Origin of the sequence: Cyanobium sp. Cruz CV13-4-11, from assembly GCF_024346055.1 — a bacterium.
In the GTDB taxonomy this organism is placed as follows: Bacteria; Cyanobacteriota; Cyanobacteriia; order PCC-6307; family Cyanobiaceae; genus Cyanobium.
The window spans coordinates 1-108,989 of sequence record NZ_JAGQCH010000002.1; the positions used below are offsets into that span (position 1 = coordinate 1).

The 108,989-nt window shown below is 69.4% G+C and carries 114 protein-coding genes and 1 tRNA gene (1 of these 115 running past the window's edge); 63 read left to right on the forward strand and 52 right to left on the reverse strand.

All coding sequences use genetic code 11. The annotated features are described in order from the left end of the window. Positions 1-416: 416 nt before the first annotated feature. The 5 genes from KBZ12_RS01980 to KBZ12_RS02000 are packed head-to-tail and all read right to left on the reverse strand — an operon-like array spanning position 417 to position 6,676. Positions 417-1,238, reverse strand: a complete 822-nt coding sequence (locus KBZ12_RS01980) for an inositol monophosphatase family protein (RefSeq protein WP_254956032.1) — start codon at positions 1,236-1,238, stop codon at positions 417-419. Further along, positions 1,235-2,629, reverse strand: coding sequence for a BCD family MFS transporter (locus tag KBZ12_RS01985; RefSeq protein ID WP_254956033.1), 1,395 nt, complete (start codon positions 2,627-2,629; stop codon positions 1,235-1,237). Before KBZ12_RS01985 ends, KBZ12_RS01980 begins: the two co-directional genes overlap by 4 nt. A gap of 6 nt (positions 2,630-2,635) precedes the next feature. Then, the gene (locus KBZ12_RS01990; RefSeq protein ID WP_254956251.1) at positions 2,636-4,312 is read right to left on the reverse strand and encodes a TolC family protein; all 1,677 of its coding nucleotides are present in this window, start codon (positions 4,310-4,312) and stop codon (positions 2,636-2,638) included. A gap of 59 nt (positions 4,313-4,371) precedes the next feature. Beyond that, positions 4,372-5,748: a TIGR03279 family radical SAM protein gene (locus tag KBZ12_RS01995; protein WP_254956034.1), complete on the reverse strand. Its 1,377-nt coding sequence runs from the start codon at positions 5,746-5,748 to the stop codon at positions 4,372-4,374. A gap of 55 nt (positions 5,749-5,803) precedes the next feature. Continuing rightward, entirely contained in the window at positions 5,804-6,676 is an 873-nt protein-coding gene (locus KBZ12_RS02000; protein WP_254956035.1) for an undecaprenyl-diphosphate phosphatase, read from the reverse strand. Between the two features lie 152 nt (positions 6,677-6,828). Here KBZ12_RS02000 and KBZ12_RS02005 point away from each other — a divergent pair, with 152 nt between their 5' ends. From KBZ12_RS02005 to nadB, 3 genes are all read left to right on the forward strand, one after another. Beyond that, positions 6,829-7,506 (forward strand): DUF3120 domain-containing protein, encoded by a 678-nt coding sequence (locus KBZ12_RS02005; RefSeq protein ID WP_254956036.1) that lies wholly within the window; start codon positions 6,829-6,831, stop codon positions 7,504-7,506. Between the two features lie 131 nt (positions 7,507-7,637). Further along, positions 7,638-8,015, forward strand: coding sequence for a photosystem II complex extrinsic protein PsbU (gene psbU, locus KBZ12_RS02010; RefSeq protein WP_254956037.1), 378 nt, complete (start codon positions 7,638-7,640; stop codon positions 8,013-8,015). Positions 8,016-8,206: 191 nt separating this feature from the next. Further along, positions 8,207-9,850, forward strand: a complete 1,644-nt coding sequence (gene nadB, locus KBZ12_RS02015) for an L-aspartate oxidase (protein WP_254956252.1) — start codon at positions 8,207-8,209, stop codon at positions 9,848-9,850. 10 nt (positions 9,851-9,860) lie between these two features. Here the strand turns inward: nadB and KBZ12_RS02020 are convergent, their stop codons facing one another. Next, a complete protein-coding gene (locus KBZ12_RS02020) occupies positions 9,861-10,793 on the reverse strand; it encodes a vitamin K epoxide reductase family protein (protein WP_254956253.1) in 933 nt (310 codons plus the stop codon). Between the two features lie 125 nt (positions 10,794-10,918). Between KBZ12_RS02020 and rimO the strand changes: the two genes are divergently transcribed. Further along, positions 10,919-12,313, forward strand: coding sequence for a 30S ribosomal protein S12 methylthiotransferase RimO (gene rimO, locus KBZ12_RS02025; protein WP_254956038.1), 1,395 nt, complete (start codon positions 10,919-10,921; stop codon positions 12,311-12,313). Beyond that, positions 12,310-13,539: an MFS transporter gene (locus KBZ12_RS02030; RefSeq protein WP_254956039.1), complete on the forward strand. Its 1,230-nt coding sequence runs from the start codon at positions 12,310-12,312 to the stop codon at positions 13,537-13,539. The genes rimO and KBZ12_RS02030 overlap by 4 nt, the downstream gene beginning before the upstream one ends. Here KBZ12_RS02030 and KBZ12_RS02035 read toward each other — a convergent pair. Beyond that, positions 13,526-13,645, reverse strand: a complete 120-nt coding sequence (locus KBZ12_RS02035; RefSeq protein WP_216910333.1) for a cytochrome b6-f complex subunit 6 — start codon at positions 13,643-13,645, stop codon at positions 13,526-13,528. The two genes, KBZ12_RS02030 and KBZ12_RS02035, sit on opposite strands and share 14 nt — an antisense overlap. Positions 13,646-13,813: 168 nt before the next feature. Here KBZ12_RS02035 and KBZ12_RS02040 point away from each other — a divergent pair, with 168 nt between their 5' ends. Then, positions 13,814-15,424: a B12-binding domain-containing radical SAM protein gene (locus KBZ12_RS02040; protein ID WP_254956040.1), complete on the forward strand. Its 1,611-nt coding sequence runs from the start codon at positions 13,814-13,816 to the stop codon at positions 15,422-15,424. 159 nt (positions 15,425-15,583) lie between these two features. After that, positions 15,584-15,985 (forward strand): hypothetical protein, encoded by a 402-nt coding sequence (locus tag KBZ12_RS02045; RefSeq protein ID WP_254956041.1) that lies wholly within the window; start codon positions 15,584-15,586, stop codon positions 15,983-15,985. 26 nt (positions 15,986-16,011) lie between these two features. On the opposite strand, the gene KBZ12_RS02050 is transcribed toward KBZ12_RS02045, so the two are convergent. Beyond that, entirely contained in the window at positions 16,012-16,395 is a 384-nt protein-coding gene (locus tag KBZ12_RS02050; RefSeq protein ID WP_254956042.1) for a DUF4346 domain-containing protein, read from the reverse strand. Then, positions 16,358-17,587 carry a GNAT family N-acetyltransferase gene (locus KBZ12_RS02055; RefSeq protein ID WP_254956254.1) on the reverse strand — a complete coding sequence of 410 codons (1,230 nt, stop codon included), beginning with the start codon at positions 17,585-17,587 and terminating at the stop codon, positions 16,358-16,360. Before KBZ12_RS02055 ends, KBZ12_RS02050 begins: the two co-directional genes overlap by 38 nt. Before the next feature lie 79 nt (positions 17,588-17,666). On the opposite strand from KBZ12_RS02055, the gene KBZ12_RS02060 reads away from it, so the two are divergent. Further along, positions 17,667-18,110 carry a hypothetical protein gene (locus tag KBZ12_RS02060; protein ID WP_254956044.1) on the forward strand — a complete coding sequence of 148 codons (444 nt, stop codon included), beginning with the start codon at positions 17,667-17,669 and terminating at the stop codon, positions 18,108-18,110. On the opposite strand, the gene KBZ12_RS02065 is transcribed toward KBZ12_RS02060, so the two are convergent. Together KBZ12_RS02065 and KBZ12_RS02070 are read right to left on the reverse strand one after the other, a co-directional pair. After that, complete coding sequence (locus KBZ12_RS02065) at positions 18,092-18,775, reverse strand: RibD family protein (protein WP_254956045.1); 684 nt, start codon at positions 18,773-18,775, stop codon at positions 18,092-18,094. The two genes, KBZ12_RS02060 and KBZ12_RS02065, sit on opposite strands and share 19 nt — an antisense overlap. Continuing rightward, entirely contained in the window at positions 18,772-19,734 is a 963-nt protein-coding gene (locus KBZ12_RS02070; protein ID WP_254956046.1) for a 6-carboxytetrahydropterin synthase, read from the reverse strand. Before KBZ12_RS02070 ends, KBZ12_RS02065 begins: the two co-directional genes overlap by 4 nt. Before the next feature lie 63 nt (positions 19,735-19,797). Here KBZ12_RS02070 and KBZ12_RS02075 point away from each other — a divergent pair, with 63 nt between their 5' ends. Beyond that, positions 19,798-20,397, forward strand: a complete 600-nt coding sequence (locus tag KBZ12_RS02075; RefSeq protein ID WP_254956047.1) for a shikimate kinase — start codon at positions 19,798-19,800, stop codon at positions 20,395-20,397. A 16-nt stretch (positions 20,398-20,413) separates the two neighbouring features. On the opposite strand, the gene KBZ12_RS02080 is transcribed toward KBZ12_RS02075, so the two are convergent. Both KBZ12_RS02080 and KBZ12_RS02085 read right to left on the reverse strand, forming a co-directional pair. Next, positions 20,414-20,674 (reverse strand): chlororespiratory reduction protein 7, encoded by a 261-nt coding sequence (locus tag KBZ12_RS02080; protein WP_254956048.1) that lies wholly within the window; start codon positions 20,672-20,674, stop codon positions 20,414-20,416. A gap of 59 nt (positions 20,675-20,733) precedes the next feature. Further along, complete coding sequence (locus KBZ12_RS02085; RefSeq protein ID WP_254956049.1) at positions 20,734-21,453, reverse strand: glutathione S-transferase family protein; 720 nt, start codon at positions 21,451-21,453, stop codon at positions 20,734-20,736. Positions 21,454-21,528: 75 nt separating this feature from the next. Here KBZ12_RS02085 and KBZ12_RS02090 point away from each other — a divergent pair, with 75 nt between their 5' ends. Genes KBZ12_RS02090 through KBZ12_RS02110 form a run of 5 tightly spaced genes read left to right on the forward strand, consistent with a single transcriptional unit; the run spans position 21,529 to position 25,874 of the window. Continuing rightward, positions 21,529-21,735 (forward strand): DUF751 family protein, encoded by a 207-nt coding sequence (locus KBZ12_RS02090; RefSeq protein ID WP_254956050.1) that lies wholly within the window; start codon positions 21,529-21,531, stop codon positions 21,733-21,735. 2 nt (positions 21,736-21,737) lie between these two features. Next, a complete protein-coding gene (gene rbfA, locus KBZ12_RS02095; protein ID WP_254956051.1) occupies positions 21,738-22,181 on the forward strand; it encodes a 30S ribosome-binding factor RbfA in 444 nt (147 codons plus the stop codon). 8 nt (positions 22,182-22,189) lie between these two features. Then, positions 22,190-23,824, forward strand: a complete 1,635-nt coding sequence (locus tag KBZ12_RS02100) for a glycoside hydrolase family 3 N-terminal domain-containing protein (protein ID WP_254956052.1) — start codon at positions 22,190-22,192, stop codon at positions 23,822-23,824. A gap of 53 nt (positions 23,825-23,877) precedes the next feature. Beyond that, positions 23,878-25,071 carry a glycosyltransferase gene (locus KBZ12_RS02105; protein WP_254956054.1) on the forward strand — a complete coding sequence of 398 codons (1,194 nt, stop codon included), beginning with the start codon at positions 23,878-23,880 and terminating at the stop codon, positions 25,069-25,071. Beyond that, a complete protein-coding gene (locus KBZ12_RS02110; RefSeq protein ID WP_254956056.1) occupies positions 25,071-25,874 on the forward strand; it encodes a uroporphyrinogen-III synthase in 804 nt (267 codons plus the stop codon). The genes KBZ12_RS02105 and KBZ12_RS02110 overlap by 1 nt, the downstream gene beginning before the upstream one ends. Here KBZ12_RS02110 and KBZ12_RS02115 read toward each other — a convergent pair. Genes KBZ12_RS02115 through zds form a run of 3 tightly spaced genes read right to left on the reverse strand, consistent with a single transcriptional unit; the run spans position 25,849 to position 28,283 of the window. Beyond that, complete coding sequence (locus tag KBZ12_RS02115; RefSeq protein WP_254956057.1) at positions 25,849-26,325, reverse strand: hypothetical protein; 477 nt, start codon at positions 26,323-26,325, stop codon at positions 25,849-25,851. The genes KBZ12_RS02110 and KBZ12_RS02115 overlap by 26 nt on opposite strands. A 37-nt stretch (positions 26,326-26,362) precedes the next feature. Next, a complete protein-coding gene (locus tag KBZ12_RS02120; RefSeq protein ID WP_254956059.1) occupies positions 26,363-26,797 on the reverse strand; it encodes an SRPBCC family protein in 435 nt (144 codons plus the stop codon). A 10-nt stretch (positions 26,798-26,807) separates the two neighbouring features. Next, entirely contained in the window at positions 26,808-28,283 is a 1,476-nt protein-coding gene (gene zds, locus KBZ12_RS02125; protein ID WP_254956061.1) for a 9,9'-di-cis-zeta-carotene desaturase, read from the reverse strand. Between the two features lie 129 nt (positions 28,284-28,412). Here zds and KBZ12_RS02130 point away from each other — a divergent pair, with 129 nt between their 5' ends. Further along, on the forward strand, positions 28,413-28,835 hold the full coding sequence (locus KBZ12_RS02130) for an iron-sulfur cluster assembly accessory protein (RefSeq protein ID WP_254956063.1): 423 nt from the start codon (positions 28,413-28,415) through the stop codon (positions 28,833-28,835). Positions 28,836-28,910: 75 nt separating this feature from the next. Next, positions 28,911-29,327: a M48 family metallopeptidase gene (locus tag KBZ12_RS02135; RefSeq protein WP_254956255.1), complete on the forward strand. Its 417-nt coding sequence runs from the start codon at positions 28,911-28,913 to the stop codon at positions 29,325-29,327. Here KBZ12_RS02135 and KBZ12_RS02140 read toward each other — a convergent pair. After that, a complete protein-coding gene (locus KBZ12_RS02140; RefSeq protein WP_254956065.1) occupies positions 29,320-30,540 on the reverse strand; it encodes a lipid-A-disaccharide synthase-related protein in 1,221 nt (406 codons plus the stop codon). The genes KBZ12_RS02135 and KBZ12_RS02140 overlap by 8 nt on opposite strands. A 77-nt stretch (positions 30,541-30,617) precedes the next feature. Between KBZ12_RS02140 and KBZ12_RS02145 the strand changes: the two genes are divergently transcribed. After that, the gene (locus KBZ12_RS02145; protein WP_254956066.1) at positions 30,618-30,887 is read left to right on the forward strand and encodes a hypothetical protein; all 270 of its coding nucleotides are present in this window, start codon (positions 30,618-30,620) and stop codon (positions 30,885-30,887) included. On the opposite strand, the gene KBZ12_RS02150 is transcribed toward KBZ12_RS02145, so the two are convergent. Further along, positions 30,835-31,770, reverse strand: a complete 936-nt coding sequence (locus KBZ12_RS02150; protein ID WP_254956067.1) for a TIGR01777 family oxidoreductase — start codon at positions 31,768-31,770, stop codon at positions 30,835-30,837. The genes KBZ12_RS02145 and KBZ12_RS02150 overlap by 53 nt on opposite strands. 76 nt (positions 31,771-31,846) lie before the next feature. Here KBZ12_RS02150 and KBZ12_RS02155 point away from each other — a divergent pair, with 76 nt between their 5' ends. After that, a complete protein-coding gene (locus KBZ12_RS02155) occupies positions 31,847-32,092 on the forward strand; it encodes an NAD(P)H-quinone oxidoreductase subunit O (RefSeq protein WP_254956068.1) in 246 nt (81 codons plus the stop codon). Here the strand turns inward: KBZ12_RS02155 and KBZ12_RS02160 are convergent. The 3 genes from KBZ12_RS02160 to KBZ12_RS02170 all read right to left on the reverse strand — a co-directional run bounded on the left by KBZ12_RS02160 (position 32,089) and on the right by KBZ12_RS02170 (position 36,852). Beyond that, complete coding sequence (locus KBZ12_RS02160) at positions 32,089-32,793, reverse strand: J domain-containing protein (protein WP_254956069.1); 705 nt, start codon at positions 32,791-32,793, stop codon at positions 32,089-32,091. The two genes, KBZ12_RS02155 and KBZ12_RS02160, sit on opposite strands and share 4 nt — an antisense overlap. 114 nt (positions 32,794-32,907) lie before the next feature. After that, positions 32,908-34,734 carry an iron uptake porin gene (locus KBZ12_RS02165; RefSeq protein WP_254956070.1) on the reverse strand — a complete coding sequence of 609 codons (1,827 nt, stop codon included), beginning with the start codon at positions 34,732-34,734 and terminating at the stop codon, positions 32,908-32,910. Positions 34,735-35,049: 315 nt separating this feature from the next. Beyond that, positions 35,050-36,852 carry an iron uptake porin gene (locus tag KBZ12_RS02170; RefSeq protein ID WP_254956071.1) on the reverse strand — a complete coding sequence of 601 codons (1,803 nt, stop codon included), beginning with the start codon at positions 36,850-36,852 and terminating at the stop codon, positions 35,050-35,052. Between the two features lie 127 nt (positions 36,853-36,979). On the opposite strand from KBZ12_RS02170, the gene KBZ12_RS02175 reads away from it, so the two are divergent. Genes KBZ12_RS02175 through KBZ12_RS02195 form a run of 5 tightly spaced genes read left to right on the forward strand, consistent with a single transcriptional unit; the run spans position 36,980 to position 43,890 of the window. Further along, the gene (locus KBZ12_RS02175) at positions 36,980-38,545 is read left to right on the forward strand and encodes a glycosyltransferase family 39 protein (RefSeq protein ID WP_254956072.1); all 1,566 of its coding nucleotides are present in this window, start codon (positions 36,980-36,982) and stop codon (positions 38,543-38,545) included. Then, complete coding sequence (locus tag KBZ12_RS02180; RefSeq protein ID WP_254956073.1) at positions 38,542-40,977, forward strand: hypothetical protein; 2,436 nt, start codon at positions 38,542-38,544, stop codon at positions 40,975-40,977. The genes KBZ12_RS02175 and KBZ12_RS02180 overlap by 4 nt, the downstream gene beginning before the upstream one ends. Then, complete coding sequence (locus KBZ12_RS02185) at positions 40,974-42,377, forward strand: glycosyltransferase (RefSeq protein ID WP_254956075.1); 1,404 nt, start codon at positions 40,974-40,976, stop codon at positions 42,375-42,377. Before KBZ12_RS02180 ends, KBZ12_RS02185 begins: the two co-directional genes overlap by 4 nt. Positions 42,378-42,402: 25 nt before the next feature. Further along, the gene (locus KBZ12_RS02190) at positions 42,403-43,389 is read left to right on the forward strand and encodes a lysylphosphatidylglycerol synthase transmembrane domain-containing protein (protein ID WP_254956076.1); all 987 of its coding nucleotides are present in this window, start codon (positions 42,403-42,405) and stop codon (positions 43,387-43,389) included. Positions 43,390-43,446: 57 nt separating this feature from the next. Then, positions 43,447-43,890, forward strand: a complete 444-nt coding sequence (locus tag KBZ12_RS02195) for a hypothetical protein (protein WP_254956077.1) — start codon at positions 43,447-43,449, stop codon at positions 43,888-43,890. Positions 43,891-44,400: 510 nt separating this feature from the next. Here the strand turns inward: KBZ12_RS02195 and psbD are convergent. Next, positions 44,401-45,459 (reverse strand): photosystem II D2 protein (photosystem q(a) protein), encoded by a 1,059-nt coding sequence (gene psbD / locus KBZ12_RS02200; protein WP_015108802.1) that lies wholly within the window; start codon positions 45,457-45,459, stop codon positions 44,401-44,403. Positions 45,460-45,619: 160 nt separating this feature from the next. Here psbD and KBZ12_RS02205 point away from each other — a divergent pair, with 160 nt between their 5' ends. The 7 genes from KBZ12_RS02205 to KBZ12_RS02235 all read left to right on the forward strand — a co-directional run bounded on the left by KBZ12_RS02205 (position 45,620) and on the right by KBZ12_RS02235 (position 50,343). After that, positions 45,620-45,883, forward strand: coding sequence for a hypothetical protein (locus KBZ12_RS02205; protein WP_254956078.1), 264 nt, complete (start codon positions 45,620-45,622; stop codon positions 45,881-45,883). Next, on the forward strand, positions 45,880-46,581 hold the full coding sequence (locus tag KBZ12_RS02210) for an ABC transporter ATP-binding protein (protein WP_254956079.1): 702 nt from the start codon (positions 45,880-45,882) through the stop codon (positions 46,579-46,581). Before KBZ12_RS02205 ends, KBZ12_RS02210 begins: the two co-directional genes overlap by 4 nt. A 29-nt stretch (positions 46,582-46,610) precedes the next feature. Next, positions 46,611-46,682, forward strand: a tRNA-Asn gene (locus KBZ12_RS02215). Between the two features lie 170 nt (positions 46,683-46,852). Next, positions 46,853-47,644: a response regulator transcription factor gene (locus tag KBZ12_RS02220; RefSeq protein WP_254956081.1), complete on the forward strand. Its 792-nt coding sequence runs from the start codon at positions 46,853-46,855 to the stop codon at positions 47,642-47,644. 93 nt (positions 47,645-47,737) lie between these two features. Next, a complete protein-coding gene (locus KBZ12_RS02225) occupies positions 47,738-49,168 on the forward strand; it encodes an 8-oxoguanine deaminase (RefSeq protein ID WP_254956082.1) in 1,431 nt (476 codons plus the stop codon). A 1-nt stretch (position 49,169) separates the two neighbouring features. Further along, the gene (locus KBZ12_RS02230; RefSeq protein WP_254956083.1) at positions 49,170-49,424 is read left to right on the forward strand and encodes a hypothetical protein; all 255 of its coding nucleotides are present in this window, start codon (positions 49,170-49,172) and stop codon (positions 49,422-49,424) included. Between the two features lie 394 nt (positions 49,425-49,818). Then, positions 49,819-50,343, forward strand: coding sequence for a hypothetical protein (locus tag KBZ12_RS02235; RefSeq protein ID WP_254956084.1), 525 nt, complete (start codon positions 49,819-49,821; stop codon positions 50,341-50,343). A 20-nt stretch (positions 50,344-50,363) separates the two neighbouring features. On the opposite strand, the gene KBZ12_RS02240 is transcribed toward KBZ12_RS02235, so the two are convergent. From KBZ12_RS02240 to KBZ12_RS02250, 3 genes are read right to left on the reverse strand one after another with little or no spacing between them, the layout of a single operon-like run. Continuing rightward, positions 50,364-51,323, reverse strand: coding sequence for a DNA polymerase III subunit delta' (locus tag KBZ12_RS02240; RefSeq protein WP_254956085.1), 960 nt, complete (start codon positions 51,321-51,323; stop codon positions 50,364-50,366). Beyond that, complete coding sequence (gene tmk / locus KBZ12_RS02245; RefSeq protein WP_254956087.1) at positions 51,316-51,969, reverse strand: dTMP kinase; 654 nt, start codon at positions 51,967-51,969, stop codon at positions 51,316-51,318. Before tmk ends, KBZ12_RS02240 begins: the two co-directional genes overlap by 8 nt. Then, entirely contained in the window at positions 51,966-54,362 is a 2,397-nt protein-coding gene (locus KBZ12_RS02250) for a cation-translocating P-type ATPase (protein WP_254956088.1), read from the reverse strand. Before KBZ12_RS02250 ends, tmk begins: the two co-directional genes overlap by 4 nt. A gap of 114 nt (positions 54,363-54,476) precedes the next feature. On the opposite strand from KBZ12_RS02250, the gene KBZ12_RS02255 reads away from it, so the two are divergent. Continuing rightward, on the forward strand, positions 54,477-54,998 hold the full coding sequence (locus KBZ12_RS02255) for a photosystem I assembly protein Ycf3 (RefSeq protein ID WP_094586668.1): 522 nt from the start codon (positions 54,477-54,479) through the stop codon (positions 54,996-54,998). Between the two features lie 11 nt (positions 54,999-55,009). On the opposite strand, the gene radA is transcribed toward KBZ12_RS02255, so the two are convergent. After that, complete coding sequence (radA, locus tag KBZ12_RS02260; protein ID WP_254956089.1) at positions 55,010-56,461, reverse strand: DNA repair protein RadA; 1,452 nt, start codon at positions 56,459-56,461, stop codon at positions 55,010-55,012. Between the two features lie 101 nt (positions 56,462-56,562). On the opposite strand from radA, the gene rpaB reads away from it, so the two are divergent. From rpaB to KBZ12_RS02285, 5 genes are all read left to right on the forward strand, one after another. After that, positions 56,563-57,309: a response regulator transcription factor RpaB gene (rpaB, locus tag KBZ12_RS02265; RefSeq protein ID WP_216909380.1), complete on the forward strand. Its 747-nt coding sequence runs from the start codon at positions 56,563-56,565 to the stop codon at positions 57,307-57,309. After that, positions 57,290-58,642, forward strand: a complete 1,353-nt coding sequence (plsX, locus tag KBZ12_RS02270; protein WP_254956090.1) for a phosphate acyltransferase PlsX — start codon at positions 57,290-57,292, stop codon at positions 58,640-58,642. The genes rpaB and plsX overlap by 20 nt, the downstream gene beginning before the upstream one ends. Before the next feature lie 73 nt (positions 58,643-58,715). Continuing rightward, positions 58,716-59,723, forward strand: coding sequence for a beta-ketoacyl-ACP synthase III (locus tag KBZ12_RS02275; RefSeq protein ID WP_254956256.1), 1,008 nt, complete (start codon positions 58,716-58,718; stop codon positions 59,721-59,723). Positions 59,724-59,750: 27 nt separating this feature from the next. Next, positions 59,751-60,659 (forward strand): ACP S-malonyltransferase, encoded by a 909-nt coding sequence (gene fabD, locus KBZ12_RS02280; protein ID WP_254956091.1) that lies wholly within the window; start codon positions 59,751-59,753, stop codon positions 60,657-60,659. After that, the gene (locus KBZ12_RS02285) at positions 60,656-61,381 is read left to right on the forward strand and encodes a 1-acyl-sn-glycerol-3-phosphate acyltransferase (protein ID WP_254956092.1); all 726 of its coding nucleotides are present in this window, start codon (positions 60,656-60,658) and stop codon (positions 61,379-61,381) included. The genes fabD and KBZ12_RS02285 overlap by 4 nt, the downstream gene beginning before the upstream one ends. Here KBZ12_RS02285 and KBZ12_RS02290 read toward each other — a convergent pair. From KBZ12_RS02290 to KBZ12_RS02300, 3 genes are read right to left on the reverse strand one after another with little or no spacing between them, the layout of a single operon-like run. Then, positions 61,323-62,027, reverse strand: a complete 705-nt coding sequence (locus KBZ12_RS02290) for a YdcF family protein (RefSeq protein ID WP_315859276.1) — start codon at positions 62,025-62,027, stop codon at positions 61,323-61,325. The genes KBZ12_RS02285 and KBZ12_RS02290 overlap by 59 nt on opposite strands. Beyond that, positions 62,021-62,680, reverse strand: a complete 660-nt coding sequence (gene tsaB / locus KBZ12_RS02295; protein WP_254956093.1) for a tRNA (adenosine(37)-N6)-threonylcarbamoyltransferase complex dimerization subunit type 1 TsaB — start codon at positions 62,678-62,680, stop codon at positions 62,021-62,023. The genes KBZ12_RS02290 and tsaB overlap by 7 nt, the downstream gene beginning before the upstream one ends. Beyond that, positions 62,677-62,934 carry a Ycf34 family protein gene (locus KBZ12_RS02300; RefSeq protein WP_254956258.1) on the reverse strand — a complete coding sequence of 86 codons (258 nt, stop codon included), beginning with the start codon at positions 62,932-62,934 and terminating at the stop codon, positions 62,677-62,679. The genes tsaB and KBZ12_RS02300 overlap by 4 nt, the downstream gene beginning before the upstream one ends. 130 nt (positions 62,935-63,064) lie before the next feature. On the opposite strand from KBZ12_RS02300, the gene KBZ12_RS02305 reads away from it, so the two are divergent. The 3 genes from KBZ12_RS02305 to KBZ12_RS02315 all read left to right on the forward strand — a co-directional run bounded on the left by KBZ12_RS02305 (position 63,065) and on the right by KBZ12_RS02315 (position 65,851). Then, positions 63,065-64,291: a CCA tRNA nucleotidyltransferase gene (locus KBZ12_RS02305; RefSeq protein WP_254956094.1), complete on the forward strand. Its 1,227-nt coding sequence runs from the start codon at positions 63,065-63,067 to the stop codon at positions 64,289-64,291. Between the two features lie 67 nt (positions 64,292-64,358). Continuing rightward, positions 64,359-64,787 (forward strand): RNA-binding protein, encoded by a 429-nt coding sequence (locus tag KBZ12_RS02310; RefSeq protein ID WP_254956095.1) that lies wholly within the window; start codon positions 64,359-64,361, stop codon positions 64,785-64,787. A gap of 101 nt (positions 64,788-64,888) precedes the next feature. Further along, positions 64,889-65,851: an alpha/beta fold hydrolase gene (locus tag KBZ12_RS02315; protein ID WP_254956096.1), complete on the forward strand. Its 963-nt coding sequence runs from the start codon at positions 64,889-64,891 to the stop codon at positions 65,849-65,851. A gap of 36 nt (positions 65,852-65,887) precedes the next feature. On the opposite strand, the gene KBZ12_RS02320 is transcribed toward KBZ12_RS02315, so the two are convergent. Together KBZ12_RS02320 and pds are read right to left on the reverse strand one after the other, a co-directional pair. Further along, positions 65,888-66,817 carry a phytoene synthase gene (locus KBZ12_RS02320; RefSeq protein WP_254956097.1) on the reverse strand — a complete coding sequence of 310 codons (930 nt, stop codon included), beginning with the start codon at positions 66,815-66,817 and terminating at the stop codon, positions 65,888-65,890. Next, on the reverse strand, positions 66,814-68,235 hold the full coding sequence (gene pds, locus KBZ12_RS02325) for a 15-cis-phytoene desaturase (RefSeq protein WP_254956098.1): 1,422 nt from the start codon (positions 68,233-68,235) through the stop codon (positions 66,814-66,816). The genes KBZ12_RS02320 and pds overlap by 4 nt, the downstream gene beginning before the upstream one ends. A 164-nt stretch (positions 68,236-68,399) precedes the next feature. Between pds and KBZ12_RS02330 the strand changes: the two genes are divergently transcribed. Together KBZ12_RS02330 and KBZ12_RS02335 are read left to right on the forward strand one after the other, a co-directional pair. Beyond that, a complete protein-coding gene (locus KBZ12_RS02330; RefSeq protein ID WP_254956099.1) occupies positions 68,400-68,747 on the forward strand; it encodes an NAD(P)H-quinone oxidoreductase subunit M in 348 nt (115 codons plus the stop codon). Continuing rightward, a complete protein-coding gene (locus tag KBZ12_RS02335; RefSeq protein ID WP_396100463.1) occupies positions 68,744-69,469 on the forward strand; it encodes a DUF3172 domain-containing protein in 726 nt (241 codons plus the stop codon). The genes KBZ12_RS02330 and KBZ12_RS02335 overlap by 4 nt, the downstream gene beginning before the upstream one ends. On the opposite strand, the gene KBZ12_RS02340 is transcribed toward KBZ12_RS02335, so the two are convergent. Then, entirely contained in the window at positions 69,444-70,445 is a 1,002-nt protein-coding gene (locus KBZ12_RS02340; RefSeq protein ID WP_254956100.1) for a LysR family transcriptional regulator, read from the reverse strand. The two genes, KBZ12_RS02335 and KBZ12_RS02340, sit on opposite strands and share 26 nt — an antisense overlap. Before the next feature lie 119 nt (positions 70,446-70,564). Between KBZ12_RS02340 and KBZ12_RS02345 the strand changes: the two genes are divergently transcribed. From KBZ12_RS02345 to KBZ12_RS02370, 6 genes are all read left to right on the forward strand, one after another. Beyond that, the gene (locus KBZ12_RS02345; protein WP_254956101.1) at positions 70,565-71,317 is read left to right on the forward strand and encodes an NnrU family protein; all 753 of its coding nucleotides are present in this window, start codon (positions 70,565-70,567) and stop codon (positions 71,315-71,317) included. Positions 71,318-71,414: 97 nt separating this feature from the next. Further along, on the forward strand, positions 71,415-73,436 hold the full coding sequence (locus KBZ12_RS02350) for an NAD(P)H-quinone oxidoreductase subunit 5 (RefSeq protein ID WP_254956102.1): 2,022 nt from the start codon (positions 71,415-71,417) through the stop codon (positions 73,434-73,436). Between the two features lie 118 nt (positions 73,437-73,554). Next, the gene (locus KBZ12_RS02355; RefSeq protein WP_254956103.1) at positions 73,555-75,156 is read left to right on the forward strand and encodes an NAD(P)H-quinone oxidoreductase subunit 4; all 1,602 of its coding nucleotides are present in this window, start codon (positions 73,555-73,557) and stop codon (positions 75,154-75,156) included. 115 nt (positions 75,157-75,271) lie between these two features. Further along, positions 75,272-75,661, forward strand: a complete 390-nt coding sequence (locus KBZ12_RS02360; protein ID WP_254956104.1) for a lipopolysaccharide assembly protein LapA domain-containing protein — start codon at positions 75,272-75,274, stop codon at positions 75,659-75,661. A gap of 97 nt (positions 75,662-75,758) precedes the next feature. Further along, positions 75,759-76,649, forward strand: a complete 891-nt coding sequence (locus KBZ12_RS02365; protein ID WP_254956105.1) for a segregation/condensation protein A — start codon at positions 75,759-75,761, stop codon at positions 76,647-76,649. A 47-nt stretch (positions 76,650-76,696) separates the two neighbouring features. Continuing rightward, the gene (locus tag KBZ12_RS02370) at positions 76,697-77,878 is read left to right on the forward strand and encodes an NDP-sugar synthase (protein ID WP_254956107.1); all 1,182 of its coding nucleotides are present in this window, start codon (positions 76,697-76,699) and stop codon (positions 77,876-77,878) included. Here KBZ12_RS02370 and KBZ12_RS02375 read toward each other — a convergent pair. Next, positions 77,840-78,772 (reverse strand): methylenetetrahydrofolate reductase, encoded by a 933-nt coding sequence (locus KBZ12_RS02375; RefSeq protein ID WP_254956109.1) that lies wholly within the window; start codon positions 78,770-78,772, stop codon positions 77,840-77,842. The genes KBZ12_RS02370 and KBZ12_RS02375 overlap by 39 nt on opposite strands. A 97-nt stretch (positions 78,773-78,869) precedes the next feature. Here KBZ12_RS02375 and KBZ12_RS02380 point away from each other — a divergent pair, with 97 nt between their 5' ends. Continuing rightward, complete coding sequence (locus tag KBZ12_RS02380; protein ID WP_254956110.1) at positions 78,870-79,133, forward strand: LuxR C-terminal-related transcriptional regulator; 264 nt, start codon at positions 78,870-78,872, stop codon at positions 79,131-79,133. A 2-nt stretch (positions 79,134-79,135) separates the two neighbouring features. Here KBZ12_RS02380 and KBZ12_RS02385 read toward each other — a convergent pair whose 3' ends face one another. From KBZ12_RS02385 to KBZ12_RS02425, 9 genes are all read right to left on the reverse strand, one after another. Further along, positions 79,136-79,690 carry a CYTH domain-containing protein gene (locus KBZ12_RS02385; RefSeq protein WP_254956111.1) on the reverse strand — a complete coding sequence of 185 codons (555 nt, stop codon included), beginning with the start codon at positions 79,688-79,690 and terminating at the stop codon, positions 79,136-79,138. Between the two features lie 30 nt (positions 79,691-79,720). Beyond that, positions 79,721-80,710, reverse strand: coding sequence for an NAD(+) kinase (locus tag KBZ12_RS02390; protein WP_254956112.1), 990 nt, complete (start codon positions 80,708-80,710; stop codon positions 79,721-79,723). A 27-nt stretch (positions 80,711-80,737) separates the two neighbouring features. Beyond that, positions 80,738-81,067, reverse strand: coding sequence for an NADH-quinone oxidoreductase subunit NuoK (gene nuoK, locus KBZ12_RS02395; protein ID WP_254956113.1), 330 nt, complete (start codon positions 81,065-81,067; stop codon positions 80,738-80,740). Then, a complete protein-coding gene (locus KBZ12_RS02400; protein WP_254956114.1) occupies positions 81,064-81,690 on the reverse strand; it encodes an NADH-quinone oxidoreductase subunit J in 627 nt (208 codons plus the stop codon). Before KBZ12_RS02400 ends, nuoK begins: the two co-directional genes overlap by 4 nt. Further along, positions 81,690-82,322 carry an NAD(P)H-quinone oxidoreductase subunit I gene (gene ndhI, locus KBZ12_RS02405; protein WP_254956115.1) on the reverse strand — a complete coding sequence of 211 codons (633 nt, stop codon included), beginning with the start codon at positions 82,320-82,322 and terminating at the stop codon, positions 81,690-81,692. The genes KBZ12_RS02400 and ndhI overlap by 1 nt, the downstream gene beginning before the upstream one ends. A 79-nt stretch (positions 82,323-82,401) precedes the next feature. Further along, positions 82,402-83,565: an NADH-quinone oxidoreductase subunit NuoH gene (nuoH, locus tag KBZ12_RS02410; RefSeq protein WP_254956116.1), complete on the reverse strand. Its 1,164-nt coding sequence runs from the start codon at positions 83,563-83,565 to the stop codon at positions 82,402-82,404. 39 nt (positions 83,566-83,604) lie between these two features. Next, entirely contained in the window at positions 83,605-84,816 is a 1,212-nt protein-coding gene (locus tag KBZ12_RS02415) for a citrate synthase (RefSeq protein WP_254956117.1), read from the reverse strand. Between the two features lie 68 nt (positions 84,817-84,884). Further along, positions 84,885-85,409 (reverse strand): histidine phosphatase family protein, encoded by a 525-nt coding sequence (locus KBZ12_RS02420; RefSeq protein ID WP_254956118.1) that lies wholly within the window; start codon positions 85,407-85,409, stop codon positions 84,885-84,887. 2 nt (positions 85,410-85,411) lie between these two features. After that, positions 85,412-87,022, reverse strand: a complete 1,611-nt coding sequence (locus KBZ12_RS02425) for a DUF3352 domain-containing protein (protein WP_254956120.1) — start codon at positions 87,020-87,022, stop codon at positions 85,412-85,414. 54 nt (positions 87,023-87,076) lie between these two features. On the opposite strand from KBZ12_RS02425, the gene KBZ12_RS02430 reads away from it, so the two are divergent. The 3 genes from KBZ12_RS02430 to KBZ12_RS02440 all read left to right on the forward strand — a co-directional run bounded on the left by KBZ12_RS02430 (position 87,077) and on the right by KBZ12_RS02440 (position 89,313). Further along, positions 87,077-87,439 carry a rhodanese-like domain-containing protein gene (locus tag KBZ12_RS02430; RefSeq protein WP_254956122.1) on the forward strand — a complete coding sequence of 121 codons (363 nt, stop codon included), beginning with the start codon at positions 87,077-87,079 and terminating at the stop codon, positions 87,437-87,439. Positions 87,440-87,517: 78 nt separating this feature from the next. Further along, a complete protein-coding gene (locus tag KBZ12_RS02435; protein ID WP_254956124.1) occupies positions 87,518-88,528 on the forward strand; it encodes a heat-inducible transcriptional repressor HrcA in 1,011 nt (336 codons plus the stop codon). Next, on the forward strand, positions 88,528-89,313 hold the full coding sequence (locus KBZ12_RS02440) for a 20S proteasome subunit A/B (RefSeq protein WP_254956126.1): 786 nt from the start codon (positions 88,528-88,530) through the stop codon (positions 89,311-89,313). The genes KBZ12_RS02435 and KBZ12_RS02440 overlap by 1 nt, the downstream gene beginning before the upstream one ends. 30 nt (positions 89,314-89,343) lie before the next feature. Here the strand turns inward: KBZ12_RS02440 and trpB are convergent, their stop codons facing one another. After that, positions 89,344-90,603, reverse strand: a complete 1,260-nt coding sequence (trpB, locus tag KBZ12_RS02445) for a tryptophan synthase subunit beta (protein ID WP_254956127.1) — start codon at positions 90,601-90,603, stop codon at positions 89,344-89,346. A 100-nt stretch (positions 90,604-90,703) separates the two neighbouring features. Here trpB and KBZ12_RS02450 point away from each other — a divergent pair, with 100 nt between their 5' ends. The 3 genes from KBZ12_RS02450 to cysC are packed head-to-tail and all read left to right on the forward strand — an operon-like array spanning position 90,704 to position 92,587. Continuing rightward, a complete protein-coding gene (locus tag KBZ12_RS02450) occupies positions 90,704-91,597 on the forward strand; it encodes a phytanoyl-CoA dioxygenase family protein (protein WP_254956128.1) in 894 nt (297 codons plus the stop codon). Further along, the gene (locus KBZ12_RS02455; protein WP_254956130.1) at positions 91,590-91,916 is read left to right on the forward strand and encodes a translation initiation factor; all 327 of its coding nucleotides are present in this window, start codon (positions 91,590-91,592) and stop codon (positions 91,914-91,916) included. Before KBZ12_RS02450 ends, KBZ12_RS02455 begins: the two co-directional genes overlap by 8 nt. Before the next feature lie 44 nt (positions 91,917-91,960). After that, positions 91,961-92,587 (forward strand): adenylyl-sulfate kinase, encoded by a 627-nt coding sequence (gene cysC / locus KBZ12_RS02460; protein ID WP_254956261.1) that lies wholly within the window; start codon positions 91,961-91,963, stop codon positions 92,585-92,587. On the opposite strand, the gene KBZ12_RS02465 is transcribed toward cysC, so the two are convergent. Next, positions 92,562-93,662 carry an AI-2E family transporter gene (locus KBZ12_RS02465; RefSeq protein WP_254956132.1) on the reverse strand — a complete coding sequence of 367 codons (1,101 nt, stop codon included), beginning with the start codon at positions 93,660-93,662 and terminating at the stop codon, positions 92,562-92,564. The genes cysC and KBZ12_RS02465 overlap by 26 nt on opposite strands. A 94-nt stretch (positions 93,663-93,756) precedes the next feature. Next, positions 93,757-94,314 (reverse strand): 5-(carboxyamino)imidazole ribonucleotide mutase, encoded by a 558-nt coding sequence (gene purE, locus KBZ12_RS02470; RefSeq protein WP_254956133.1) that lies wholly within the window; start codon positions 94,312-94,314, stop codon positions 93,757-93,759. A gap of 48 nt (positions 94,315-94,362) precedes the next feature. Here purE and KBZ12_RS02475 point away from each other — a divergent pair, with 48 nt between their 5' ends. The 4 genes from KBZ12_RS02475 to KBZ12_RS02490 are packed head-to-tail and all read left to right on the forward strand — an operon-like array spanning position 94,363 to position 98,570. Beyond that, positions 94,363-95,556 (forward strand): N-acetylglucosamine-6-phosphate deacetylase, encoded by a 1,194-nt coding sequence (locus KBZ12_RS02475; RefSeq protein WP_254956135.1) that lies wholly within the window; start codon positions 94,363-94,365, stop codon positions 95,554-95,556. Between the two features lie 31 nt (positions 95,557-95,587). After that, positions 95,588-96,334: a magnesium protoporphyrin IX methyltransferase gene (bchM, locus tag KBZ12_RS02480; RefSeq protein WP_254956137.1), complete on the forward strand. Its 747-nt coding sequence runs from the start codon at positions 95,588-95,590 to the stop codon at positions 96,332-96,334. Between the two features lie 7 nt (positions 96,335-96,341). Next, positions 96,342-98,375: an acyltransferase family protein gene (locus KBZ12_RS02485; protein ID WP_254956138.1), complete on the forward strand. Its 2,034-nt coding sequence runs from the start codon at positions 96,342-96,344 to the stop codon at positions 98,373-98,375. A gap of 42 nt (positions 98,376-98,417) precedes the next feature. Further along, the gene (locus KBZ12_RS02490) at positions 98,418-98,570 is read left to right on the forward strand and encodes a hypothetical protein (RefSeq protein ID WP_254956140.1); all 153 of its coding nucleotides are present in this window, start codon (positions 98,418-98,420) and stop codon (positions 98,568-98,570) included. Positions 98,571-98,884: 314 nt separating this feature from the next. On the opposite strand, the gene KBZ12_RS02495 is transcribed toward KBZ12_RS02490, so the two are convergent. From KBZ12_RS02495 to KBZ12_RS02505, 3 genes are all read right to left on the reverse strand, one after another. Beyond that, complete coding sequence (locus KBZ12_RS02495; RefSeq protein ID WP_254956142.1) at positions 98,885-99,877, reverse strand: pseudouridine synthase; 993 nt, start codon at positions 99,875-99,877, stop codon at positions 98,885-98,887. A 72-nt stretch (positions 99,878-99,949) separates the two neighbouring features. Beyond that, positions 99,950-100,747: a response regulator transcription factor gene (locus tag KBZ12_RS02500; protein ID WP_254956143.1), complete on the reverse strand. Its 798-nt coding sequence runs from the start codon at positions 100,745-100,747 to the stop codon at positions 99,950-99,952. A 9-nt stretch (positions 100,748-100,756) separates the two neighbouring features. Continuing rightward, complete coding sequence (locus KBZ12_RS02505) at positions 100,757-101,335, reverse strand: hypothetical protein (protein WP_254956144.1); 579 nt, start codon at positions 101,333-101,335, stop codon at positions 100,757-100,759. 6 nt (positions 101,336-101,341) lie between these two features. Here KBZ12_RS02505 and KBZ12_RS02510 point away from each other — a divergent pair, with 6 nt between their 5' ends. Next, the gene (locus KBZ12_RS02510) at positions 101,342-102,484 is read left to right on the forward strand and encodes a cysteine desulfurase family protein (RefSeq protein ID WP_254956145.1); all 1,143 of its coding nucleotides are present in this window, start codon (positions 101,342-101,344) and stop codon (positions 102,482-102,484) included. Positions 102,485-102,510: 26 nt separating this feature from the next. Next, positions 102,511-103,344, forward strand: a complete 834-nt coding sequence (locus KBZ12_RS02515) for a hypothetical protein (protein WP_254956146.1) — start codon at positions 102,511-102,513, stop codon at positions 103,342-103,344. A 7-nt stretch (positions 103,345-103,351) separates the two neighbouring features. Here the strand turns inward: KBZ12_RS02515 and KBZ12_RS02520 are convergent, their stop codons facing one another. Genes KBZ12_RS02520 through KBZ12_RS02535 form a run of 4 tightly spaced genes read right to left on the reverse strand, consistent with a single transcriptional unit; the run spans position 103,352 to position 106,926 of the window. Continuing rightward, the gene (locus KBZ12_RS02520; RefSeq protein WP_254956147.1) at positions 103,352-103,936 is read right to left on the reverse strand and encodes a DUF456 family protein; all 585 of its coding nucleotides are present in this window, start codon (positions 103,934-103,936) and stop codon (positions 103,352-103,354) included. Between the two features lie 10 nt (positions 103,937-103,946). Next, positions 103,947-104,849 (reverse strand): 16S rRNA (cytosine(1402)-N(4))-methyltransferase RsmH, encoded by a 903-nt coding sequence (rsmH, locus tag KBZ12_RS02525; RefSeq protein WP_254956148.1) that lies wholly within the window; start codon positions 104,847-104,849, stop codon positions 103,947-103,949. Next, positions 104,849-105,958 (reverse strand): FUSC family protein, encoded by a 1,110-nt coding sequence (locus tag KBZ12_RS02530; RefSeq protein WP_254956149.1) that lies wholly within the window; start codon positions 105,956-105,958, stop codon positions 104,849-104,851. The genes rsmH and KBZ12_RS02530 overlap by 1 nt, the downstream gene beginning before the upstream one ends. Beyond that, positions 105,949-106,926, reverse strand: a complete 978-nt coding sequence (locus KBZ12_RS02535; RefSeq protein ID WP_254956150.1) for an aromatic acid exporter family protein — start codon at positions 106,924-106,926, stop codon at positions 105,949-105,951. The genes KBZ12_RS02530 and KBZ12_RS02535 overlap by 10 nt, the downstream gene beginning before the upstream one ends. A gap of 156 nt (positions 106,927-107,082) precedes the next feature. Here KBZ12_RS02535 and KBZ12_RS02540 point away from each other — a divergent pair, with 156 nt between their 5' ends. The 3 genes from KBZ12_RS02540 to KBZ12_RS02550 all read left to right on the forward strand — a co-directional run. After that, positions 107,083-108,267 (forward strand): NAD(P)H-quinone oxidoreductase subunit H, encoded by a 1,185-nt coding sequence (locus KBZ12_RS02540; RefSeq protein WP_254956151.1) that lies wholly within the window; start codon positions 107,083-107,085, stop codon positions 108,265-108,267. Further along, positions 108,264-108,677 (forward strand): DUF2752 domain-containing protein, encoded by a 414-nt coding sequence (locus tag KBZ12_RS02545; protein ID WP_254956152.1) that lies wholly within the window; start codon positions 108,264-108,266, stop codon positions 108,675-108,677. Before KBZ12_RS02540 ends, KBZ12_RS02545 begins: the two co-directional genes overlap by 4 nt. Positions 108,678-108,794: 117 nt before the next feature. Beyond that, on the forward strand, positions 108,795-108,989 hold the start of the coding sequence (locus KBZ12_RS02550) for a fatty acid desaturase (protein ID WP_254956153.1). Its footprint extends 909 nt past the window's final position; only the first 195 of its 1,104 coding nucleotides appear in the window; it begins with the start codon at positions 108,795-108,797; its stop codon lies off the right edge, out of view.

Sequence of the window (108,989 nt, forward strand, 5' to 3'; positions counted from 1 at the left end):
TGGCGCCGCTCCAAGCCTCAGCGCGTCGTGAGAACGCTCTGCTGCTCCTTGGTTGCTTCAACCCGTCGCTTGTTTCTTTTGACGGGACCTCACACCTCCACCGCTCTTCGTCCGTTGCCTCCCCTTCCAGGGACTCCTCTTCCCCTCGCCGTAGCGAAGGACACAGGCACTTTCGGCTCAGGCGTTTACGGTCTCCCGAATTCGCTCCTCACTTCCAGCCGCAACCGACGCAGTGGAAGCGTCAGTTCCTAAACTTTTTTGGTTGTCCAGGTTCTACCGCTCCACCCCTTCCGGGGCTCTCGCGGCGCGTCGCCTCCCGGCGACTCAGAAAACTTACAACACCGTCGGCTCGCGCCTCTTGATCTCGTAAGCCTGCTCCCCGCTCGAGCTCTCGCTCTCTGGGGCGCAGTCCAAAATCATACCACCTGCTTCGGCGGGGCCTTCGCCTCCAGCGCTTCGGCCCAGGGCATGAAGCGCTCCAGAGTCTCCTGCCGGTTGGCCACCAGCACAGGGAAATCCGTCTGGGCTTGGTCTGTTCCGGCCTGCAGTCCTTGTGGGCTTGGTCCGAGCCAGCGCAGGGGACAGCCCAGTTCCTCCAGCACCAGCCAGGCCGCCGCCAGGTCCCAGATCTTTGGTGTGGCCTCCAGCGCCGCCATCGTCTGGCCCATGGCCACCGACACCAGGTTCAGGCTGGCCACGCCCAGCAGGCGGATCTTGCCGGGGAATGGCCGATCCGGCAGTTTCTGAAGCACCCGGATCGATCGGCTGCAGAGGGAGGCACAGCCGGCGTTGTGCACCTGCTCGGCCGGGGGCGGAATGGCATTGCCGTTGCGCCAGGCACCCTGTCCCCGGATGGCCACGATTCGCTGCCGCAGCGGTGGCACATCAAGGATCGCCAGCACCGGCACTCCGGCCTCGAAGCGGGCGATCGAGATCGCCCAGTAGGGAATTCCGGCGGCGAAGTTGGTGGTGCCATCGAGGGGATCCACCACCCAGTACGCCGGGGTGGCGGGCACCTGCTGCCGGCCTTCCTCGCTGAGCACCCCTTCCCCCGGGAACAGCTGGGCCAGCCCCTCCACCAGGGTGGCATCACTCCAGCGATCACAGGCGGTGATGAAGGAACCATCGGCCTTCAGATCGGGCTGGCTGTGGCCGAAATCGGCGCGTTGTCGCTCGGCGACCCGATCGATCAGGGCCTCCAGGCGGGGATCGAGCAGGTGCGGGGATAGGGATGTCATCCGAGTTCCAGCTCCAGGACCTGGCTGAGGCTGCGGGAGGTGTCCTCCCGGAACTGGCGAACATTGACACGGGCGAGCAGCACCAGGGCCGCCAGGGCCACCAGCAACTCCACACCCAGGACAAGGGCGAAGGGCCCATACGGGCCATCCCCCAGCGGCAGGGAGCGGCCGATGTCGTAGAGGCCACCGCCGAGCAGCTTGCCAATGGCCCGTGACAGAGCCTGGGCCAGGCCCCAGACCCCGACGAAGGTGCCGGCGGCCTGGGGCAGGGTCAGGTCGAGCATCAGGCAAAGGGCACTGTTGGTGCCGATGCCAGCCGCCAGTCCAAACAGCACCATCACGGCCTGAAGAAAGGGGATCTTGGCCGTCAGACCCGCCACGAGCAGCAGGAGCAGGGACAGGGCGATCAGCTGGCAGCCGAGCCGGGCGGTGGCCATCTTGCCCATCACTGGCACCACCCAGAGTCCCGCCAGCAGCAGGCCCACCAGGGTGCCCACACCCCAGAAGGCGTTGAGCTGGGCCGTGGCGGCGATCGGCATGGCGAAGACCTGGGCGCCGTAGCTCTCGAGAACCGGATCCTGCAGGAACAGGGCCAGGGTGAACAGGATCAGGAAGGAAAAGAAGATCAGCACCTGGCGGCTGGAGGTGATGAGCGTCCAGGACTGCCGCAGGCCGATGGCGTCCTCCCGCCTGGCCGGTAGGCCGTCGCTGCGCTCGCGCAGGGGCGACTCCATTCCCCAGGTGGCCACCACGGTGAGAAGCATCACGGCGGCGGCCACGATCGTCATGAAGCGGGAGAGGACCGCCTGGAGCACCACTGGATCGCTGACCCCATCCAGGGAGCGCAGGCTCACGCCGATGGACACCGCACCGATGACGATGCCGACGGTGAGCATGCACCAGATGATGCTCACCGCCCGGGGCCGTTCCTGTTCGCTGGTGCGGTCGATCACCAGGGCCAGATAGGGGGTGGTGGCAATGGAAATCGCGAGGCCGTACAGGGCGAACAGGCCGCAGAGGGCTGCGATGCCAAGGGCGAGGCCGGGCTGGCTGCCGTCCTGCAGCAGGCGTCCCACCTGGAAGATCAGGGGCACCGACAGCACCGCCAGCAGGCAGAACGCCGCCGTGCCGATCAGCACGTAGGGAACCCGGTGACGGGACGCCAGGGGATGGGCATCGGAGATCTGGCCGAACAGCACCCGCGATGGGGCCACGAACTGCTCGAAAGCCAGGGCGCCACCCACCAGCAGCCCGGGAAAGTCCAGCTCACTGAGCATGATCCGATTGAGCAGGCCGGAAAAGATCACCGCCAGACAGCCAAGACATCCCTGGAAGAGTCCGAGGCGCACGGTGGCGGGGAGGGTCAGACCGGAGCGGAGATGGGGCGACAACGGGCCTCAGGACCCCGGCGGCATCGCCTCAGACCCGATCGGGCTGCCGGCACGGCAGGCCGGAATCAGGGGCTGGGGCTCCACCGGTATCTCAGAGGCGCCTGCCGGCTTGGGACTGGTGGCGGGAAGGGACTGACGCTGGCAGAGGCCGACCTGGTCGAGGCCGGTGAAGCGCCGCAGCCGGGCCAGGGCCTTGTTGTAGTCGGAGATGGCCGTCGACCAGCGCACTTCTGCCTGGGTGAGGTCGCGCTGGGTGTCCACCACCTCCCGCTGGGTGGTGACGCCGGCCTGGAAGCGCAGGCGGGCCAGACGCAGGGACTCCCTGGTGGAAATCACCTCGCGGGAGGTGGTGGTGATGTTGCGGTTGTTCTTCTCGAGTTCGTAGAAATTGGTTTCCACCTGCTGGCGGATGGCGTCCCGCTGCTGGGCGAACCGGAAGCTGTTCTCTTGGGCCACCTGCTTCTGGCGGCGATAGTTGGCCCTGGCGGCACCGCCATCGAAGAGGGACCAGCTGAGGTTCAGGCCCACCGTATTCTCCACCGACCAGCTGTCATTGCCGAAGTTCACACCTGGGGTGCTGCGGTTGGCGAACTGGACACCACTGGTTCGACCCCCGGTGAGGCCGTAGGCGATGTTCAGGAAGGGCTGGACCTGGCCCAGGGCGGTGTTCGCTTCGCTGTTAGCGATGGAGATGTTGAGCAGGACATTGTCGAGCTCCTCCCGGAAGGCGTAGGCCGCGATGATGCTCTCCTGCAGCGAGGGCAGCCAGGAGCCCACCACCCGCGACGGCTCCTTGGAGGTGGGCGTCACGTCCTGGGGCAGATCGAGCAGGGCGGCCAGGGCGCGGCGGGCGATGGCCTGGTCGGCCAGACCCTGGGTGAGCACCTGCTGGTCGCGGGCCAGCTGGGTTTCGGCTTCCAGCACCTCCAGCTTGGTGGCCACGCCGGCCTGGAAGCGGGCCTTGGCATCCCGCAGACTCACCAGCGACGATCGCACCGACTCCTGGCCGATGCGGACCGTCTCATCGGAAACCTGAAGATTAAAGAAGGCCTCCGCGGCCTCCAGGCGGCGGGTCCGCAGACCGATCAGGTACTGGTTCTTGGCCTGCTCAAACCGGTCACGGGCCGCGGCGATCTGCGGTGTGCGCGTGGGGTTGATCAGGCCCCAGCTGGCCTGGAGAACGGCCTGCATCCGCCAGATGCTGGTGATTGTGTTGCCTTGCTCCTGGCCGGTGCCCGTGAAGGCACTGCTGAACTGCTGACCGCCGGTGTAGGTGGGCAGGCTGTTGGCATTCAGCTGGATGGTCGGATACCAGAGGGCGATCTGGGCGCGCAGGGCCGACTGGGCCTGCTCCACCTGGCTGGCGATCGCCTTGAGCTCGGGATTGTTGACTTCGACCAGGGTTTCCACATCGGCCAGGCCGAGGGGCCGCAGTTCCCGGATGCGCACCTGGGAGGGCTTGACCGGCAGGGCCAAGGGATTGGGAGCCTTCAGATCCAGCAGGGCGGGCGGCAACTCCTTGGCGGCGGGAGCCAGCACGCTGGGGTTCGATTTCGGCCGCGGTCCCTTGACCTCCGGGGCCAGGGGCAGGGCCTCGGGAGCTGGAAGGACCGGGCTGGCGGGGGCCGGAGCCGTCTGGGCGCGCAGCGGCAGTGTCTGGAAGCCAACCGACGGGAGCACCACCAGTGCCGCGAGCAGGAGTGGTTGGCGCCTCACGTTGGACCGTTCGCTTCCGCCCGAGCTTAAGCACCTCCCCGTGGGGTGCCGAGGCAGCCGGCCACCAGATCGTCCGCACCCCCCAGCAACCGGACCGGCACAGGCAGACGGTCGCGCAGGTCGGCGAGCGTGGTGTCGTCCAGAAACACCTCCTCCCCCTCCCGCAGCATCACCCGCGGCAGCAGCAGTTCCTCCCCCAGGTCACGGTTGCTGAGCCCCTCGATCAGATCGGAGCCGGTCAGCAGCCCGGTGACCACCTGTTCCTGGCCCCAGTAGGGGCTGGGCAGGCCATGGAGGACCAGCTCCAGCCCCTCGACCCGGTTGAGCCGCTCCACCACCGGTTGCAGGGCCTCGGCCACGAGGCGGCCCACCACCCAGCTGCAGCGGCGCGGGGTGGGGATGCTGGCGGGAAGCTCCCGGGTGGCGCCCTCCAGGTCCTCCAGGAAGGCGCGGATGCTGCCGACGCCGTTCTCCTGCTGGGGCAGATCCTCGTAGCTGGCCCGCGGCGGCAGGGGCCGGCCGGCAATCAGGAACCACTCATCGGACAGCCAGGCGAAACGGCTGCCGCTGCTGGCCTGGAAGGCGGGCTGCAGCCTCTCCACCCGCGCGATCACCTCCAGGGCCCCGGCGGGGTCGACCGGGCGCAGCGCGTCCCCATCCGGCCGGAACCGGGTCAGGCCTACGGGAACCACGGCCGTGGAGAGCACCGCCGGCCAGGGCCCGGTGGCGAAGCGCGCCAGGTCGGTGAGGGTCCGCTCCAGGGCCTCGCCGTCGTTCAGCCCCGGACACACCACCACCTGGGCGTGGATCTGGAGGCGCCGCTCGGCGAACCAGGCCAGCTGCTCCAGCAGCAGGCCGGCCCGCGGGTTGACCAGGAGGCGGCTGCGCAGCTCCGGGTCGGTGGCGTGGACCGAGACGAACAGGGGGGAGAGACGCTGCTCCTCAATCCGGCTCCAGTCGGCCGGCGTCAGGTTCGTGAGGGTGAGATAGGAGCCGTAGAGAAAGCTGAGCCGGTAGTCGTCGTCCTTTAGGTAAAGGCTGTCGCGCCGCCCCGGCGGTTGCTGGTCGATGAAGCAGAAGGGGCAGTGGTTGTTGCACTGGCGCAGGCCGTCGAACAGGGCCTCGCTGAAGCCCAGCCCCAGCCCTTCATCCAGATCCTTCTCCAGCTCCACCACATGCAGGGTGCCGTCGGGGTCCTCCACCTCCAGCACCAGTTCCTCCTCCCCCTGCAGCACCTGGACGTCGATCAGGTCCCGCGGCCGGATCCCGTTGATGCTGCGCAGGCGATCACCGGGCTGAAAGCCCAGCTCCTCAGCGATCGAGCCGGGCTCCACCGTGGCCACAAGGGCGGGCCGGGGCTGGGTGACGGGCCCGGCAAGGGCAAGGGAGGGCTCCTTCCACACGGGGGTGACGGCGAGGGCGACAGGACTGTGGCTTCAGTGTGGCGGCCCCACCCCCTCAGGGTGTGACGCCCTCCAGCCCCCGGAACCCGAGCAGGATCACCAGCCCGAACAGCAGTCGGTAGATCACGAAGATCCAGGTGCTGTTCTGCTGCAGGAAGCGGAGCAGCCAGGCGATCGCCAGCCAGGAAACCACCGCCGCCGCGGCGATGCCCACCAGCATCGGAATCACACCGCCCGTTTCGACCGAGCCGAAGGCGGCCTTGAGCTCCACCAGTCCGGCCAGGGTGATGGCGGGAATGCCCAGCAGGAAGGAGAAACGCGCCGCGTCGGAGCGCTGCCAGCCATCAAACAGCGACGCCGTCAGGGTGCTGCCCGAGCGCGAGACGCCGGGGATCAGGGCCAGGGCCTGGGCCAGTCCCACCAGCAGACCGTCCCGGGGGGTGACGGCCTCGAGCAGGCGGCGGCGACGACCCACCAGTTCGGCCAGCGCCAGCAGCAGCGCCATCACGATCGAGACGATGGCGATCGACGTCAGGCTGCGTAGGGGGGAGGTCTCGTAGCTGGGCAGCAGCACCTTGATGGCCAGACCGGCCAGCAGGATCGGTACCGTGCCCAGGACGATCGCGACCCCCAGCCGGGCCGGTGGATCGTTCCACTGGCCGTGGCGGAAGGCGCGGGCCACGCCGGTGCCCACCTCGGCCAGATCCTTGCGGAAGTAGCCGAGCACCGCGGCGATGCTGCCCAGCTGGATCACGGCCGTGAACGCCACCCCGGGATCACCCCAGCCCAGGAACACCGGGACCACCTTGAGGTGCGCCGTGCTGCTGATCGGCAGGAACTCCGTGAGCCCTTGAACGACCCCCAAAACGAGGGCGTGCCAGCAGGCCTCGACCAGGGGCAGGGAGGAGGCCGTGGCGACCAGCGGCATGGGGGGAGCCGATACTGCGGCCGACCCTATGGCCGGACGGGTCACGGAAGCACCCCCCGATCCCTTTAAGGTTGCACAACTTTCTTCACAACCAGTTGCTCGGGGTCCCACCCACCCTTTCGACCCGCCCCCCGGCCCTGCCGGGACTGCGGATGGCTGCGGCCGCGCCAGCCATACCGGCCGCGGCCGTGCTGCCCCTGACGGCCGCCCTTCTGGTCACCGTGCCGGTGTTCCTGCAGGCCCCCTGGGTGCGGGCCGCGCCCATGGCGGCGGCCCTGTTCACCCTCCCCCTGATGGCCCTGGCCCTCCTTCTGGAGCGCCGGGGACAGGGCCAGTGGCAGCAACTGGGTGTGCTGCTGGTGGGCTTCTGCGGCAGCTGGCTGGGCGGCTGCCTGTTCTGGGGCTGGGTCCGGCTTCACCCGGTGATGCATCTGCCGATCGAGGCCTTCGCCCTGCCCCTGGCGGTGGCGGGCCTCGGGGGCCGCTGGCGGCTGGCGGGCGCCTTTTATCTGGGCTCCCTGCTCGGCACCGCGAGCACCGATGGGGTCATGGCCGCCGCCGGACTCATGGACCTCTGGCCCCAGGTTCTCAATGCCCCTCTGGCCGAAGCGCCCCTGCTGCTGCAGGGTGCCGCGATCCAGGTGCTGCAGCCCTGGCCGCTGGCCCTCGTCGGCCTGACGGCCAGCCTGCTGGTGCTGATCTGCCGCCGCCTCTGGAGCCAAGGAGGCGCCTGGCGGGTCGCCGCCGCAGCCCTGGGCACCACCCTGGCCGTCGACGCCCTGTTCCTGGGGGCGGCCCTGCTGGCCCCCCACCTCAGCGGCCTGATCTGAAGATCTGCAAAAGCGGAGCCTCCGGCGTGGGGAGACCAGGGGGGTTTCTGTAACGTTGCACGGGTGGTCTGCGGATCACCGCCCTGTCCCTGCCAGGGTCCCCTGGTTCTTCCCCTAAACGGAGTGTCGTGATGAAGCGGCTGCTTGCCTGGTTGATGAGTGGTGTGGTCCTGGCCGGTCTGCTCATGACCCTGGTTCTGCCCGGTGCCGCCCTCGCCGCGGAACGCCGCAACGAGATCGACGACAAGCTCGCCGAGAGCGTCGGCAAGGTGGATCTCAACAACGCTTCAGTGCGTCGTTTCCAGCAGTACCCCGGCATGTACCCGACCCTGGCCGGCAAGATCGTTCTCGGCGGGCCCTACGACAGCGTCGACGACGTGCTGGGTCTGGATCTGACCGATCGCCAGAAGGAGCTGTTCAACAAGTACAAGGACAACTTCACCGTGACCCCGCCCGCGATCGCCCTCAACGAGGGCTTCGATCGCATCAACGACGGCGTCTACCGCTGATCCCTCGGACGGCGCGGCGATCCCTGGCAGCCCCTGCCAACCACCGTCCCCTCACCATCCTCTGCGAACCGCCGTCAGCACGGCGGTTTTTTTTGTGGGTGGCAGACGGCCGCCGCCCGTCCCATAGGCTCTCCACCACAAGTCACGGTGCAACGGGGTGAAGCAGCCGCTTGGATGAGCCGGATCCACGCATGGCCTGCCACTGGGATGTGGTGGTGGTGGGCAGTGGCGCCGCAGGACTGATGACCTGCCTGGAGTTGCCTGCCCAGCTGAAGGTGCTGCTGCTCAGCAAATCCAGCAGCCCACCGTCCGCCAGCCGCTGGGCCCAGGGCGGCATCGCCGCCGTGACCGGAGCCGACGACAGCTTCGCCAGCCACATCGCCGACACCCTCAAGGCCGGAGCCGGCCTGTGCGATCCGGAGGCGGTGGACGTGCTGGTACGGGAAGCGCCCGCCTGCGTCGAGCGGCTGGTGCAACTGGGCATGGACTTCGACCGCACCCCCCAGGGCCTGAGCACCACCCTCGAAGCCGCCCACAGCCACCGCCGGGTGCTGCACGCCCAGGACCGCACCGGTGGCGCGCTGGTGGATGCCCTGGAGCGGGAGGTGCGGCGCCGGCCGGGGCTGGAGCAACGCAAAGGCATTCCCGCCCTGCAACTGTGGGTGGAGAACGGCCGCTGCGTCGGACTGCAGGTGCTGGAAGGCGACCGCCTGCGCTGGCTGCGGGCCGGTGCGGTGGTGCTGGCCAGTGGCGGCGGCGGCCATCTGTTTGCCCACACCACCAACCCGACCCAGGCGAGCGGCGATGGCGTGGCCATGGCCTGGAGCGCCGGGGCCAGGGTGCGGGACCTGGAGTTCGTGCAGTTCCACCCCACGGCACTGATGCTGCCGGACGCCCCCCATTTCCTGATCAGCGAAGCCGTGCGCGGCGAGGGGGCGCGGCTCTTCGACGGGGCTGGCCGCTCTCCGGTGGCGCAACTGGAGGGGGGCGACCTCGCCCCCCGGGACCAGGTGAGCCGCGCCCTGGCCCGTTGCATGGCGGAGCAGGGGGTGACCCACCTGTGGCTCGACCTGCGGCCAGTGGGCCGCGAACGTCTCGACCGGCAGTTTCCGACCATCCTGCGCCGCTGCCGTGAGCTGGGGCTGTCGCCCTGCGACGCCCCGATCCCCGTGGCGCCGGCCGCCCACTACTGGATGGGGGGCGTCGGCACCGACCTGCAGGCCGCCACCAGCCTGGACGGTCTCTTTGCCGTGGGTGAAGTGGGCAGCACAGGGGTCCACGGGGCGAACCGCCTGGCCAGCAACTCCCTGATGGAATGCCTGGTCTTCGCCCGCCGGCTACGCCATCTGTGCCCCCAGCCCCTCCCCCCTGAGCAGCAGGGCACGGCCGCCGCGGCCCCGCCGCTCAGCCAGGCTGAACTGCAGGCCTGCCCGGACGAGGCCAGCCTGATCGCTTCAATCGGCGATCTGCGGCGGTTGTGCTGGCAGGTGGCCGGGGTGGAGCGGCGCGGGGTGGATCTGATCGACGCCCTGCGCCGGGTCCGCAGCGAACGCTCCGGCCATGAGCGTTCCCCCCTGCTGCGCCGGGCCCACGATCTGCCGCCCGATCAGGAGCTGCAGCTGACGACGGACCAGGGCCGCCGCCTGCTGCTGCTGCAGGATCTGCGCCAGCGGCTGGTGCTGGCGGAGCTGCTGATGGAGGCCGCCGCCTTCCGGGTGGAGAGCCGGGGCGGCCATCACCGCACCGATGCCCCGACCCCCCAGCCGTTCTGGCGGCGTCACACGCTGCAGGAACGGGGCCGATCCCCCTTCACCGGTCCGGTGGGCCAGGCCTGAGGGGAAGGCCTCAGTTGACGGGGGCTGCAAGATTCTTGAAGCCGCTCAGGGCGGCGAGCTGGGCGAGGGTCTTCTGGCCGGAATCCAGCTGGCCCTTGATCTCCCAGGTGGGGAAGCCCTGGATGTTCTTGCTGGCGCAGAGCGCCGCCTGGCTGTTGCGGCCATCGGGCGCGCATTCGACGATCTTGAGCTTCGCCGTTGCCTCCTTGCCGAAGAGTTCCTTCTGGTCGTGGCAATGGGGGCACCAGTAGGCCGAATACATCACCGCTCCGGAGGCGGTGAGGTGTTCGGCGAGGGCCAGGGTGGCCGGGGTGCTGGCGGCGACCACCGGGATCGGCATGCCGGGGCCGGTGGTGGCCTCGGGGCGATTCATGGAGGTGGCCCAACCGAGCCCGATCAGGCCGACGGCCAGGGCGGTGAGCACGCCGCGGAAGATCAGGGCCCCAGCGTCCTCCCATTCGCCGCCGATCAGGCTCAGCACAAACAACGCCACACTGATCAAGGCCGACATCAGACAGAAGGTGCAGAAGGCCTTGATCTGAAAGGCCATCACCCCCACCAGCACGAGGCTGAAGATCGCCATGCCGGCGCTGAGCAGGAACAGGCCCCACCAGCTGAGGCCATTGACGCGGGTGCGGGCCTCGCCCTTCAGCACCAGCGGCAGCAACGCCATCACCAGCACCGACCCGTAGGCCAGCAGACCGAACAGGGACAGGGGCTGGCCGAAGACACTCCCCCAGGGGCTGTTGAGCACCTTGTCGCAACCCTCGGCCCCTCCAGGGCAGGAGAGGCTGCCGATCACCCCCCAGCGATTCAGGGTGATCGATCCGGTGTCGATCACGCCGATGGTGGCCAGCACGGCCATCACCACCCGCGCCCAGCGCCGACCCGGCTCGGGTCGGCGGCGCGTCGTGAGGCGGCTGGCGAGGCGGGTGGAAGTCACAGGCACGGACGTGTCGCGGGTCGATTCTCGCAGCCGCGGGGGCTTGCATAGGGTGGACATCGGCGTTTGCGCCCACGCCCCTGGTGCCGGCCCGCCGGCCCGTTCCCCTTTCCACCCGCAGCAGCATGTCCCCCCAGCCCAGCCGAGAACGGCCCACCGTGGCCTTCACCCACCTGGGTTGCGAGAAGAATCGGGTGGACACCGAGCACATGCTCGGCCTGCTGGCCGAGGCCGGCTACGGCGTCAGTGCCGACGAAAGCGAGGCGCGGGTGGTGGTGGTGAACACGTGCAGCTTCATCCAGGACGCCCGCGCCGAATCGGTGCGAACCCTGGTGGAACTGGCCGAGCAGGGCAAGGAACTGATCATCGCCGGCTGCCTGGCCCAGCATTTTCAACAGGAACTGCTCGAATCCCTGCCGGAAGCGAAGGCGATCGTCGGCACCGGCGACTACCAGCACATCGTGGAGGTGCTGGAGCGGGTCGAGGCCGGGGAGCGGGTCAACAGGGTCAGCGCGGTGCCCACCTTCGTGGGCGACGAACACCTGCCCCGCTACCGCACCACCTCCGAGGCGGTGGCCTACCTGAAGGTGGCCGAAGGCTGCGACTACCGCTGCGCCTTCTGCATCATCCCCAGGCTGCGGGGCGACCAGCGCTCCCGCACGATCGAATCGATCGTGGCCGAAGCCCACCAACTGGCCGCCCAGGGCGTCAAGGAGCTGATCCTGATCAGCCAGATCACCACCAACTACGGACTGGATCTCTACGGCAAGCCGCGCCTCGACGACCTGCTGAGGGCCCTCGGGGAGGTGGAGATTCCCTGGATCCGGGTCCACTACGCCTATCCCACCGGCCTCACCGACACCGTGCTCACCGCCTACCGGGATATCCCCAACGTCCTGCCCTACCTCGATCTCCCCCTGCAGCACAGCCACCCGGAGGTGCTGCGGGCCATGAACCGTCCCTGGCAGACCGGGGTCAACGGCGCCCTGCTGCAGCGCATCCGCGACCAGCTGCCCGACGCCGTGCTGCGCACCACCTTCATCGTCGGTTTCCCTGGGGAAACGGAAGAGCAGTTCGAGCATCTGCTGGCGTTCGTGGCCGAGCAACGCTTCGACCACGTGGGCGTGTTCACCTTCTCCCCGGAGGACGGCACCGCCGCCGCCGAACTGAGCAACCCCGTGCCGCCGGAGATCGCCAGCGAGCGGCGGGACCGTTTGATGGCCCTGCAGCAACCGATCGCCGCCGAGCGCAACGGCGCCTGGGTGGGCCGGATCGTGGATGTGTTGATCGAGCAGGAGAACCCCTCCAGCGGCGAGATGCTGGGCCGCTGCGCCCGCTTCGCCCCAGAGGTGGACGGCGAGGTGCATGTCAGCCCCGGTGAGGGTGGACTCTGCGCCGCACCCGGGACGATGGTGCCGGTGCGGATCACCGCCGCCGACACCTATGACCTGCGTGGCGTGGTGGTGGGGGCCGGCGTGATGGTGCGTGAGGCCCAGGACGCCACGCGGAGCCGGGCTTGAGTCCCGGCAACGGAGACGGCTGGCTGCGACGGCACCAACGCCCCCTTTTCCTGCTCGCCTCCGGCCTGAGCACCTCCGGATCCTTCGCCGGGCTGACGGCCAAGGGCTGGATCCTGATGGCCGGCACCGGCAACCCGCTGCTGCTGGCCCTGCACTTCGCCGCCCTGGCCCTGCCCAGCCTGCTGGTCAGCGGCCGGGCGGGGGTGCTCACCGATCGGCTGGGCTGCGAAACCATGCTGATCCGTTCCCAATGGGGACTGTTCGGTGGTGCAGCCCTGGGGGCCCTGGCCATTCCCCTGCTGCAGGGAACGGGGCAGGTGGTCCTGTTGCTGCTGAGCACGCTGGTGGTGGGCGTGTCCAGCTCCTTTGAGCTCACAGCTCGCAGCAAGTACTGCTCCCTGCTGGTGGAACGGCCGGAGCAGGTGGCGCCCTATCTGGCCAGCTTCTCGGTCGTGTTCAACGTCGGCAAGCTGGTGGGCCCTCCGCTGGGAGGCTGGCTTGTGGCCCTCTCCGGACCCGCCATGGCCCTGGCGATCGATGCGGCGTCCTACCTGCTGCCGATCGCCACCGTGATCTGGTTGCTGCGGCCCCACTGGGAGCTGGAGCAGCGCAGCGCCGGGGGTGACGGGGCCAGCCTCGGTGCCGCCTGGCGGGACTGCGGCTCCACCCTGCGCCACGTGCTGCGCTTCACCACCGTGGCCTGCCTGGTGGGCTTCTTCCATCCGGGCCTGGCCCCCCTGATCGCCGCCGACGTGGTCGGGCCCTCGCCGCAGGCCCTCGGCCTGTTCACCAGCGTGCTGGCGGCCGGCAGCATCGCCGGCGGTGTGGTGCTGCAGCGCAACAGCCTGGCCCTGAGCGAGCGCCCGGTGCTTCTGCTGGGGGGCTGCGCCGTGGTGGTGGCCCTGGCCCAGTTGGGGATGGCAGCGGCCTCCAGGGGCACGGTGGCCCTGGCGATGGCCCTGTTGATCGGTGCCGGCACGGCGGGCCTGCTGGCCGGCTCAAACCTGATTCTCCAGGTGGGGGCACCCATGGCCCTGCGCGGCCGCATGGCCGGTCTGGGGCAGATCGCCTTCCTGGGCGGCGGCGGGGTGAGTGGCCTGCTGGCCGCCGCCCTGGCGATGACCCTGGGACTCCAGGCCACCTTCGCCCTGCTCGGCGGCCTGGGGCTGGTGGTGGGGGTGCTGGAACTGGGGCGGAACGGAGCCCTGCGGCTCAGATCAGCCTGACGCCCTTGAGCACGACCGTGGCCAGGAAGGCGGCGGTGAGCCCGCCACCGACGAGCGCCAGATAAATCACCACACCCACGGCCGCTGCTGCGAGGAACGGGATCATTACAGCAGAGGATCCGCCCCCTCCCACCCCCATGGCCCGGGAGGAGGCGGTAGAACGACCTGACATTTCCTGAAACCTCCTAGGGTTGCGGCGCAGCGGGACCTGCTCAAGACACCCCCTTCCCCTGCCGCGCAATCGCCCACGGCCCTTCCACAACGCACCTGCAGCATGCGCACCCTCTTCATCTATCCCGAATTCCCGAAGACGTTCTGGAGCTACGAAAAGATCCTCGAGCTGGTGAACCGCAAGGTCCTGCTTCCGCCTCTGGGGATGGTAACGGTGGCGGCGCTGCTGCCCCAGACCTGGGAGATGAAGCTGGTGGACCGCAACGTCCGGGAGGTGACCGAAGCGGAGTGGAACTGGGCGGAGCTGGTGGTGATCTCCGGGATGATTGTCCAGAAGGCCGACATGGCCGCCCAGATCGCCAAGGCGAAGCAGCGGGGTCTGCCGGTGGCAGTGGGTGGGCCTTTCGCCAGTTCCACCCCGGACGCCCCTGAACTGCAGCTGGCCGACTTCAAGGTGCTCGACGAGGGTGAAATCACCCTGCCGATGTTCATCGAGGCGATCGAGCGCGGCGACCGCCAGGGACGTTTCAGTGCCGATGGCGAAAAGCCTGACGTCACCGGTACCCCCATCCCCCGCTTCGATCTTCTCGAGCTCGACGCCTACGACTCCATGTCGGTGCAGTTCTCGCGGGGCTGCCCGTTCCAGTGCGAGTTCTGCGACATCATCGTGCTGTACGGCCGCAAACCCCGTACGAAGGCCCCCGAGCAACTCGTTGCCGAGCTCCAGTACCTCTACGACCTGGGCTGGCGGCGTTCCATCTTCCTGGTCGACGACAACTTCATCGGCAACAAGCGCAACGCCAAATTGCTGCTGCCCGCGATCAAGCGCTGGCAGATCGACCACGGCTACCCCTTCAGCTTCGCCACCGAGGCCTCGGTGGATCTCGCCTCCGACGACGAAATGATGAAGATGATGGCGGAGGCCCGCTTCGACAGCGTCTTCCTTGGTATCGAGACGCCCGATGAGGCCAGCCTCGAAACGGCCGGCAAGCTGCAGAACACCCGCAGCTCACTGGAGGAGTCGGTCGACCGGATCACCGCCTATGGCATCCGCGTGATGGCGGGCTTCATCATCGGCTTCGACGGCGAAAAGCAGGGCGCCGGCGATCGGATCGTCGAATTCGTCAGCCGCACCGGCATCCCCGCCGCGATGATGGGGATGCTTCAGGCCCTGCCGAACACGGGGCTCTGGCATCGGCTGGAGAAAGAGGGCCGTCTGGTGCAGGAAAAAACCGACGCCAAGGGCGTCAACCAGACGAATCTGCTCAACTTCGTGCCTACCCGGCCGATCCGCCAGATCGCCAATGAGTACGTGGATGCCTTCTGCCGCCTCTACGAACCCAACGCCTACATCGATCGGGTTACGCACTACTACCTGAAAATGGGCCAACCCCGCTGGCAACAGTTCGTTCCGGCGGCGGCCTTCGGCAAGGCCAGCCTGCCCAGCTGGACCGATGTCCGCGCCCTGCTGATCGTGATCTGGCGTCAGGGCCTGAAGCGTGACACCCGCGGCCGTTTCTGGCGTTCCCTGCTCACCATCGCGCGCCGCAATCCCAACAACCTCGAGCAGTTCCTGGTGACCCTCGCCCACAACGAGCACTTCCAGGAGTACCGGGGTGTGGTGACCCGGGAAATCCAGGACCAGCTCGCTGCCCTGCCCCCGGAACCACCCGAAGGGTCCCGCGCCACCAGCCGCGAACTGCAGCCCGCCTAGCTCGGGGTACGTTTGATCTGACGCCTACGAGGCGCAGTGATGCGGCAACCACAAGTCACGAACGCTGGGCTCACCAAGCTCGTCGCCCTGGCTTCCATTGGGGGTGTCGGCCTGTAGGCCCTGGCCTTCAGTCGCTGGGACAGCATCGGGCCCCAGTCGATGATCTGTCGCCATAGCGATGACCCCACGGGGCAGATCGATTTCAGGGCGGATGAGGGCCAGGGCGACGACCGGGTCCGCTTTGCCGACGGCCAGCCCCTGCCGGTGAGAACCTCCCGTGATCAGATCTCGTTTCTGGAGAAGGAGTCCAACAACTTCCACCTCTCCGACAATGACGGCGATGAGGTAGCCATGGGCCATGCCCCGACCAGCCAGCAGCTTCCCGGCATCGCGGCGCTGAAGCCCCAGACGGTGCTGCATCCGGACCAACACCACGACGTGGAGCACCACACCACGATTGACCGTCGGGCCCTGACCTTCCAGGAAAACGCCATGCAGAAAGGCGGCGGGCGCGGAGCCTTGATGATGAATGGCCGCTGCCGGATCGTGGCCTCCGCCTGAGTCCGGGCCCCGCCCGATGCGCCCGTCTAGTCCTGCTCGTAGGGCAGGCCCTGCAGCAGGCAGAGCTCGGCCTTCTGCAGCTCCCGGCCCAGGTAGAGGGCATGGTCGAGCCGCGACAGGGGATGGGGCCCCTCTGCCTCGGTGAGGGCGATGCCGAGTTCCTTGGCACTGCGGCCCCGGTAGGTGGCCAGCGGCGAGCGCGGGTCGCTGCCCCGGCAGCTGATCACCTCGCCGGTGTCGGGGTCGGTGGCCAGCCCCCGCTCATCGATGCCGTTGGCGTAGTGCTCGGCCACCAGCTCACCGGCGGCGGCATCCACCTTGATCAGGAAGTAGCCCGACGGGTCGAGGGCGATGAAACGCTGGGAAAGCGCCTCATCCAGGCTCAGGCGTGGGCACGGGTCGCGGTGCATGGGGGGGATCGTAAGCAGCGGTGAAGGGGAGCTCCGCGTTCATCGCCGCAATCGCCTGCTGCATCTCCTGGTTGGCGCCCGGGAGCCACTCCCGCAGGATGGCGTCGAAGCGGGGGTCGTACCAGCGGTGCAGGCTGGCCCGGGGCTGGGCCACGAAGCCGCGGCGCCGTTTATGGCTGCCGCCGGCCCCGGGATCGAAGCTCTCCAGGCCCCGCTCGATCGCCCAGGCGATCGGGGCGTAGTAACAGACCTCGAAGTGCAGGTTGTCGAGCTCGATGTCACTGCCCCAGTAGCGGCCCCAGAGGCCCGTGGCATCGTGCACGCAGAGGGACATCGCCAGGGGCTGCATCGGCTCACCCCGGTGGGCGCTGAACAGCACCAGGTGCTGGCGCAGGTCGGTGGCGGCCGCCTGGAAGAAGGACTCGGTGAGGTACTTGCTGCCCCAGGGACCCCAGCGGCTGCAGTGCTGCTCATAGAAGCCGTGCATCCGCTCCAGCAGCTGCGGCGGGATGTCCTCGCCCGCCAGGGGGGTGACCGTCAGCCCCGCCTCCGCCACCGAGCGGCGCTCGCGGCGGATGTTGCGCCGCTGATTGGCATTGAAGCTGGCCAGATAGGCCTCGAAGTCGGCATGGCCCGGGTTGCGCCATTCGCTCTGCTGGTTGATCCACAGCGCGCAGCCGGCGGCCTCCGCCAAGGGCTGCCAGGCGGGATCCACATAGAGAAAGTTGCAGCTGAGAATCCGCTGTCGCCGGCAGAAGCTGTCGATCTCGGCCAGCATCAACGCCGTCAGGGCGGCGGCGTCCTCGCCGGGGGCCACATGGAAGCGGTAGCCCTGCACCGGACTCACCGGGCTCATGCCGACGAGCTTGGGGTAGTAGCCCAGGCCCAGCTGGCCGGCCAGCTGGGCAAAGGATTGGTCGAAGACGAACTCCCCGTAGCTGTGACCCTTCAGATACAGGGGCGCCAGGGCCACCAGCCGCCCCTGGCGCCAGAGCCCCAGATGGCAGGGCTGCCAGCCCTGGCGGGGCACGATGCTGCCACTGGCCTCCAGGTGGTGCAACCAGCGCCAGCCATAGAAGGGGCGATCCAGCGGCTCGGCCCCGGCCACTCCGGTGCCCCCCACCAGGGCCTGCCACTGGTCTTCAGGGATGTCCTGCGTTGCCTTGTGCCAACGGACTTGCAGCTCGGCCATGGCCGGTGAAGACACAGGGGGACGGGGCAGGCGCAAAACTAACGGTTGATTCCCTGCGACCGAGCGTCTTTCCCCCGCCATGGCCAAGCCCCTGCGGATCCTGATGCTCCTGACGGCCGCCACGGCGCTGGTCCTGCCCCCGGGGCCCGCCAGGGCCGGGCTGCTGCGCCCGGTGCTGCTGCTGCTGCGTCCCCAGCTGGAGAACCAGCTGACCCGGGTCTGCGTGGAGACGGCCTCCGCCGGCCGGGTGGATCTGGTGAAGAGCCTGCAGGATCCCTGCCGCAAGCTGGCGGTACCCACCAGCAAATGCCTGATCGAGGAGACCGACAACAGCGGCCGCAGCCTGGGGGTGCTCACCGAGATGGTGAGCGGCCGCTTCGGCGATGACAGCGAAGAAGTGGTCAAACGCTGCCTGGCCAGGATGTTCGGCCTCCCCACCGACAGCCTGCGGGACATGCCGCTGCGGGAACTGGGCAAGCGTTTTGGCAGCGGCAGCCTCGGCCTTCAGGAGGTCGCGCCCTGATCTCCGGGGCGCCGCCAGCGCAGCAGCAGTTCGTCCCCCGGCAGCGCCCGGTGCTCCACCAGCCGCCAGCCGGCGCGGGCCTCCGGGGCCACCCGGGTGTCGGCCGGCAACCAGCCATGGGCCCCTCCGAGCAGCCGGGGGCAGACGGTGAGCTGGAGTTCATCGAGCAGGTCTTCGGCCGCCAGGGAGGCCGCCAGCTGCGCGCCCCCCAGCACCACGAGCCGTCGCTGCCCCAGTCCGCCCAGGGCCTCCAGGGCCTGGCCCCAGCTCTCCAGGGGCAGGTGGCGCTCGAAGCCAGCCGCAGGGGCCGCGGGGGGCAGCGCAGAAGCCTGCAGCAGCCAGCGCTGCAGGGGCTGGCGGAAGAAGGGCAAAGCGGCGGGCAAGCGGCCGCTACGGCTGACGGCGATGGCGATCGGCTGGGGGGAGCGTCCCTGGCGGCGACGGGCCTCGACCAGCGCGGGCCGGTGGATCAGGCAGGTGCTGCCGTGGCGCCGCAGGGTCTCGGCTCCCACCAGGGCGGCGTCGGCCCAGGCCAGAGCCTCCTCCAGCACCTGCCGGTCACCGGCGCCTCCCAGCTGGGCCGCCCCGCCGTCGGCTGGGGCGAGGCGGCCATCGAGGCTCACCGCCAGCACGAGCCGCAGCTCCGGCGTTGCCGCCGGACTCAAACGGCCGCGAGGGCTTCCAGGGCCGCCGGCAGCATCTCCAGCTGCGGCGTCTCGGCGAAGACCTCAGCGGCGTTGTTGGGGCTCTCCTGCAGCCGCACCTTGTGCAGCCGGGCGCCGGTGGCGGCGATCGGGGTGCTGAGCAGGTCGGCGATGTGGAGCGCGATGTTCTCGGCCGTGGGAACGCAGCCGGCGAAGTGCTCCACGTCCTTGTTCAGGAAGGTGTGGTCGAAGGGCTCCACCACCAGGTCGGCCACCAGTCGCTGCAGCTCGGCCAGGTCGCAGACCATGCCGGTGCGCGCATCGATCGGACCCCGCACGGTGACATCGAGCAGGTAGTTGTGGCCGTGGCCGTGGGGGCGGGCGCACTTGCCGTAGATGGCCTCGTTTTCGCTCTGGCTGAGCTCCGGCCTGGCCAGGCGGTGGGCCGCGGCGAAGTGGGTGCGGATCGAGAGGAAAGCTTCCATGGGATCAATGGTGGGACCGCAGAGGACGTCGGCCCAGAGGTTGGTTTGTTCGTGGAGCCGCAGGGCCACCAGCGGCAGATGGGGGGCGAGCCGTTCGCGGATGGCCAGCAGCAGGGCTTCGGTGGTGGGCAGCCGCCCTTCGGGCCGGGAGAGGTCGAACTCGGGCCAGACGTCGTTGAGGAAACGGAAGTCGAGGGGGTCACTGACCTCCCGGCGGATGGCATGCTTGACGTCGGAGAGGTTGAGCACCATGCCGTCGCCGTCGAGGGGACCGCCCATCGCGACGGTGAGCTCGTAGTTGTGGCCATGGCCCGGGGCCAGGCTGCAGCGGCCGAAGCGTCGCGCGTTCTCGGCGTCGTCGAGTTCCGGCAGCCGGTAGAGGTGGCTGGCACTGAAGGTGGCCCGGCGCGTGATCACACAGGGCCGGCCGCGCCCGTGGGCGGCGCTGGTGGGGGAAGGTGCCGCGGGAGAGGCGGTCAACCGGGTTGCGGTCATCGCCGAGGGCCAGGGGACGCCCATCCTAGAAACGGGGTCAGGAATGCCGCCGACCGCGCCCGCATGGCCCCTGACGCCGCCGCTTCTCCCAGCCACCGGGCCCTGGCCCGCCGCCTCGATGGCCTCAACATCTATCTGGTGGGGATGATGGGAGCCGGCAAGAGCGCCGTGGGGCGGCCCCTGGCCGAGGCCCTCGGCTATCGCTTCATCGATGCCGACGCCACCCTGACCGAGGCCGCCGGTCGGCCGATCGCCGAGATCTTCAGCAGCGATGGCGAGGAGGCCTTCCGCGCCCTCGAGACCAGCGTGCTGAATGGCATCGCCAGCTGGCATTCCCTGGTGGTGGCCACCGGCGGTGGGGCGGTCACCCGGCCGGAGAACTGGGGTCACATGCGCCAGGGGGTGGTGGTGTGGCTCGACGCCCCCGAAGCGGAGCTGCTGCGGCGCCTGGCCGCCGATCCCACCCGGCGGCCCCTGCTCGACGCTCCCGATCCTGCCGGCCGCCTGCAGGCCCTGCTGCAGGAGCGCCGGCCGCTGTACGCCCAAGCCGACCTGGCCGTGGTGCAGGCAGGGGGCCAGCCCTCCGAAGTGGCGCTGCAGGTGCTGGAGGCCCTGCCCTCGGTGCTGCGCGACCCCCGCCAGCCCCCAGAAGCTCCCGGCTGAGCCCCCTGCGGCTGCCTCAGCCGGGGGGCTCCAGCCGCACCGCGAACCACTGGATCGCGCAACCCGGCGCCAGCTCCAGCTCACAGGCGGTGTCGATCAGCCGACCGGCGCGGGCTTCCGGATCGGCCAGGTCGGCCAGGTCAGCAGGAGGATCCCCCAGGGCCTCCACGTGACCCGCCAGCCAGAGCAGGGTTTCGGCCGCGGTGAGGATGCGCTCCCCCAGGCCAGGCTCCAGCACCACGTAATGGTCGAGCTCCCGCAGCAGCGGATCGGACAAGGCCAGGACAGCAGCGGAGCCCATCCTGGCGGGTGCGGAGCCCGCTGCGGTGCCGGGCCTCAGTCCCGACCCACCTCGGCCAGCAACCGGTCGCGCCAGGCGAACAGGGGCTCGAGCACGGGGTTGTCGGCAATGCCTTCGACGCCCCGTCCGGCGAGGGGGGCACCGGCACAGACGGGAAACTTCAGCAGGTACAGCTGGGCCACCACGGCGAGGTCGGCCAGGGTGAGGGCATCGCCCTCCAGGTAGGGACGCTCGGCCACCAGCAGGGCGAGCTGCTCGAGGCTGCGGTGCAGCTGCCGCAGCTCGCAGGGCCCGAGCAGGTCGCGCATCGCCTCGGTGGCGGAGCCGATCAGGCCACCCGGCAGGGCCCCCACCAGGTCACGCAGGGGCGCCGGGGTGGCCTCGGGCAGCAGGGCCGCCCGCAGCACTGGGTCGGCGGCCGCGGCCTGGAGCAGGGCCAGGCGGGCGCCCCGGGCCAGGGCGGTGTCGGCCCAGTCCTCCAGCAGCAGCACCCTGGCGCGGGCGATGGGATCGGCAGGCAGCAGGGGCGGTTGCGGGTGGGAGGCCTCCAGGTGCAGGGCAATGGCGGTGGAATCGGGGATCACCTCGCCGCCGTCGACCAGCACCGGCACCTGCCGCTGGCCGGAAAGACGGAACAGCTCCAGCTGCCCCAGGCCGGGGGTCACCTCGACGATCGTGGCGTCCAGACCCTTGCAGGCCAGCAGCAGGCGCACCTTCTCGCAGAAGGCGGAATGTCTGAACTGATGCAGCTCCATGGACCCTCGATGACGGCTGGACGTGGCCCTGGGCGGCAGAGTAGCCAGCATCCGACCAGGACCGACGCCGAGGCCATGAAAGAGTTTTTCGTCAATGTGACCCGCTATCCGCGCTACCTGATCGCCTTCAGCCTGGGGGTGTTCAACTCGGTGTTCGAACCCCTGGCCCGGCGGCGCAGCAACCCGGTCACGGCGGTGGCCCTGGTGGGCGCGCTGATCAGCGGGATGGTCTGCCTCACCCTGGTGCTGCGTGCCATGGTGCAAACCGGGCCGGTTTCGTAGTCATGGCACAGAGCCGACGGGTGGAACGGGTGGCGGCCCTGATCCGCCGGGAAGTGAGCGAGCTGCTGATCAGCGGCATCAAGGACGAGCGGGTCCAGCACGGCATGGTGAGTGTCACCAGCGTCGAAGTGGCCGGCGATCTGCAGCACTGCAAGATCTTCGTGAGCATCTTCGGCAGCGCCGAGGATCGGGAGGTGGCCATGGCCGGCCTGCAGGCGGCCTCCGTCTACGTGAAGGGGGAGCTGGGCCGCCGTCTCAAGATGCGCCGCACACCGGAAGTGGCCTTCGTTCTCGACCGGGGCCTGGAGAAGGGCAACACGGTGCTGGGGCTGCTGCAACGCCTGGAGGCGGAACGGCGCGAGCGCGGTGACGAGGAGGGCCCGGCGGATTCCGCAGATTCGGCGGGCGACACCGAATCCGACTCCGACTCCGACTCAGAAGCCTGACTCGCCCCATGGCGCCCTCGATCGAGCAGCAGCAGGCCCTGGACCTGGACCGCGCCGTCGCCGCCCTGCTGGTGGTGCGCTGCAGCGGCCATCCGGCCGATGGCCAGCGGCGCTATCCCCGCTGGGAGCTGGACAACGCCAGCCTGCGGCGCCTGCTGCAGCGCGGGGTGGGCGGGGTGATCCTGCTGGGGGGCAGCGCCGCCGAATTGCGGCTGCGCACCCGCCAGCTGGCGGCCTGGGCCAGGGAGCCCCTGCTGCTCTGCGCCGATGTGGAGGAGGGGGTGGGCCAGCGCTTTGAGGGGGCCAGCTGGCTGGTGCCGCCCCTGGCCCTGTCGCGGATTCACGCCGCCGACCCCGCCCTGGCCCTGGATCTGGCCCGGCGTTACGGGGCCTGCACGGGTCGGGAGGCCCGCCAGCTCGGACTCAACTGGGTGCTCGCCCCGGTCTGTGACGTCAACAACAACCCGGCCAACCCGGTGATCAACGTGCGGGCCTGGGGGGAAGACCCGGCCACCGCCGGTGCCCTGGCGGCCGCCTTCTGCCGTGGCGCCCAGGCCGAAGGGGTACTCACCTGCGCCAAGCACTTCCCCGGTCACGGCGACACCGCCAGCGACTCCCACCTGGAGCTGCCCCTGCTGCCCCACAGCCGCGCCCGCCTGGAGGCCGTGGAGCTGCCGCCGTTCCGGGACGCCATCGCGGCCGAGGTGGCGGCGGTGATGACCGCCCACCTGCTGCTGCCGGCCCTCGACGCCGAGCACCCGGCCACCCTGTCGCGGCCGGTGCTCACTGGGTTGCTGCGCCAGGAGCTCGGTTTCGAAGGGCTGATCGTCACCGACGCCCTGGTGATGGAGTCGATCGCCGGCCGCTACGGCGCCTCGGAAGCCGCCGTGATGGCCCTGGAGGCGGGGGCCGATCTGGTGCTGATGCCCGGCGATGCGGAGGGGGCGATCGACGCCATCGTCGCGGCCGTCCACAGCGGCAGGCTGGCTCTGGAGCAGCTGCAGGCCAGCCTGGAGCGGCGGCGCCTGGCCCTGGGCCGCTGCCCCGCCGGCGACGCCCCCAGCGCCTCCGCCCCCCTGGGCCAGCTCAGCAATGGCCCCTCCCCCGCCGACCAGGCCCTGGCCCTGGAGCTGGTGCAACGCAGCCTGGAGCGACAGGGACAGGGCCCGGTGCGCGGCCCCGGGGTGAACCTGATCCGGCTCGACAACAGCCTGGGCTGCCCCTTTCTGCCGGCGGGTGCTCCGGCCCTGGCCCTGCCGGCGGCCGCGGGATGGCGGGCCTGCCTGATCGACGGCCAGGGGCCCTCCCCCTGGAGCGGGGAGGGGGAGGCCCCCCTGGCCCTGGAGCGGCTGGGCGAGGGTCCGGTGCTGCTGCAGCTGTTCGTGCGTGGCAATCCATTCCGCGGCAGGGCCGACGGTCCGGATCCCTGGCCGGCGGTGATCCGCCAGCTGCAGGCCGCCGGCCGTCTGGCGGGCCTGGCGGTCTACGGCAGTCCCTATGCCTGGGAGGCCCTGCAGCCGCTGCTGGAGCCGGGCGTGCCGGCCGCCTGGTCCCCGGGCCAGATGGCCCTGGCCCAGGGCGAACTGCTGGGGCGCCTCGGCCTCGCCCCTGGCGGGGCCGTTGACACGGACTTCACCGACTGAGCCCTCACCGGCGCCTAGCCTCCTGGCACGACCGTCCTGCCCCGCAGCGTCCGATGCTGAGCCTGTCGATGATCGTGCGCAACGAAGCGGAGCGGCTGGAGCGCTGCCTGGCTTCGGTGGCCGGCTTCGTCGACGAGATGGTGGTGGTGGACACCGGCTCCGACGACGGCACCGCGGCGATCGCCGCCAGCTGCGGCGCCAGCGTGCACCACCTGGCCTGGCCTGGGGACTTCGCCCCTGCCCGCAACCACGCCCTCGATCTGGTGCGGGGCGACTGGGTGCTGGTGCTGGATGCCGATGAGTGGCTGCGGCCCGAGGCCCGCTCGCCGCTGCGCGCCCTGATGGAGCAGCCACAGGCGCTGCTGATCAACCTGCTGCGCCAGGAAGTGGGGGCGGCCCAGTCCCCCTTCTCCAGCGTCAGCCGCCTGTTCCGGCGCCACACCGCGATCCGCTGGAGCCGCCGCTACCACGCCATGGTCGACGACAGTGTGGCCGCGCTGCTGGAGCGGGAGCCCCACTGGCAGGTGCTGGCCTGCGGGGAACCGGCCCTGGTCCACGAGGGCTACCGGCCGGAACTGCTGGCGGCCTCCGACAAGGCGGCACGCCTGCGCCAGGCCATGGAGGCGGAACTGGCCGCCAGTCCCGGCGATCCCTACGCCTGCGCCAAGCTCGGCGCCCTGGAGGTGAGCCAGGGCCAGCACGCCAGGGGCATCGCCCTGCTGGAGCAAGGATTGGCCCGGGTCGGTGCCGGATCGCTGTCCGAGCGCTATGAGCTGTTGCTCCATCTCGCCATCGCCCGCAGCCCTGGGGATCCGGCCGCCGCGACCGCGCTCTACCGCCAGGCCCTGGAGCTGCCCCTGGACGAGCGGCTCACCCTGGGAGCCCGGCTCAACCTCGGGGCCCTTCTTTTGCGGCAAGGGGACCTGGAGGAGGCGGCGGCCCTGACGGCGGCGGTGACCCGCCTCGCCCCGGAGCTTGCCCTGGCCTGGTTCAACCTGGGCCTGATCGAACGCCAGCGGGGCCGCCTGCTGGAGGCGATCGGCGCCTACCGGCAGGCCCTGGACCTGGCCCCGCAGCAGGCGGACGCCCAGCGCAACCTGGCGGCCGCCCTATTGCTGGCGGGTGACATTCCCGGGGCCAGGGATGGCTTCCGCCGGGCGATCACCCTGCTGGAACGCCAGGGCCAGCCGCAGCAAGCCCGCGCCCTGGCCCAACAGGCCGGGGCTCTCGTCCGGCTGGACGCCTGATGGTGTCGCCGCTGCCACTGGCGGGACGCACCATCGCCGTGACCCGGGCCGAAACCCAGCTGGGCGCGGCCCGCCAGCTGTTCGAGCAGGCCGGGGCCCGTGTCATCGACCTGCCGGCCCTGGTGATCGGTCCGCCGGATCTCTGGGGCCCCCTCGACGATGCCCTGGCGGAACTGGATCAGTTCCACTGGATCATCTTCTCCAGCGCCAACGGGGTGGACGCCGTGGAGCAGCGGCTGGTGCGGCAGGGGACCTGCCTGGCCCGCAGGCCCAGGCAGGTCCGGCTGGCCGCGGTGGGCCGCAAGACCGCCCAGTCCCTGGAGGCCCTGGGGGCCCCCGCCGATTTCGTACCGCCGACATTTGTGGCCGACAGCCTGATCGAGCACTTTCCCGTGTCGGGCTGGGGGCAGCGGCTGCTGCTGCCGCGGGTGCAGAGCGGCGGGCGCACCCTGCTGGCGGAGGCCTTTGCTGCGGCCGGCGCCCGGGTGGTGGAGGTGGCCGCCTACGAGACGCGCTGTCCCGCGGGGCTGCCCACCGGGGCCCTGCAGGCCCTCGAGCGACGCGGACTGGATGCCATCACGTTCAGCAGCGGCAAGACGGTGGACCACACCGCCCAGTTGCTGGCCGGCAGCTTCGGTGAGGCCTGGATCCAGCAGCTGGACGGGGTGCAGGTGATCTCGATCGGCCCCCAGACCAGCCAGCGCTGCAGGGAGCGGCTCGGACGGGTGGACGGGGAGGCAGACCCCCACGACCTGGAGGGTCTGGTGGCGGCCTGTATCAGGGCGGTGGCAGCGGCTTGCTGACCTTGCGATCGCCGCTCTGAAGGTTCAGACGACCTTTCTGGATATCAACAGCGGCAACGCTCCAGCCGGGGGGAAGCAGTTTCGTTTCGCGGCCGCCGCGATCGCCCCGGCGCAGGCTGCCGCTTTCGCCGTTGAAGGTGGCCACAACCTCGGCCTGGCCGCCGCTCTGGATCACACCGGAGATCTGCAGCTGCTGCAGAAAGGCCGGGGGGGGGAGCGCCGCCACCGCTTTGGCACCACCAGCCGACCCCGGCGCCCCCGGGACCATTTCCGGCTCCAGGGAACCGAAGGGATCCTTGCGACCCACGGGGAAGGCCGCCACCACCTGCTGGGAGGTGGGCAGTGGGGTGAGCCCCGCCGCTCCCCCCCCCGACGACGCTGCGGCTGGGGCCGGCCTGGGCGGCGCCGGTGGTGGCGCTTGCACGGTCGGGGCGGCAGAACACCCGCTCAACAGCAGGGGGACCAGGGCTCCGAGCCCAAGGCGGCCGTCAGCCCATTTCCACCAGGTCGCGAAATCGGTCAAGGTTGGCCTGCAATTCTCTGGTGACGATGCCTCCCATGATGGTGGGTTCCATCAGGGGCGCAAGCGCACCGGGCAGTTCATAGCTCACCGTGAGCTTGACGGCGGTGAGGTCGGGCCCGAGGGGATAGAAGCGCACGGCCCCCTTGGTGGGCAGACCACCCACCGATTCCCAGTGCAGCCTCTGGGAATCAACCCGCTCGGTGATCCGGGCCTTCCAGTGGAAACGGAAACCCTGGGCCGCCAGGGTCCAGTCGGTGAGGTCGGGGTCGTCGAGGGTGACGACCGATTCGATCCAGCGCATCCAGCGGGGCATGGCCTCCAGATCACTCCACACCTCCCAGACCCGGGCCACGGGGGCCTGGATTTCCGTGGTGACGCTGTGCTCAAGCCATTTGCCCATGGTTGTGCTCCTAGGCCACCGCCGCGCAGGTGGCCAGTGCCACGGGTTGGTTCAGGATCGCAGCGGCCGCCAGCCGACCGCTCATCGTGGCCCCCTCCATCGAGTCGATGTAGTCCTGGCGGGTGTAACTGCCGGCGAGAAAGAAGTTGGCCACGGGGGTGCGTTGGTCGGGACGGAAGGGCTCCATGCCGGGGGCTTCCCGGTACAACGACTGGGCCAGTTTCACCACGTTGCTCCAGACGAGCTGCAACCCGGCGGCGGAGGGAAACAATTCACGCACCTGGTGATCGGTGTGGGCCACGATCTCCTCGGTTTTCAGAGGGATCCAGGGATCCCCCGGGGTGAGCACACACTGCAGCAGGGAACCGAGTCCCTCCCGCCGGTAATCGGCCGGGCTGGCCAGGGCCAGATCAGCGAAACAGCTGAAGTCGGCATCTGCCGTGTAGAGAAGGTTGTCGAGACCGGCCGGGCGGTTCAGGTCGGTACGGCGGGCCTGGGCTTCGGCCCCGTCGCCCAGTTCGGTCACCCAGCCGTCGTAACGCAGCTGCACGGTGGCCACCGGCACCGTTTCCAGCCGGTCGATGGCGGCGAACTCGGGGAAACGGCGCCAGGCCTGGGGCAGCAGCCGCTGGGCTCCGGGCACATCACAGGCGGCCAGGTAGGCGTCGGCCTCCACCCGCTTCTCCCCCTCCGGGGTGCCCAGCACCAGGGAGGTGACGACGGTCTGGCCGTTGCGCTCCTCGTGGCGGACCTCAGTGACCCGGTGGCGCAGGTGCAGGCGACCGCCCCGGGCCTGGATGTACTCGAGGATCGGACCGGTCAGCCAGCGGTGGGGGGAGCCCTTGAGCAGGTTGAGCTTGGAGGCCTCCGTTCGGGAGGCGAACATCATGAAGATGGTGAGCATGCAGCGGGCAGAGATGGCCTCGCAGTCGATGAATCCCAGGGCGTAGGCGATCGGATTCCACAGCCTCTTCAGGCTCCTGGGGCTGCCGCCGTGGCTCAGGAACCACTGCTGGAAGCTGATCGCATCCAGCGAGCGGATCACCGTCATGGCCCCGTCGTAATCGATCAGGCCGCGGACGATCGGACTGGTGCCGAGCGCCAGGGCATTGCGCAGTTTGTCGATCCAGTCGAGCTGGGAGGTGGTGAAGAAGGCCTTGAGGCCATTGAACGGAGCCCCAACGGGAAAGCGGAAATCCAGGGACCGCAGATCGCCGCCGCGGTTGACGAACAGGTGCCAGTGCTCCTTGGCCAGGAGGTTGTCGAAGGCACCCACCTTGCGCATCAGGGCGAAAAGGTTGGCGTAGTTGAAGAAGAAGACGTGCAGGCCCATCTCGATGTGGTTGCCGTCGGGGTCCACCCAGCTGCCGACCTTGCCCCCCATGAACGGACGGGATTCATACAGGTCCACCGCATGACCGGCGTCGACCAGATCAACGGCCGCGCTCAGACCGGCCAGACCCGCACCCACGATGGCGACCCGCACCCTTGGATTCCCGCGAAGGTCCCGACTCTATGGACCGGAGCCTACCCACGGCGGAAGGATCTCCATAGAGTGGTCGTTCACCGCGTCGTCCGGCGGCCCGATCCCTCCCATCCGACCCCCCTTCGCCCGATGAGCAGCCCCGTCCAGACCCCCAGCGCCACTCCTGCTGCCAGCGACACCGCCACCGCCACGGCCGGGGTGGATGGCAAGGGCATCCTGATCACCGAACCCGCCATGCGCCAGCTGGGCACCCTGATGGCCTCGCAAGGCGGCGAAAAGGTGCTGCGGGTGGGCGTGCGCTCCGGTGGCTGCAGCGGCATGAGCTACACGATGGACTTCATCGAGGCGGCAGAAATCCTGGCCGACGACGAGACGTACACCTACGAACCCGCCGGAGCGCCGAGCTTCCGGGTGGTCAGTGACCCCAAAAGCCTGCTGTACATCTACGGCATGCAGCTGGATTTCTCCTCGGCCCTGATCGGCGGCGGTTTCAACTTCACCAACCCCAACGCCTCCCAGACCTGCGGCTGCGGCAGCTCCTTCGCCGTCTGAGGCCGCCCCCGCCGCTGGCGCCACGGCCCCGTGGCGTGGGAGTCTGACGATCCCCAACTCGCCACCCCCGCCGCCATGACGGCCCCGCAGGAGTCCCGCTTCGACCAGGCCATCGCCCGCTACCAGCAGGGGGCTGCTCCGGAAGATCTGATTGATGAGTTCCTGCAGATCACGGCCCAGGAGCCGCGTCAGTCGGCGGGCTGGACGTGCCTGGCCTGGCTGCAGTTGCTGCTGGACCAGCCCCAGGCGGCCCTGCCCTCGGCCCGCAACGCCGTGAAACTCAATCCGCAGGACCCCCAGGCCCGCATCAACCTGAGCGTGGCGATGCTGGAGACCGGCGCCAAGGGGGTGCGGGAGCACATCGAGGTGGTGAAGCGCGTGATGCTGATGGCCCCCGAACTGGCCGGCGAACTGCAGGGCTCGATCGCCGATGGCCTGCAGCGGCGGCCGGGCTGGCAGGCCCTGGAGAAGGTGAAGGCCTGGCTCAGCTGAGTTCCGGCCGTGCCTGGGCGAGGGTGTCGAGCACGGTTTCAGCAATCCGCCGCGAGCCCCCCGGCGACCCGACCCGCTCGACGGCCGCCTGGGCACAACGCGCCGGCAGGTCGGCGTCGGCCAGCAGGCGCAGGATCAGATCGGCCGCCTCCTGCAGCTCGCCGCGCTCGGCCGGACGCCTGCCGACGGTGTGGACCGTGGGACCCAGCAGCCGCATCTGGGATTCGGCGAAGGCATAGCTGAACTGGGGACCGCGGCCCACCAGCTGCACCACCGGCCGGCCAAACCCGACCGCCTGCTCCACGGCGGTGCCGGCCATGCCCACCACCAGATCACTGGCGGCCAGGATCGACGCCAGGGCACCCGGCAGCAGGCGCACCTCCAACTGACCGGAGGCGGAGCGGAGCACCCCATCGGCCAGATTCAACTGCCAGCCGACGGACGCGGCCAGGGGTTCCAGGTCCCGCCAGTGGGGGCTCTCCACCACGGCAACGAGGAAGCGCCAGCGGCCATCCCCGGCCAGCCCCCCCAGCTGGCTGCAGAGCCGCAGCATCAGCACCAGGTTGTGCAGGGCCTCCGGGAAGCGGCTGCCGGGCACCAGCGCCAGAGTGCTTGTGCCCGACTCGCGGGCCACCTGACCGGGGTCCGGGGCGGGCATGTCCATGATCGGGTAGCCGCGAAACAGGGCCTTGGCCAGGCCCTGGGCCTGGAGGTCGCGGGCGCTGAAGGCATCACGGGTCAGCACCACCCGCACCCGCCGGCGGCGGCAGCACCAGCGGGTGAGGGCCGACAGCCGCAGCCGGCCCTCATAGAAGCTCGAGGTGGACACCAGGAACACCACCGTCGGGCGCCCGGTGAGCAGGGCGAAAATCAGCGGGACATGGTCGCCGATGCTCACCACCAGGTCGTAGTGGCGGCCCTGGCGCCAGGCCGTCCAGAGCTGGGCCAGGCTCTGCTGCAGCCAGCCGGCCGCCAGATCCTTCCAGATGTTGAGGCCCTGGTAGACCATGCCCCCGGACGGCAGGGTCCGGCCCTGGTACAGGAGCGGCAGGCCCCGGCGGCCGTAGGCCGAGCCGGCGCCGACGATCGGCAGGGCCGCCAGCTCGAGCCCAGGAGAGCACTGGCGCAAACCGTCCGCAATCAACCCCCCATTGAGATCCTCCCCATGACCGTTGCTGATCAGCAGGATCCTGGGAGCAGGGGAAAGGGGCACACGGGACACCAAGTCCGGTCGAGTTTAGGTTTGGGCACACCCGGGATTCCCGCCCCCTCCCGGCTCACCCCAACGGCATGAGCACCCCCGCCACGGGCCCCGCCTCCCAGCTGCGCCGCGTTCTCGACATCGTGCTGGTGGCCGACGTTTTCCTCGTGCTGGCCGGAGCCCTCTTCTTCGCCGTGGCGGTGGTGCTGCATGGCCAGCAGCTGGACGCCCCCCTGCAGCTCTTCCAGCGGCTGTGGCAACCGCTGTTCACCCCGGCCATCGGCCTGCTGATGGCGGCGGCGCTGCTCAGCGGCGCTCTGGGCTGGTGGCAGCGGCGAGGGCAGCGCCCAGATCGGTGAACTGGAAATGGAAGCCCTGGTCCACCAGCCGCTCGGGCTTCACCTGCTGCCCCTCGAGCACCACCTTGGCGCCATCGCCGAGCAGCAGTTGCAGCAGCGGGCCCGGCACGGGCAGCAGGCTGGGTCGGCCGAGGACACGGCCCAGGGTGGAGGCGAAGATCGCCATCCGGGTGGGCTCCGGGGCCACGGCGTTGTAGGGGCCGGCATAGCTGCCGTCCTCCAGGGCGGTGGCGATCAGCCGGCAGAGATCGTGGCGCTGAATCCAGCTCATCCATTGCTGGCCACTGCCCACCGGCCCGCCGAACCCGGTCCGGAACACGGGCAGCATCTTGCCGAGGGCGCCGCCGTCGGGGCCGATGACGATGCCGATCCGCAACACCACAACGCGGCAGGCTTCGGGGGCGACCTGGGTGGCGGCTTCCCAGCGGGCGCAGAGCCGGCCGAGGAAATCATCGCCCGGCGGGCTGGCCTCCGTGAAACAGCCCTCCAGGCTGGTGCCGTAGTAGCCCACGGCCGATCCGCTCACCAGCACGGAGGGGGGCGTGGCCAGGTTCGCCATCGCCCGCACCAGCTGCGTCGTGGTGACCAGGCGGCTGTCGAGCAGCCGCTGGCGATAGGCGGGGGTCCAGCGCTGGTCGGCGATCGACTCCCCGGCCAGGTTGACCACCCCATCGGCCGCTGCCAGCGCCTCGAGCAGGGGGGGCTGGCTCCAGCTGGCGGGTTCGGCCAGATCGAGGCAGAGATTGGTGATCCTTGGATCGGCCGCCTCGCTGTCAGGCCGGGGCCGGCGGCTCACCAGGGTGAGCTGGTGGCCGAGGTTGAGCAGGAACGGCACCAGCTCCCGGCCGACGAAACCCGTGCATCCGAGCAGAAGCAAGCGCATGCCCACGGTTCATCGGCGTCCAGTTCCGAGGTTAGGTTCCGGCGGCCCTAACCTGGGCCGACCGTTCCTCCGCACGATGGTTGACTCCGCGCCTGCCGCTGCCGCAAGCCTCAAGAAGGGTGCCCTGGTGAGGGTGAACCGAACGGCGTACACCAACAGCCTGGAGGCCGGCGCCAGTGATCCGGTGGCCCCCGGCTACCTGTTCGAGGGGCCCGGGGAGATCCTCGCCATCCAGGGGAGTTACGCCCAGCTGCGCTGGCGCCGGCCCGTGCCGGACGTGTGGCTGCGGCTCGACCAGCTCGAGGCCATGCCAGCCGCCTAAAGCTCCACGCGGCGCCGTTCCTCCTTCAGCCGGCTGCGGCGCAGCCTGGCCTCGCGCAGCATCTCCTTGCCGTCATGGAGGTAGCTGTCCACGTAGCCCATGGTGTAGCGCTCCAGCTCCACCAGGGCATCCTGCACCTGGCTGAGGCAGTGGTAGAGGCTGAGGCCGAACCCCTTGGCCGCCGCCGGGCAGGCCCGGGAGCGATACAGGGCCTCCACTTTCTCCATCCTGGTGCGGCTCTGCTCAAGGAAGGCACAGAAGGCCTCCATCAGGTCGTCGTCGTAGGGGTCGGCCGCCAGGGAGCGCAGCTGGGCCGGGAAGGGATTGATCACCTGGCCGATCAACCGGTCGATCGGCACGTACACCTGCTGGAGCCAGCCCAGCAGCGCCTCGTCGCTGGCCGCCCCCGCGCCCCGGCGACGGCCCTGCGCTGCTCCGTTGCCCTGGCCGCCGGAGCCATGGCCACCGCTGCGCGGCGCCCCCCCTACCCCCAAGCCAGAGCCGTGGTCGTAATGGCGGCGACGGTCGCCGTCCCTGAGCACTTCCCAGGCGGCATTGAGGGCCAGGATCGTGCGCTGATCGCCACCGGCATCCGGGTGATGCTGTTTGACAAGCGTGCGGTAGGCGGCCTTGATCTCGGCGGTGGTGGCCCCGGGGGGTACCCCGAGGGTGGCGTAATGGTCGGCAGGGGTCCTGGCCATGCGCTGAAAGCGCCGTCTGGAACCAGCATCGCCGATGGGCCCGCCGCCTGGCGTCCAAAAAAAGCCCCCCTGGAAAGGGGGGCACGGGGTTGTGAGAATGGTTGAACCAGAGGATCAGAACTTGAACTGGGTCTGGATCAGGCCGCCGAGCACGCTGCTCGACTGGCCAGCGGTGGTGAACTGACCGTTGGGGCGGCTCAGGTAGAAGAGGGCCGGAGTCACGCTGATGTTGTCGGTGACCTGGAACTTGTACCACCACTCCCAGGCGTAGTTGCCGTCCTGGGGGGTCTCGCCGTTGCGCAGCGAGGTGGCGAACACCGGCTGGCCCACGGCCATGCCGGCCTGGTTGCCCTTCAGGAACACGTCGGACCACTGCAGGCCCACGCTCCAGGACTGGCTGGCGGCGCGGTTGGTCGACTCGCTGAAGGTGGGAACCCGGCTGAAGCCGTTGGGCACGGTCACCGTGGTGCCTCTGACCCGAACGTTTGAGGTCAGGGGGTTCAGCTCCGGCTGGGTCATGGCGTTGTAGCCCCAGCCCAGGTTGATGGAGGGGATCCAGCCGCTGTTCTTGGGCTGCCACGCCAGGGTCGTGGCGAAGTTGTTCGAGTAGGCGGCACTGCCGCCGTTGTTCTCGAAGCCAGCGGGGGTGGTGATGTTGGTGCAGTCAACACCTGGCTGGGCGAACTGGGTGCCCCTGCGGAAGTTCTGGCCGCACTGGACGTAGCTCCAAGCGAAAGCGAAACGCCATTGCTTGCCGGAGATGCCGGCCTGGGTGGTCCAGGTGCCGCCACTGCGCTCAGTCATCAGGCCACCCTCGTTCGGATTGCCGTTGTCACCTCTGGGGGAAACATAGGCCGTGGAGACCGCAAAGAAAGGCTTGCCCTTCTTGACGTTCTGCTTCCACATCAGGCCGAAAGTGGCGCCGGTGGCCTTGTTGTAGGTGCCGGGGGCACCATGCAGGGTGAAGACGTCGAGGATTTCAGACCTGTAGAACCAGGGGGTGATCGCCAGGAACTCCGTGTTCCGCGCTTTGGCGCCGAGAAGCGCCGTGAAGTCACGGCCGATCGGGAAGCGGTAGTACAGACGATCAATGGAAACGATGTCGTTGCCGTTGCTGCCGGCAGCACTGCCCACGTTGGAGGAGAAGGCCCGATCAAGGGCCATCAGGTTGTAGGGGTTGCCGCCGAAGGGGCTGTTCTGGAAGTTGCCGGCCCGCAGACGGGTGTAAAGCAAATCCTTACCCGTGAAGCTGGTGAGGAGGTTGAGGCGCAGGTCGTAGTTGAACACCGTGGCGCCCGCGGTGCGGCGGTTGTTGTCGGGGAAGCGGTTCGCATTGGCGTTGGTGGCCGGCAACGCGCTGTTGGGGTTGGCTCCCAAGGGCAGGAAAGCCGCGGTGTTCGGGTTGCCCTGGCTGCCGCCGAAGCTGTTGGCGCCGATCACGAAGACGGCATCACCCTGGAGCTTGGTGGTGGTGGAGAACTGGGTCGCTTCCAGCTCACCCACCTTGGCCTCCAGGCCATCCACGCGGCCGCGCAGCACGGCGAGTTCTTTCTCGAACTCGTCCATCAGGCGCTTGAGCTCGTCGGTCACTTCAGTGATCCGGTCGAGGCAGGCGTTCAGCAGGGCCGCCGCTTCGTAGCGGGTCATGGCCTGGCCGCCCTTGAAGGTGCCGTTGGGATAGCCGGCGACGCAGCCGTAGCGGTCGACCAGGTTGGACAGGGCCTGGAAGGCCCAGTCGGTGGGCTTGACGTCAGAGAACTGGTTGACGCTCGTGACCTGGTTCTGGGCTTCCCAGGCCTTGAAGCGATCGATGTCCTGCTGCTCCATGTAAGTGGAGATCTCAGCCCTCTGGGAGGGGGAGATCTCACCGGCGGAAGCGGCCAGCGGCGACAGCAGCCCAAGGGCCACCGGCGCCAGCAGAAGTTGCTGGAAGGGTTTCATTGGTCCTCACACCAAAAAGAGGAATCCCCGTAAAGGGGGACGGCGCAAAGTTATAGGAATTCCTGTGCGCAGCACCTCGGCCTGATCACAACGACTGGTATTCCAGCTGACATATGACCCTGGCAATTGCCGCTGCCTGGGGAAGCAAAGGACAGACCAAAGTCCAGGCCAGGTGGTGGCGAAGCGGCGGGGGATGGTGGGGCTGTCGAAGGCGGGCGGGGCGAGGGAGTGTGATCGGAGGGCAAAAAAAACCCGGCTGCAAGAGCAGCCGGGCAAGTGAGAGGACGGTTTGTGAGGGAAAATGATCCTGAAGGATCAGAACTTGAAGGTGGTCTTGATGAAGCCGCCGAAGTTGTTGAAATCGGAGCCACCAGCACCGGGAAGGACACCGCCGATTCCGACGTTCTTGGAGACCTGACCCAGCGGAGCGCTCAGGTAGTAGAGCGCCGGGGTCACGCTGATGTTGTCGGTGACCTGGAACTTGTACCACCACTCCCAGGCGTAGTTGCCATCGACGATGGCGGTCGAAGCCACGGGGCCGCCGAAGACGGGGTTGCCACCGCTGACGGCGGTCAGGAAGGTGGGCTGACCGACGGCCATACCGGCGGCGTTGCCCTTGATGAACACGTCAGACCACTGCAGACCCACGTACCAGGACTGGCTGGTGGCTTGGGTGATGCCGGTGGTGGAGACGAGCCCGGCGTCAGCGAAGCTGGTGCCGTTGAAGTTGCTTCTGTTGATGCCCCAGCCGGTGCTGATGGAGGGGATCCAGCCCGAGTTGGTGGGCTGCCAGTAGGCGCTGATGCCCACCGAGTTGGCGGCATTCGCGTTCACGAAGAGCGTGTTGGCCAGGGGCGTGGCGTTGCCGCTGTAGGTACCTGCACCACCCGAGGAGTAGGTGTAGGCCGCCGCGATGCCCCAGTTGGAGCCGGTGTAAGCCACCTGAGCCGTACCCGTCTGGGCGGAGCAGGCGTTGCCGATGCCGCCACACTGGGCCACGCCAAAGGCGTTAGGAGGCGTTCCACCGATGGAGTTACCTACATCGCCGTTGGCGGAGACGTAGTTGGCGCTGATGCTGAAGCCACCGCTCTTCCACCACAGACCACCACCAGCGCCCAGGTTGAGGCTGTAGGTGCCGGGAGCACCGGCGTAGGTGAAGATGTCAAGGACAGTGTCAGCCGGGTAGGCCGAAGGCCACACGGCCAGCATGTCGTCCTGACGGACGCGGCCACCGACCGTGGCGGTGAAGCTGCTGCCCAGGGGGAACTGGTAGAAAAGGCGGTTGATCGAGACCACGTCACCGCAGTCAATGCCGGTGCCGCAGTTCTCTTCAAAGCCGGCTTCGGTGGCGTTCAGGCCAACGGTGGGGCCGCCGAAGGGCGACTGGGCGAAGTTACCGGCGCGCAGGCGGGTGCGTAGCAGGTCCTTGCCGGTGAAGCTGGTGTCGAAGTTGAGCTGGATGTCGTAGTTGAACGCCGTGGCGCCCTGGGTCTGACGGGCCTGGTTCGCCCAGGTGTTTTGGGTGACGCCGACACCGAGAGGATTAGCCGGGCCAACGGGACCGAAGGCACCGGTAACAAGGACGGGCACAACACCATTGGTGAACCGGGAAGCCCTAGGGCTGACCCGGGCGTTACCGCCGTAGCTGTTCGCACCCATGATGAAGGTGGCCTTACCGGTCAGCTTCGTGGTGGTGGAGAACTGGGTGGCTTCGAGCTCACCCACTTTGGCCTCCAGGCCATCCACGCGACCGCGCAGCACGGCAAGTTCCTTCTCGAACTCGGCCATCAGGCGCTTCAGCTCGTCGGTCACCTCGGTGATCCGGTCGAGACAGGCGTTCAGCAGGGCTGCCGCTTCGTAGCGGGTCATGGCTTGGCCGCCTTTGTAGGTGCCGTTCGGGTAGCCGGCGACGCAGCCGTAGCGCTCGATCAGGTTCGACAGGGCCTGGAAGGCCCAGTCGGTGGGCTTGACGTCGGAGAATTGGTTGATGCTGGTGACTTGCTCTTCGGCGGCGTACTTGTTGACGCCGTCGATGTTGAGCTCAGCAGCCTGAACCGCCACAGGGGCGAGCAGGCCGAGCGCTGCAGGAGCAACCAGCAGTTGCTGGAAGAGTTTCATGGGTTCCTCACACGGAAGCGGCGCAATGCGCCAAACGAAGAATCCCCCAGGCGGACCTGACCATCCAGTGCCCATGTGCCAGAAAACACAACGTCCGGTACCCGGGGGTGCTGCCAGAGTGCCGGCCATGAAGGCCCCGTGGGCGACGCTGCCCTTCCTGCCCCTGTTGCTGACGGCGGCGCCGCGCAGCTTCCTGGCCCACGACGAGGGGTACTACGCCCTGCAGGCCCGTTGGATCACCCAGGGCGGCCAGTGGCTGGGTCCCCCCTGGTGGGACCAGGTCATCTTCGATCGCACCATCGGCCTGCCCTGGCTGGTCGCCGCGGCCTACCGACTGCTGGGCGTATCCCCCTGGGTGGCCCATCTGCCGTCCCTGGTGGCCGCCGTGGCCACGCTGCTGCTCACGGCGGCCCTCGCCAGGCGCCTGCTGGGGGGTGATGGGGCCGGCTGGCTCGCTGCTGCCGTGCTGGCACTCACGCCCCTCTGGCTCGACTACGCCCACCTGGCCAGCCAGGACATGCCGCTGCTGGCCCTGGAGCTGCTGGGAATCCTGGCCCTGCTGCGGGCCGGCGACAGCCCCAAACAGCACTGGACGCTCCTGGCCGGGTCCTGGATCGGCCCGGCCTTCCTGATCAAGGGCTTCATGGTGGCGCTGCCCGTGCTGGCCCTGCTGCCCTTCGTCCTGCTGGAGCGCCGGTCCCTGTTGCGGCGGCCCGTCTTCTGGCTCGGCCTCGCCCTGGGCTGGCTGCCGGTGGCGCTCTGGCTGGGCCTGAGCCTGCAGGTGCTGGGCCTCCCGGCAGTGGCGGGCCTGTGGCAGAAGCTTCTTTACCTCTCGGAGAGCGACGTCTACAGCGCCGGACCGCTCTATTACTTATGGAACCTGCCGGCCAACACCCTCCCCTGGAGCCTGTTCGCCCTGGCGGGCTGGCGCGGCTGGCTGGGCGCCCAGCTGGAGCGGACCCGGTGCCTGCTGCTGCTCCTTTATCCCCTGCTGATGCTGCTCCTGCTCAGCGCCTTCCGCACCAAAACCCCCTACTACGGATTGCAGCTCACCCCCTTCATCGCCCTGGCGGCCACCGCGGGCCTGCGCTCCTGGAGCGCCGGAGCCGGCCGGTGGGCCCGCGGGGCGACGTTCAGCGCCGGGGGCCTGGGACTGCTCCTGGTGCTGGCGTCGGTGGCGGTGCTCTGGCCCGGGGCGCCGGCCGGCCTCCTCGTGGCCAATGGGGTGGCCAGCCTCGCGCCGGGACCAGAGCAGTTCGCCCTGGCGGCGGGGTGCCTGGGGCTGGCCTGGGCCCTGGTGCCCCGGTGCCGTCAGGGCTCCCGCCGGCTGGGGGCCCTCCTGGTGGGTCCCTGGCTGGCCCTGGTCCTGTTGGTGCAGGCCGGCCTGTTCACCGATCGCAGCCCCCGGCAGCGCCAGGCCCTGGAGCGCCCTGGGGCCAAAGCGGCCCTGGCGGCCGGGCCGATCGCCGCCGTGGCCGGCGCCCCCCTGAGCGGCGAGGAGCATGCCCGGCTGATCCTGGTGGCCCTGGCCAGCCCCAGGCTCACACCCCGCATCGGCCCCGTCGAACGGGTGCCCCCCGGGGAGCGGGTGTGGATCCGGCGCCGGGAACTGCCGGCCGGATGGCCCGTGCGGCTGCAGGCCCCCGAGCTGGAGCCCTGGGTGCTGGCCGAAGCGTCAGGGGTGGCCCGATGAGGCTGGCGCGCGGCCGGGACGGCTGGATCCTGCTGGGGCTGTGGCTGGCCGGTGTGCTCCTGGATGGGCTCTGGCTGCGGCGCCATGGCCAGCCACCGGCCTGGGACCAGGGGGAACATCTGAGCCGGGCCCTGGGGGTCTGGCAGGTGCTGGGTGAGGCGGCGCCCTTCGATCCGCTCTGGTGGCAACGGCTCTGGGCCGAGACCCCCACCTACCGGGGGCCCTTCACCTATCTGGTGACGGCACCGGTGTTCAGCCTGCTCGGACCTGGGTATGGCAGCGCGATCCTCTCCAACGGCCTGTTTCAGGCCCTGCTGCTGGGCAGCCTCTACGGCCTGGGGCGCCTGGCCCACAGCCGCGCCGCCGGCCTCTGGGCCGCCTTTCTTTGCGGCGTCGCACCGGCCCTGCTCAACCAGCGCAGCGACTATTTGATCGATTTCAGCCTTACGGCCGTGCTCACGGCCACCTGGTGGCTGCTGACCGTCCGGGTGCTGGCCCGCCCCCGACACCCGTGGCTCTGGAGCCTGGGGGGCGGACTGGGGCTCGGGGCGGTCGTTCTGACACGCCCGACCGGCCTGGTGATGCTCTGGCTGCCCCTGCTGGTGCTGGCCTGGATGGCCCTGGCGGCGCTGCTCCGTCGGGGTCGGCCGGCCCGCCTGGCCGAGTCGTTGCTGGCCGCCGCCGCCGCCACAGCCGTGGCCTGGCCCTGGTGGAGCCAGAACTGGCTGACGATCCTCTCCACGGTCAACAAGGCCCGCCAGTGGGGCGTCCTGTACCAGGACGGGCTGGAGGCGAACACCCTGGCGGGCTGGCTGTTCTACCCCCGCCTGCTGCCCACCATGGCCGGGGCCGCCCTGGTGGCGGTGGTGGTGGCGGGAGGGTTGCTGAGCCGGTGGCGGCGACGCGGCGCCCCTGCCAACGCCCTGGCCTGGCCCCAGCTCGCCTGGTGGCTGAGCTTTCCGCTCGGGGCCCTGCTGCTGGCCACCCTGATGAGCACCAAGGACTTCCGCTTCGTCCTGCCCCTGGTTCCCCAGCTGTGCCTCGGGCTGGGGATCGTACTGGCCTCGGCCACCGGCCGCTGGACGGCCGTCTGGCGGCTGGCGGTGGTGGGAATCGGGGTCTGGGGGGCCCTGGCCAGCCAGTTCGCCCTGGCGGCCAATCCCACCGCCTTTCCGCCGCGGCCGCCGGTGGGCGCCCCCCCCTGGCCCCTGGAGGGGATCGTGGCCACGATCCGCCAGCGCAGTCCTCACCAGCTCTCCACCCTGGCGGTGCTGCCCGACAGCCAGGGTCTGAACGCCTTCAACCTCGATGCCGAAGGACGCCGCCAGAACTTCCGCGTCGCCGCCCGCCAGACCGTGGCCCCCGTCGACCAGCTCGACGGGGACCTGGCCGGCTTCGACTGGTTCCTGCTCAAGGGGGGCGACCAGGGGGTGATGAGTGACGCGCGCCAGGCCGCCCTCGACGCCATGGTGCGCCGCTCGCCGGCCTTCCAGACCGCCGGCCGCTGGCCCCTGCCCGACGGCAGCAGCGCCGAGCTCTTCGGGCGGCGGAACCTCAGCCTGGCGGTGGCGCCGGTGGCCTGCGGGCCGGATCCCAGCCTCCAGCTGGATCTCAGCGTCGAGCCGCCCGCTCCCCTGCGGCCGGGCAGCGAGGCGGTGCTGGTCAGCCGCCTGCGGGGGCCGGCGGCCCAGCTGCGGGATGGCCTGCTGCTGCTCGACTGGCGACCGAACTGGCGCCACGACCGCGGCATCGGTCAGGGAATGGTGCGCGCCAGCCCTTCCGGTTGCCTGGAGGTCCGCGAACGGCTGGCCCTGGTGGTGCCGGCCGGGCTGCCCGACGGGTCCTATGGGCTGCGGGCCCGCGCCATCGACGGCCAGGGGCGGCCGCTGGCCTTGCGCAGCGCCCCGCTGACGTTGACAGTGGCGGCCACCGGTGAGGTGGCCGCCGGGCCGAATGGCGGGGCGCCCCCCAACCGCATCGACCAGCTGCTCGCCCTGGGGAGGCTGCTGCGCCGGGGTGAGCTTGATCTGCTGTTCGGGCAGGTGGGTCAGATCAACCAGCGCGATCCCCAGCAGGTCTATCTCGCCCAGGGGGAGCGCCTGCTGCGGGCCCGTCTCCAGGAGCGTCCCCCCAGCTCCGGGGGCGCTGACCTGGAGGACCTCTATGGTCTGGCCCTGGCCCAGGCGCTGCAGCGGCACGCCGATGGGGCCGTCGATACCCTGCAGCGCATCGTGTCCCTCGAACCCACCAATCCCCATGCCCTGATGGCCCTCGGCTTCGTGCAGCTCTACCGCTTCCACCCTGGCCAGGCCCAGGTGGCGCTCGACGCGGCCGCCCGGCTCGACCCCGGCAACCGCACCCTGCGGACACTGCGAGCCGTGGCCAGCGGCCTGCGGCTGGACGTGGCCGGCACCCTGGCCCTGCTGCGATGAACGGCACGCTCCAGAGCGAGGGACTGCAACGGTTTCACCGCCGCAACCGCGCCTATTACGACGACCTGAACCGGCTGCACCAGGTGCTGGTGGCTCCGGGCCTGAGGGTGCTCGAGATCGGCTGCGGCCTGGGGGATCTGCTGGCCGCCACCCACCCCAGTCACGGGGTGGGCATCGAGCGCGACCCCGCCATTGCCGCCGCCGCCATGGCGGCCCATCCCAACCTGCGCATCGTCTGCGCCGAGGCGGCGGCCATTGACCCGGAGGCGATCGGGGAGAGCCAGCCCTTCGATGTGATTCTGGTCGCCAACACCCTCAACACCCTCGAGGACGTCCAGGGAGTGCTCGAGAGGCTCGGGGCCTTCTGCCATGACCGCACCCGGCTGGTGGTGAGTTTCCACAACTGGCTGTGGCAGCCCCTGCTGAAGACGGCGGAACGCCTGGGTCTGCGCCAGCCCCAGCCGCCCGAGAGCTGGCTCACCCCGAGAGACGTGCAGAACCTGCTCGACCTGGCCGGCTGGGAGGTGCTCAAGCAGGGGCACCGCTGCCTGCTGCCCCGCCGCGTCCCCCTGCTGGCCCCCCTGGCCAACCGCTGGCTGAGCCAGCTGCCGGTGCTGGAGCAGTTCGGGCTCACCCACTGGCTGGTGGCCCGTCCCGCCACCCCGACCCAGCTCCAGCCCAGCGTCAGCGTGGTGATCCCGGCCCGCAACGAGGCGGGAAACATCGCCGCCGCCATCGAGCGCATGCCCCTGCTGGGGTCGGCCACCGAGGTGCTGTTCGTGGAAGGTCATTCCTCCGATGACACCTGGGCCGAGATCGAGCGGGTCTGCGCCACCTACAGCGGCCCGTTGCAGCTGCGGGCCCTGCGCCAGAGCGGCCGCGGTAAGGCGGACGCCGTCTGGCTGGGCTTCGATCAGGCCGAGGGGGAGGTGCTGATGATCCTGGATGCGGATCTCACCGTGCGCCCCGAGGACCTGCCGCGGTTCTACAAGGCCCTGGCCGAGGGCCGGGGGGAGTTCGTCAACGGCTGCCGGCTGGTGTACCCCCGCACCAGCGCCGCCATGCCGCCGCTGAACACGGCCGCCAACCGTTTCTTCGCCGCGGCCTTCTCCTGGTTGCTGCGCCAGCGGCTGAAGGACACCCTCTGCGGCACCAAGGTGATCTGGAAGGCCGACTACGAGCGCCTCAAGGCCGGGCGGGCCTACTTCGGCGACTTCGACCCCTTCGGCGATTTCGACCTGCTCTTCGGCGCCTCCAAGCTGAACCTCAAGATCGTGGAGGTGCCGGTGCGGTACCAGGAGCGCAGTTACGGCAGCTCCAACATCGCCCATGTGAAGGAGGGTCTGATCCTGGCGCGGATGTGTCTCTACGCGGCCCAGAAACTGCGCTTCACACCATGAGCGCGCCGGTGTTCGCCCCACCTTCATGCCAACGGCGCCGCCCTGGCCGCTGATGCAGAAGCGCTGGCTCCTGGGCCTGGTGGCCACGCTGGTCGTCTACCTGGGGCTCAGCTTCTGGTTCGGCTTCGCCAACGTGATGCGCTCCCTGGCGGCCCTGCCCTGGTGGTGCTGGGTCCTGGTGCCGACGCTGGTGACTTTGGGCTATCTGCTGCTGTTCCAGCGCTGGCAGTTCTATCTGCGGCTGCTGGGACACCCCCTGCCCTGGCGTCCCAGCAGCCGGATCTACGTCGCCGGCCTCTCCCTGGTGGCGGCCCCAGGGCGCAGCGGTGAGGCCCTGCGCGGGCTGTGGCTGCAACGTCGCCACGCCATCCCGATGCAGGTGGGCGTTGGGGTGACCCTGGCGGAGCGGGTGACGGACCTGGCCGGAGCCCTGCTGGTGCTCGCCTGGGGGCTGGGGGGCCGAATTCTGCCGGCCCTGCTGGCCGCCGGGGGAACCCTGGCCATCGGCGCCTGGCTGCTGAGCCACCCTGCCGCCCTGCGGCGTCTGGAGGCCTTCCTCGACCGGCTGCCGGCCCACCGGCGCTGGCACGGTCTGACCAGGCTGCTGCGGGAAGCCCTCGGGGCGGTGAGCCGGCTGCGGCGGCTGCTGCGGCCCTTGCCCCTGCTGATGGGCACCACCCTGGCGGCCCTGGTGTGGCTGGTCGAGGCGGCGGCGCTGATGGGCCTGCTCCAGCTGCTGGGGGATCCCCTGGCCCTGACCCAGGCCGCCGTGATCCGCACGGCGATGGCCCTCGGCGGCGTCCTCTCCTTCCTGCCGGCGGGGGTCGGCACCGCGGAGGCCACGGCCATCGGCCTGGCGGTGGCCTTCGGAGTCGATCGATCGGCGGCGCTGGCCGTCACCCTGGTGCTGCGGGTGTGCACCGTGCTGCTGCCCACGGCGGTGGGGGTGCTGGTGCTGGCCCGGCACAGGGACGACGGCCCGGAAGAGGGTCGCGACGGGGTGGGCACGTGATCGAGGCCGTCCGATCCCAGGAGTCGCTGGCCAGAGGCAACGCTCCCGCCTCACCCAGTGGCCAGCGGCCAGCGGAACCTGTTCGCCGTGATGGGGGTGGCCTCGCTGGCGTCCCTGATCGCCTTCGTTCAGCTGTATCCCAGCCAGCAGGCCCTGGTGGCCGTGGGCCCGATCTCCTATTCCCTCTCCCTCTGGCACTGGGGCGTGCCGTCCCTGAGCCGCTGGACCACCGGCATGCACTGGTGGTCGCTGCATGGTGATGTTCTCGGCCGACCTGGCGCGGCGCGGCGTGCACCTGGCGGTGCTCAATGGCCTGCCCTTCGCGCGGGAGGCCAACTGCCATCCGGCCAACGCCGTGCCGCAGTGGATCTGTTCGACCTCTTCTGCCCAGAACGGTCCTGCACCTACCGCTCCGCCGATAGGCAGATCCTCTACCGGGACGAGCATTCCCATCCCTCCAAGCAGGCGGTGCGGCTCGCCATGACAACGGCCCATGGTTAGCGCTCGCGCGTAGAGCCCATGAACGATGCCCCCGACATCGACTTCACCAGGGGGTCCTGGGGAAACCGATGCCGGGGGCTCTCGCCGGGTCCGCTCTGGCGCGGAACCGATGGATCAGGAGTCAGCAGCCGTGATCAGCCGGCATTCTCCGCGATCAGCAGACCCTGGATGGGACAACTTGGGGTCATGGACACCTCCTCCTGTGGGTTGGATGCCAGCCGGCGACGCCTGCGGCGAGAACGAAAACAACCTTTGAAAGAAGCAACACAGTGAACTTTCCCGACGTTGGACCCACCGAATCCGCTTGCGCGGGGTGAGACCCACTGGCTCAGGTGTCGCCGAGCGCTTCAATCAGGCATTTCCGCCGCTCACCACGTCACTGCTGACGGAACCTAACCATCGTAACCAGCTTTTCTGGCCGGTGCCGAACAGAGGGTGGCAGCGATGGACGGTCTGGGGGGCCAACAAAAAAAAGGCCCCCGAAGGGGCCATAGCTTGGAAGGGAGAGGATCAAAGGGCGTTGCCGCGCGGCAGAACCTCTTCAGGGAAGATGAAGTTTTCGTGCGGCTGGTCGGCAGGGGCCATCCAGGCACGCAGACCTTCGTTGAGCAGGATGTTCTTGGTGTAGAACGTTTCGAATTCGGGATCCTCGGCGGCGCGGATCTCCTGGCTCACGAAGTCGTAGGCCCGCAGGTTGAGGGCCAGGCCGATGATGCCGATACTGCTGGTCCACAGACCCATCACCGGCACGAACAGCATAAAGAAGTGCAGCCAGCGCTTGTTGGAGAAAGCGATCCCGAAGATCTGGCTCCAGAAGCGGTTGGCGGTGACCATCGAGTAGGTCTCTTCTTCCTGGGTGGGTTCGAACGCCTTGAAGGTGTTGGCCTGGTCGCTGTCTTCAAACAGGGTGTTCTCCACCGTGGCGCCGTGGATGGCGCACAGCAGGGCACCGCCGAGGATGCCGGCCACGCCCATCATGTGGAACGGATTCAGGGTCCAGTTGTGGAAGCCCTGCAGGAACAGCAGGAAACGGAAGATCGCCGCCACACCGAAGGATGGCGCGAAGAACCAGCTGCTCTGACCCAGCGGATACATCAGGAAGACACTGACGAACACCGCGATCGGGCCGGAGAAGGCGATGGCGTTGTAGGGACGGATGCCCACCAGACGGGCGATCTCGAACTGACGCAGCATGAAGCCGATCAGGGCGAAGGCGCCGTGCAGCGCCACGAAGGGCCAGAGGCCTCCGAGCTGGATCCAGCGGACGAAGTCACCCTGGGCTTCCGGGCCCCAGAGCAGCAGGAGGCTGTGCCCCATGGCATCAGCGGGCGTGCTGACGGCAGCGGTGAGGAAGTTGCATCCCTCCAGGTAGCTGCTGGCAATGCCGTGGGTGTACCAGGAGGTGGCGAAGGTGGTGCCGGTGAGCCAGCCGCCCAGGGCCAGATAGGCCGTGGGGAACAGCAGCAGACCGGACCACCCCACGAAAACGAAGCGGTCGCGCTTGAGCCAGTCGTCGAGGACGTCGAACCATCCACGCGTGGCCGGAGCACGCCCTAGGGCGATCGTCATGGGTGAGCTTCACGAAGCGTTACATCCCAATCGTAAAAGACGACCCCCGTTCTGTGCGGCTGTCCGCACCCCCTTCCCCAGGGATTGAGCAGAAGTACTCATCGCCTCCCCGACGGCCGGCGATTCGCCAGAGTGGCCAGGCCAGTCCTCACCGCCCTACATGTACGTCGTCGAGATCTCCCTCCGGCTCAGCCCCATGCCCGTCGCGGTCCAGCGGAAGGAGCTGGAGGCCGCCCTGGCCCTGTACGGGGAGGTGCGTCAGGCCCTCGAAAGCGGTCACCCCAAGGTGCTGGACCTCAGCTGCGAGAAGGACGAGCAGAAGCGCGTCAGCCTCCTCAGTGGCGAGATCGTGGCCGTGCAGATTTATGAGAAGTCGGCGGTCGCCGGCGGCGGCAAGCGGCCCGGCTTCAGCTTCGAGCCTTGACAACAACGGCGCCGGTGGAGCCGCCCCTGCGCATTGAGGGGCTCCGCTTCGGCTGGGGCGAGGGTCGTCAGGCGCTGCAGAACTGTCAGCTGCAGATTCCGCGGCCGGGACTGTGGATGCTGGTGGGCAGCAACGGCAGCGGCAAGAGCACCCTGCTGCGCCTGATCACAGGCCTGCTCACGCCGACCGAAGGCACCATCACCTGCCAGGGCAGGCCCGCCCTGGTGTTCCAGAACCCCGACCACCAGCTGCTGCTGCCCAGTTGCGGCAGCGACCTGCAGCTAGCCCTCCCCGAGGGCCTCGACGACGACGAGCGTGCCGCTCGGGTGGCTACGGCCCTGGCCCAGGTCGGCCTGAGCGGCCTGCAGCGGCGTCCCATCCACACCCTGAGCGGTGGCCAGAAGCAGCGTCTGGCGATCGCCGGGGCGCTGGCGAGCGACGCGTCACTGCTGCTGCTCGATGAACCGACAGCCCTGCTGGATCCGGAAAGCCAGAACGAGGTGCTGGAGCTGATCCATCGGCTCTCTCACCGGAGCGCCTCCCCCCTCACCGCGCTGTGGATCACCCACCGCCTCGAGGAACTCGAGCGCTGCGACGGAGCCGCCCGCATGGAAGCCGGTGCGATCGGCCCCTGGCAGAGCGGCGAAAGCCTGCGCCACTGCCTGGCCCCCTTGCCCGCCGGCGGGGCCGAAAGGTAAGGTCATCAGAACCCGGTTTCCGGGTGTTTTCCTCGGTAGCTCAGTGGTAGAGCGGTCGGCTGTTAACCGATTGGTCGCAGGTTCGAATCCCGCCCGGGGAGTTTCTCCATCCGCCCGATGCCGGGCTTCCGCTCCCCGGCAACCATGGCCGTAGCCGCCTGGGGGGATGGATCCAGCGAATCCCTGCACGCCAGCGGTAGAGCGGCGAAAATGTAGTCTCCCCTTCACTTGTGCTCGCTCCGGAAGCACCTTCGACGCCACGACGCCACCCATGAAGCCCTCCATCCTGCTCATCGAAGATGACGGCGACATGCGCGATCTGGTCGCCGGCCATCTTGAGCACGGGGGCTTCGACGTTCAGCGCGCCGAAGACGGCATCAAGGGTCAGGCCCTTGCTGTGCAGTACAGCCCCGATGTCATCCTGCTCGACCTGATGCTCCCCAAGGTCGACGGGCTGACCCTCTGTCAGCGCCTCCGGCGCGACGAGCGCACCGCCAAGATCCCCATCCTGATGCTCACCGCCCTCGGCAGCACCAAGGACAAGGTCAGCGGGTTCAACTCGGGCGCCGATGACTACCTCACCAAGCCCTTCGATCTCGAGGAGCTGATGGTGAGGGTCAAGGCCCTCCTGCGCCGCAGCGAACGGGCTCCCCTCTCCGCCAAGCACAACGAGATCCTCAGCTTCAGCTCCCTCACCCTCGTCCCCGAGCGCTTCGAGGCCATCTGGTTCGACGCCCCGGTCCGCCTCACCCACACGGAGTTCGAACTCCTCCACTGCCTGCTGCAGCGCCACGGCCAGACCGTCGCCCCCTCCCTGATCCTCAAGGAGGTCTGGGGCTACGAGCCGGACGACGACATCGAAACCATCCGGGTCCACATCCGCCACCTGCGCACCAAGCTCGAACCCGACCCCCGCAAGCCCCGCTTCATCAAGACCGTCTACGGCGCCGGCTACTGCCTCGAGCTCCCCGCCACCGACCAGATGGAACCGCTCGCCACCATCGTCCACGACGCCAGGCAAGCCCGTCTGGAGGCCTCCACCAGGACCAACGACGCCGGCTGATACCGGCCGCACGGTCCATGTGAACAGACCCCACCCCTGTCCTGACAACGGCTGGCGTCACTTCCAGACTCCGCAGGTACGGGCCGTGAGGCGATGCCGAGTCTTCTTGCCCGCGACGCCGACGTCCTGGTCACCATGGATGGGGAGAGCCGGGAACTGCACAACGCGTCCCTCTACGCGGAGGACGGCTGGATCCGACGGATCGGGCCGGCCGGGGAGCTGCCCCAGCAGGCCGACACGGTGCTTGATTTGACGGGCCAGATCCTTCTGCCCGGGCTGGTGAACTGTCACCACCACCTCAACCAGACCCTCACCCGTAACATTCCCGCCGCCCAGAACAACAATCTTTTTGCCTGGCTCAAGGCGCACTACAGGATCTGGGCCGCCACAACACCGGAAGCGTCGCGCCTGAGCGTGCTGGTCGGTTGTGCGGAGCTGGCCCTCTCCGGCTGCACCACTGTCTTCGACCACAGCTATGTGTTCAAGAACGGCAACAGCGTCGATGTGATCATCGAGGCGGCCCGGGAACTGGGGATTCGCTTCCACTGCAGCCGGGGTTCCATGTCGCTGGGGGAATCCAGGGGCGGCCTGCCTCCCGACAGCTGCGTGGAGGAGGAATCCGCCATCCTCGATGACACCCAGAGGGTGATCAAGGCCTACCACCAGAGGGAGGCGGGCGCCATGACCCGCCTCGTCGTGGCGCCCTGTTCCCCCTTCTCGGTCACCCCTTCCCTGCTGCGGGATTCAGCCGATCTGGCCCGCCAGTACGACGGGGTGGGCCTGCACACCCATCTGTGCGAAACCGTCGACGAAGAGCGCTACACCCTCAGCAACTACGGCCTGCGGCCGGTGGAATTCATGGACAGCGTGGGCTGGCTCGGGGACGGGGTGTGGTTCGCCCATGCCATTCATGTGGACGATCAGGAGATCGCCCAATTCGCCAGCTGCGGCTGCGGGGCCTGCCATTGCCCGTCCTCAAACATGCGACTGGCCTCGGGCATCGCCCCCCTGAAGCGCTACATGGAAGCCGGCGTGAAGGTCGGGCTTGGGGTGGATGGTTCCGCCAGCAACGACAGCTCGAACATGATGCTGGAGGTGCATCTGGCCTTCCTGCTCGCCAGGCTGAAGTTGGGGCTCCAACCGCCGGAGGGACCCAGTCGATTCATGCATCTCTCCCCCTCCCACCCACGGCGGGCCCACGAGTGGATCACGGCACGGGAGATCCTGGAGGTGGCCACCCTTGGCGGCGCTTCGGTGATCGGTCGGGATGACATCGGCTCCCTCGAAGTGGGGAAGTGCGCCGACTTCTTCTCGATCAACCTCCACAGACTTGATTATGCCGGAGCGCTCCATGATCCGGTTGCCGCCACCGTGTTCTGTGCCCCCCAGAAGGCCCACTACACCGTGGTGCATGGCAGGGTGATCGTTGACCAGGGACGCCTGGCCACCGTGGATCTTCCCCTGGTGGTGGAGCAGCACAACGCGGCCAGTCTCCAGCTCATGGACAACGCGGAGCTCGGCTGACATGGCGCGATGGATCCGCTGGGGGGCCACCCAGCTCTTCTTCGCCCTGAGCGTTCTCTGCTCGGTCACCTTTGCCATCACGTCCCCGAGCCTTCTGGGTTCCCTTGGCTTGGGAGACGCCCAGCTGGGGGCGCTCGGGGGCGCTTACGTCACCGCCTTCTCGATCGCCCTGCTGCTTCTGGGCGGCCTGATGTCCACCATCCCGACCCGTCTGCTCCTGGGAGGATCGGCCTGTCCACCGCCTTCGTCGGGGTGATCAGCACCGTGGGCCGGGAGTTCCCCCGGAACTTCCCCTTCATGGCCGCCCTCAGCAACGCCATCACCAATCTCTGCTCCGCGCTGCTGGCGATCGGCAGTGCCATGGTGCCGATTCTGGCCGGCTTCCGCAGCCCATTCTGGGTCCTCTCCCTGCTGCTGCTGGCAACCGCCGCCCTGCTGGTCTTCGCTCTGGAGGAACCGGGGCGGCCCCCAGGCCGCGATGCCCCCCCTGGTCAGGCCCGGGTGACCCTCCGACCCTCCGACCCTCCGAGCTGCCGGGAGCGATCGGACGGATTCTGCAGACCCCCCCGTTCTGGTACGTCAGCCTTTGCTTCGGCGGCCTGTTCGGTTCCTTTCTGGCCTTCGCCGATCTCTGGAACATTCCCTACCAGATGCGGGTGTTCGGACACACCATCCAGCAGGCCTCGCTGCTGAATTCGGCCTTTCCCCTCGGGATGATGGCGGGGTCCCTGGTGGGGGGCACCTGGGCCAGACGGGCCGGATTCCTGGGACCGGTGAGGGCCTTCGCCCTTCTCACCCTGCTGGTGGAAGGCCTGCTGTACGCCCATGTGCTGCCCGGGGCGGGGGCCGGCGTCGCCTTCTTCCTGGTGGGATTCGGCAGCAGCGCCTCCTCCCTGGCCCTGGCGGCGCTGCCCGAGCACCTGGAGGCCGCCCTGGTGCCCATCGCCACCACCCTCGTGATGACCCTGGCCTACCTCCTCAGCGCCCTGGTGCAGGTGCTCGCCGCCATGCCGGGGGGAGGCGCCGGCATCACCAGCTTCAGCGCCTACCGGGGCAGCATCGGCATCGTCGTGGTGCCGGTGGCGATCGCCGCCGTCTCCGCCTTCCTGCTCCGATCGCGCGCCCCGGGGCTGGACATCGATCGGCGCAGCGGCCCCGGCAGCGGCGCACCGTAGGGATCAGGTCCCCTCACCGCTCAGCGGCCCAGATCGAGCAGGGCCACCTCCCAGGCCAGCCGGGGCTGCACGTAGGCCAGCAGGTGGCTGCGCAGCTGCTCGATGCGCCGCAACGGCGCCGGCTCCAGGCGCTGGCGCCAGAGGTGCAGCTGCCACCAGTCGAGCAACCAGAGCTGCTGTTCGCCGTCGAGGGCCTCGCTGAGGTCGCGGGCCAGGCCAAGGGCCTCCATCGGCTCCCGGCCCAGGGCCAGCAACCGTTCCGCCAGCCCCTGAGGCAATCCCCGCCAGACCCGCCTGTGGCGCAGCAGGGCCCCGGGGGAGCCGGCGGCCAGTTCAAGCAGTTCGGGGGGATCGGCCCCAGGCCCCTGCGGTTCCCCTTCCGCTGGCGGCTGCCGTTCCAGCACCTGGCGCACCAGGGCGGGGGGCAGGCGGGCGAAGGGAATGGACTGGCAGCGGGAGCGGATGGTGCTCAGCAGCCGGTCCGGTGTCGCCGTGAGCAGGATCAGCAGACCGTGGCCGGGTTCTTCAAGGGTCTTGAGCAGGGCATTGGCGGCCGCCTCGGCCATCGCCTCGGCCGTCTCCAGCACCACCAGGGAACGCCCCCCCTCCACCGGGCGGCGGGCCAGGAAACGGGTCACCTCCCGCACCTGCTCCAGGCGCAGCTGGGGGGGGCTGCGGCGACTGAGGCCCTGCGCCTCGGCCTCGGAGGCCTTCACCAGCCGGCCCTGGTGCAGGTAGGTGGGCTCGACCCAGAGCAAATCAGGGTGATTGCCCTCCGCCAGGCGCCGCCGCAACGGCACTGACCCGATGCTTCCACCGGAGAGCACCCCCTCCAGCAGGCGCCGGGCCGCCAGGCGGCGGCCCACCCCATCGGCCCCCACGAACAGATAGGCCGGCGCCAGCCGCTGGCGTTCGAGGGCGGCCGTCAGCAGCCTCACCGCCTGCGGCTGGCCAAGAAGATCAGCAAACAGCTCAGCCATGGCCACCCCCCTCGGGGACGGCCAGGTGTTCCCTGATCAGGGAGCGGCACCGATCCGTGACCTGCTCCCTGGGCAAGCTGGCCTCGACACGACACCAGCCCCTCTGGCCGGCCAGGGTGGCGAAGCCATCGCTGACCCGCTGCAGGAAGGCCTCGCCGGCGGCCTCGATCCGGTCGGCGGGCCGGTTGCCGCGGCGCTGCAGGGATCCGGCCAGGGGCAGGTCGAGCCAGAGGGTGAGATCGGGCGCCAGGCCTCCGGTGGCCAGGGCCTCGAGCTGGAGGATCGTTGTCAGGGGAAGGCCGCGGCCATAGCCCTGGTAGGCGGCGGTGGAGCCGCTGAAGCGATCACAAAGCACCCAGTCGCCGGCCGCCAGCGCCGGACGCAGGCACTCCTCCACGTGCTGGGCCCGGTCGGCGGCATAGAGCATCAGTTCGCTGAGGCTGCAGGGGGCGGCACCTTCGGGCGGCCGCAGCAGCAGGGCGCGCAGGGCCTGACCCAGGGCCGTGCCGCCGGGTTCCCTGGTCACCACCAGCCGGGCGCCATCGGCCATCAGGCCGCTGACCGGCAGCCAGGCGCGCAGGACCTCGATCTGGGTGGACTTGCCGCAGCCGTCGATGCCTTCCAGCACCAGGAAGCGTCCGCTCATGACGACCGCTCCTGCAGGCTGCCCTGCAGCAGCAGGGCATTGCCGACCACGGTGATGGAACTGAAGGCCATCAGCAGGGCCGCCAGCTCGGGCGAAAGACGCAGGCCGAAGCCCGGCAGCAACACGCCAGCCGCGATCGGCAGCACGATCAGGTTGTAGCCAAAGGCCCAGGCCAGGTTCTGGCGGACCTTCGCCATGGTGCGCCGGGCAATCTCCAGGGCCCGGACGATGCCATCGAGGTCCTCGCCCATCACCACCAGCGCCGCACTCTCCTGGGCGATCTGGGTGCCCGTTCCGACGGCGATGCCGAGATCGGCGGCAGCAAGGGCAGGCGCATCATTCACCCCGTCCCCCACCATCGCCACGGCCCCCTGGCCATGGGCCAGCAGGAGCCGCTCCAGCTTCTGCTCGGGCCGCAGGTCCCAGGCCAGCTCTTCGGGCCGCAGGCCGAGCCGGCGACCCAGGCCCTCGACGCTCGCCCGGCGGTCTCCGCTGAGCAACCCGAGCCGCAGCCCCTGCTGCCGCAGGCGGGCCAGGGTGGCGGCGGCATCGGCGCGGGGCTGATCCTCGACGGCCAGCAGACCCAGCAGCTGCCCGTCGCTGGCCACCGCCAGCAGGCTGGCGCCATCGGCCTCCAGGTCCTGCTGGAGGGTGTCGTGGACGGGGTCCACCGCCACGCCGCAGCGCCCCAGCCAGGCCAGCCGGCCCACCTGCACCAGCCCGAAGCCGTCCACCAGGCCCTGCACCCCTTCCCCGGCAAGCGACAGGCTCTCAGCGACGGGCAACAGGGGCAGGTCCTGGGCCTGGGCCTGCTGCAGCACGGCGTGGGCCAGGGGATGGCGGCTGTGCTGCTCAAGGCTGGCGGCCAGCTGCACCAGCTGCCCGGCCCGGGCCGCCTCCGCCGGGCTCCCGGCCGCGGCCCCGACCACCCGGACGGCCGTCACCAGGGGGCGGCCGAGGGTGAGGGTGCCTGTCTTGTCGAACAGCACCGCCTGCAGCCGGGAGGCGGTTTCGATCGCGTCACCGCCCCGGAACAGCAGGCCAGAGCGGGCCGCCAGGCCGGAACCCACGGCGATGGCCGTCGGTGTCGCCAGACCCAGGGCGCAGGGACAGGCCACCACCAGCACGGCGATGGCCAGCTGCAACCCCAGGCTGAAGGGCGTGGCGGGGCTGGCGGCAGCGCCATGGCCATGGGGGCCATGGCCGGAGGCAGGGGCCATGAGCAGCACCTCGGGCCAATGCTGGCTGCCCCACAACCACCAGAACAGCAGGGTGGCCACCGCCAGGGCCAGCACCACCAGGGTGAAGCGGCCGGCGACCCGGTCGGCCAGTCCCTGGATCGGGGCCTTGCGGGCCTGGGCCCGCTCCACCATGTGGACGATGCGGGCGATGGCGCTCTCGGCACCACAACGCTGAACCTCCAACACCAGGGAACCGTCCAGGTTGAGCAGGCCGGCGGCCAGCTCACTGCCTGGGCCCACGGAGCGTGGCAGGGGTTCGCCGGTGAGGCTGGAGGCATCCACGCTGGAGCGGCCTTCCAGCACCACCCCATCCACCGGCACCCGGTCCCCCGGCAGCAGCCGCAGCCTGTCGCCCGGACGCAGCCCGCCCACCCGGACCTGGCGGGGGGGACCATCGCCCAGCAGCAACAGGGCATGGTCGGGCTGGAGGGCGCTGAGTTCCTCGATGGCCCGGCCGGTGCGGTAGCGGGCCCGTTCCTCGAGGAAGCGACCGGTGAGGACGAAACCCAGCAGCATCACCGGCTCGTTGAAAAAGCAGGGCCAGCCGCTGGCGGGCCACAGCCAGCCCACCAGGCTGGAGAGGTAGGCGCTGGCCACGCCCAGCCCCACCAGGGTGTCCATCCCGGGCACCCCGGCCAGCGCCGAACGCGCCCCCCGGACCAGGATCGGCCGGCCCGGAACGGCCAGGGCGAGTGTGGCCACCAGGGCATGGAACCAGGGGCTGCCCAGCAGTTGCCACGGACCCCGCCAGGCCAGCTGGCCCGCCTCCGCCAGGTGGCCCAGCCCGGAGACCAGCAGAAGCAGCAGGGCCACCAGCAGCTGGCGCCAGTGGCGCCACCACTGGTCGGCCTGACGCCGCTGCCGCTGGCTGGCCGGCTCCAGCTCCTGGGACCGCAGCCGGGCCTGGAAGCCCAGGCCTTCCAGGCTGCCCAGCAGGGCGGGGATCGGGTCCACCGCGACCCCATCGGGGCCGTCGCGGCAAGGGTCCAGATCGACCCAGGCCGTGCGGGTGAGCAGGTTGACGCTGGCCTGGCGCACCCCCTCGCTCTGGAGCAGGCGCTGCTCGACGGCACGCACACAGCCGCCGCACTTCATGCCCTCCACATCAAGGAGCAGGGGCTCGGCAGTGGTGGCAGGGGGGGTGGCGCTCACGCAGGGGGTGCCGGGGCGATCACGGACCGGGGCCCCAGGCTAGGGAGCCGCCATCCCGTCGCCCGCGCCCGGCCGCCCAAGGCAGGATGGGGGGAACGATCAGGATCTCGACCCTTGCCCCGCTCGCAGCGCAACGACAACTTCATCGACAAGAGCTTCACGGTCATGGCCGACCTGATCGTCAAGCTGCTGCCGATCGATCCCAAGGCGAAGGAGGCCTACGTCTATTACCGCGACGGTCTGTCGGCCCAGAACGACGGCGACTACGCCGAGGCGCTCGAAAACTACGAAGAGGCCCTGAAGCTCGAGGAGAACAGCATCGACCGGGGCGAGATCCTCAAGAACATGGCGATCATCTTCATGAGCAATGGCGAAGAGGAGAAAGCCCTCGATTTCTACCGCCAGTCCCTGGACGCCAACGGCAACTCCCCCTCCTGCCTGAAAAACATGGGGCTGATCTATGAGAAGTGGGGCCGGCTGGCCGAAGAGACCGGCGACCAGGACGCGGCCGACCGCTGGTTCGACGAGGCCGCCGCCTACTGGACCAAGGCGGTACGGCTCTACCCGGGCGGCTACCTGGACATCGAGAACTGGCTCAAGTCCTCCGGCCGCAGCAACGTCGATGTCTACTTCTGAGCGACCCGGGCTCAGTCCCCGTCGGCGGGGTTGACCCCCAGGCCGGCGACCAGGGCCTCAGCCACCGTCGCCGCCTCCAGCAGCTGCAGGCCCAGGCCGGCCGCCAGCGGCCCCAGGGCGCTGCCGCGGGGCACCACGGCCCGCACGAACCCCAGCCGGGCCGCCTCCTGCAGGCGCAGCTCCAGCTGGCCCACGGGCCGCAGCTGGCCGCCCAGCCCCAGTTCCCCCAGTAGCACGGTGCCCGCCGGCAGGGTGAGGTCGCGATAGCTGGCCACCACCGCCGCCGCCACCCCCAGATCCGCCGCCGGCTCCTCCACCTCGAGGCCGCCGGCCACCGCCAGGTAGCAGTCGAAGCGGGACAGGGGCAGACCCATGTGCTTCTCCAGCACCGCCAGGATCTGGTGCAGGCGGTTGGTGCCGATGCCGGTGGCGGTGCGCCGCGGGCTGGCGTAGCTGGTGGGGCTGACCAGGGCCTGGATCTCCACCAGCAGCGAGCGGGTGCCCTCGCAGGCCACGATCGTTGCGGTGCCGGGACTGGGACCATCCCCGGCCAGGAACAGTTCGCTGGGGTTGCTCACCTCCACCAGCCCGGCGCCCTGCATCTCGAACACCCCCAGCTCGTGGGTGGCGCCGAAGCGGTTCTTGACGGCCCGCAGCAGCCGGTGGCTGGCGAAGCGGTCGCCTTCGAAGGTGAGCACCGCATCCACCAGATGCTCAAGCACCTTGGGACCCGCCAGCATCCCCTCCTTGGTGACGTGCCCCACCAGCACCAGGGCGGTGTGCTGGCGTTTGGCGATGCGCTGCAGGGCGGCGGCACAGTCCCGCACCTGGGACACCGAGCCGGGGGCACTGCCCAGTTCAGCGTCATGCAGGGCCTGGATGCTGTCGATGATCGCCACCTGGGGCCGCAGGGTTTCCAGCTCCTGCAGCACCAGCTCCAGATCGGTCTCCGCCAGCAGGCGCAGCCCCTCGCCATCGCCAGCCTCTGACGCTTCGCCAGGGGCGTCCTCGGCCAGGCGCCGCCAGCGCAGCTTCACCTGCTGGGCCGACTCCTCGGCGCTGACGTAGAGCACCACGGCCCGGGAGGCCATGGCCCGGGCGCTCTGCAGCAGCAGGGTGCTCTTGCCGATGCCCGGGTCGCCCCCCAGCAGCACCAGCGAGCCGGGCACCAGACCACCCCCCAGCACCCGGTCCAGCTCGCCGTAGCCGCTGGCCAGGCGCTGCAGGGGCCGGTCACCGACGGCCTGGATCGGTTCGGAACGGCTGGGACGGCCCGGCGCCGGATTCCCAGCGGCGTCCGGAGCGGCCGCGGCAGCCACCGGCCGGCGGCGGCGGTTGTCGCTGCTCGGCTCGCTCTGCTCCACCAATGTGTTCCAGCCACCGCAGCCGGAGCAGCGGCCGAAGAACTGCCGCGTCCTGGCCCCACAGGCCTGGCAGACGAAAGAGGAACCGGGACGGGCCAAGGGCAGCGAGCGGGGTGTATGAAGAAAGGTGGCGTTCGGTGAATTCGCGACCTTCCGGCCGGTTCAGTGGGTCGGAACCGTGTTGCATTCTCCGCGCCGCAATGACGGCCTCCCCCACCGCCAAAGAAACCATTCTCGTCGTCGATGACGAGGCCAGCATCCGCCGGATCCTTGAGACCCGGCTGTCGATGATCGGCTACCAGGTGGTCACCGCCTGCGATGGCGAGGAGGCCATTGAGGCCTTCCACCGCGTCCTGCCGGACCTGGTGGTCCTCGACGTGATGATGCCCAAACTTGACGGCTATGGCGTCTGCCAGGAGCTGCGCAAGGAGTCCGATGTGCCGATCGTGATGCTCACCGCCCTCGGCGACGTGGCGGACCGCATCACGGGCCTCGAGCTCGGGGCCGACGACTACGTCGTCAAGCCCTTCAGCCCCAAGGAGCTGGAGGCCCGAATCCGCTGCGTGCTGCGGCGGGTCGAGAAGGACCCCGGCGCCGGGATCCCCAATTCCGGCGTGATCCAGGTCGGCGATCTCCGCATCGACACCAACAAACGCCAGGTGTATCGGGGAGACGAGCGCATTCGGCTCACCGGCATGGAGTTCAGCCTGCTGGAGCTGCTGGTGAGCCGTTCCGGCGAGCCCTTCAGCCGCGGCGAGATCCTCAAGGAGGTGTGGGGCTACACCCCCGAGCGTCACGTGGACACCCGCGTGGTGGATGTCCACATCTCGCGGCTGCGCTCCAAACTGGAGGATGATCCAGCCAACCCCGAGCTGATCCTCACGGCGCGGGGCACCGGCTATCTGTTCCAGCGCATCGTTGAACCCGTTGCCACCGAAGGATCCTGAAGGCGCCGGGCGCGAAGGCCGTCGCTTCGCCTCCAACCGCCCCAAACCCAACCGCACGATCCGCCGCCTGGTGATCTGGTATCGGCGCAATGCGGCCGTCACCAGCCTGGTGGGCTCCGCCACCGCCACGGCTTCGGGGGCGGCCTCTGGGGCGGTGTCGGTGGCCGGAAGCATGGCCGGCGCCGCCACCAACGTGGCGGGCTCCGTGCTCCAGCCCCTGGTGTTCGATCCGCTGCGGCGTCTGCAGCAGGGCAGCCACACCGACGCTGCCATCGACGACCGCCAGCGCCTCTGGGTGGCCGTCGACGGCATGGGCGGGGACCATGCCCCGGGTCCGATCCTGGAGGGCTGCCTGAGGGCCGTGGCCCTGCTGCCCCTGCGCATCCGCTTCGTGGCCGAGCCGGAGCCGCTGCGCCAGGCGGTGGCGGCCATGGGCCTGGGCCAGGAGCTGGAGGAGGCGGTGCAGCGCGGCCTGCTCGAGCTGGTGCCCAGTGGCCCCTCGGTGGGCATGCACGAGGAGGCCACCGTGGTGCGCCGAAAGCGCGACGCCAGCATCAACGTGGCCATGGACCTGGTCAAGAAAGGGGAGGCCACCGCCGTCTATTCCGCCGGCAACTCCGGCGCCGTGATGGCCGCCGCGATCTTCCGCCTCGGCCGGCTGGCCGGCATCGACCGGCCGGCCATCGGCGCCCTGTTCCCCACCAAGGACCCGAGCCAGCAGGTGCTGGTGCTCGACGTGGGGGCCAACATGGACTGCAAGCCCGAATGGCTGCACCAGTTCGCCCTGCTCGGGAACATCTACAGCCGCGACGTGCTCCAGGTGAAGCGGCCCCGCATCGGCCTGGTCAACATCGGCGAGGAGGAGTGCAAGGGCAACGACCTCTGCCTGCGCACCCATCCGCTGCTGGCGGGGGACGAGCGCTTCGTGTTCGCCGGCAATTGCGAGGGGCGTGACATCCTCTCCGGGGATTTCGACGTGGTGGTCTGCGATGGCTTCACCGGCAACGTGCTGCTGAAGTTCCTCGAATCGGTGGGCAGCGTCCTGTTGGACGTGCTGCGGGCCGAGCTGCCCCGGGGGCGCCGGGGCAAGGTGGGGTCGGCGTTCCTGCGCAGCAACCTGGTGCGGATCAAGAAGCGCCTCGACCACGCCGAGCACGGCGGCGCCCTGCTGCTCGGGGTCGACGGCATCTGCGTGATCGGCCACGGCAGCAGCCGGGCGCTTTCCGTGGTGAGTGCCCTGCGGCTGGCCCACTCCGCCGCCAGCCACGGCGTCATGGACGACCTGCACGCCCTCGGCGAGGGGAGCGCCGGAGTGGCAACCACCTGTGGTTGACTGTGGCCACCTGTGAACCGAATGGGTGCCGCTCGGCTCAGACAAGACGGTGACCACGGCCGCCTTGCGGGGGATGGCCCTGGTGGGCTGCGGACGCGCCCTCCCCGCCGCCAGCATCAGTAACGACCAGCTGGGCGAGCGGGTCGAGACCAACGACGACTGGATCCGCAGCCGCACCGGCATCGGCGCCCGGCGCGTGGCCGGCCCCGGAGAAACCGTCACCAGCCTGGCCGCCGAGGCCGGCCGGGCGGCGCTGGCCCATGCGGGCTGGGCCCCCGAGCAGGTGGACCTGATCCTGCTGGCCACCTCCAGCCCGGACGACCTGTTCGGCACCGCCCCCCGGGTGCAGGCGGCCCTGGGAGCTCACCGGGCGGTCGCCTTCGATCTCACGGCGGCCTGCAGCGGCTTCCTGTTCGCCCTGATCACGGCGTCCCAGTACATCCGCGGCGGCACGATGCAGCGGGTGCTGGTGATCGGTGCCGACCAGCTCAGCCGCTGGCTCGACTGGGACGATCGCCGCACCTGTGTGCTCTTCGGCGATGGCGCCGGTGCCCTGGCCGTGCAGGCCTGCTACCCCACAGGCGACGGCCTGCTGGGCTTCCGCATGCGCTCGGATGGCAGCCGCAACGCCTGTCTCACCCTGGCCCAGGTGGCCGAGCACCGGCCCCTGGTGGGGGATCTCTCCGCCCAGGTGGGGGGCTTCGCGCCGATCCACATGAACGGCCAGGAGGTCTACAAATTCGCCGTGCGGGAAGTGCCCGCGGTGCTGGCCGAACTGCTGGAGGCCACCGGCACCGCCGCCTCTGACGTGGACTGGCTACTGCTGCACCAGGCCAACCAGCGCATCCTCGATGCGGTGGCCGACCGTTTCGCCATGCCCGCCGAGCGGGTGCTCAGCAATCTCTCGGCCTACGGCAACACCTCCGCCGCCACGATCCCCCTGATGCTCGACGAAGCGGTGCGCGATGGGCGGGTGGGCGCCGGCGACCTGATCGCCAGCAGCGGCTTCGGCGCCGGCCTCAGCTGGGGCGCCGCCCTGTTCCGCTGGAGCGGTCCGGGGGGGTCCCCAGCCGAGCCCTAATCTCCTGCCGTTGCACGGGAGGCTTGCATGGCCATCGCCTGGGTGTTTCCGGGACAGGGATCACAGAAGCCTGGCATGGCCGAGGGGGTGATCGACCTTCCCGGCGCACGGGAACGCTTTGATCGGGCCTCGGCCCTGCTCGGCCGTGACCTGCTGGCCATCTGCGCCGGGTCTGAGGCCTGCGGCAGCGGGGACCCCGGGGAACCCAGCGATCTCAACGACACCCGCAACACCCAGCCTGCCCTGTTCGTGGTCGAGAGCCTGCTGGTGGATGACCTGCACCGGCAGGGCCGCACGGCCCAGCTGGTGGCGGGCCACAGCCTGGGCGAGCTGGTGGCCCTCTATGCCGCCGGCGTCTTCGATGCCGAGACCGGCCTGGCCCTGATGCGCCGCCGCAGCGAACTGATGGCCGCCGCCGGCGGCGGCGCCATGACCGCCGTGATGGGCTTCGACCGCGACGAACTCGAGCGGGTGGTGGCCGCCACCGAGGGGGTGGTCATCGCCAACGACAACAGCGCCGCCCAGGTGGTGCTCTCCGGCACCCCGGAGGCGGTGGCCAGCGTCAGCGCCACGGTGCGCTGCAAGCGGGCCATCCCCCTGGCCGTCTCCGGCGCCTTCCATTCCCCGTTCATGGCCACCGCCGCCGCGGCCTTCGCTAGCGAACTGGAGGCGGTGCCCTTCGCCGACGCCCGCGTCCCTGTGCTCAGCAACGCCGATCCCCGTCCCGAAACCTCCGCCAGTGTGCTCAAGGAGCGCCTGCGCCAGCAGATGACCATGGGGGTGCGCTGGCGCGAAACGATGGAAGGCCTTCAGAGCGCGGGCATCACCACCGCGGTGGAGATCGGCCCCGGCAATGTGCTCAGCGGCCTGATCAAGCGCAGCTGCCCCGGACTCGGCACCGCCCAGATCGCCGGCACGGGCGACCTGGGCCAGTGAGGCGCCGCCGCCGGCCCCCGGCCGATCCCCCTGCCCTGCTGAGCACCCCAAAGCCGAGCCTGACGTACCGGCTGATCAGCTACCTGCTGGTGTTTCCCGTGTTCCGGGTGCTGTTCCGGGGCCGGACCACCGGCAACGACAACGTGCCCCTGGAGGGGGCTGTGGTGGTGGTGGCCAACCATGGGTCCCACCTGGACCCGCCGCTGCTTGGACACGCCCTCGGCAGGCCCGTGGCCTTCATGGCCAAGGCGGAACTGTTCCGGGTGCCGCTGCTGGGGCCGATCATCCGGGCCTGCGGCGCCTACCCGGTGGAGCGGGGCGCCGGCGACCGGGAAGCGATCCGCACCGCCACCGATCGGCTGCTGCAGGGCTGGGCCACCGGTGTCTTCCTCGACGGCACCCGCCAGCCGGATGGCCGCGTCAACCAGCCCCAAGCCGGGGCGGCCCTGCTGGCGGCCCGGGCTGGGGTGCCGCTGCTGCCGGTGGCGATCATCAACAGCCACCGGGCCCTGGGACCGGGCGGCCACGGGCCCCGGCTGGTGCCGATCCACATCCGCATCGGCACGCCGATCCCCCCGCCGGCCTCGCGGCGGCGCCCCGACCTGGATGCGGTGACCCGCGCCGCCCAGGAGCAGATCAACCGGATGCTCGACCTCGGCCCGATCAGCGGAAGCCTGCTTTCTCCAGCCAGGGAACCACCCGCGCTTCCACCCAGGGCCTGATGTCCTGGCCACTGATCACCCACAGGGCCGCCCTGGCGCCGTCGCCCCACAGGCGCCGCCGGCCCTCGACGACACACAGATCGCCGCAGGGTACGGGGACCGGTGTGAGGTGGATGCCGCGGCTGCCGGCCACGATCCGCCCCACCAGCAGGGCCCGCTGCATGTGATCGGTGGAGGTGACGAGCAGGGCGTGGCGGACACGGGACTTGCGCAGATCGTCGACCAGGGAGGTGAAGTTGGACACCGTGTCACGGGCCCGGTAATCGAGCTGGACCTGGCGGGAGGGCAGGCCCTCCTTCTGCTGGAACAGCCAGTGGGCGTACTCGGGGTTGGTGCCTCCGGTGACCACCACCGGCAGACCATCGGTGCGGGCCAGACGGGCCGCCGCCGCCTCCCGATCCGCATCGCCCCCCAGCACCAGGATCATCTGGGGAGGCGGCGGCGTGGGCCACCACACCCCCCGGGACAGCCACAGCAGGGCCAGTCCCGCCAGGCCCACCAGCACCCGCCTGCCCCGGCCCGGTCGGCGCGGGGCGGGGGGGGTGCGGCGGACCCGCGGGGATGGACCCGCCGGCGCCGGAGCGGTGCGTTCCGGGCGGCGCGGGCGGCAGCGGGGCCGGGGTTGGGGGCCGGGGGGACTCAGCATGGGAGCGCCTCCACCGGACTGGTGGGGTACAGGGGCAGCACCGGCTGCCAGGGGGCGCTCAGGCCGGCGGCGGCGCGGGCGGCACTGAAGCCGAGCAACTGGACCACGTCCTCCGGCAAACACACCTCGGCGGGGTGGATGGGGAAGGGGGCCAGGGCGTCACGGCCTCGGTGCAGCCTCGGGGCCTCCAGCTCGGCCACGCCACCGGGCTGGCCGGGGTCGGCGCCGTAGAGCCCCGCCACCACCCCGCGACGGGGCAGCTCCTGGAGCAACCAGAAAGGGCCCGCCTCGCTGGGCGGCATGGGCCCGGCGAGCAGACGGCGGGCCATCAGCTGGAAACTGCTGATCCCGTCGAGGGGCAGGGCCAGCTGCTGGGCCAGGGTGCGGGCCAGCACCACCGTCAGGCGGGTGCCGGTGAAACCGCCGGGACCGGTGGCCACCGCCAGGCGTCCCAGCCGGGGCCAGGCGGCGGCCGGCAGCACCGATTCCAGACAGTCGAACAGGCCATTGGAGAGGGAGCGGCCGAGGGGGAAACGCTCCAGCCGCTCCGGCTGCGTGGCCCCGAGTCTCTGCAGCCCCACCCCGAGGCTGTCGCTGGAGCTGTGCAGGGCCAGCAGCCAGGGGCCAGGGTCCGGATCGGGAAAGCCCGTCATGTCGGCAGGGGCCCGTCGGGGCAGCAGCGGCGCCAGCGGCCTGGATCGGAGCGGAAGTCGGAGCAGGCCCGCACGTCCCACTCCACCCCGACACTGGCCGCAGCGGCGTCGAGATCGAGCACCTGCACGTGGATGCGGGGCTGGCGGGGGCTGAAGTCGGGGCTCATGGTGAGGTGGGCGACGCCGTGCTGACGCTCGACCGCGTGGTAGGCCTGACAACGCTCGACCCAGTGGCAATCCACGCAGATGCACATGCCGCCACGGCCCAGCAGGGCGCCCATTGTGGCGTGCGAGCCGGGACGTCAAGTCTCGGAACTGTGGCGGGCCCTGGCACCGGAGCGCTGGCCTGTGGCCCCCCACCGGTTTCCAGCGGGCACAGCCCTGGTGGGCGGGGCGGTCCGGGACGGCCTGCTGGGTCGGCTGGCGGACCAGCCGGATCTGGACCTGGTGGTGCCCGGCGACGCCATCGAACTGGTCCGGCAGCTGGGGCGGCGCCATGGCGGCACCTGTGTGGTGCTCGACCAGGAGCGTTCGATCGCGCGGCTGGTGCTGGAGGGCTGGACGATCGACCTGGCCCGCGGCGCCGGTAACGATCTCACAGCCGATCTGGGCCGCCGCGACTACACCGTCAACGCCATCGCCCTGCCCCTGGAGGGGGCGGCCGTGGCCAGCGACGAGGCCGCCGATCTGCAGCTGATCGACCCCTGCGGCGGCCTCGCGGATCTGGCGGCGCGCCGCATGGTGGCGATCAGTGAAGCCAACCTGCTGGACGACCCCCTGCGGCTGCTGCGGGGGGTGCGGCTGGCCTGCGACCTGGACTTCAGCATCGAACCAGCCACCTGGGAGCTGATCCGGCGCCACCGCCAGCGGATCTCCGCCGTGGCCGGGGAGAGGGTGCTGGCGGAATTGGAGCGCCTGGCCGCCTCTGGCGAGGGGCATCGGGGGCTGGCTCAGGCGCTGGAGGCGGGCCTGCTCCAGCCCTGGGGGGCCGCTGACGGCAGCGAGGCGTCGCTGCAGCCCCTCGGTCCCGAGCGACCGGAAGCCTGCGGCCTCACCCCCGCCGAGGCGGCCTGGGCCCTTCCCCTGGCGCGGCTGGCGGCCGTACTGGATGGCCGGTCCCTGGAAGGCCTGCGGGCCAGCCGCCGCCTGCAGCAGCGCTGCCAACGGCTGCGCCAATGGCTCGGTTGTCTCCGGCAGACACCCGGGGACACCGGTGCGCTGGCGCTGGAGACGCTGGCGGAAGCGGAGCGGCTGGCCCTGCAACGCCAGCTGGAGGAGGAGCTGCCCGCCCTGCTGCTGCACCTGGATCCGGCGGCGGCGCAGCTGGCGCTGCGGCGCTGGCGGGATCCGGCGGATCGCCTGTTCCACCCCCGGCCGCCCCTGGACGGCCGCCGCCTGCAACAGCTGCTGGCCATCGCTCCGGGCCCCCGTCTCGGCGAGCTGATCGACCACCTCACGGCCGAATGGGCCTTTGGTCGCCTGGGCCTAACAGCAGCAACGGAGACAGCGGAGTTGGCGGATCAGGCTTTGGTCGCAGAGGCCGTTGTTGCCGCCCAGTTGTGGCTGGATCGCCGGCGCGAGGCCAAGGAAGCGGACCCACGGCGTGATTAACTGCTGGATGCAATGGCGCGATCGCACCGCCTGCCAGAGTTTTTCCTTTTCCCGAGCCCCCTCCCCCATGAGCGTTCGTCTCTATGTCGGCAACCTGCCGCAAACCTTTGATGCCAAAGAGCTGGAAGCTCTCTTCTCGAGCGTGGGAGAGGGGGTGCGCTTCAAGGCCGTGAACGACCGGGAGACCGGCGGCTGCCGGGGCTTCGGCTTCGCCAACGTTGAGGATCTGGCCCAGGCCGAGGCGGTGATCGCCCAGCTCAACGGCAAGGACTTCGGCGGCAGCACCCTGCGCATTGAGATTTCCGAGCAGCGCCGTGACAGCCGCCCAGCCGCCGGCGCCGACCGTCGTCCCGGCAGCGCCCCGACGCCCGCCCGCAAAAGCGTCAACAAGGTGGTCCATGCCGACGCCGTCGGCGAAGGTGCCCCCGATCCCCGCTGGGCCGGCGAACTGGCCAAGCTCAAGAACCTGCTGGCCAACCAGAAGGCCGCGGTCTGAACATCTGGCCCGCTGGGAGCAGCGGCTGAATGGAGGCCAGCCCATCCGTGGGGGATTTGGCAGGGCATGACCCCAATCCAAGTCCACGGTGATCAGCCGCGATGCCCTCCTCAGCCTCTGCCATCGGCGACTTCATTTTCCCGGCGGACTGGCTGGGCTCCTGGCAATGGCAGTCGGAATCCGTCAGCTATGTCTGCGGCAGGGCCGCTGTGCAACACCCTCCCGGGGCGTTGCCCGTACTGCTGATCCATGGCTTCGGCGCCTGCAAGGAACACTGGCGGCACAACCTGCCGCCCCTATCCCGCCAGCGTCCCGTCTTCGCCATTGATCTGGTTGGCTTTGGGGCCAGTAGTAAGCCGCCTTCCCGCCTCGAGGGGGAGCCGGAGGACGTCCTGGCCCTGCGCTATGGCATCGACCTGTGGGCCGACCAGGTGGCTGCCTTCGTGCGGGAGGTGATCGGCACGCCGGTTCAGCTCGTCGGCAATTCGATCGGGGGCGTCGTGGCCCTCGCCGCAGCCGCCAGGCTCGGCGACGACGTGGGCCAGGTGATCCTGATCGACTGCGCCCAGCGCAGCCTGGACGACCGCCGCCTGAGCGAGCAGCCCCCCCTGGGCCGGATCGGCCGGCCGCTGCTGAAGCGCCTGGTGCGGCAGCGCTGGCTGACGGGCAGTCTGTTCCGCTGGGTGGCCAATCCCGGCGTGATCCGCAGGATTCTGGGCGCCGCCTACCCCTCCGGCGAGGGCGTCGACGACCAACTGGTGCAGCTGCTGCTGACCCCGGCCCTCAGCCCCGGTGCCGAGGAGAGCTTCCGAGGTTTCATCAATCTTTTCCGCGATCGGCTCGCCCCTGACATGCTGGCGGAACTGACCATTCCGGTCCGGCTGCTCTGGGGGGAAGCGGATCCATGGGAGCCGGTCGACGAGGCCCGGCGCTGGGCCAGAACCTTTGCTGCCGTGCGCGAACTGCGGATCCTGCCCGGCCTCGGCCATTGCCCCCACGACGAGAATCCCTCCGTAGTGAACCCGGTGCTGGAGGAGTGGCTGGCGCTGGGGGATCAGCCCTGAGGGAGACCGAAGCCGGCGAGTCGCTGGAACGCCGCTTCATCGCGTCTGGGCGATCACATAGGAGAACGGAAGATCCAGCAATTTGCCGACCCTGGGCACGAAGGCGCGGTGGTTGAAGACGTCATAATCCAATCTCTCGATGACATCAAGGATCCCCCGATACAGCCGTAGTGATGCCCACACAGGCCAGCGGGCATCCGGCGCCAGCCAGCGCACCCCGGCCTCGGAACGGTTGAACCAATCCCTGGCCCGCTCCAGCTGGAAGCGCATCAGCGCCTGCCAGTTCTCATTGAGACGGCCGGCCATCAGATCGTCTTCGGAGTAACCGAAACGGTCAAGATCCTCCTGGGGAAGATAAATGCGACCGCGACCGCGATCCTCACCCACATCGCGCAGGATATTGGTCAGCTGGTTGGCGATACCCAGGGCCACGGCGGCTTCCGAGGTGTCGGGGCGTTCGCTCCAGGGGGCGGAGGTGTACGCGGCATCGACCCCCATCACCTCCTGGGTCATCAGTCCCACGGTGCCGGCCACCCGATAGCAATAGAGCTGGAGGTCGGAGAAACTGGCATAGCGATCACGCAGCACGTCCATCCGCTGACCCTCGATCATGTCGAGGTAGGCCTGCAGGGGTTGGGGGAAGCGCTCCATCGTGTCCACCATCACCCTGTCGAGGGCATCGACGGCTCGGCCGGCGAACAGGGCGCGGGTGCGATCCTCCCAGGCGTCGAGTCGCTCCAGCAGGACGTCGGCGGAAAGGGTCTGGGCCTGGGCGCTGTCCATCAGTTCGTCGGTGCGGCGGCACCAGACGTAGATCGCCCAGATGGCCCGGCGCTTGGCCGGGGGCAGCAGCATCGTGCCGAGATAGAAGGTCTTGGCCCAGCGCGCCGTTTCCTGCCGACAGGACTCGTAGGCGTCCTGCAGATCGGAGGAGAGGCAGGGGGGCAGCGGGGCCAGCACACTCACACCGTCGCCAGGCTCTGGGCAGGGGCGGGGCCCTGGTCCCGGCCGGAGAGGTGGGCGTCCACGGCGGCAGCGCAGAGCTTGCCACTCAGCACCGCCCCCTCCATGGAGGCCAGGTAGCGCTGCATGGTGAAGCAGCCCGCCAGGAAGAAGTTGGGGATGGGGGAATCCTGGGAGGGGCGCAGCTGCTGGCAGCCGGGCACGGTCTTGTAGACGGACAGCGGCGTCTTGACGACCACCGACTTGCGCAGCTGGGCCTGTGTGGCACCGGTGAAATGGACAGGGAACAGGCGCTTGAGCTCCTCCAGCGTGGCGGCCACGATCTCTTCATCCGGGCGACCGATCCAGTCGGCGGCAGGCGCAAACACCAGCTCAAGCATGGAGCGATCGGGATCCTCGTACTCCCGGCAGGTGTTGCTCATATCGGCGTAGACGCTGAGCAGATCGGAGCGGCTGAACAGCAGGTGGTCGATGTCGGTGAGCTTGCGATCGAACCAGAGGTGGATGTTGATCACCGGCACCCCCCGCAGGCCCTCGAGCTTACTGAAATACGGCAAGTGTTTCCAGGGCTCCGGCAGCAGCAGCTTGAGCGGGTCGACCGGCATGGCGCTGACATAGGCATCGGCCTGGATCTCCCGCTCGGGCTGGCCCTTGATGCCGCCGATGCGGAAGCCGGTGACGGCCCCGTCCTGGTCGATGAGGATCTCCCGGAGGGGTGAGTCCAGATGGACTTCGCCGCCACGGGCCTCGATGGAATCCACCATCGGCTGGCAGAGCCGCTCCGGTGGGTTGCCATCCAGGAAGGCCATGCGGGAGCCGTCGGTTTCCTGCAGGAAGCGGTTGAGGGCGGTGAGCACCACCGTGCTGGAGATCTCCTCGGGGTTGATGAAGTTGAGCGCCTTGCTCATGGCGAGAAAAACTTCATCATTGACGCGCTCGGGGATATTGTGAATCCGCAGCCATTCGCTCCAGCTGTACTTGTCGCATTCCTCCACATAGGACTGGCCGCGCAGCATCGCCGGAACCAGGCCAAGACCGAAGGCGATCTTCTCCGGCCAGGTCAGCATGTCGTTGTTGCCCAGGATTGCCGCCACGCCGTTGATGGGCGCCGGCAGGTCGGGAAAATCAAAACGGCTGTAGGTGCCGGGCACCTCCTTCTGGTTGAAGATCATGGAGTGGGATTTCCACTGCAGGCGATCCTCGATGTCCAGCTCGGCGAAGAGTTGGCGCATGTTGCGATAGGCGCCGAAAAAGATGTGCAGGCCGGTTTCATACCAGTCACCATCGGCGTCCTGCCAGGCCGCCACTTTGCCGCCCAGCACATCTCTGGCCTCGAGCACGATCGGGGTATGGCCGGCGTCACAGAGGTATTTGGCGCAGGACAGGCCGGCCAGCCCGGCCCCGGCGATCACAACCCGCATGTCGCACCCGAGATCAGCCGCAACCTTATCGGGCCCTCCAGGGCAGGGGCGACCTGCGGCCGGGGACAGGGGCGACGGATTCGGGCTCCGGCCTACCTAAAGTCCTGGGAGCACTCAACGGGTGCCGCCCCCTCCCCCGTATTCCCGCCCCCGAGGCCCAGCCCATGGTCGAGACGCTGCTCAAGTCCACCACCCGCCACATCCGTCTGTTCACGGCGCGGGTTGAGAACGACGATCTGATCCCCGACCCGGATCAGCTGACCCTGGACATCGATCCCGACAACGAGTTCCTCTGGGACGAGGCGGCCCTGGAGAAGGTGCGTGGCCAGTTCAAGGCGCTGGTGGCGGCCCAGGCCGGCCAGGAACTGAGCGACTACAGCCTGCGCCGCATCGGCTCCGAACTCGAGGGACTCGTCCGGCAGATGCTCCAGGCCGCCGAGGTGAGCTACAACCCCGAGGCCAGGGTGCTGAACTACTCGATGGGCCTGCCCCGCAGCCCGGAAACGCTGTGACCCGCTCCCGCAGCAGTGGCGGCTCGCGGCCGGACCGCTACGACCCGCGGGCCGATCGGTACGACGAGCCCATGGAGCAGCGAACAGACCGCTTCGCCACGGGCTACGGACGCCGGGACGACCCCCGCACCGGGGCCAAGGGGCGTCGGGAGATGAACGGCGGTGGTGGTGGCGGGCGCCCCCCCTCCGGCAACGGCGGTGGCCCGCCGGGCGGCGGTGGCCCCAACATTCAGCTGAATGTGGCCACCGTGGCGGTGTTGGCGGGGGTGCTGGTGGTGGGCATCGGCATCGGCAGCGCCGTGACCAGCACCACCCAGGGCAACCAGGGCAACATCGCCAGCGCCCAGCAGCTCGACATGGCGGTGCCCGACCCCGAATTCTGCAAGCAGTGGGGGGCCAGCGCCTTCGTGATGGACATTGAGCTGTACACCACGATGAACCCGAGCAGCAGCTTCGTGACCCAGCCCACCCTCCAGCCCGGCTGCGTCATTCGCCGGGAGAACTGGTCGGTGCTGCAGAAGGAAGGGGCGGTGACCGCCGAGCAGATGCGCCAGTGCAAGCAGCGCATGAACACCTTCGCCTACATCGGCTCGGTGCGCGACAAACCGATCGTGCGCTGCGTCTATCAGACCGACATCACCGGCAACAAATTCCAGACCCGGGGGGTCGCCGGCGCCGCCGACGACGCCGTGGGCATCACACCGGAGGCCGATCAGTTCTGAGCCCGTTGCGCTCGGCCAGCCCCGGTGAGGCCTGCGCCTGGCGCAGGGGGCTGTCCGGGCTGGCGAACACCGGCAGCACTTCACGGCGGAAGGCGTCGGCGGCCCGCGAGCAGTAGCGGGCGGGATGGGTGATCAGCTTCAGCTGGCGCCGCACCATCAGGTCGGCCACCTGGGGGCGGTACAGGGTGCCGGCGGCCAGCTCCCTCTCGATCGACACCACCGGCAGGAACGCCGCCCCCAGGCCCGCCTGGACGGCGTTCTTGATGGCCTCGAAGGAGTTGAGCTCCATCTCGATCTTGAGCCGCTGCACGTCGAGCTTGGAGCGGCTCAGCAGCTGGTCCACCATCTTGCGGGTGGTGGACTGGGCGTCGAGGCAGACGAAGCCCAGGCGGTAGAGGTCGTCCTTGGTGAGCTCGGGCAGGCGGGCGAGGGGGTGCTTGGGGGGCAGCACCAGGGCCAGCTCGTCGTTGGCGTAGGGCACCACCTGCAGCAGGTCGTTGAGGTCCGCCGGCAGCTCGCCGCCGATGATCGCCAGGTCGATCTGGCCGTTGGCCACGCTCCAACCGGTGCGGCGGGTGCTGTGCACCTGCAGCTGCACCGCCACGTCGGGGTACTTCTGGCGGAACAGGCCGATCATGCGGGGCATCAGGTAGGTGCCCGTCGTCTGGCTCGCCCCCACCACCAGGGAGCCACCGCGCAGGTTGTGGAGGTCATCGAGGGCCCGGCAGGCCTCCTGGCACTGGCTCAGGATCCGGTCGCAGTAGCTGAGCAGCAGGTGGCCGGCCTCGGTGAGCTGGGCCTTGCGGCCACCGCGGTCGAACAACGAGACATCCAGCTGCTTCTCCAGGTTCTGGATCTGCAGGCTCACCGCCGGCTGGGTAACGTAGAGGCTGTCGGCCGCCTTCTTGAAGCTGCCCTCACTGGCGATGGCCCGCAGGATGCGGAGCTGGTCGAGGGTGAAAGGCAGATCTGCCATGGGTCGGGGAGGCCTCGGGGGGACCGTTCGCCGGAGCCGGCAGGCCGAGCGGAACTCTAGGGGGCTCGCCCGGTGGCAAGAATCGACCTGTCACATCCGCTCCAGGACGCCGCTCCCCCATGCCCTCGCTTCCCCTGCTATTGGCGGGCCCCCAGCACAGCAGCGTGGTGATGCTGGCCTTGCTGGTGCTCTTCGCCCTGATCCACAGCGGCGGGGCCTCGCTGAGGGTCTGGGGGGAGGCGAGGATCGGGCCCCGGCTCTGGCGGCTGCTGTTCGCCGGGCTCAGCATTCCTTCCGCGGTGGTGGTGGTGGGCTACTTCCTCGCCCACCGCTACGACGGGGTCAGGCTCTGGAACCTGCAGTACCAGCCCTGGGTGGTGCCGCTGGTCTGGACCGGCACGGCCATCAGCTTTCTGTTCCTGTATCCGGCCACCTACAACCTGCTGGAGATCCCGGCGGTGCTGAAGCCCCAGGTGCGCCTCTACGCCACCGGGATCATCCGGGTGAGCCGCCATCCCCAGGCCGTGGGCCAGGTGCTCTGGTGCGCCACCCACCTGCTCTGGATCGGCACCAGCTTCACCCTGGTCGCCTGCTTGGGACTGATCGGCCACCACCTGTTCGCCGTCTGGAACGGGGACCGGCGCCTGCGCCACCGCTTCGGCGCCGCCTTCGAGGAGCTGCGGGCCTCCACGTCGGTGCTGCCCTTCGCCGCCGTGCTGGACGGCCGCCAGACGCTGGTGGCGATGGAATTCCTGCGGCCCTCCCAGTTGGGCATCGCCATCGCCATCGGCGTCTTCTGGTGGGCCCACCGCTGGATCGGCCTCGGCGCCACCACCTTCTCGCGCACGGCCCTCGCCCACTGGCTGGGCTGAAGCTGCCGCCAGCCGGCGGAGGTCGATGGGCAGGCCCCCACAGAGCCGGAGCCAGGCGGGCGAGCCTGCCTAAACTCCGGCCAACAGAGCCTCCAGGATGCCCTCCGCTTCCGAACTTGCCTGGTTGATCCCGGTGCTTCCCCTGCTGGGGGCCTGCCTCACCGGCCTGGGGCTGATCACTTTCAACCGCACCGTCAACCGCCTGCGCAAGCCGGTGGCCCTGCTGCTCATCACCTCCGTGGGCATGGCGGCGGTGCTCAGCTTCGCGATCCTGGCCGAGCAGCTGGCCGGAGCCGGCCCCAGGGAGGTCCTCTTCGACTGGGCCGGCGCCGGCACCTTCCACCTGCAGATGGGCTTCCGCGTCGACGCCCTCGGGGCCGTGATGCTGTCGCTGGTCACCACCATCGCCCTGCTGGTGATGGTCTATTCCGACGGCTACATGGCCCACGACAAGGGCTACGTCCGTTTCTTCACCTATCTGGCCCTGTTCAGCAGCTCGATGCTCGGGCTGGTGATCAGCCCCAACCTGCTCGAGATCTACGTGTTCTGGGAGCTGGTGGGCATGTGCTCCTACCTGCTGGTGGGTTTCTGGTACGACCGCGACGGCGCCGCCAACGCGGCCCAGAAGGCCTTCGTGGTCAACCGGGTGGGCGACTTCGGCCTGCTGCTCGGCATCCTTGGCCTGTTCTGGGCCACAGGCAGCTTCGGCTTCGAGGAGATCGGTGAACGGCTTTCCGCCGCCGTGGCGGGAGGCGGCCTGCCCACCGGGGTAGCCGTACTGCTCTGCTTGCTGGTCTTCATGGGCCCGATGGCCAAGTCGGCCCAGTTCCCCCTGCACGTGTGGCTGCCCGATGCCATGGAGGGACCCACCCCCATCTCGGCCCTGATCCATGCGGCCACCATGGTGGCGGCCGGCGTCTTCCTGGTGGCCCGCCTGCAGCCGGTCTACGGGCCCTTCCCGCAGGTTCAGCTGGTGATCGCCGTGATCGGCACCATCACGTTGTTCCTGGGGGCCTCGATCGCCCTCACCCAGATGGATCTGAAGAAGGGCCTGGCCTACAGCACCGTCTCCCAGCTGGGCTACATGATGCTGGCCATGGGCTGCGGCGCCCCGCTGGCGGGCATGTTCCACCTGGTCACCCACGCCTTCTTCAAGGCGATGCTGTTCCTCGGCTCCGGCTCGGTGATCCATGCCATGGAGGAGGTGGTGGGCCACGAGCCCGTGCTGGCCCAGGACATGCGCCTGATGGGCGGCCTCCGGAAGCACATGCCGATCACCTCCGCCACCTTCCTGATCGGTTGCATCGCGATCAGCGGCATCCCCCCCCTGGCGGGTTTCTGGAGCAAGGACGAGATCCTCGGGCAGGCCTTCAACAGCTTCCCGCTGCTCTGGGCCATGGGCTTCCTGACCGCCGGGATGACCGCCTTCTACATGTTCCGCCTCTACTTCCTCACCTTCGAGGGCCCCTTCCGCGGCCTGGACGCCGGCCTCCGCGCCCAGCTGCTCAGCGCGGCGGGCCAGCCCCCGGAGGCCACGGGAGAGTCCACCGAAGACGGCCACCACGGCCACGCCAGCCATCCCCACGAATCGGGCTGGCAGATGGCCGCCCCCCTGGTGGTGCTGGCGGTGCCTTCGGTGCTGATCGGCCTGCTCGGCACCCCCTGGAACAGCCGCTTCGGCAACCTCGTCGATCCCGTCGAGGCCGCCGAGGTGGCCGAACATTTCAGCTGGGGGGACTTCCTGCCCCTGGCCGGCGCTTCGGTCGCCATCTCCAGCCTCGGCATCGGCCTGGCCGTGCTGGCCTACGCCCTGCACCGCATCGACCTCGGCACCGCCGTGGCGGGTCGCTTCCCGGCGATCAACCGCTTCCTGGCCAACAAGTGGTACCTCGATGCCATCAACGAGAAGCTCTTCGTGCAGGGCAGCCGCCGGCTGGCCCGCCAGGTGCTCGACGTCGACTCCAAGGTGGTGGATGGGGTGGTCAACCTCACCGGCCTGCTCACCCTCGGCAGCGGCGAGGGCCTCAAGTACTTCGAAACCGGCCGCGTCCAGTTCTATGCCCTGATCGTGTTCGGCGGGGTCATCGGCCTAGTGCTTCTTTTCAGCGCCTTCGGCTGAGTCGAGGCCAGGCCGTCCCCCAACCGGACCGGGCCCCGCTGTGTGTGACAACGCCCATCCGGTGGGTGGGGCGGAGGCGAGGATTTCTACACTCCGGCCAGATGGACAGCACCGTTCTGTGCCTTTTCCCTGGCTGAGCACCGCGATTCTGTTCCCGATCGGCGCCGCTCTGCTGATCCCCTTCGTGCCCGACAAGGGCGATGGCAAGCAGGTCCGCTGGTACGCCCTCGGCGTTGCCCTCACCACCTTCCTGGTGACCGTCGCGGCCTACCTGCGCGGCTACGACCCCGCCGAGGCGGGCCTGCAGCTGGTGGAGCGGGTGGAGTGGCTGCCCGATCTGGGGCTGGCCTGGTCGGTGGGGGCGGATGGAATCTCCATGCCGCTGATCCTGCTCACCAGCTTCATCACCTCCCTGGCCTGCCTGGCGGCCTGGCCGGTCACCTTCAAGCCGAAGCTCTTCTACTTCCTGCTCCTGGCCATGGACGGCGGCCAGATCGCCGTGTTCGCCGTGCAGGACATGCTCCTGTTCTTCCTGGCCTGGGAGCTGGAACTGCTGCCGGTGTACCTGCTCCTGGCCATCTGGGGCGGCAAGAAGCGCCAGTACGCCGCCACCAAGTTCATCCTCTACACCGCCGGCAGCTCCCTGTTCATCCTCCTGGCGGGCCTGGCGATGGCCTTCTACGGCGGCGGCGCCCCCAGCTTTGAGTACACGGTTCTGGCGGCCAAGGAGTTCGGCACCGGCTTCCAGGTGCTTTGCTACGCCGCCCTGCTGATCGCCTTCGGCGTCAAGCTGCCGGTGGTGCCGCTGCACACCTGGCTCCCCGACGCCCACGGCGAGGCCACCGCCCCGGTGCACATGCTGCTGGCGGGCATCCTGCTGAAGATGGGTGGTTATGCGCTGTTGCGGTTCAACGTGCAGCTGCTGCCGGAGGCCCATGCCCAGTTCGCCCCCCTGCTGGTGATCCTGGGGGTGGTCAACATCATCTACGCCGCCCTCACCTCCTTCGCCCAACGCAATCTCAAGCGCAAAATCGCCTACAGCTCGATCAGCCACATGGGCTTCGTGCTGATCGGCATCGGCAGCTTCAGCGCCCTGGGCACCAGCGGCGCCATGCTGCAGATGATCAGCCATGGCCTGATCGGAGCCAGCCTGTTCTTCCTGGTGGGCGCCACCTACGACCGCACCCACACACTCCAGCTCGATGAGATGGGCGGCGTGGGCCAGAAGATGCGCAAGATGTTCGCCCTCTGGACCGTCTGCTCGCTGGCCTCCCTGGCCCTGCCGGGCATGAGCGGCTTCGTGTCGGAGCTGATGGTGTTCGTGGGCTTCGCCACCAGTGAGGCCTACAGCCTCAGCTTCCGCATCGTGATCGCCGTTCTGGCCGCGATCGGCGTGATCCTCACCCCGATCTACCTGCTCTCGATGCTGCGGGAGATCTTCTTCGGCAAGGAGAATCCCGAGCTGGCCTCCCACACCCACCTGGTCGACGCCGAACCCAGGGAGATCTACGTCATCTCCTGCCTGCTGGTGCCGATCATCGGCATCGGCCTCTACCCGCGCCTGGTCACCGACAGCTACCGGGCCGCCATCGAGGCCCTGGTCGAGCGGGAATCCGTCGCCCTGGTGAAGGTGGGGCGTGCCCCCGTACCGGCGGTGATGGCGACCGGGGCCTTCGGCAACCTGCCACCGGCCCTGCTGCACGCCCCGGCCCTGGGTTGACTTCTGGCCCCCTCAGCGCAGGGGGCCGGTTACGAAACCCTGCGCAGGTCCGTCGTGATGGCTCCGTCCTGCGGGGAGGATGCCTACGCTCCTCCATCGCACAGCGAGGGTCTCCATGCGGCAGATCAATTTCCTTCTGATCTTCAGCTTCGGCTTGGCCACGGTGATGTTCACCCTGGAGAACACCACGGCCACCACGGTGCATTTCCTGCCGGGCGTCAGCAGCACCCTGCCGTTGGCCGCCCTGCTCCTGCTGGTGGGCGGCATCGGCGCCACCGCCGCCTGGATCTACGCCGTCTGGAGCGGGGTGGTGCGGAAGGTGGAAACCCTGCAGAGCAGCGGTGAGGTGGAGGCCCAGCAGGTGCGGATCAGCGAACTGGAAAACGATCTGCGGCGCTACCGGGCCACCGTCGACGCCCAGCTCGGCCTGCTGCCGGCGGCTGGGGAGAGCTCTGCCCCGTCCCATGAGGCGGGCGAAGACGGCCTCACGCTGGCCGCCGACTGAGGCCCATGGGGCCGGTTCGGTGACCACCGCGACTGGTGCCATCCGGCTGCAGCCGGTAGCTTGCGCTCGGAAGGCCCCCCCGAGCAGGACATCGCGCGTGGCAGAAGCGGGCGCCAGACTCGCCATCCGGTTGCTCCAGGACGCGGCCGAGCGGGGCGACATCGACCCCTGGGACGTGGATGTGATCGCCGTCGTCGACGGCTTCCTCGACCAGCTGCGCCAGCGCATCGAGCTGCCCAGACGTCTGGCACCCCAGGGGGGGAGCTACGAAAGGGATCTGGCGGAATCCAGTGAGGCGTTCCTGGCCGCCTCGGTGCTGGTGGGACTCAAGGCGGAACTGCTCGAGTCGGCCACCTTTCCGCCCGAGCCTCTGCTGGAAGACCCCTTCTCCGCCGAGGACGACGTCGGCTGGGACCCCGGAGCCCTGGCCTTGCCCCGGCGGCCGGAGCGGCACCTGCACCGCCGTCCAGTGGCGCCACCGCCCCTGCAGCGCCCCGTCACCCTGGGGGAACTGATCCGGCAACTGGAGGACATCGCCGAGCGGCTCGAGCAGGACGGGGGGGAAGGGCGCCACCGGCCCCGGGCGCGCCGTTACAGCGAACGGGCCGCGATCGCCCAGGTGGCCTCCCTGGCCCACCGCGAGAAACTGCCGGAAACCACCGCCGCCCTCAGCCGCTTCCTGCTGCAGTGGACCCCCACCGCCGAAAGCGTCGAATGGGTGGCCTTCGATGCCCTGGTGGGCGCCTGGGCGGAGGCGGTCGCAAGCGCGCCGGCCGACGAGGACCTCGACCAGGACCGGGTGGGGGTGTTCTGGGCCCTGCTGTTCCTCTCCTCCCAGGGCAAGGTGGAACTGGAACAGGCGGGCGGGCTTTACGGGCCCCTCAGCCTGCGTTGCCGCCGGGAGGAACGGGTCGAGGCGCTCAGCCTGCCAAGGCTGCCTGGGCAGGGGTCAGATAGGGGGCCGGCTCTGGAGGCAGTGGCAGCCTGAGTTTTCTCCTTAGGCTGCCCTTTCACCTCCGACATGAAACGACGCCGATGAAGGCGATGATCCTGGCGGCAGGCAAGGGAACACGGGTGCGGCCGATCACGCACACCACCCCCAAGCCGATGATTCCGATCCTGCAGAAGCCCGTAATGGAGTTTCTGCTCGAGTTGCTCCGGGAGCATGGCTTCAACGAAATCATGGTCAACGTCTCCCACCTGTCAGAGGAGATCGAGAACTACTTCCGCGATGGGCAGCGTTTCGATGTCCAGATCGCCTACAGCTTCGAAGGACGCATCAGTGATGGGGAGCTGATTGGTGAAGCGATGGGTTCGGCTGGAGGGCTGAAGAAGATTCAGGACTTCCAGGCCTTTTTCGACGACACCTTCGTGGTGCTCTGCGGCGATGCCCTGATCGACCTCGACCTCACCGAAGCCGTCCGGCGCCATCGTGAGAAGGGCGCGATGGCCAGCCTGATCACCAAGCGGGTGCCCCGGGATCAGGTGAGCAGTTACGGGGTGGTGGTGACCGACGAGGCCGGCCGGGTCCTTTCCTTCCAGGAGAAGCCGTCGGTGGAAGAGGCCGCCAGCGACATGATCAACACGGGCATCTACATCTTCGAACCGGCTGTCCTCGATTTCATCCCCAGCGGGGAGCCCTTCGACATCGCCGCCGATCTCTTTCCCAGGCTGGTGAAATCCGGGGCCCCCTTCTATGCCCTGCCCATGGAGTTCGAGTGGGTCGACATCGGCAAGGTGCCGGATTACTGGCAGGCGATCAGGAGTGTTCTGCAGGGGCACGTGCGTCAGGTGCAGATTCCCGGCAAGGAAGTGCGTCCGGGGATCTTCGCAGGCCTGAACGTGGCGGCCGACTGGGACAAGATCCACGTCAAGGGGCCGATCTTCGTGGGCGGCATGAGCCGCATCGAGAACGGTGTGACCATCATCGGGCCGGCCATGATCGGGCCGAGCTGCCACATCTGCGAAGGGGCCACGATCGACAACTCGATCATCTTCGATTATTCCCGTATCGGTGCCGGTGTGCACCTCGTCGAGAAGCTTGTCTATGGCCGCTACTGCGTCGACCGCAACGGCGACCATTTCGATCTGCAGGAAGCCGCCCTCGACTGGCTGATCACCGACTCCCGCCGCCAGGACGTCGGCACCCCTTCACCGCAGCAGAAGGCCATGGCCGAGCTACTCGGCTCCGACCTCGCCGCCAGCGGCGCCCCCTAGGCCCGCCAATCGAAGGATCTGGGGGATGCGGTGCTCGGCCTTGATGGCCATCAGGTGCACCCCCTGGGCGATGGAGCGGTAGGAGGCCACCTGTTCCGCGGCGATGGCCACGCCTTCCGCCGCCGGATCGGCGGCGCCTGCGAGCCGATCGATCAGGGACTGGGGGATGCGGGCCCCGGGCACCACGCGGTTGATGAACTGGGCATTGCGCGCCGACTTGAGCAGAAACACCCCGGCCAGCACCGGCAGCCCAAGCGGGGCGGTGATCTCCTCGACGAAGCGCCGCAGGCAGGCGGTGTCCATCACCATCTGGGTCTGGAGGAAGCGGGCGCCGACCTCCTGCTTGCGCCGCACCCGGGAGCACAGTCCGCTCCAGCTCGGCGACTGGGGATCGGCGGCGGCGCCGGGGAAGAGGGCCGTGGCCCCGTCCGGCAGCTCCCCCTTCACCGGATCCTCGCCGGCGTTCAAGGACCGCACCAGTTGCAGCAGCCGCACCGCCTCGAGTTCATTCACCGCCCGGACCCCGGGCTGATCCCCGGCCCGCACCGGGTCACCGGTGAGACAGAGCAGGTTGCGGATGCCAAGGGCGTGGGCGCCGAGCAGGTCGGCCTGGAGGGCGATGCGGTTGCGGTCGCGGCAGGTCATCTGCAGGACGGGCTCGATGCCGGCCTCCAGCAGCAGGCGGCACATCGCCAGGCTGCTCATCCGCATCACCGCCCGGCTGCCGTCGGTGACGTTGACCGCCTGCACCAGGCCCCGCAGCGCCGCCGCGGCTTCCAGGGTGCGGCCTGCATCGCCCCCACGGGGCGGGGTCACTTCCGCCGTGATGGCGAAGCGACCTTCCGCCAGGGCCTTTCGAAGCTGCAACGGCCATCTCCATGACAGGGGCATCATGGATCAGCCGCTGCCTAGAGTGAAAGGAACTGCCGAGGAGCCGATGGCTGAGAGCAAGCCGCCGGCTCCGTCGATGTCCCCGTCCCCGGAGCGTCCCATGCTTCATGCACGCAGCGAGTTATCGGAGCGGGAACTCGAGATCATCGAGCTGGTGGCCACGGGCCTCACCAACCTGGAGATCGCCGGCCAGCTGACGATCAGCAAGCGCACCGTCGACAACCACGTCAGCAACATCTTCACCAAGACCGGCGTCAAGAACCGGGTGGCCCTGCTGAACTGGGCCATGGACCACGGCAAGATCTGCCGCGACGGCTTCAACTGCTGCGCCCTGCCCCATGTCGACCCGTCCAGGCCCGGCTGAGCTCAGCGGCCCTGGGGCCACTGAAGCGCGTCGCGTTCATGCGCCGGCCACGACGCCAGGGGACGGTGCGCCAGGGCCGCATTGCTGAGGTCACGACGGCCGGTGATCTCTCTGGAGCACCAGGCGGGAACGGCCACCGCCTGGTCGGCCCGCTCCAGCTCCACCTCCGCCACCACCAGGGGGGCATTGGCGGCCTCGAACACATCCAGCACCCAATCGCCACCGGGCAGATCCAGGCCGTAGCGCGTCTTGCTCACCTGATGGGCGGATTGCTCCAACAGGGCCTCCGCATCGATGGCCGGGATCGGGTACTCGTACTCCTGCCGCGTCAGGGCCCAACCGGGAGGGGCTGACGCGGCCGCCGCGCCGACGGCTGGCAGCTTGAGGGTGAGGTACGCCGCCATGGCGCCATCGGGGGCCCTGGCCAGCCGCACCCGCAGGGTGAGTTCCCCGTTCCCGGTAGCCAGATAGCCCTGCCGGATCGCCCTGGCCCCATGCGCATGGGGGCGCCACTGGTCGCCGCTGACAAGGAAGCGACGCTCGATTTCCAGGGCCATGGGGAGGGGGGCAGGGCGGGTCGGAGCCGGTCAGTTGCGGGACGGTTCGCCAGCGGTGAGGCTGCCGGCCCAGTGGAGCTTGTGGGTGAGGGTGCTGTAGTACGAGGGGCTCTGCTCCAGCTGAAGCATCAGCACCGGATGGCGGCCCCGCTGCAGGACACAGCGATCGCCGGGTTCGAGCACCGTGGCATGGGCGCCGTCCTTCCAGAGCTTGACCCGACGGCTGGACTCCCCCAGGGGCCAGACCGAAAGCCGCGAACCGGGAGGGACCACCACCGCCCGGCTGGAGAGACTCATCGGGCAGATCGGCGTGACCACGATCGCTTCGATGCCCGGATGCAGGATCGGTCCGCCGGCGGCCATCGCATAGCCGGTGGAACCGGTGGGAGTGGCGATGATCAGGCCGTCGCCCCGGTACTGGTCCACCACCTCCCCGTCGATCTCGAGCTCGAGCATGCAGGTGGGGGAGAGCTCGTCGAGAGCGGGCCGGAAGTAGAAGTCGTTGAGGGCCGTGTGGGGGCCATCGCCGACCCCGCTGAGCTCGCCGTCGGAGGCCACGTCCCCCTGCTGGGGCACGCCGTCGCCCCGGTCGACCCGGGCCTCCAGCATCATGCGCCTCTCGATCGCGAAGCGGTCGTCCCGCAGACGCTGCCAGAGGGTGTCGTCCGGATCATGGCCACCGGGCTCCCCATGGCCATCGCCCTGCAGCCTGAGCAGGCGTCGCTCGTGGGTGAGAAAGCCCAGGTGGCCGCCGACATTGAAGCTGAGCACCGGCACAGCAAAACTGGCCAGGTGGCGGGCTGCCGCCAGGACCGTGCCATCGCCGCCAAGCACCACGGCCAGGTCGGGAAGGTCGCTCTCGGTGGCCAGAAGGCCAGGAAAGGGATTCAATCCCAGGCCGCTGACGGCGGTGGTGACGTTGACCCCCTGGGAACGCAGGTCCTGGGCACAGCGGCGGGCCTGACGCTGGGCCGCCTGGCTGCCCTTGCGAAGGATCAGCCAGACCCTCTCAATCTGCATGGGCCGGATCGCGCGAGGCTGGCACCGTTACCAGCGCAACAGGTTGAAGCGCTCCATGTCGACCGTTTCGCGGTTGCGGTAGAGGGACAGCAGGATGGCCAGGCCGACGGCCGCTTCGGCTGCAGCCACGGTGATCACGAAGATGGCGAACACCTGGCCCCGAATCAGCTGGCCATCGAGGTAGTCGGAGAAGGCCATCAGGTTGATGTTGACGGCATTCAGCATCAGCTCGATGCTCATCAGCACACGCACGGCATTGCGGCTGTTGATCAGCCCCCAGACGCCGACGCAGAACAGCATGGCCGCGACGGAGAGAAAGGCCTCGAGGGGGATCGGAGAGGCGAGGTCGGTGCTCATGGCTTGGAAAGGAGGGTGGGAGCGGGGGCGGATTTCTCGATCAGCAGGGGGGTGCGGTCTTTTTCGATCAGCCCCTGATCGGCCGGCTCACCGGTGATCACGTCGGTGCTGAAGACGTCGCGACGGGCCAGCACGATGGCGCCGATCATCGCCATCAGCAGCAGCACCGAGGCCAGCTCGAAGGGCAGCAGGTAATCGGTGAACAGGTGCTCGCCAATGCGGATGGTGGCCTCTTCGCCCACGGGCGGCGGGCCCGGCAGCGCCCAGTTGGTGGTGAAGGCCACCCGCAACAGCAGCGCGAAGAGTCCAGCGCAGACGGCCCCAGACAACAGCCGACGGACCAGCAGCCCCGGGATCGCGGCGAGGGTTTCCTGCTTGTTCACCAGCATGATCGCGAACAGGATCAGCACATTGACCGCGCCCACATAGACGAGGATCTGGGCCGCCGCGACGAAGCTGGCATTGAGCAGCAGATACAGCCCGGCAACGGAAAGGAAAACACCGCCGAGCAGGAAGGCGGAATAGACGATGTTGGGCAGCAGGACCACGCCGAGTGATCCGACCACGGTGGTGGCCGAGAGCACGAGGAAGCAGATCTGCTGGGTGGTGGAGGCGATCGACATCAGGACTCTCCGGAGCTGTCGGAAGGGGTGGCGCCGCTCTGGGCCTTCTCCCTCTGGAGGGATTCGAGTACCTGGGAAGGCAGCTGGCCCGCACGGGGCTCGCTGGCAGGCACCCCATGGGGATCAAGGGCACCCTTGGGAAGGTAGGCCAATTCCCGCAGGGCGAACACGGCCGGGTCGGAGGTGACGCTGGTGGGCAGGCGGCCGAGGGCCACGTTGTCGTAGTTGAGGCTGTGGCGATCGAAGGCCGCCAGCTCGTACTCCTCGGTCATGGAGAGGCAGTTGGTGGGGCAGTACTCCACGCAGTTGCCGCAGAAGATGCACACCCCGAAATCGATCGAGTAGTTGCGCAGTTCCTTCTTCTTGGTGGCCTTGTTCATCACCCAATCGACCACCGGCAGGTTGATGGGGCACACCCGCACACACACCTCGCAGGAGATGCACTTGTCGAGTTCGTAGTGGATCCTTCCCCGGTAGCGCTCGGAGGGGATCAGCTTCTCGTAGGGGTACTGGACCGTGATCGGCCGCCGGCGCAGGTGATCGAAGGTGACCGCCAGCCCCTGGGTCATCGTCTGGGCCGCGCTCACCGCCTCCCGGGTGTAGTCACCGACTTGCTTGAGAAACCCGAACATGGCTGGGGCGTGGGGGGTTACGGGATGGGGACCATGATGGCCCCGTGCGGGCCGCTTTGTTGGTATCCGGCGAACGGGTTCAGCCGCCGAAGGCCACCGGGAAGGCCAGCTTGAGGCCGGCGGTGACCAGCAGGTTGACCAGGGCGATTGGCAGCAGGAACTTCCAGCCCAGGTCGAGCAGCTGGTCGATCCGCACCCGCGGGGTGGTCCAGCGCAGCAGGATCGCGAAGAAAACCAGAAGGTAGGCCTTCAGGATCGTGCTGACGATGCCGATCGAACCGGTGATCACCTGGACAAGGGGGGCATCGGGGGAGACCCCGAGCCAGCCGGTGATCCACTCGACGGGCACAGGGAAGCTCCACCCGCCCAGGTAGAGCACCGACACCAGCAGCGCCGACAGCACCAGGTTGATGTAGCTGCCCAGATAGAAGAGGGCGAACTTCATGCCGGAGTATTCCGTCTGGTAGCCGGCCACCAGCTCCTCCTCGGCCTCCGGAAGGTCGAAGGGAAGGCGCTCGCACTCCGCCAGGGCGCAGATCCAGAAGATCACGAAGCCGACGGGCTGGCGCCAGATGTTCCAGCTCAGGATGCCAGCCCCTGTCTGCTGGGCAACGATGTCGACGGTGCTGAGGGAGTTGCTCATCATCACCACCGCCAGCACCGCCAGGGCCAGGGGAATCTCGTAGCTGATCGACTGGGCCGCCGCCCTGAGGCCGCCGAGCAGGGAGTACTTATTGTTGCTGGAGTAGCCGCTCATCAGCAGGCCGATCGGCTGGATGCTGCTCAGGGCGATCCACAGGAAGATGCCCACCCCCACGTTGCTGATCAGCAGGTTCTGGCCGAACGGCACCACCAGCCAGGACAGGATCACCGGCACCACCACCAGCACCGGACCAAGGCTGAAGAGCACGGAGTCGGCCCTGGCCGGGATGATGTCCTCTTTGAACACCAGCTTGAGGCCATCGGCCAGGGGCTGGAGCACGCCCAGGGCACCGGCGTATTCGGGGCCAATGCGCTGCTGCACCGCCGCGGAGATCTTGCGCTCCAGCCAGACGCTGACCAGGACGCCGACCACGGCCCCCACGAGCACCAGGACCATCGGCAGGGGCAACCAGAGCAGGCGGGCGGCACCGGCGGTGAGGCCCATGGCCTGGGCCAGGTCGATGAAGCTCGACTGGAGATCGAGACCAGGGGGAGTACCAGGGGGCGTAACGGTGGCACCCAGCAGGCCAGTGGACAGCATCAGAGAACTCCGGTGGGAGGAACCTAGGTGGAAAAGGGGTCAGCCAGGAACCGGACGGCTTTCCAGGGGCAGCCAGCCCCGTTCGACGGGACCGGTGTAGATCTGCGAGGGACGGTAGATGCGGTTGGCACCAAGTTGTTCCTTCCAGTGGGCCAGCCATCCTGCCGTACGGGCGATGGCGAAGATGGGGGTGAACAGGTCGCGGGGAATACCGAGCTTTCGGTAGACCAGACCCGAATAGAAGTCGACATTCGGGAAGATTCCCTTCGGCCCGAGGCGCCGCTCCGCCACCTCCTCAAGCTTGAGGGCCACGTCGTACATGGCGTCATGGCCGAAGCGCTGGAAAAGCTCCTCGGCCAGGCCCTGCAGGATCACGGCCCGGGGATCCTTGACCCGGTACTCGCGATGGCCGAAGCCCATGATCTTCTGCTTCTGGGCGATGGCTCGATCGAGCCAGGGCTCCACCTGATCGATGCTGCCGATCTGGTCGAGCATGTCCAGCACGTCCTCGTTGGCGCCGCCGTGCAGGGGCCCGGCCAGGGTCCCCACGGCCGAGGCCACCACGGCGTAGGGGTCGGTGAGGGTGCTGGCCGTGACCCGGGCGCTGAAGGTGCTGGCGTTGAGGCTGTGCTCGGCGTGCAGGATCAGACAGGCATCGAAGATCCGAGCCGCCAGGGGATCGGGCTCCCGCTCCGTGAGCATGTAGAGGAAGTTGGCCGAGTAGGCGAGGTCGTCCCGGGGCTGGATCGGATCCTGCCCCTTCCGGATCAGCTGGAACGCCGCCACCATCGTGGGGATCTTGGCGATCAGCCGCACCACCGCATCGACGATGTACTGGGGGTCGTACAGGGCACGCCGGGAATAGAAGAGTCCCAGGGACGCCGCGCTGGCCTGGAGGGCATCCATCGGATGGCCCGTGGCCGGAAAGCACTTCATCATGTCGCGGATGCGGAAGCTGAGCCGCCGGTGCATCTGCACCTCCTGCTCGAACTCCCGCAGCTGGAAGATCGTCGGCAGCTCGCCCCAGATCAGCAGGTAGGCGGTTTCGAGGAAGCTGCTCTGGTTGGCGAGCTGCTCGATGGGGTAGCCCCGATAGGTGAGAAGGCCCCGTTGCCCCTCGATGTCGCAGATGGCGGACTGGGTGGCCGGCACCCCTTCGAGCCCGGGGCGGAAGGTCGGGGGCGCCGGCGCCGATGGCGAGGGAGGGATGCCCTGAGGGTCATTCGCCTCTGGGGTGCTCGCCGCCGCCATGCCGCTTCCTGTGAGTGCGATGAACTTAGGCGCAGGAACGGGCCCCTGGCGTAGCGCCCGCTGCCGCCTCAGGGGCGGGGAAGCCAGAGCCTGGGGCGCACCAGCCACTCCAGACGGGCCGTGCCGGCCAGCGAAGCGCCGACCTCAACGGCGGGGAGACGCAGCAGGGCCAGACCCGCCTTGCGCAGGGCGATGGCGCCGGGCGGCGCCCCGAGCAGGCGGGACGCCAGCAGCCCCAGATCCGGCTCATGGCCCACCAGGAGCAGTCGGCAGGATGGCGCTTCATCGCCTCGGTTGAACCAGGCCGGCAGCAGGGGCAGGGGATCCCCGCCGGGCTCAAGGGCCTGGGCCAGCTCGATGGCGGGGGCCAGACCGACCATCCGGGCGATCTCGGCGGTTTGCCAGGCCCGGGCCAGGGGGCTGGAGAACAGACGATCCGCCCCCAGACCCAGGCGGACGGCCCGCTCCAGCACCGCCCGGGTGCGGGCCCGGCCGGCGGCGGTGAGCTCCCGCTCCGCATCGACCCGAGCGGGGCTGCGCTCCTCGGCGATGCCGTGGCGCAGCAGAAGCAGCTCCCAGAGCGGTGGCGCCATGGTCAGGCGGCTCCGAAATCAAGGCGCGCTTCCACCGCCAGGACGCCGGTCTCTCCCTGCAGCGCCAGGGCCAGGCCGGTGACCGGCTCACTCAGGGGCCCCCCGGCCAGGGCGGTGAGGCGTTGCCAGGGCCGCCAGGCCGCCAGAACGTCGCGGGCCCGCGGACCATCCAGGGCCCATTGCAGGGCCGCCTCCGGAACGGCAAGGGCCGCCAGCTGCCCCTGCAGGCGGCCGGTCCCCTGCTTCTGCGGCCCACCGAGGCCCTCCAGCTGGCCCAGGGATTCTCCCCACCAGGCCTGGTCGCCCCGCTGCCAGCGCCAGCCCAGCAGGGGCGCCTGCAACTGTTCCGACCTGCCGTCTCGGCGACCCGGGCCAGCCTGCAGCCGGGTCCAGGCCAGCAGCAGCTGGCCGTCGACCTCCAGGGGGGCCGCGATCAGAGCATCGGCCGCCAGGGCCGCCTCCAGGGCGGCGGGCTCCGGCCGATCGGCCGCCGTGCCCAGCAACCAGCGATCGCCGCTGGCGGCGGCCAGGAGCGGTCCCCCGTCGGACCCCACCACCAGGGCGGGCACCGGACCCGCCGCATCCGCCGCCCCCACCAGGCGCTCGAGCAGCGGCTGCAGCAGGGGGATTGTGGCGATGGAGGCGGGATCCTGCACCAGGGCGAGGCTGGCGGCGGGTCGGTGCAGGGCGGCCAGCAGGGCCTGGCCCAGGCCAGCGTCGGCACCAACCTCCGGCAGGGCGATCTCCGGCGGCAGCCCGAGCAGGCCGGACAGCCGCAGACTTGGCCCATCGGGTCGCAGGGCCAGCAACAGCCCACCGGGCCGCTGGTCGGCGGGGGCCGGCAGCGGCAGCCCCAGCCAGCGTTCCAGGGCGGCGGGGGACGCCTGGAGCAGGGCGGCACCGGTGCCGAGCCGCCGCAGACCCTCCTGGAAGGACGCCTGGCCGGCCTGGTTGAGCTCAGGGATCTGGGAGACATCCAGCGCCTGCTCCAGCACACCCCGTCCCGAGGCGATCAGGACGAGGTCGTCATCCACCAGGGCCGTGGCCAGCGGCATCGGTGTGCGGCCCAGCAAGGCCCCCCGGCCACTGATCAGACCCATCCCCCGGTAGGTGCTGATCTGGAGATCGGTACCCGCCAGGCTACGGGTCTGCCAGAAGCGCTGCAGAAACTGGCGGGCGCCGCCGTCGTCCCGGCTGCCCAGGGCCAGCAGCCAGCCCCCCCTGGAGGCTCCTGGGGCCTCGCCGGCGTCCGCCTCGAACAGGGCCAGACCCACCGGTGCCGCCAGCCAGGAGCGCAGTTCACCGTCGTAATCCAGACCCGCCGCGGCGAAGGCCCCGTCGCGCAGCCGGCCGACCGCCGCCGCCGCCTGGCGTCGCTGGCGGGGCGGGGCGACGGCACGGGCGTAGTCCAGGGGCTGGTCGCCGTCGCTGAACAGATGGAAGCTGAGGGGGGGATCCCGGGGCACGAACCTGGCGGCCCGCGGCACCACCAACGGCAGGCGCTGCAACCGCAGGGCGCTGCGTTGCCACACCAGCCACCAGCCACCGAGCCCCAGTCCGAACACCACCAGCACCAGGGCCAGCAGCACCGCCAGAAATGGGCGGGCCTTCATGCGTTCTCAGCAGGATGGGACCATCCTGACGCCACCCCCCCTCCGACGCCCGCCATGGACGAGACGACCCGCCCGGGGACCCCCCGGACGCTCACCGCCGCGGACCTGCAACGGCGCCTCGAGGCCGGCGAGCCGCTCCAGATCGTGGATGTGCGCGAGGACGGCGAACTGGCCCTGGCCAGATTGCCGCTTGAGGTGCTGCATCTGCCCCTGAGCCGCCACCGGGAGTGGCTGCCGGATCTTGAGAGCCGGCTCGACCGGCAGCAACCGGTGGTGGTGCTCTGCCATGCCGGCATCCGCAGCTGGGACTTCGGCTGCTGGCTGATTCAGGAACAGGGCTTCGGGGAGGTCTGGAACCTGAAGGGGGGCATCGACGCCTGGAGCCGGGAGGTGGATCCCCAGGTTCCCCGTTACTGAGCACACGCCCTGCCAGGCGAAGGGTCCGCTCCTACCTAGGATTATTGATCTGTTTTGCTTCAGGCTTTCCCCCCGTCCTTGGACACGCTGCCGCGCCGACAACAGGAGGTCCTACGGGCCACGGTGCGGCACTACGTGGACACCGTCGAGCCGGTCGGCAGCCACACGCTGGTGCGGCGTTTCGGGCTGCCCGCCAGCCCCGCCACCGTGCGGACGGCGATGGGGGCCCTGGAGCAGCGCGGCCTGCTGACCCAGCCGCACACCTCCGCCGGCCGGATCCCCAGCCAGCGGGGCTACCGCCTGTACGTCGATCAGCTGCTGCCGGCCCCGGGGGCCGCCGCCCTGCAGCTGGAGAGGGAGCTGGCCGGGATCAGCCTGCAGTGGGCCGCCCTTGATGACCTGCTGCTGCACCTGGCCCGTCGCCTGGCCGATCTCACCGGCCTGCTCAGCCTGATCACCCGCCCCCAGCGCCCCAGCCCCCTGCTGCAGGCGGTGCGGCTCGTGCCGAGCGGCGACCGCCTCCTGGTGTTCCTCGTCCAGGGGCCCGACTTCAGCACCAGCCTGAACCTGCGCCTCGGCGCCGGCCTGGAGGAGGAACTGCCGATCCTGGAGCGCTGGTGTAACCAGCAGCTCCGCGCCGGCGGTGATGGCCGCATCCCCTGGGAGCGACTGCCGGCCGAACTGCGCCGCAGCGGCGGGCTGCTGCGCCATGCCCTCGACAGCCACGGCCGCATCCGCAGCGAGGAGCTGGATGCCGTGGTGGCGGCCGGCCTGGGGGGACTGCTGGCCCAGCCGGAATTCAGCCACAGTTCCAGCCTGCTTCCCGTCGTGCAGCTGGTGGAGCATGGCCCCCGCACCCTGCTGGGGCTCACCGGCAACCCAGCCACGATTGCCAGCGACGCGATCTGGATCGGCACGGAACACCCCCATGCGGCCCTCGGCCAGTGCGCGGTGGTCCAGGCCAGCTATCGCACGGGCCACGGTGGCCGCGGCCAGGTGGCGTTGGTGGGGCCGATGCGCATGGCCTACGCCACCGCCCGCGCCGCGGTTCAGTCGGTGGCCTCGATCCTGGAGAGGCTGCTCAGCTGATGACCTATTGCCTCGGATTTCTGCTCCAGAGCGGCCTGGTGTTCGCCTCCGACTCCCGCACCAACGCAGGCGTGGATTACATCTCCAGTTACAGCAAGATGCATGTGCTGGCGCCGGCCCCCGATCGGCTGTTCGTGCTGATGGCGGCCGGCAATCTGGGCACCACCCAGGCCGTGCTCAACCGCATCCGCCGCGACATCGAGAACCATGGCGCCAGCCCCAACCCCCAGTGGAGCCGCCAGGACGACCCGCCGGCGGGCCCGAGCATGCTCACCGCCCGTTATCTGTTTGAAGTGGCCGATTACATCGGCCGGCTGAGCGTGATGGTGCAGAAAGAATTCAATCCCAACCTGCGGCAGGCGGGCGCCAGCGGCGAGGCCAGCTTCATCCTCGGTGGCCAGATCGCCGGCCAGCCCCACGGGCTCTACATGGTGTATCCCCAGGGCAACGCGATCATGGCCACCGCCGACACCCCCTTCCTGCAGATCGGCGAAACCAAGTACGGCAAGCCCCCCCTCGATTACATCGGCCGCCCCGACCTCTCCCTGGAGGATGCGGCGCGCCTCTGCCTGGTGTCGGAGATCGTCACCCGGCGCTCCAACCTCACCGTGGGCCCCCCCTTCGAGATCGCCTTGGTGCGCCGCGACGAGTTCAAGGTGGGCCGGCGCCTCAAACTCGAAAAGGAGGCCCCGGAGATCCAGCACACCATGGATGTGTGGTCCCGCCACATGCAGGAGGGGCTCAACAAACTGCCCCGCTTCCCCTGGGAGCAGGACCCCCTCTGAGGCCAGAGCCTGCCGGGCGAGGCGGAAAACCTATCCGGCCAGACCGTCGCCCAGCTTCTCCGCCACCGTGTTGACGTCCTTGTCGCCGCGGCCGGAGAGGTTGAGCACCACTTCGGTGCCGGGGGCCAGGGTGGGGCAGAGGGATTCCAGCCAGGCGAAGGCATGGGCCGTCTCCAGCGCCGGGATGATGCCTTCCAGTTCACTCACCCGCTGCAGGGCCTCCAGGGCCTGGGCGTCGGTGACGGCGGCATACTCGGCCCGGCCAATGCCCTTGAGATAGCTGTGCTCCGGTCCGACGCCCGGGTAGTCGAGGCCGGCGCTGATCGAGTGGGCCTCCTGCACCTGGCCTTCGTCGTCCTGCAGCAGCAGGCTCATGGCGCCGTGCAGCACCCCCACCCGCCCTTCGGTGATGGTGGCGGCATGGCGGCCCGTGGCCACACCCTCGCCGGCCGCCTCCACCCCGATCAGGCGCACGGAGGTGTCCTGAACAAAGGGATGGAACAGGCCCATGGCGTTGGAGCCACCGCCCACACAGGCGATCAGCACATCCGGCAGGCGACCGAAGGCCTCCAGGCACTGGGACCTGGCTTCCTGGCCGATCACGGCATGGAAATCGCGAACCAGCATCGGATAGGGGTGCGGGCCGGCCACCGAACCGAGGATGTAGTGGGTGCTTTCCACGTTGGTGACCCAGTCGCGGATGGCTTCGCTGGTGGCGTCCTTGAGGGTGGCGGTGCCGGCGGTGACGGGCTGCACCGTGGCCCCCAGCAGCCGCATCCGGAACACGTTCAGGGCCTGGCGGCGCATGTCCTCGGCGCCCATGTAGATGACGCACTCCAGCCCGAAGCGGGCGCAGACCGTGGCCGTGGCCACGCCGTGCTGGCCGGCGCCCGTCTCGGCGATGATCCGCTTCTTGCCCATCCGCAGCGCCAGCAGGGCCTGGCCCAGGGCATTGTTGATCTTGTGGGCGCCGGTGTGGTTGAGGTCCTCGCGCTTGAGCCACAGGCGCGCCCCCCCCTCCGGACGGCGGTAATGGGCCGTGAGACGCTCGGCCTCGTAAAGCGGTGTGGGACGCCCCACGTAGTGACGCAGCAGGTGGTCCAGCCGGGCGGTGAAGGCGGGGTCGGCCCAGGCCTCGGCGGCGGCGGCCTCCAGCTCCGCCAGGGCGGGCATCAGGGTTTCGGGCACGTACTGACCCCCGAAGGGTCCGAAACGGCCCAGGCCATCCGGGCGGACCGACGGCTGCAGTTCGGCCGGATCGACGCGGCGGGCAGGGACGGTGCTGGTCACCGGCGGTACGGAAGGAGATGGTTCACAGTAGGCAGGCAGCACCCGGCACGGCTGGGACGGCCAACGAACGCCAGAGGTGCTCCAGTTCCTTCGAGACGGTGTGATCATCTTTCCGCAGGTGATGGACCCTGACCTTCTCGACCGGATGGACGCCGACCTGGACGCCCTGCCGGCGCTGGCCCAGACGTCCCTGCTGCACGGCATGATCGGCATCGACGGCAAGGCCGATCACTACGAAGCCAGGATGTTGCGCAATCTCACGAAGCTGGGCGTCACGGATCTGCGCCAGGCAGGCCCCGGGCTCAAGCTCAATGACCTGCATCGTTACTTCGATTCGGCCCGCGATCTCGCCTTTTCCACCCCCATCATTCATTTTCTCGACGAACTCTTCGGCTCGGCACCGGCGCTGATTCAATCCCTCACCTTCTGGAAAAGCAGCGAACAATCGCTGCATCAGGATTTCTCCTACGTGCACCATCACAGCCGGCTGGGGCATCTGGCCGCGGCCTGGATTCCCCTGGAAGACATCAGTGACCAGGCCGGCCCGCTCGTCTACTACAAGGGTTCCCATCTCCTGGCGGAGCATCAGTTCTACGACTGGAACCAGGGCGGAATTCTGGCCAGCCGCAACACCGAACCCCAGACAGCAGCGGGTTACGGGCATTACCTGGACGCCTTGATCAACCAGCAGGGCTGGACATCGAGCATCTACCTGCCCAGGCGCGGCGACCTGCTGATCTGGCACGGGGCGCTGATGCATGGCGGCACCGCCATGGCCGATCCCACTCGCACCCGCCGCTCCTACGTCTGCCACTACACGGCCGCCGCCAACCACAAGGCCATGGCCTGCCATCGCGTCGGGGAGGGCTACGACTTCTCCGAACCTCCCTCCCTGCCGGAATCGATGCGGCCTCGGTCGCTGCCCTCCCGGCTGGTCTCCGCCGCCGGCCGCCGCATGACGCGCCTGTTCAGGGGGGCGCACACCGATGCCTAAGGGCGGCTGGAGGGAGTTCAGCGGCTCAGAGAGCCTGCAGCGGCCTCCGGCCCCTGGCGGCCCTGGCGTGGCCAGGGCCCAGCAGCGCGTTCGGGTGCAGCGCACCAAGGCTGGCAAGGGCGGCAAGCTCGTCACCACGATCACGGGGCTGGACATCCCAGACGCCGAGGCCCGTGCCCTGCTGCAGCGGCTCAAGACCCGAGCCGGCACCGGCGGCACCATCAAAGATGGGGTGATCGAACTCCAGGGGGACCAGGTGGCCCTCACCCTGGCCGAGCTGGAGGCGCAAGGGTTCCGGCCGAAGCAGGCGGGGGGGTAGGGGAGAATGCGGCCCGAAACCCCCGCCCCGTTTCCGTGTCCGAGATGACCTCGCCGGCCAAGGCCACCAACATCGTCTGGCACCACTCCACAGTGACCCGCGCCGCCCGGGCCCACCAGCGGGGCCACCGCAGCGCCATCCTCTGGTTCACGGGGCTCTCCGGAGCGGGCAAGAGCACCCTGGCCAATGCGGTCAACTCGGCCCTGTTCGAGCAGGGACTGGCCTGCTACGTGGTTGATGGCGACAACGTGCGCCATGGGCTGTGCAGCGATCTGGGCTTCTCCGACGCCGACCGGGAGGAGAACATCCGCCGCATCGGTGAGGTGGCCAAGCTGTTCCTGGATGCCGGCGTGGTGGTGCTCACCGCCTTCGTCTCCCCCTTCCAGGCCGACCGCCAGCGGGCCCGCGCGCTGGTGGAGGACGGCGATTTCCTGGAGATCCACTGCGCCGCCGACCTGGCGGTCTGCGAGCAGCGAGACACCAAGGGGCTCTACGCCAAGGCCCGGGCGGGTGAGATCAAGGAGTTCACCGGCATTTCCAGCCCCTACGAGGCCCCCGAGGCCCCCGAGCTGCGGGTGGCCACCGGCGAGCAGAGCCTTGAGGATTCCGTGGCCCAGGTGATGGCCGAACTGGAGCGGCGCGGCATCATTCCGGCTCCGGCAGAGCCTTGAACGGTTCCGGTTCGGGCCACTCCCTGCGCAGGCGCAGGGCCCAGGCATCGAGGAAGGTCTTGGAACAGCTGGCGACCGGCACCGCCAGCAGCAGGCCCAGCAGTTCCCCCAGTCCCAGCAAGCCGCCCAACCGGGCGCCGATCGGCAGGCTGATCAGAAGCCAGGCCGGCTGCAGCCCCACGATCGAGCCCATCAGCCGCGGCTGGATCACCTGGTCGACCACCTGGCCGACGCTGATCGCTACGGCCAGCACCTCCAGGCCGGTGCGTGGATCCTGCAGGGCCAGCAGCACGCTCACCCCCACGATGGTGAGGGCGCTGGCGTAGGGGATCAGGGTGGTGAAGCCGATCGCCACCGCGAACAGCACGCCGTAGGGAATCCCCAGCAGGGTGAACACCAGGCTCTGGGCGCCGCTGAGGATCAGGGCGAGCACCACCTGACCGGCGAAGTAGCCCCGGAAGGTGCGGTCGAGGGTGCTGAGCACCAGGGAGCGGGTGCCGGCGGGAAGCCATTCCACCAACCCCCGGGCGATGCCTTCGCCGCCCAGCAGCAGGAACACGGCCAGCACCAGCACGATCACCGTGTTGACGGTGATGCTGACGGTGGCCCCCAGGATCCCCAGCACCTGCTGGCTCAGCTGGGAGGCGATCTTGCTGGTGCGGGTGATCAGGTCGCTGCTGAGCCCGCCAAAATCGGTGGGCAGCCCACGCTCGGTGGCCCAGCTCTGCAGCTGCCCCAGCAGCGTTTCCCCCTGGGCCAGCCAGCTGGGCAGGGCCAGCACCAGGTCGCCGAGCTGCTCCACCAGGCGGGGCACCAGCACCAGGGCCGCCAGCACCACCGCCGAGAGGCTCAGCCCCAGCACCAGGAGCAGGGCCAGGGCCCGCGGCAGCCCCCGCTGGATCAGCCAGCGGCTGGGGATGTCGAGCAGGAAGGCCAGCAGGGCAGCCGTCAGGAACAGGGCCGGGAACGGCGCCAGGGGCACCAGCAGCTGGCGCAGCACCCACAGGTTGAGCACCAGCAGGGGCAGGGCCAGGGAGAACCGCAGCCAGGGGGGCAGCACCAGCCGCTCGAGCATCAGCGGGAGCGGGGCCAGGCCCCGGAGGATCGACGATCGCCGACCAGCTTGGCCTGCCGGGCCGGCACCAGCCAGGGGGAAGGGGCCCGGGTCCTCATCCCTGGCCCATCGCCGCCAGGTAGGCGGCACTGCCGAGGGCCTGCAGGCGCGCATCCTTGGCCACCACCTGATCGTGCAGCCCCCGGCGGTAGGTCTCCAGGGCCTCGGCAAGCAGCGGATCGGCGATCGCCAGCATAGCCGCCGCCAGCAGGCCGGCATTGAGGCCGCCGCCGATCGCCACCGTGGCCACCGGGATCCCCGCCGGCATCTGCACGATCGAATGGAGGGAGTCCACTCCGGAGAGGGCCTGGCTGCGGACAGGCACACCGATCACCGGCAGCATCGAGAAGGCCGCCACCATGCCGGGCAGGTGGGCCGCGCCGCCGGCCCCGGCGATGATCACCCGCAGGCCCCGGGACGCGGCCGCCTCGGCGAAGTCCGCCATCTCCTGCGGGGTGCGGTGGGCCGAGAGCACCCGCACCTCACTGGCCACCCCCAGCTGCTCCAGGATCCGCACGGCCGGCTCCAGCGTCGGCAGATCGGAATCGCTGCCCATGACGATCGCCACCCGGGGCTGGGGGGTGGCGGCGGACGGGGCGGGTTCGGGATCCATGGGGCGGGGGCGGCGAGGATGGCATTGTCCCGTCCCGCGGCTGCCCGGATGCGCTGGCTGACCAACCTGCGACTGGCAGGCGATGACCCGGCCTGCGGCGAGGCAGGCTGGTGTTGGCGGGTGGCGATCGACGGCGACGGGCTGATCGCCCGGGTGCGGCCGACGCCACCGGGGAGCCGGGCCGCTGGCGAGAACTGGCGCGGCGACTGGCTGTCCCCGGGGGGCGTGGACCTGCAGATCAACGGCGGCCTGGGCCTGGCCTTCCCCGAACTGAGCCCCGACGATCTACCCCGCCTGCAGGCCCTGCTGGAGCTGCTGTGGAGCGACGGGGTGGACGCCATCTGTCCGACCCTGGTGACCTGCGCCCCGCTGGCCCTGCGCCAGAGCCTGGCGGTGCTGGCCGAGGCCCGCCGCCGGCATCGACCCGGACGCTGCCGGCTGCTGGGCGCCCATCTCGAGGGGCCGTTCCTGGCGCCGGAGCGGCGCGGCGCCCACCCGGCCCAGCATCTGCAGGCCCCCAGCCGGGCGGCCCTTGAGCGGCTGATCGCCGGCTTCCAGGGGGGCGCCGAAGCCGATGTCGCCCTGGTGACCCTGGCCCCGGAGCTGGAGGGGGGCGCCGAGGTGATCGCGGCGTTGCGGGCCGCCGACGTGGTGGTGAGCCTGGGCCACAGCGGCGCCGACGCGGCCCAGGCCCGCCGGGCCTTCGCCGAGGGGGTGGGGATGCTCACCCACAGCTTCAATGCCATGGCCGGGCTGCACCACCGCGCCCCGGGACCGGTCGGGGAGGCCCTGCTGCAGGGGGAGGTGGCCCTGGGGCTGATCGCGGACGGGGTCCACGTGGACCCCACCATGGCGGTGCTGCTGCAGCGGCTGGCGCCCCGGCAGGTGGTGATCGTCAGTGATGCCCTGGCCCCCTACGGACTGGCCGACGGCCGCCACCGCTGGGACGAGCGCGTCCTGCTGGTGGAGGACGGCAGCTGCCGGCTGGAGGACGGCACCCTGGCCGGCGTGACCCTGCCTCTGCTGGAAGGGGTGCGGCGACTGGCGGGCTGGGGCGGCCAGGTAAGCGCCTCGATCGCCGCGGCCACCCTGGCCCCGCGGCGCCTGCTGGGGGAGCGGCGGCCGCTGGAGCAGCTGCTGCTGGGGCGGCCCCTGGCGGACACCCTGCGCTGGAGCACGGCGGCCGACGGGCGACTGAACTGGCGACGCCCCGAGTCCGTGGCCACGGCCCCAACTCCCTAGGATCCGCCCCACCAGAACGGCCCCGCGCCCCATGCCCCCGGAACTGCACCCCCCCGCGCCCGCCGAGGCACAGGCCGAGACGCAGGCCGAGACGCAGGCCGAGAAGGCCGAGGTGCAGGCCTACTTCGAAAGCACCGGCTTCGAGCGCTGGAACCGCATCTACAGCAACAGCGAGGAGGTGAACCGGGTCCAGCGCAACATCCGCATCGGCCACCAGAAGACGGTGGATGCGGTGCTGGCCTGGCTGCAGCAGCAGGGCGACCTGGCGAGCCGCAGCTTCTGCGATGCCGGCTGCGGTGTGGGCAGCCTCAGCCTGCCCCTGGCGGCCCTCGGAGCCGGCTCGATCGCCGCCAGCGACCTCTCAGCCGCGATGGTGGCCGAAGCCAGCCGCCGGGCCACCGAGGCTGGCCTGGCCTCGGAGCGGCTGAGCTTCACCGCTTCCGACCTGGAGAGCCTCCAGGGCCGTTACGACACGGTGATCTGCCTGGATGTGTTCATCCACTACCCCCAGGCGGCCGCCGAAGCGATGGTGCGGCACCTGGCGGCCATGGCCGAGCGCCAGCTGATCGTCAGCTTCGCCCCCTACACGCCGCTGCTGGCGGTGCTCAAGCAGATCGGCCAGCTGTTCCCCGGACCCAGCAAGACCACCCGTGCCTACACCCTGCGGGAAGACGGCATCGTGGCGGCGGCCGCCAGCGCGGGCTTCCGCCCCATGCACCGCAGCCTCAACCAGGCGCCGTTCTATTTTTCCCGCCTGATCTCCTTCGAGCGGGGCTGAAGGGGCCATGGCAACAGCCTCCACCACCAGGGCCTACCGACCTGAGATCGACGGGCTCAGGGCCCTGGCAGTGGTCGCTGTCATCCTCAATCATTTCGACAAGAACATTCTCCCGGGTGGATTCCTTGGAGTCGACGTTTTTTTCGTGATTTCGGGATTCGTGATCACCGCCTCACTGGCGAAGCGATCGGATGCGAAATTCTCAGACTTCATCTTCGGATTTTACGACCGCCGCATACGGCGCCTGATCCCGGCCTTGGCGTTCTGTGTTCTGGTGACGGGAGTTCTTATCTGCTTTGTCAATCCCAAACCAGAAGCTTCCATCTGGACGGGGATTACATCCCTATTCGGACTGTCCAATATCTATCTGTTCCTGAATTCGACCGATTACTTCTCCCCCTCCACTCAACTCAACGTCTTCACCCACACCTGGTCACTGGGCGTTGAAGAACAATTCTACGTAATTTTCCCAGTCCTGGCCTGGTTCAGCAGCTTCAGCAGGACCGGCTCACGACGTCACAGGCCTTTGCTGTGGATGCTTATCGCCCTTTCCCTGTCATCGTTGCTTGCCTTCTGGCATCTGAACAGAACCTTCCCACCTGCCGCCTACTTTCTTGTGATCCCAAGGTTCTGGGAGATCGGCAGTGGCTGCATCGTTTATCTGCTGATCACCCATTATCCCGGCGTCGACAGATTCTGCAGAACGCTACCACCATTGCTCTTGCTTGCAGGCATCCTCTACCTCTTCATGCATGAGGTGAAGACCCTTCACTTTGTGCTGCTGGCCTTGCTGACCTGTGGATTACTGAGCTCCCTGCGTCCATTCACCTCTGGGTACAGGCTACTGACGTTTCCTGTCGCAATTCTCACCGGGAAAATCTCCTACTCCCTCTACCTCTGGCACTGGAGCATCCTCTCCCTGAGCCGATGGACGATCGGAATCCATGGCTGGACGATTCCGATACAACTCAGCCTGATGCTGGGCATGGCTCTTTTCTCCTACCACGTCATCGAAACGCCCCTGCGGGGCCTTCAATGGACATCCTCACGCCGAAAGACCGTGCTCTACGGCATGGGTGCCTCTGGCATGGCAGCCGGGGTCCTTGCCAGCATCGGTCTCAATCCACAATTTTCAATGTATCTGGGCGACCGCAGGGTTCTGCTGGCCCAAAACGGACAAGGGCTGATCGCCGGTGAAGCTCCGGAAAGTCTAACGTCTCACTGGCAGGAGAAGAACTGTGTCCTACGAGCCAACGGAGACGTGGGCAAAAGAATTGTTGCGAAACCATGCACGCTCGGGAATTTTGAGACAGCCAAACGTCGGGTTCTGGTGATCGGCAACTCATTCTCTCCCACCTTCCTGCATGGGTTCGACAAACTGATCCAACAAGATAAATTTGCGGTGACCATCACGTCAGCCTATGGAGCCATGGCCGTTCCGGGGATCAAGAGACTGGAGCCCGTATACAGTCGCTCGAACGACGATTACTGGAAGCGTGTGGTCCCTGGACTGGTCAGCCAACTGCGACCAGGCGACTGGGTCGTCATGGCCAGCGACGTGGCGGAATTCTCCCCTAAAAAAAGAGATGCCGATACCGAATCACTGGCCAACGCCTTTGAGATTAATCTGCGCGATTATGCCGCTCATCTATCAACGATGAAAATCAATCTGGCATTCATGGATGGAATTCCATTCGCTCGCGATTCCCAGTGCGAGCCTGTCTTAGCGGTCAAGCAATGGTTTCATTTTATAGGCCAACCATGCTCTTTCTTTAGCCGCAATCATACTCTGGCACGCCGCTCCCGGCTGCATGGAATCCTTCAGGCACTGGAGGCGGAGCACCGATTGAGGGTCATCAATCTGTTCGATGTTTTCTGTCCAGGCCCTACCTGCACCTACGAGGGAGCACATGGCGTTGTGCTCTACAGGGATGCCTTTTCCCACCCCTCGATGGATGCGGCGCGATTGTCAGCTCCCCTGATCAGGACCGTCCTGATGACCACCCGGCCTGCCGTCCCCACACCCGCTCCCGAGAGCTGACCGACCCTGCACCCTTGCAAACCACTTCCTGCCCAGCCGGCCATGGTTCGACTGAGCATCCGGAACGGTGACGATCCAGGCAATACCCTCTGCCTGGGTTTGTCCGCCCGGGACCGCCTAGGCAACGAAGCCGGTGAGGAAGTCGACTGGGTGGTGACCTTCGACAGGGATGCCTCCAGCCAGGAACATCCCTGATCCAAGGTTTGTCAATGTGGCGAAATCCAAGGGACGCTTCGGACCACTGGCTCCGGCGCTGCAGCCGCTAGGAGCCTGTTGCGCGTAGATCTCCGAGCAGAAGATGGGGACATTTCACCTGCCGAAGAGATTCAGACCGGAATCAAACTGAGAAAGACGTGAATCGATTACGGGTCGATAATTCGCTCAATTCAGCTGTTCTGCAATCGATCTCGGGCTTTTGACTGGCCTGAAGTGAGGGCACCGGCGAGACCCAACTGAGACCGAATTTGGCGTTTGCGTGGAGCGAGACGGGTCTTTTCGCCCGAAACGATCTATGTGCAACAGCCTCCTAGCTCCAAGACGGTCCCGTCCGGGCGCAGCAGACACAACCACACAGCACGAAGCTGATAGCCCCCCTCACCCGGCAGCGCCCCGGGCCGTGCCAGCCCGCCCGGCCGATAGAGCGGATCTCCCAGCAACGGCGCCCCAACGGCTGCGCAGTGGATACGGATCTGGTGGGGCCGTCCAGTGGCGATCGCCACCGTCACCAGATCCGCCTCCCGGCCTCGCTCCATCAGGGTGAGCCGACTGCAGGCGGCCAGGGCCTGCGGATCCCCCTCCCGGGCAGCGCACCATATCTCGCCGAGCAGGGGATGGGGCCGCCGGCCGATCGGCGTGGAGATGGGCAGGCTCTCGCCGATCGCCAGCGCGAGGCTCCCTGGCTCAACCAGCGCCTGATAGACCTTGCGGCAGCTGCGTCGCAGACGATCCCCCGCCCCGGCGGTGGATTCGCCAGGCTCCCAGGCAGCGGCCACGGTGCTTTCCCGCAACTGCCCACTCAGCCAGGCTCGGGTCGCCGGCCGGCGCGCGCACACCAGCAGGCCCGAGGTGAAGCGGCCCAGCCGGTGCACCGGCCGCGGGATGCCGGCGGGATCGTCGCCGTGGCGCCGCTCCAGCAGCCGCAGCACGGTGTGCTCCAGGAAGCCCCCGGCCGGCAGCACCGGCAGGCCGGAGGGCTTGTCGATCACATGCAGATCGCCATCGTCGAACACGAGCCGCCACGACGCCGGCACGGCACCCTCCTGCCAGGGGGGCCGATGCCATGCCAGCCGATCACCGACGGCCAGGGGCCCATCGGCCCGGAGCCACTGGCCGTTCCTTTCGATCTCGCCCAGCTCCAGGCGCCGCTTCCACTCCTGCCGCTCGGAGTGGCGATAGCGGCCGGCATAGAAGGCGCTCACCGGCAAGCCCGCCGCTTCGGGTCCGATGCGGTCGCGGTAGATCCAGCCCTGGTTGAGCGCCGCCGGCAGCCAGCAATCGGCCATGTGGTCCGAGAGCGCCCGTGGCGGCCTCACGGCCACCGGCCGTAGCCCCTCACAGGCGAAGCCATACGGCCTTCAATCCACGAGCCCATGCTCAAGGGCGAAGCGCACCAGCTCGGTGCGGCTGGCGGTGCCGGTCTTGATGAACAGCCGGCTGACGTACTTCTCGACGTTGCGGATCGAGGTTTCCAGCCGCCGGGCGATCTCCTTGTTCATCATTCCCTCCGCCACCAGCTGCAGGACGCTGGCCTCGCGGGGGGTGAAGTCGAGCTTGACGTCGGAGACGGGCTTCCTGGCACTGCCGCCGCTGCCGGTGCCGGAGCCTCCACCGCCGCCCAGCATCGAGCGGATCTCGGTGATCTGGCGGGCCATGGCGCCGATGTCGGCATCGGCGAAACGGGCCGCCTCCGCCAGCAGCCGCTCCTGGCGACGCACCACGTTGCGCACCCGGGCCACCAATTCATCCGGGTCGAACGGCTTGGGGATGTAGTCGTCGGCTCCGGCCTGGAAGCCGGCGATGCGATCGGCCGTCATGCCCTTGGCGGTGAGGAAGATCACCGGGGTGCCCCCGAGCCGCTCATCGGCCCGCAGACGCTTCAGCAGGCCGTAGCCGTCGCAGCGGGGCATCATCACGTCGGTGATCACCACATCGGGCATCTGGGCCTGGGCCGCCGTCCAGCCTTCCTCGCCGTCGTTGGCGGTGGTGACGGCGAAGCCCTCATCCTCCAGGTAGGCCTTGACCGCCGTGCGCAGACCGGGTTCGTCGTCCACCAGCAGCAGCCGCACCGGCGTGCTGGTGGCGGCCTCGGGGGTCTCCTCCGTCCCGGACGGCTCGGAGATGGGGCCGGCGGCGGCGGTGGGATCTTGGCTCATGGGGGAAATCTATCGACCGGGACCAAGCACCACCTGTTCCCGTTCGGGCAGCCGGCCGCTGTAGCCGAGCTGGCGGGCCAGGGGGCCCAGGCTGGCGGGGTCCTTGCCGGCCTGATCGGGCACGCAGACGGCCCACCACATGAGGTGGTCGAGGCGATTGGCGGGGGTGATCACACCGCCGGGGTTGAGCTCGCGGATGACCAGCCGGCGTGCGCTGCCGGTGATCCTCAGGGGGCCGGCAGGGCTGCAGCCGATCTTGTCGGTGGCCACGGTGACCCGGTCGTCGAGCTCCTCCCAAACCTGCACGCGCCACATCCCCGGCTGGGTGGGTTCGCTCACCAGGCCGAAGATGCCCACCACCTCCCGGCCACGGTGGGTCACCTTGTCCAGCAGCACCTTGAAGCCCTTGGGGCGGCTCTCGGCATTGCTGCGGGAGTCGTCCTGGGCGGCGGCTGGCCGGGGCAGGACCAGGCTGGAGGCCACCGTCACCGAGGCCACCGTCACCGAGATCGCCGCCAGCGCGGCCATGGGGAGGGCAGGCACCAGCCGCAGGGAGGAGGCACCGAAGGAACGGAAACGGTTCAGCATGGCCCCATGCTGACCTATCTCGACCACCACGCGAGCACCCCGTGCGATCCGGCGGTGCTGGCGGCCATGGCGCCCTGGTGGACGCAGAACGCCGCCAACCCCTCCAGCCGCCTGCACCGCCCGTCCCTGGAGGCGGGCGCGGCGGTGGACATCGCCCGCAGGCGGGTGGGGGAGGCGCTGGGTGCGGCCGCCGATGCGGTGATCTTCACCAGCGGCGCCACCGAAGCCAACAACCTGGCCCTGCGCGGCGTGGCCGAGGCGGCCCTGGAGCGGGGGGAGCCCCGCCGCCGGCTGGTGACCCTGGCCAGCGAGCATCGGGCCGTGCTGGAGCCGCTGGCCTGGCTGGAGCGCCACGGCTTTCCGCTCACCGTGCTGCCGGTGGGGGCCGATGGCCGGCTTGATCCCGGGCAGCTGGCGCAGGCCCTGGGCCCCGACACCCTGCTGCTGTCGGTGATGGCGGCGAACAACGAGATCGGCGTGCTGCAGCCCCTGGCCGCCATCGGCGCCCTCTGCCGCCAGCGGGGGGTGCTGTTCCACTGCGATGCCGCCCAGGCGGTGGGCCACATCCCCCTGGCCATGGCCGAGCTGGGCATCGACCTGCTCAGCCTCAGCGGCCACAAGCTCTATGGCCCCAAGGGGGTCGGCGCCCTGCTGCGCCGTGAGGGGGTGCCCCTGGCTCCGCAGCAGCTCGGCGGCGGCCAGGAGGGCGGGCTGCGGGGCGGCACCCTGCCGGTGCCCCTGATCGTCGGCCTCGGTGCCGCCGTCGCCGGGGCCCTGGCCGACCGCCAGGAGCGGGCCGAACGCCTCGGCGCCCTGCGCGACCGCCTGTGGAACGCGCTGGAAGCCCTCGGCGGCATGCGCCGCAACGGCCACCCGCTCCACACCCTGCCCCACAACCTGAGCGTCACCGTGGAGGGTGTGGACGGCACCCGGCTGCACCGGCAGCTGCGCCGCGTGCTGGCGGTGAGCAGCGGTTCGGCCTGCAGCCAGGGCAGCCCCTCCCATGTGCTGGCCGCCCTCGGCCTCGACCGCCGCGCCGCTGGCGCCACGGTCCGCTTCGGGCTGGGACGGGGAACGACGGCGACGGACATCGATGTCGCCGTAGCGGCCATGGGCGACGCCGTGGCGGAGTTGCGAGTCCCTGTCTAGCTTTCGGAGTCGATGGCCTTGCCTTGATGCACACACCCGTCGGGCGGCACGCTCCCCGGCTCGACTTCGGTGATGCCCTCCAGGAGGGCTGGCGGGCCTTCAGCCGCAGCCCAGGGCCCTTCGTGGGATTTCCCCTGGTGGTGATCACCCTCCAGTTCCTGATCCAGCCCCTGCAGGGCCAGATCAGCAACGGCGGTGTGGCCTCCAGCGATCCCCTCGACTGGACCCTTTACCTGATCGGGCTGACGGCGAACCTGCTGCTCAACCTCTGGTGTGCCATCGGACTGGTGCGCGGCGCCGGCAGCGCCATCCAGGGGGGCCACCCCTCCCTGGGGCAGCTGATGCGCTGGGACGGCGAGGTGTTCGGGCGGCTGCTGCGGGCCTGGCTGCTGCTGGCCGCAGTGGTGCTCGTGCCCCTGATCGGCCTGCTGCTGCTGGTGGGCGGGCCCCTGGCTCTGCTGGGGTTCTATGCCGAGCAGCTGGTGCCGATCAGCCGCACCCTGGTGGAGGTCCTGGGCCTGAGCCTGGCGGTGGTGTTCGCCCTGCTCCTGGGGGTGCTGCTGCTGGGGGTGATCTACCTGGCGATCAACCAGAGCTTCCTCACCCAGATCGTGCTGTTCGAGCGGGCCGGCTCCCGCGCCGCCCTGCAGCGGGGGCGGGCCCTGGTGGATCCCAGCTGGTTGATGGTGCTGCTGCTCACCCTGATCGGGGGCCTGCTGATGCTGCTGGGTCTGCTGGCTTGCCTGGTGGGGGCCTTCGTGGCCTGGCCCCTGGTGGTTTGCATCGCCACGGCGGCGTACCGGCAGCTGGTGCTGGCCAGCGGCGCCGCCGACCCCCTGCCGCCCCTCCCCAACCGCTGAGGGCGATTCAGCCGGCGAGGGGGGTAGCGAAGGGGCCGGCGGTGAGCAGCACGAACCCCAGCAACCCCACCAGGGCCAGCAGCAGCTGGGCCAGGCGACTCACCAGCATGCCGGCCACCACCGCCAGGCCCACCAGCAGGGAGCGTCGCAGCCGACCCAGGCCGGGCGGGCCGAGGGACGGCGGGGCGGTGAGCAGCTCGCCGAGGCTGGCCCCGAGCAGGGGTCCCACCAGGGCCCCAAGCAGGGGCCCGCCCACCGGCAGCGCCGGCAGCAGCCCCAGCAGACCCACCACCAGACCGAGGCCGGCACCGACATAGCTCCAGCGGGTGGCCTGGAGGCGGGCCGGACCGAGCAGCAGGCCCAGGGCCTCGGCCCCCCAGCCCAGGGCGAGCAGCACGACGGCCAGCAGCAGGGCCGGCCAGCCGGCGGCCCAGCCCACGGCCCAGCACCAGAGCAGGGCACCCAGGGGCAACAGGGTGAGGCCGGGGGCCACCGGCAGCACGGTGCCCGGGATGGCGAGGGCCTGGATCAGCAGGGCGATCCACCAGAGAACATCGACGCGATCAAGGCTGGGCAGGCTGGCCGGGGTCATGGGAAGCGGCTCAAGCCACGCGGCGGGCCAACCTCAGTTTGGCGGAGCGGCTGCGGGGATTGGCCTGCTCCTCCTCCTCACTGGCCACCAAGGGTTTGCGGGTGAGCCGTTCCAGGCGCGAATCAGCGAGAAAAGCCGTCTTGACGCGCCGGTCCTCGAGGGAGTGGAAGCTGATCACCGCCAGCAGCCCCCCCGGCACCAGCCAGTCGGGGGCTGCGGCCAGCAGATGGTCGAGGGCGCCCAGCTCGTCGTTGACGGCGATCCGCAGCGCCTGGAAGGTGCGGGTGGCCGGATGGATGCGGCCGTGGCGCGCCTTGGGTGGGAAGCAACCGGCCACGGCATAGGCGAGGTCGGCGGTGGTGCGGCCACTGCCGACCCAGGGGCGCTCGGCCACCAGACGCCGGGCGATGCGGCGCGACAGGCGTTCTTCTCCATAGGCATGGATCAGATCCGCCAGGGCCGATTCCTCCAGCCGGTCGATCAGCTCGGCAGCGGTCTCGCCGCCGTCGGGATCCATGCGCATGTCCAGGGGGCCGGGGGCGCGGAAGCTGAAGCCCCGGGTGGGTTCATCCAGCTGGGGACTGCTGACTCCCAGATCGGCGAGAACGGCCAGGGCCGGCTCGGCGGGGAGGTGGTCGGCGAAGTTGGCGGGCTCAATGCGCACGCGGTCGCCGAAGCGGGCCAGGGCCGCCGCAGCGGCCACCCGGGCGCCGGGGTCGCGGTCGAGACCCACCAGCCGCAGGGAGGGATGGGCCTCCAGCAGCAGGGCGCTGTGCCCGCCGCCGCCGAGGGTGCAGTCGATCAGCACACCGCCGCCAGGTCGCTCCGCCAGCAGGGCGGCCAGCGGGGCCAGGCCCTCCTGCACCGCATCCGCCAGAACGGGCACGTGCGCGAAGGAACCCGAAACCACCATCAACCCATCCTGGCCTGCAGCGGCCGCGGTCGCCGCCGCCCCTGGTTGAGGTCCTGGCTGAGAAGGCGCCAGCCACGCTCGGCGGTCTCGATCGCCTCGTGCAGCAGGCGGCCGAGGGTGAAGCGGATCGCCAGCCTCTCCAGCTGCGCCGCCGGCAGCCGATCGAGCCGGGGATCGTTGAAACGCTCCTCGAGCATCTGCCAGGCCGGAGGCAGCTGCAGGGGGGAGGCGGGCGGCGGCGGCAGGGACCCCGCTTCCCGGCCGATCAGGCGGCTCCAGAGGGCCAGCCGTTCCGCCAGCGCCCGCAGCAGCTCGGCCTGATCGGCCTGAAGCGATTCCAGCAGCGCCCCGGCATCAGCCTCCAGCAGGGGCTGGTCGGCGAGATCGCGGCTGGCGCTGAGCAGCCGCGAACCGGCCCCCTCCAGGGTCTCCACCAACCGGTGGAGGGGATGGCGAAAGGGCTTGGATCCCAGCTCCACGTCGAGGGCCGGCCGCTGGCCGCGCAGCTTCTGCAGGGTCGCCTGGCGGGCCCGCAGGCGGGCAGCGCCCTCCGCCGGATCGGCAGGCATCGCACCGGGGGCCAGGGCCGCGGCCTCCAACTCCAGATCGTCGGCCAGGCCGGCGAACAGCTCGGCCAGACTCGCCAGCACAGCCCTCTGACTGCGGCTCGGCCAGAACAGGCGCAAGCTCAGCAACGCCGCCATGATGCCCGCGACCGTCCAGATCAGCCTCAGCGGCAACCAGGAGCCGAGCTCGTTGTCGTGCACAATCCAGCCCATCACCATGATCATTCCGCCCACCTTGTAACCGACCTTCAGCCCCAGGGCGCCGCCGATCAGCCGCAGCGACCCCAGGGCGATCGCCAGGCCCACGGGCATCGGCAGGCCCTGCAGACCGCGCACGCCGACCACCAGCAGAACCCCGCCCAGCAGCGAGCCCAGGATCCGCTGGCGGCCCAGCTCCAGCGAGGAGCCGTAGGTGCCGCTGCAAACCGCCAGCACCGCCAATGGGGCGTAGTAACCGAAGGCGAGGCCACTGAGGCTGCTGAAGCCGTTGACCAGCCCGGTGGTGAGGGCGAGCCGCAGATCGACACGGGTGATCAGGGGCATGGGGCGACGCCACGGAGGCGGGCGAGTTCCTGACAGCTCTCCAGCAGCGGGCGCTGCTCCTGGGCCAGGGCCAGCAGGGTGAGCAGCGAACGGCCGCTGCCGGCGGCCAGGGCCGTCCAGGCCTCCAGCGGAATGACCGGGAGATCGGCACCGCCACCCCCCTCGCACTGGGCCGCCAGCGCCTCGATGGCAACGCTGAGCGGGCTGGGACAGGCCGGATCGGGAGGCGGCGGATCGCTTGCCTGGAGCAGACGCTCCCACTGCAGCCAGTGAAGGCGCAGGCTCTGCCAGAGCTGCAGCCGGCGGCGCCAGTCACCCGCCTGCAGGCGCCGCCAGCGCGGCCCGCTGAGCTCCTGATGCAGCAGGGTCTCCATCCGCTCCAGGCCAGCACCCAGGGAGGCTGGCGGCAACGGGCCTGGGAGGCTGCCCGCCCCGGCCAGCCAGTGCCTGTAGCCCGCCAGCTGGCCGCGCAGCATGTCCACCAGCCCACGCTCCGCCGCCTCGAGCTGCTGAAGGCCATTGCGGGGCCAGAAGAGCAGCCCCACGGCAATGGCCACGATGCAGCCGATCGAGGTGTCGAGAGCACGGTTGAACACGTAATCCCAGTTGAGGGCGGCGTGGCCGGGGATCATCAGGAACATCACCGGGATCAATGCGGCGGTGCTCAGGGCGCTCTGCCAGCCCAGCAGCCGCAGCATCGGGGCGATCAGCAACAGCGATAGGAGCACCCCGGGCCAGCCGGCGGCGATGCCGTGCACCAGAAAAGTGATCAACCCACCGGCCGCCGTGCCAAGGATGCGGCCGGTGGCGGCCTTTACGGTGAGATCGTCGTTGTCGTCGACCACGATCACCACCGCCAGCAGTGGGTACCAGGCGAAGGCGATGCGGTCGAAGCGCTCCACCAGCGCCGCGGTGATGAAGGCGGCCACCGCCAGCTTGAGGCTGTTGCGCAGCAGCTGCGCATTCATGCGGGGCCAGCAGGGTCGTGGTCATGATCGCCCCAGCGCAAGCCCCCCAGCTGCGCCGAAGCCCCACCCGGATCAGGCTCCGAGCCAGGCCCGCATGGCTTCCGCCTACCTAGACTCCGCTCCAACTCGGTCCCGGCCCGTCAGCCGCCCTCCTTCATGACCCAGCTCGAGACCCGCACCGAGCCGATGGTGGTCAACTTCGGCCCCCACCACCCGTCGATGCACGGGGTGCTGCGGCTGGTGGTGACCCTCGACGGCGAGGACGTGATCGACTGCGAGCCGGTGATCGGCTACCTCCACCGCGGCATGGAGAAGATCGCCGAGAACCGCACCAACGTGATGTTCGTGCCCTACGTGAGCCGCTGGGACTACGCGGCGGGCATGTTCAACGAAGCCATCACCGTGAATGCGCCCGAGCGGCTGGCCGACGTGCCCGTGCCGAAACGGGCCAGCTATATCCGGGTGCTGATGCTGGAACTCAACCGCATCGCCAACCACCTGCTCTGGCTTGGCCCGTTCCTCGCCGACGTGGGAGCCCAGACGCCCTTCTTCTACATCTTCCGGGAGCGGGAGATGATCTACGACCTCTGGGAGGCGGCCACCGGACAGCGACTCGTCAACAACAACTATTTCCGCATCGGCGGCGTGGCCGTCGACCTGCCCTACGGCTGGCTGGAAAAGTGCGCCGACTTCTGCGACTGGTTCGGCCCCAAGATCGATGAATACGAGAAACTGATCACCAACAACCCCATTTTCCGCAAGCGGATCGAGGGGCTGGGTGTGATCGGCAGGGAGCAGGCGATCAACTGGAGTCTCTCCGGGCCGATGCTGCGGGCCTCAGGCGTGCCCTGGGATCTGCGCAAGGTGGATCACTACGAGTGCTACGACGACTTCGAATGGTCGGTGGCCTGGGAGAAGGAGGGCGACTGCTACGCCCGCTACCGGGTGCGGATCGAGGAGATGCGCCAGTCGCTGAAGATCCTGCGCCAGGCCATCACCATGATTCCCGGCGGCCCCACCGAGAATCTGGAGCCCCGCCGCATGGCCGAGGGCAAGACGAGCGAGTGGTACGGCTTCGACTACCAGTACGTTGCCAAGAAGGTGGCGCCCACCTTCAAGATTCCCGAGGGTGAGCTCTACTGCCGGGTGGAATCGGGCAAGGGCGAACTGGGCGTGTTCATCATGGGCAACAACGACGTCACCCCCTGGCGCTGGAAGATCCGCGCCGCCGATTTCAACAACCTCCAGATCCTGCCCCACATCCTCAAGGGGGCCAAGGTGGCAGACATCATGGCCATCCTCGGTTCGATCGACGTGATCATGGGATCGGTGGATCGGTGAGCACGGCCGGTCGGCGCTGGATTCGCCGGCTCGTGCGCTGCGGCCCCCTCCTGCCCCTCGGGGCCACCGGCCTGCTGGTGCTCAAGGGGCTGCATCCAGGCCTGCCCGGCTTCAGCTGCCCGCTGCGCGCCCTCACCGGGATCCCCTGCCCCACCTGCTACCTCACCCGGGCCACGGCAGCGAGTCTGGTGGGGCGCTTCGACGACGCCGTGGCCCTGCATGCCTTCGGGCCGGTGCTGGCCGCCGGCCTGGTGCTCTGGTCGCTGGCGGCCCTGCGGAGCGGGCGGCTGGTGCCCCGGATGCTGCGGGGCCGGCACCTGGTGGTTGTGGCTGTGCTGCTGCTGCTCTACTGGGCCGGGCGGATGGGCCTGACCTACGGCATCGGCCTGCAGGCGTTTCCGCTCAGCTGAGCCACGCCGGCCGCTGTCCAAGGGGCCGGCCCCGGCGGCACGACGAGGCGATGGCGCCCCCTAGCCTGGAGCATGATCGGCCCTCCCTCCTTGCTCCCGGGCCGCCCAAGGAACTGCTTGCCCCATCCGTCCGGCACCGTCGCCCCCGTTGATCCCCAGAACCTGATTGCCCAGCCCGACTACGCCAGAGCGCTGCGTCCCCTGTTGCCGGACGAGGCCTTCACGCCCGATCGGGCCACCCCCATCGTTCTCGGCCTGAATGGGGCAATCCTGCTGCTGGGCTGGGCCATGGCCCGCCAGCTCGACGCCAGC

Bases quoted from the DNA above. Each gene is read 5' to 3' on its own strand.
- KBZ12_RS02530 (WP_254956149.1), bottom strand. From the start codon at position 105,958: ATGCCCCTGATCACCCGTGTCGATCTGCGGCTCGCCCTCACCACCGGG.
- KBZ12_RS02495 (WP_254956142.1), bottom strand. From the start codon at position 99,877: ATGGCCGATTGCTGGCTGCCGGCGGCGCTCAACCAGGGCTGGATCTAC.
- ndhI (WP_254956115.1), bottom strand. From the start codon at position 82,322: ATGTTCGGGTTTCTCAAGCAAGTCGGTGACTACACCCGGGAGGCGGTG.
- KBZ12_RS02375 (WP_254956109.1), bottom strand. From the start codon at position 78,772: ATGATGCCCCTGTCATGGAGATGGCCGTTGCAGCTTCGAAAGGCCCTG.
- rpaB (WP_216909380.1), top strand. From the start codon at position 56,563: ATGACGGCCTCCCCCACCGCCAAAGAAACCATTCTCGTCGTCGATGAC.
- KBZ12_RS02515 (WP_254956146.1), top strand. From the start codon at position 102,511: ATGCACACACCCGTCGGGCGGCACGCTCCCCGGCTCGACTTCGGTGAT.
- nadB (WP_254956252.1), top strand. From the start codon at position 8,207: ATGGCCTGCCACTGGGATGTGGTGGTGGTGGGCAGTGGCGCCGCAGGA.
- purE (WP_254956133.1), bottom strand. From the start codon at position 94,314: ATGGATCCCGAACCCGCCCCGTCCGCCGCCACCCCCCAGCCCCGGGTG.
- KBZ12_RS02500 (WP_254956143.1), bottom strand. From the start codon at position 100,747: ATGAGCCAAGATCCCACCGCCGCCGCCGGCCCCATCTCCGAGCCGTCC.
- KBZ12_RS02055 (WP_254956254.1), bottom strand. From the start codon at position 17,587: ATGGCCGAGCTGCAAGTCCGTTGGCACAAGGCAACGCAGGACATCCCT.
- KBZ12_RS02220 (WP_254956081.1), top strand. From the start codon at position 46,853: ATGAAGCCCTCCATCCTGCTCATCGAAGATGACGGCGACATGCGCGAT.
- KBZ12_RS02040 (WP_254956040.1), top strand. From the start codon at position 13,814: ATGCGCACCCTCTTCATCTATCCCGAATTCCCGAAGACGTTCTGGAGC.
- KBZ12_RS02505 (WP_254956144.1), bottom strand. From the start codon at position 101,335: ATGCTGAACCGTTTCCGTTCCTTCGGTGCCTCCTCCCTGCGGCTGGTG.
- KBZ12_RS02275 (WP_254956256.1), top strand. From the start codon at position 58,716: ATGGCCCTGGTGGGCTGCGGACGCGCCCTCCCCGCCGCCAGCATCAGT.
- KBZ12_RS02385 (WP_254956111.1), bottom strand. From the start codon at position 79,690: ATGGCCCTGGAAATCGAGCGTCGCTTCCTTGTCAGCGGCGACCAGTGG.
- KBZ12_RS02345 (WP_254956101.1), top strand. From the start codon at position 70,565: ATGCCCTCGCTTCCCCTGCTATTGGCGGGCCCCCAGCACAGCAGCGTG.
- cysC (WP_254956261.1), top strand. From the start codon at position 91,961: ATGACCTCGCCGGCCAAGGCCACCAACATCGTCTGGCACCACTCCACA.
- KBZ12_RS02005 (WP_254956036.1), top strand. From the start codon at position 6,829: ATGGCTGCGGCCGCGCCAGCCATACCGGCCGCGGCCGTGCTGCCCCTG.
- bchM (WP_254956137.1), top strand. From the start codon at position 95,588: ATGCCCCCGGAACTGCACCCCCCCGCGCCCGCCGAGGCACAGGCCGAG.
- KBZ12_RS02100 (WP_254956052.1), top strand. From the start codon at position 22,190: ATGGCGCCCTCGATCGAGCAGCAGCAGGCCCTGGACCTGGACCGCGCC.
- KBZ12_RS02045 (WP_254956041.1), top strand. From the start codon at position 15,584: ATGATCTGTCGCCATAGCGATGACCCCACGGGGCAGATCGATTTCAGG.
- KBZ12_RS02380 (WP_254956110.1), top strand. From the start codon at position 78,870: ATGCTTCATGCACGCAGCGAGTTATCGGAGCGGGAACTCGAGATCATC.
- KBZ12_RS02110 (WP_254956056.1), top strand. From the start codon at position 25,071: ATGGTGTCGCCGCTGCCACTGGCGGGACGCACCATCGCCGTGACCCGG.
- psbD (WP_015108802.1), bottom strand. From the start codon at position 45,459: ATGACGATCGCCCTAGGGCGTGCTCCGGCCACGCGTGGATGGTTCGAC.
- KBZ12_RS02230 (WP_254956083.1), top strand. From the start codon at position 49,170: ATGGCGCGATGGATCCGCTGGGGGGCCACCCAGCTCTTCTTCGCCCTG.
- rbfA (WP_254956051.1), top strand. From the start codon at position 21,738: ATGGCACAGAGCCGACGGGTGGAACGGGTGGCGGCCCTGATCCGCCGG.
- KBZ12_RS02465 (WP_254956132.1), bottom strand. From the start codon at position 93,662: ATGCTCGAGCGGCTGGTGCTGCCCCCCTGGCTGCGGTTCTCCCTGGCC.
- KBZ12_RS02205 (WP_254956078.1), top strand. From the start codon at position 45,620: ATGTACGTCGTCGAGATCTCCCTCCGGCTCAGCCCCATGCCCGTCGCG.
- KBZ12_RS02535 (WP_254956150.1), bottom strand. From the start codon at position 106,926: ATGAATGCGCAGCTGCTGCGCAACAGCCTCAAGCTGGCGGTGGCCGCC.
- tsaB (WP_254956093.1), bottom strand. From the start codon at position 62,680: ATGACGGGCTTTCCCGATCCGGACCCTGGCCCCTGGCTGCTGGCCCTG.
- KBZ12_RS02415 (WP_254956117.1), bottom strand. From the start codon at position 84,816: ATGGCGGCGGCGAGCACCCCAGAGGCGAATGACCCTCAGGGCATCCCT.
- KBZ12_RS02145 (WP_254956066.1), top strand. From the start codon at position 30,618: ATGAGCACCCCCGCCACGGGCCCCGCCTCCCAGCTGCGCCGCGTTCTC.
- KBZ12_RS02090 (WP_254956050.1), top strand. From the start codon at position 21,529: ATGAAAGAGTTTTTCGTCAATGTGACCCGCTATCCGCGCTACCTGATC.
- KBZ12_RS02000 (WP_254956035.1), bottom strand. From the start codon at position 6,676: ATGCCGCTGGTCGCCACGGCCTCCTCCCTGCCCCTGGTCGAGGCCTGC.
- KBZ12_RS02165 (WP_254956070.1), bottom strand. From the start codon at position 34,734: ATGAAACCCTTCCAGCAACTTCTGCTGGCGCCGGTGGCCCTTGGGCTG.
- KBZ12_RS02035 (WP_216910333.1), bottom strand. From the start codon at position 13,645: ATGATCCCGTTCCTCGCAGCAGCGGCCGTGGGTGTGGTGATTTATCTG.
- KBZ12_RS02135 (WP_254956255.1), top strand. From the start codon at position 28,911: ATGACGGCCCCGCAGGAGTCCCGCTTCGACCAGGCCATCGCCCGCTAC.
- KBZ12_RS02235 (WP_254956084.1), top strand. From the start codon at position 49,819: ATGCGGGTGTTCGGACACACCATCCAGCAGGCCTCGCTGCTGAATTCG.
- KBZ12_RS02225 (WP_254956082.1), top strand. From the start codon at position 47,738: ATGCCGAGTCTTCTTGCCCGCGACGCCGACGTCCTGGTCACCATGGAT.
- KBZ12_RS02180 (WP_254956073.1), top strand. From the start codon at position 38,542: ATGAGGCTGGCGCGCGGCCGGGACGGCTGGATCCTGCTGGGGCTGTGG.
- KBZ12_RS02105 (WP_254956054.1), top strand. From the start codon at position 23,878: ATGCTGAGCCTGTCGATGATCGTGCGCAACGAAGCGGAGCGGCTGGAG.
- KBZ12_RS02330 (WP_254956099.1), top strand. From the start codon at position 68,400: ATGGTCGAGACGCTGCTCAAGTCCACCACCCGCCACATCCGTCTGTTC.
- KBZ12_RS02490 (WP_254956140.1), top strand. From the start codon at position 98,418: ATGGTTCGACTGAGCATCCGGAACGGTGACGATCCAGGCAATACCCTC.
- KBZ12_RS01980 (WP_254956032.1), bottom strand. From the start codon at position 1,238: ATGACATCCCTATCCCCGCACCTGCTCGATCCCCGCCTGGAGGCCCTG.
- pds (WP_254956098.1), bottom strand. From the start codon at position 68,235: ATGCGGGTTGTGATCGCCGGGGCCGGGCTGGCCGGCCTGTCCTGCGCC.
- KBZ12_RS02455 (WP_254956130.1), top strand. From the start codon at position 91,590: ATGCCTAAGGGCGGCTGGAGGGAGTTCAGCGGCTCAGAGAGCCTGCAG.
- KBZ12_RS02440 (WP_254956126.1), top strand. From the start codon at position 88,528: ATGACCTATTGCCTCGGATTTCTGCTCCAGAGCGGCCTGGTGTTCGCC.
- KBZ12_RS02300 (WP_254956258.1), bottom strand. From the start codon at position 62,934: ATGTGCATCTGCGTGGATTGCCACTGGGTCGAGCGTTGTCAGGCCTAC.
- KBZ12_RS02085 (WP_254956049.1), bottom strand. From the start codon at position 21,453: ATGGAGCTGCATCAGTTCAGACATTCCGCCTTCTGCGAGAAGGTGCGC.
- KBZ12_RS02290 (WP_315859276.1), bottom strand. From the start codon at position 62,027: ATGCTGAGTCCCCCCGGCCCCCAACCCCGGCCCCGCTGCCGCCCGCGC.
- KBZ12_RS02510 (WP_254956145.1), top strand. From the start codon at position 101,342: ATGCTGACCTATCTCGACCACCACGCGAGCACCCCGTGCGATCCGGCG.
- KBZ12_RS02485 (WP_254956138.1), top strand. From the start codon at position 96,342: ATGGCAACAGCCTCCACCACCAGGGCCTACCGACCTGAGATCGACGGG.
- KBZ12_RS02185 (WP_254956075.1), top strand. From the start codon at position 40,974: ATGAACGGCACGCTCCAGAGCGAGGGACTGCAACGGTTTCACCGCCGC.
- KBZ12_RS02475 (WP_254956135.1), top strand. From the start codon at position 94,363: ATGCGCTGGCTGACCAACCTGCGACTGGCAGGCGATGACCCGGCCTGC.
- KBZ12_RS02160 (WP_254956069.1), bottom strand. From the start codon at position 32,793: ATGGCCAGGACCCCTGCCGACCATTACGCCACCCTCGGGGTACCCCCC.
- tmk (WP_254956087.1), bottom strand. From the start codon at position 51,969: ATGAGCGGACGCTTCCTGGTGCTGGAAGGCATCGACGGCTGCGGCAAG.
- KBZ12_RS02540 (WP_254956151.1), top strand. From the start codon at position 107,083: ATGACCCAGCTCGAGACCCGCACCGAGCCGATGGTGGTCAACTTCGGC.
- KBZ12_RS02175 (WP_254956072.1), top strand. From the start codon at position 36,980: ATGAAGGCCCCGTGGGCGACGCTGCCCTTCCTGCCCCTGTTGCTGACG.
- rimO (WP_254956038.1), top strand. From the start codon at position 10,919: ATGTCCCCCCAGCCCAGCCGAGAACGGCCCACCGTGGCCTTCACCCAC.
- KBZ12_RS02390 (WP_254956112.1), bottom strand. From the start codon at position 80,710: ATGCAGATTGAGAGGGTCTGGCTGATCCTTCGCAAGGGCAGCCAGGCG.
- KBZ12_RS02075 (WP_254956047.1), top strand. From the start codon at position 19,798: ATGGCCCCTGACGCCGCCGCTTCTCCCAGCCACCGGGCCCTGGCCCGC.
- KBZ12_RS02240 (WP_254956085.1), bottom strand. From the start codon at position 51,323: ATGGCTGAGCTGTTTGCTGATCTTCTTGGCCAGCCGCAGGCGGTGAGG.
- KBZ12_RS02370 (WP_254956107.1), top strand. From the start codon at position 76,697: ATGAAGGCGATGATCCTGGCGGCAGGCAAGGGAACACGGGTGCGGCCG.
- KBZ12_RS02050 (WP_254956042.1), bottom strand. From the start codon at position 16,395: ATGCACCGCGACCCGTGCCCACGCCTGAGCCTGGATGAGGCGCTTTCC.
- KBZ12_RS02060 (WP_254956044.1), top strand. From the start codon at position 17,667: ATGGCCAAGCCCCTGCGGATCCTGATGCTCCTGACGGCCGCCACGGCG.
- rsmH (WP_254956148.1), bottom strand. From the start codon at position 104,849: ATGGTGGTTTCGGGTTCCTTCGCGCACGTGCCCGTTCTGGCGGATGCG.
- nuoH (WP_254956116.1), bottom strand. From the start codon at position 83,565: ATGCTGTCCACTGGCCTGCTGGGTGCCACCGTTACGCCCCCTGGTACT.
- KBZ12_RS02310 (WP_254956095.1), top strand. From the start codon at position 64,359: ATGAGCGTTCGTCTCTATGTCGGCAACCTGCCGCAAACCTTTGATGCC.
- KBZ12_RS02120 (WP_254956059.1), bottom strand. From the start codon at position 26,797: ATGGGCAAATGGCTTGAGCACAGCGTCACCACGGAAATCCAGGCCCCC.
- KBZ12_RS02190 (WP_254956076.1), top strand. From the start codon at position 42,403: ATGCCAACGGCGCCGCCCTGGCCGCTGATGCAGAAGCGCTGGCTCCTG.
- KBZ12_RS02360 (WP_254956104.1), top strand. From the start codon at position 75,272: ATGCGGCAGATCAATTTCCTTCTGATCTTCAGCTTCGGCTTGGCCACG.
- nuoK (WP_254956113.1), bottom strand. From the start codon at position 81,067: ATGAGCACCGACCTCGCCTCTCCGATCCCCCTCGAGGCCTTTCTCTCC.
- KBZ12_RS02315 (WP_254956096.1), top strand. From the start codon at position 64,889: ATGCCCTCCTCAGCCTCTGCCATCGGCGACTTCATTTTCCCGGCGGAC.
- KBZ12_RS02520 (WP_254956147.1), bottom strand. From the start codon at position 103,936: ATGACCCCGGCCAGCCTGCCCAGCCTTGATCGCGTCGATGTTCTCTGG.
- psbU (WP_254956037.1), top strand. From the start codon at position 7,638: ATGAAGCGGCTGCTTGCCTGGTTGATGAGTGGTGTGGTCCTGGCCGGT.
- fabD (WP_254956091.1), top strand. From the start codon at position 59,751: ATGGCCATCGCCTGGGTGTTTCCGGGACAGGGATCACAGAAGCCTGGC.
- KBZ12_RS02070 (WP_254956046.1), bottom strand. From the start codon at position 19,734: ATGACCGCAACCCGGTTGACCGCCTCTCCCGCGGCACCTTCCCCCACC.
- KBZ12_RS02170 (WP_254956071.1), bottom strand. From the start codon at position 36,852: ATGAAACTCTTCCAGCAACTGCTGGTTGCTCCTGCAGCGCTCGGCCTG.
- KBZ12_RS02155 (WP_254956068.1), top strand. From the start codon at position 31,847: ATGGTTGACTCCGCGCCTGCCGCTGCCGCAAGCCTCAAGAAGGGTGCC.
- KBZ12_RS02420 (WP_254956118.1), bottom strand. From the start codon at position 85,409: ATGGCGCCACCGCTCTGGGAGCTGCTTCTGCTGCGCCACGGCATCGCC.
- KBZ12_RS02400 (WP_254956114.1), bottom strand. From the start codon at position 81,690: ATGTCGATCGCCTCCACCACCCAGCAGATCTGCTTCCTCGTGCTCTCG.
- KBZ12_RS02340 (WP_254956100.1), bottom strand. From the start codon at position 70,445: ATGGCAGATCTGCCTTTCACCCTCGACCAGCTCCGCATCCTGCGGGCC.
- KBZ12_RS02150 (WP_254956067.1), bottom strand. From the start codon at position 31,770: ATGCGCTTGCTTCTGCTCGGATGCACGGGTTTCGTCGGCCGGGAGCTG.
- KBZ12_RS02430 (WP_254956122.1), top strand. From the start codon at position 87,077: ATGGACGAGACGACCCGCCCGGGGACCCCCCGGACGCTCACCGCCGCG.
- KBZ12_RS02425 (WP_254956120.1), bottom strand. From the start codon at position 87,022: ATGAAGGCCCGCCCATTTCTGGCGGTGCTGCTGGCCCTGGTGCTGGTG.
- KBZ12_RS02130 (WP_254956063.1), top strand. From the start codon at position 28,413: ATGAGCAGCCCCGTCCAGACCCCCAGCGCCACTCCTGCTGCCAGCGAC.
- KBZ12_RS02350 (WP_254956102.1), top strand. From the start codon at position 71,415: ATGCCCTCCGCTTCCGAACTTGCCTGGTTGATCCCGGTGCTTCCCCTG.